Raw genomic sequence first — 115,343 nt, 5'->3', positions numbered from 1 at the left:
GACGCCGCGTTCACGCAGGTCGAGGCCGAGTTCGGTCCGATCGAGGTCCTCGTCGCGAACGCCGGCATCACGAACGACCAGCTGCTCCTCCGCATGTCCGAGGACGACTTCACCAGCGTCGTCGACACGAACCTCACCGGCACCTTCCGCGTCGTCAAGCGCGCCACGAAGGGCATGATGAAGGCCAAGTTCGGGCGCATCGTGCTGATGTCGAGCGTCGTGGGTGCCTACGGCCAGATCGGCCAGGTCAACTACGCGTCCTCGAAGGCCGCCCTGGTCGGCATGGCCCGCTCGATCACCCGTGAACTCGGTTCGCGTGGCATCACCGCCAACGTCGTCGCGCCCGGCTTCATCCAGACCGACATGACCGCCGCGCTCTCCGACGAGCTGCAGGCCGAGTTCAAGAAGGCGATCCCGGCCGCCCGCTACGGCACGGTCGACGACGTCGCCGACGCCACGTTGTTCCTGGCGAGCGACGGCGCCGGGTACGTCTCCGGTGCGATCATCCCCGTCGACGGCGGCCTCGGGATGGGGCACTAGCCACCACCTGCGCGCCGTTTCGTGCCCAGCGACCGTCCACGGGTGCTCGCGCGCCTGACGTGTCGCTGAGCGCGAAGACCAGCCGGTCCGCTCAGCCGCGCAGGCCGAGCGTCGCGAGCACGGCGGACAGGTCACGGTCGACGACCGCGACGTCCGCCTGCTCCCGCACGCGCGGCTTCGCGTCGAACGCGACCGACAGCGCCGCGACCCGCATCATCTCGAGGTCGTTCGCGCCGTCCCCGATCGCGATCGTCCGTGCCGGGTCGACGCCGTCGGCGTCCGCCCACTCGCGGAGCGCGACGGCCTTCGCGTGCGCGTCGACGACGTCGCCGAGCACGCGGCCGGTCAGCACGCCGCCGCTGACCTCGAGCCGGTTCGCCCGGCAGTGGTCGAGGCCGAGCTGCTCGGCGAAGGGGTCGAGGACCTCGTGGAACCCGCCCGACACCACGCCGACGGTGCCGCCGGCGGCGTGCACGCCGCGGACGAGCTGGTCGGCGCCCCGCGTCACACGGACCGCCTGCTGCGCGCGGACGAAGACGTCCGCCTGGAGGCCCGCCAGGGTCGCGACACGCTCCCGGAGGCTCTCGGCGAAGTCGAGTTCCCCGCGCATGGCGCGCTCCGTGATCGCCGCCACCTGTGGCCGGGTCCCGGCGCTGTCGGCGAGCAGTTCGATCACCTCGTCCTCGAGGAGGGTGGAATCGGCATCGAGGACGACGAGGAAGCGGGGCACGCACCAACGGTACCGACTGGCGGAGGCACGGCCGCGTCGGGGACGCGAGCCGTGCCTCCAGACCGTCCGCCCGGGGCAGCGCCCCGGGTGCGTCGTCACGCGTCGACGCGGACGCCCTTGCCGACAACGGTGATGCCGGACGCGGTGACGGTGAAGCCGCGTGCCTCGTCGGTCTCGCGGTCGACGCCGACCTGCGCACCCGGTGCGAGGACGACGTCCTTGTCGAGGATGGCGCGGTTGACGATCGCGCCGGCGCCGATGGTGGCGCGCTCGAACACGATCGAGTCGAGGACCTTCGCACCGGAGTCGATCGAGCACCACGGCCCGATCATGCTGCGCTCGACCTGGGCGCCCGACACCAGGCAGCCGAGCGACACGAGCGAGTCGACCGTGGAGCCGGTGTTCCCGTTCGCGTCGCGGACGAACTTCGCCGGCGGCAGGTTCGTCTGCTGGTTGAAGATCGGCCAGTCCTGGTTGTACAGGTTGAAGACCGGGACCGGGGCGATGAGGTCCATGTGGGCGTCGAAGAACGAGTCGATCGTGCCCACGTCGCGCCAGTAGTACTTGTCGCGGTCGGTGGACCCGGGGACCTCGTTGCGCTGCAGGTCGTACACGCCGGCGTCGCCGCGGTTGACGAAGTCGGGCACGATGTCGCCGCCCATGTCGTGCGCCGAGGTCTCGAGCTGGCCGTCGCGCAGGACCGCGTCGACCAGGGCGTCCGCGTTGAACACGTAGTTGCCCATCGAAGCCAGGATCTCGCCGGGGGAGTCGGCCAGGCCGATCGCGTCCTTCGGCTTCTCGAGGAACGCGTCGATCTTGGTCGGGTCGTCCTCGGCCACCTGGATCACGCCGAACTGGTCGGCGAGGCCGATCGGCTGGCGGATCGCCGCCACGGTGACGCTGCGGCCGGAGGCGATGTGCGCCTCGACCATCTGGTGGAAGTCCATCCGGTACACGTGGTCCGCGCCGACGACGACCACGATGTCGGGGCGTTCGTCGCGGAGCAGGTTGAGCGACTGCAGGATCGCGTCGGCCGACCCGGCGAACCAGCGCTTGCCGAGCCGCTGCTGCGCGGGGACCGACGCGACGTAGGAGCTGAGCAGCCCCTCCATCCGCCAGGTCTCCGCGACGTGTCGGTCGAGACTGTGCGACTTGTACTGGGTCAGGACCACGATCTTGTTGAGACCGGAGTTCACCAGGTTCGACAGTGCGAAGTCGATGAGACGGAAGTTGCCGCCGAACGGGACGGCGGGCTTCGCGCGATCGGCGGTGAGCGGCATGAGTCGTTTGCCTTCGCCACCGGCGAGCACGATGCCGAAGACCTTCTTTGGAGCCATGCCGCTCACAGTAGGCGTCAGCACTGGGAACCGGTTACCTTGAACGAGTGCGAGTCGATCTGCTGACCAGGGAGTATCCGCCGGAGGTCTACGGCGGAGCCGGTGTCCACGTGTCCGAACTCACCGCCGCGTTGCGGTCGGGAACGGAGACGGAAGTCCGTGTCCGGGCCTTCGGGGCCTTCCGTGACGAACCCGACGTGTGGGGCTACCGGACCCCGGACGGCCTCGGCCAGGCGAACGGCGCACTGCAGGCCCTGGGTACCGACGTGGCCATCGCAGCCGACGTCGAGGGCGCCGACCTCGTGCACTCGCACACCTGGTACGCGAACTCCGCGGGCCGGATCGCGCAGCTGACCTACGGCATCCCGCACGTCGTCACCGCCCACAGCCTCGAGCCCCTGCGCCCGTGGAAGGCCGAGCAGCTCGGCGGCGGCTACCGCCTGTCCAGCTGGATGGAGCGCGAGGCGTTCGAGAACGCCGACGGCGTCATCGCGGTCTCGAAGGCCATGCGTGCGGACATCCTGCGTTCCTACCCCTCGATCGACCCAGCGAAGGTGCACGTCGTCTACAACGGCATCGACATCGACGCGTGGAAGCCGACCGTCGACGAGGACGCCGTGCGTGCCCTCGGCATCGACCCGACGCGCCCGAGCGTCGTGTTCGTCGGACGCATCACCCGGCAGAAGGGCCTGCCGTATCTGCTCCGCGCCGTGGCGTCGCTGCCGTCGGACGTGCAGATCGTGCTGTGCGCCGGCGCGCCGGACACCCCCGAGATCCTGGCCGAGGTCACCGCGCTCGTCGAGGGGCTCCGCGCCGAACGCGAGGGCGTCGTCTGGATCGACCGGATGCTCGCGCACCAGGAGATCGTGAACGTGCTGTCCTCGGGCACCGTGTTCGTCTGCCCGTCGGTGTACGAGCCGCTCGGGATCGTGAACCTCGAGGCGATGGCGTGCGGGATCCCCGTCGTCGGCACCGGTACCGGGGGCATTCCCGAGGTCGTCGCCGACGGGCTCACCGGTCGCATCGTCCCGATCGACCAGGTGCAGGACGGCACCGGCACCCCGACCGACCCCGACCGCTTCGTGGCCGACCTCGCCGCGACCCTGGCAGAGGTGCTCGCCGACGAGGGGCTGGCGAAGCTCATGGGACGCGCCGGACGGCTCCGTGTCGAGACCGAGTTCACCTGGGACGCGATCGCCACCAGGACACGGCAGGTCTACGACCAGGTGCTCGGCCAGAACCCGTAGGCTGGTCGCATGCCCTCGGTCGTGCGCTTGTCAGACGTCTCCGTGGTCCGCAACGGGGCCACCATCCTCGACGCGATCTCGTGGGAGGTGCAGGACGACGAACGCTGGGTCGTGCTCGGCGCGAACGGCGCCGGCAAGACGACGCTGCTGCAGGTCGCCGGTGCCCAGACGTTCCCGACCTCGGGCGACGTCGAGGTGCTCGGCACCGAGCTCGGTGGTGCCGACCTGTTCGAGCTCCGCCCGCGCATCGGCTTCGCGTCGACCGCCCTGGCGCGTCGCATCCCGGTCACCGAGAAGGTCATCGACGTCGTGCTCACCGCGGCGTATTCGGTGACGGGGCGCTGGAACGAGGAGTACGAGGAGCTCGACGTCCGTCGTGCGCAGCGCGTGCTCGAGGAGTGGGGCCTGGGGTCCTTCACCGACCGCACGTTCGGCGACCTGAGCGACGGCGAGCAGAAGCGCGTGCAGATCGCCCGGGCCGTGATGACCGACCCGGAGATCCTGTTCCTCGACGAACCGGCCGCGTCGCTCGACCTCGGCGCCCGTGAGAGCCTCGTCCGCACCCTCGGCGGCTACGCCCAGAGCGCCGACTCGCCCGCCATCGTCATCGTGACCCACCACGTCGAGGAGATCCCGGCCGGGTTCACCCACGCACTGGTCCTCGCCGACGGCCACGTGCAGGCTGCCGGCCCCATCGACGAGGTCCTGACCGACCAGACCCTGACCGAGGCGTTTGGCATCGACCTCTCGGTCACCAAGGACGCCGGTCGCTACACGGCACGCGCCGCGTAGCGCTGCGATCCCGCCGTCTCTCTGGTATCGTGGACGGCTGGCGCAAGCCGACGACTTCCCGCGCAGTTCGCGCAATCCCACCACCGCTATCGAGGAATCTCCATGAAGACCGACACCCACCCCGAGTACCGCGCCATCGTCTTCCGCGACCTGGCCTCCGGTGAGACGTTCCTGACGCGTTCGACCGCGAACAGCGACAAGACCATCGAGCTCGACGGTGCGACCTACCCGGTCATCGACGTCGAGATCTCGTCCGCTTCGCACCCGTTCTACACGGGCAAGCAGCGCATCCTCGACTCGGCCGGCCGCGTCGAGAAGTTCAACCAGCGCTTCAAGGGCTTCAGCAAGTAAGCAGCCCCCACGCAACGCCGACGGGCGGCCCTCCTGCAGGAGGGCCGCCCGTTCGCGTTGTGCGGTGTCTCCGGCGGCCGCTGGCCCGGGCCCGCAAGACACCGGTGTTCGCGCGTCACACCGGGTTGTGCGGGTGTTCGGCGCACGAACACCGGTGTCCCGCGCGGGCTGTGCGGGGTCAGGCGCCGTTGCGGTGCGGCCAGCGGCCGTCGGCGGTGAACGACGGGTCGCGCTTCTTGCGCATGTAGTCCTGGAACGACGCGGCCTGCTCGGCGCACCAGCCGACCTGCTTGCGGTGGAGTGCTTCGGCGGAGATGCCGAGTTCGTCCGGGTACTTGCCCGCGATGGCCTGGGCGACACGCCCGGCAGCGATGGCGTCCGCGCCGGCGTCGTGGGCGTCGTCGAGGGTGACACCGTAGAGCTCGGACGCGGCTTCGAGCGTGCGCTTGCCCTTGCGGAAGGTGTCGAGCGCCTTGTCGATCACGAGCGGGTCGACGACGTTGCCGATGACGGGGGAGGCGAACCCGTGCCGCTTCGCTTCGCGGTCGAGGACGGTGAGGTCGTACGGGGCGTTGTAGATCACGAGCGGGATGCCCCGGGCGAACACGGCTTCGATCGCGGCGATGATCTCGCCGACGACCTCGGCCGCGGGACGCCCCTCGGCCTGGGCACGTTCGGTCGTGTACCCGTGCACGGCCGCGGCGCCCTCGGGGATGGGGACGCCCGGGTCGGCGATCCACGCGCCCTCGACGATGGAGGCCCCGGTCATGTCGATGAGTCCGACGTGGGCCGTGACGATGCGGGCCGTCTCGACGTCGACCCCGGTGGTCTCGAGGTCGAAGACGCCCAGCGCGTGCCACCAGGGGCGACCCGTGAGGTCCTGGGACGGAGCGGGTGCGTCGAGCTGTGCTGTGGGGAACGTCACGCGGTCAGGCTAACGGGACGCACCGACACCCCCGACTACCGGGTCGGCGCGCCGACGTGCAGCCAGTAGAACGACTGCGTGCCCATGGTGAGCGTGACGGTGCCGTCCTCGTCGAACGACGGGAACGAGCTGCCGCCGAACAGGTCGTAGAGCGGGCGCCCCGCGAACTCCGGCGCGGAGATCGTGACCGAGGTCGGGTTCGTCGCGAACGAGAACACGCACAGGACGTCCTCGGCGGACGGCCCGAACTGCTGCCCGGAGCCCTCCCACGAGCGGACGAAGGCGAGCACCGAGTCGTTGGAGGTCTCCTGCACGTTCAGGGAGCCGAGGCCGAACACCGGGTGGGCCTTGCGGGTGTGGATGACGTTGCGGACCCAGTGCAGCAGCGAGCGCGACTGAGCCAGCTGCGCCTCGACGTTGACCTGCGCGTAGTTGTACACGAGCGACTGCACGACGGGCAGGTAGAGCTTGCCCGGGTCGGCGGTGGAGAAGCCGGCGTTGCGGTCCGGCGTCCACTGCATCGGCGTGCGGGACGAGTCGCGGTCCGGCAGCCAGATGTTGTCGCCCATCCCGATCTCGTCGCCGTAGTACAGGAACGGTGAACCGGGCAGCGAGAAGAGCAGCGCGTGGATGAGTTCGAGCTCGGCGCGCGAGTTGTCGAGCAGGGGAGCGAGACGTCGGCGGATACCGATGTTCGAGCGCATCCGTGGGTCGTAGCCGTACCAGCCGTACATCGCCTGCCGGTACTCCTCGCTCACCATCTCGAGCGTGAGCTCGTCGTGGTTGCGGAGGAAGACGCCCCACGCGGCGCTGGCCGGCACGTCGAGGGTCTCGGACAGGATCGCCTTGAGCTCGGCGGCGTGCTGGGCGCGGAGCGAGTAGAAGATGCGCGGCATCACCGGGAAGTCGAACGCCATGTGGCACTCGGGTTCCTCGTCGGTGCCGAAGAAGGCTGCGGTCTCGCGCGGCCACTGGTTCGCCTCGGCCAGGAGCACCCGGCCGGGGTACTCGTCGTCGACCATCGCGCGGAGCTTCTTGATGAACTCGTGCGTCTCCGGCTCGCCCTCGCCGTTGCCCTCCTCCGACTCGAACAGGTACGGGATCGCGTCGAGCCGGAGCCCGTCGACGCCCATGTCGAGCCAGTGCCGGACGACGTCGTAGATGGCCTCGATGACGGCGGGGTTCTCGAAGTTCAGGTCGGGCTGGTGCGAGAAGAAGCGGTGGAAGAAGAACTGGCGTCGGACCGGGTCGAAGGTCCAGTTGGACTCCTCGGTGTCGACGAAGATGATGCGGATGTTCGAGTAGTCCTCGTCGGTGTCGCGCCAGACGTAGAAGTCGCCGTAGGGGCCGTCCGGGTCCTCGCGGGACTGCTGGAACCACTCGTGCTGGTCGCTGGTGTGGTTGATCACCATGTCGATCACGATGCGCATGTTCCGCTCGTGCGACTTCGTGACGAGCTCGCGGAAGTCGTCGAGGGTGCCGAACTCCGGCAGGATCGCCCGGTAGTCGGCGATGTCGTAGCCACCGTCACGCATCGGCGACTGGAAGAACGGCGGCAGCCACAGCGCGTCGACGCCGAGCCACTGCAGGTAGTCGAGCTTGCCGATCACGCCCTGGATGTCGCCGATGCCGTCCCCGTTGGAGTCGACGAACGACCGGATCATGCACTCGTAGAAGACCGAGCGCTTGTACCACTGCGGGTCGAGCGTCAGGCCGGGCAGCTGGATCGGGGCTGTGAAGGTCACCGTGCTCCTCGTCGTCGTCGACGGACCGCTCGACGGCCCGCCCCGGACACGATAGGCGCGAGATGCTGCGGGTGTCCGGGGATTCGTGCGGTTCGCTCCCTAGACTGACGCCGATGCAACCGCCCGTGCTCTCCCCGTACCAGTCGTTGATGGCCGCCACCCCGGTCGTGCACCGGGCCGTCCAGGTCGACGGCCGGACCACGCACTACTGGGTCTACGGGCCCGAGGACGCGGATCGCACCGTGCTCGCCGTGCACGGGTTCCGCGGGGACCACCACGGCCTCGAGACGATCGCCGCGCACCTGGAACGTGTCCGCGTGATCGTCCCCGACCTGCCCGGCTTCGGCGTGTCCGATCCGCTGCCGGTGTCCGACATCGACGCGTACGTCACCTGGCTGACCGGGTTCCACGCCGCGCTCGGGCTCGGGCGCGACACCGTCGTGCTCGGGCACTCGTTCGGGTCGATCGTGGTGTCGGCCACCGTCGCCGCCGGTCTCGACACCCGGCTGCTCGTGCTCGTCAACCCCATCGCCGCCCCGGCACTGCAGGGTCCGCGTGCCGTCGGGACCGCGATCGCGATCGGGTACTACCGTGCCGGCGCGGTGCTGCCGAAGCCGATCGGGCTCGGGATCCTGCGGAACGGTGCGATCGTCCGGGCGATGAGCATCGCGATGCTGAAGTCGCACGACCCCGTCGTCCGCCGGTGGGTCCACGATCAGCACGACCGGTACTTCTCGGCCTTCGCGAACCGTACGAGCGTGCTCGAGGCGTTCCGCACCTCGGTCACCCACGACGTGTCCGAGTACGCCGACCGGATCGACGTGCCCGTGTTGCTCCTCGCGGCGGAGCACGACGACATCACCGCCGTGCCCGAACAGCGTGCACTCGCCGAACGCCTGCGGGACGCCGAGCTCGTCGTGATCCCGGGTGTCGGGCACCTGGTGCACTACGAGACACCGGCTCCGGCCGCCGCCGCGGTGCTGCGCCGGATGGCGGACACGGCCGCGCGCCCTGGACGGGGCCGCGGCACCAGGGCGGGCCGACCGTCGGGGGCGGGGCGGGCCTCCCGGACGACCGCCGGGAAGGCGACCGAGGCGAAGACGGCTCCGGCGAAGTCGAACACCACGAAGCCGAACGCCGCGAAGGCGACCGAGGCGACGGCGAGCGACACGAAGGAGACCGACGCGTGACGCGCCTGCGCATCGGGATCGACTGCCGGTACGTGCGGATCGGTCGGCACGACGGCATCAGCCGGTTCACCGCCGGAGTGGTCGCGAACCTGCCGGACCGACACGACTTCGTGCTGCTCGTCCACGACGAGCGCCAGCTCGAGTCGCTGCCGCCGGACCTGCCGTGGGAGCTGCTGCCGGCGCCGACGGACGCGGGGGAGCCGCTCGTCGCCCGGCGGGTCAACCGTCTGGGGCTCGACGCGGTGTTCTCACCGATGCAGACGATGGGGTCGCGCGGGCGCCGGTACGCGCTCGTCCTGACGCTGCACGACCTGATCTACTACCGCAACCGCACGCCCCCGCGGGAGTTCTCGTGGCCGCTGCGGCTCGGCTGGCGGGCGTTCCACCTGTCGTGGGCGCCACAGCGGTTCCTGCTGAACGGTGCGGACGGGGTGGTGACGGTGTCGGAGACGACCGCCGGGCTGATCGCCGAGCACCGGTTGACGAGCCGACCCGTGACGGTCGCGTACAACGCGGCCGACCCGGCGACGCCACGGGCGACCGGAGCGCCGCGCGAGCGCTCCCTCGTCTACATGGGGTCGTTCATGCCGTACAAGAACGTCGAGACCCTGGCGGCGGCGCTGCCGCTGCTCGGGGCGGACTGGACGCTGCACTGCATGTCGCGGGTTTCCGGAGCCGACCGGGCGCGACTCGAGGGGCTCGCTCCCGCGGGGACGATCGTCTTCCACGACGGCGCGACGGACGAGGAGTACCTGTCCGTGCTCCGTTCGGCCACGGCGCTGGCGACCGCGTCGTACGACGAGGGGTTCGGCATCCCGCTCGTCGAGGCGATGGGCGTCGGGACCCCGGTCGTCGTCAGCGACATCCCGATCTTCCGCGAGATCGGTGGCGATGCGGCCGAGTACTTCGACCCGGCGTCGCCGTCCGCCGTCGCCGCGGCCGTCCGGCGGGTCGAGGACCGGTGGGACGAGGCTTCGCTGCGGTCGATCGAGCGTGCTCGGCGGTTCCGGTGGCAGGACTCGGCGGAGCAGGTCGTCCGGGCCGTCGAGCGGGCCGTGGGGGACCGGCGGGCCTGAGGGCCGGCGCACGCGGGCTCGCGGTTCGGGCTCGGGGCGCTGCGCGCGGTCTCGCGCTTCGTGGCGATGCGGAACGACGCTGCCGATGTCGTACGACGTCGACCGTGTGGTTCCACGTCGCCCGGCCGCGACCACCGCACCACACCTCCTTCCGCTATTTCCGCGCGATCACCTGCACGTCCGCCCCGGGGAACACCTTCTGCGTCTCCTCGGTCACCCGCGACACGATGGGCGGCACCGCTGCACCCCTCCCCGGGGTCCGCACGACGATCGACTGGTCCCGTGCGGTGTCGGACGGGTCGCCGCCGCGCTCCCACGAGCAGCGGACCGCGGTGACCCCGCCGATGCGGTCGAGCGTGTCCGCCAGCGCGAGTCGCTTCGCCGCGACCTCCCCGGCTCCCGTGACGCCGATCTGCAGGCTGCCGAGGTCGGCGATCACGACGACGCGGACGCCGTTGCCACCGGACTCGTCGGCTGCACGGCTGATGGCGGCGACCAGGTCACGTCTGGCAGCGCGGTCGAGCGAGGGGTCGGCGCGGACCGTCGCGACCGCGTCGTAGCTCGCGAACCCGGTCTTGGCCGGGGCGTGGTGCCGCACCTCGATGACGCCGGGCAGGTCGTCCACCCGCGTGTCGAACCGGTCGAGCGCGACGTCCGGCCGTGGGAACACCCCGCCGATGCCGTTCTGCACGCTGCCGATGATCGACCCGAGCACCACGGCGATGACCGCGGCCACGACGAGGACGCTCCCGCCGATGACGAACCAGGTGCGGGCGCGGGTGCGCGTGGGGATGCTCGCCGTCTCCGGGCCGAACACGCGGTCGAGGTCGTCGTCGGACGGATCGGGGGCATGCCGGCCGTGTCGGCTGGTTCCGTCGTCGGACATCTGGCTCCCGTCACCCTGGGTTGCGGGTGGTCCCCGGTGTGCGGGTGCGTCGGAGCGTAGTCCCCGGTCAGCCCCGGCGTTCCAAGGGGTTCTGGTACTCGAAGGCCGAGCCGCCGGTGGCGTCGGAGACGTCGTCGATCGGGTCGTCGAACCGGACGAGTTCGGCGTGGAAGCGCTCCGGGTCCCACCGGAACGAGTGGATGGACCCGTTCCGGATCGGGGTGTGGCCGCGGTCGGCCGTTCCGGGGGCTGCGGCGTTGACGACGCTGCGGATCACCGCGCCGTGCGTCGCGACCACCACGACGCCTCCGTCGAAGCGCACCGCGATCTCGCCGAGGGTCTCGGTGATCCGCGCGAGCAGGGCGGAGCGGGACTCCCGACCGGGGATGTCGTCGTGCGGGTACCGGGCGGACACCTCGTCGTCGGTCAGACCCTCGGCCTCGCCGTAGGACCGCTCGGCCAGGCCCGGGTACGTCGTCGGGGCGTCGAGTCCCAGGTGATCGGCGATGATCGCACCCGTCTCGGCGGCGCGGGACAGCGGGGAGGCGACCACGGCGTCGAACGGCCGGCGGGTCAGGAGTTCGGCGGCCTCGGCGGCCTGCCGTCGTCCGGTGTCGTTGAGCGGGATGTCGGTGGAGCCCTGGATGCGGCGCTGCGCGTTCCAGTCGGTCTCGCCGTGGCGGACGAGGTACAGGAGGGTCGTCACCCGACGATCTTCGCAGACGCGACCGGCGGACCCGTCCGGCTACTCGGAGGAGCGCGAGTCCGCGCGCGACGCCGCATGCGACGCCGCGGGTGAGGCTGCGGGTGACGCCGCGGGCGACTCCGCGCGCGACGCCCCCGCCGCACTGAGCCGCTCCGCCAGGTGCACGAGCGTCTCGGTGGTGCCGGCGTCGAGCTTCACGGCCGCCCGGCGGTCGCTGCGGGTCTCACCGCGGTTCACGATGACCACCGGGTTCTTCCGGCGTGCCGCGTGGTCGACCAGCCGCACGCCCGAGTTCACGGTGAGGGAGGACCCGACCACGAGCAGCGCGTCGGCGTCGGCGACGATCGACACGGCCTCGCGGAACTTCTCGGCCGGCACGAACTCGCCGAAGAAGACGACGTCGGGCTTCAGGTCGCCGCCGCAGACGGAGCACGCGGGCACGACGAACCGTTCGACGTCGGTGATCTCGACGTCGCCGTCGGGCTGCAGCTGCACGGACCCCGGCTCGTCGATCCAGGGGTTCGCCCGGTCGATGGTGGTGGCGAGGTCGGAGCGGGAGAACACCTGCCCGCACCGCAGGCACACGGCGCGGTCCATCGACCCGTGGATCTCGACGACGCGACGGGACCCGGCGCGCAGGTGCAGGCCGTCGACGTTCTGCGTGATGACGCCGGCGACGATCCCGGCGTCCTCGAGCGCGGCGAGGGCCCGGTGCCCGTCGTTCGGCGTGGCGGCCGCGAAGCTCCGCCAGCCCAGGTGCGATCCGGCCCAGTACCGCTGGCGCTTCGCGGGGTCGGCGAGGAACTCCTGGAACGTCATGGGCTTCCGCACGACGCGTCCGGCTCCGCGGTAGTCGGGGATGCCGGAGTCGGTGCTGAGACCGGCGCCGGAGAGCACGGCGATGCGCTTGCCCGCGAGCAGCTCGACGACACGGTCGAGGTCGTCGGCGCTCACCGACCCGGAGGTGGCCCCGGAGGCCGCTCCGGTGGTCGGTCCGGTCGTCGACGCAGCATCATCCAGCACCCTGTTCACGGTACCCTCAACACCCGACCGTCCCGGTCACTTCCCGAGCGGAGCACCGGGGACGCCATCGCCGCACCACACCGAAACGAGCCCCGTGCACCCCGTCCGCATCGACTCCCTCGACGATCCCCGCCTCGACGACTTCGCCCGGCTCACCGACGTGGCGCTCCGTCGGGTCTCGGAGCCCGAGGGCGGCCTGTACATCGCCGAGTCGAACACGGTCATCGAGCGGGCGGTCCGCGCCGGTCACGTGCCGCGCAGCATCCTGGTGCAGGAGAAGTGGCTCGACACCGTCCTGCCGCTGGTCGCGGAGCACGACGGTCCTGTCTTCGTCGGTGCGGACGCCCTGCTCGAGGAGCTCACCGGTTTCCGCATGCACCGCGGTGCGATCGCTGCGATGCAGCGTCCCGAGCTGCCGAGCGTCGCCGACGTGGTGCGGGACGCGAAGGTCGTCGTCGTGCTCGAGGACATCGTTGACCACACGAACGTCGGTGCCGTGTTCCGCAGCGTCGCCGGTCTCGGCGCCGACGCGGTGCTCGTCAGCCCGCGCTGCGCCGACCCGCTGTACCGCCGGAGCGTCCGGGTGAGCATGGGCACCGTCCTGCAGGTGCCGTGGACCCGCATCGGCGACTGGCCCGCGGCGGGTGAGGAACTCCGCGCACAGGGCTTCCACCTGGCCGCGATGGCACTGACGGACGAGTCCGTCGACCTCGACGCCTTCGTGGCGGACCTGCCCGACAGGGTCGCGCTCGTGATGGGGACCGAGGGGCAGGGACTGACGCCGGCCGCGATCGCGTCGGCTGACACGACCGTCCGCATCCCGATGGCACACGGCGTCGACTCGCTCAACGTGGCCGCGGCGAGCGCCGTCGGTCTGTGGGCGGTCACCCACGCCCGGCGGCTCGCCTCCTAGCGCACCACCGAGACGGTCGGGAGGCCCGGGGCGGGCTGGTCCGACAGCATGCGCCCGGCACGGGTCACGAGGGCACGGTCGGTGTCCGGTCCGCCGACCAGACAGACGCCGACGGGCGCGCCGGCCACGGTCATCGCCGGTGCGCTCACCGCGGGGAGCCCGCCGACGCTCGCGAGCGCGGTCATCGCCGTGGTGGCGGTCCGGGTGCGCTCGAGCGCTCGGGCGTCCGCGCCCAGCAGCGGTGCGGGCCCGGGGACGGTCGGGAACAGCAGGGTCCGACCGGCGAGGGCACCGCGGATCGTCGTGCGCACGGCGTCCAGGGCGGTGACGGCGTCGGCGGTCGCGTCGGGGTCGTTCGCCCCGGCCGCGCGGAACCGGTCACCGACCACGGCGCTCAGCGCTCCGGGGTGCGCGTCGATCCAGGGGCCGTGTGCTGCCAGGGCCTCGGCGGCCTGGACGAGCCGCAGCTGCTCCTGCAGGGCTCGGGGCTCCGGGATGCCGAGGTCGCGCAGTCGGACGGTGGCGACGGGTTCGTCGAGGGTCTCGACGAAGGCCGTGAAGGCCCGGGCGGTGTCCGGTTCGACGAGCGCGACGAGTTCCTCGGGGACGACGAGCACCGTCGCGTCGACCGCCTCGTCCGGCCCGGGCATCGGCGGGACGGTGGCGTCGAGGGCGGCGAGCAGCACCTCGGGGCTGCGGGTGAGCCACCCGACGGTGTCGAACGACGGCGCCAGGGGGAGCAGCCCGTCGCGGGACACCGTGCCGTGGGTCGCCCGGAGGCCCCAGAGTCCCTGGTACGAGGCGGGGACCCGCACCGAGCCCGCGGTGTCCGTGCCGATCCCGATCTCGACCATCCCGAGGCCGACGGCCGATGCGGATCCGCTGGACGAGCCTCCCGGCAGTCGGGTGGGGGCCGCGCTGTTCGGCGGTGTGCCGTGGTGCGCGTTCCGGCCGGTCAGGTTGTAGGCGAACTCGTCGGTGCGTGCGATCCCGCGGATCGACGCGCCGGCGGCGAGGAGCGCGGCGACCGCGGGGGCGGCCGTCGTCTCGACCGGTGCCTCGTGCAGGTACGTCGGGTTCCCCGCGCCGACCGGCTGGTCGGGCACGGCGTAGAGGTCCTTGACGGCGATGGTCAGGCCGTCGAGCGGCCCCACGGCGGTGGGTGCGACGAGCGGGTCGCCGACGGCCCGCCAGACGGTGGTGTCGACGGCTTTCGGGCGGCCGGTGACGTGGGCCGCTTCGATGCGCCAGCGGGGTCCGGCGCCGGTGTCGGTGTCGCCTTCGCCGTCGCGGCGCCAGAGCTGGGTCTGGAGGCCCTGCCCACCTGCGGCGAACCGGGACACCGACACGACGAGGGCGCGGTCCTCGGTCAGGGGGCGGACCTCGACGTGCGTCAGCGACCGGGTCGCGACCCCACCCCGTGCCCCGCGGAACGCGCTGATCGCGTCGTACCCGACGAGCAGGCCGCGGTCGTCGCCGCGCATCGTGCCGGGGGAGTCGACGAAGGCGGCGTCGAGGGCGTCGAGGTCGTTCGCCAGCAGTGCGGTCTCGTAGGCGTGGATGGCTGCGAGCAGGCCGGCCGGGGCCTCGGGCGCGTCCGGCGTGGCCGGGGTGTGCGGCTTGGTCGACGTTCCGGGCGTGGTCATCGGACGGGCTCCTCGAAGTCGGCCTTGCGGATGCGGGCGTGGACCCCGGTGACCAGGTCCACCACCTGCGAGATGTTGAAGTCGGTCGCGGCGGACAGGTACGCGTACGCCAGGTGGCGTTCCATGCCCCAGCGCGCGCCGAGGATCGCGACGGCGTGCCGGACGCACTGCCGGACGGCCTCGTCGAGGTCGGGGTCCATGCCGGTGGGCACCAGGAACTCCTGCGTCTCGGCGACGGGCCAGACCAGGTCGCCGAAGCGGGCGGCGGCCTCGGCTGCCGGGGTCAGGTCGAAGCGGATGGTGGCGCGGAGCGAGGCCTCCATCGCGGTGAGCGCCACCTCGCCGTCGCCCTGGGCGAAGTGCGGGTCGCCGACGTGGGCCAGCGCACCGGGAACGAGTACCGGCAGGTGCAGCTGCGAACCGACCTGCAGCAGGTTGACGTCGATGTTGCCGCCGTGACGACCGGGCGGGACGGAGTGCAGCCGCTCGCCGGGGGTCGCGACGCCCATGATCCCGAGGAACGGTGCCAGGGGGAAGTGCGCGAAGCGGTCGCCCGCGGCGGTGAGCGGGATGCGGCCCCGTCGACCCTGGGCGGTGTCGACGACGTCGGCGAAGACGCTCACCGTCGTGCCGTCGACCGGGAACTCGCCGTGCAGGGCACCGCGGCCGTGCCGGTTCGAGACCACGCCGTAGTGCACCCGGGGCAGGGTCTCGAGCACCGTCATGGTCAGGACGTCACCGGGGCGGGCGCCGCGCACCGCGATCGGACCGGACACCACGTGGGGGCCGTCCGCCGTGGGGTCGCGGTGTCCGGAGCGGGCGATCGCGACGGCGTCGGCGAGGACGTGCTCCGGGGCGACACCGTGGTCGCCGAACCAGGCGACGGGGTCGCTGCCCTGGTCGGGCAGGATCCCCTCGTGGCTGACGGTGTCGATGGTGACGGACTCCCCGGCACCGATCGTCAGGGCGGGGACGTCACCGTCGCTCGGCAGCCGACCCCACAGGACGGTCTCCGGGTCGACGTGCAGGGAGTGGTCGCCGCGGACGGGCCCGGCGCCGGGCTGCAGGGTCGGGACCGCGGGGGCGGTGTTCTGGTGTGCGGTGGTGCGGTGTGCGCTGGTGTGGTGTGCGGTGGTCATCGGTCCGTCCTCCGTTCGACCAGGTGGGCCACGTCGGCGAGGTGGTCGGCCATCGCCCGGGCCGCGCCGTCGACGTCGTGCTGCCGGATCCGCTCGAGGATCCGCTCGTGCCACTCGAACGACGACCGCCGCCCCTCGCTGGTGCTGTGCGACCGGGCGCGGACGTCCTGCACCCATCCGCTGCTGAGCTCGCACAGGGACACGAGCAGGGGGTTGCCCGAGGTACGGGCGACCTGCACGTGGAAGGCGACGTCCTGCGCGAGCGACTCCTCCGGGCTGAGGCCCGCGTGCGTGGCGGCGAGGATGCGTTCCAGGGTGAGCAGGTCGGCCGCACCCGCCCGCGCCGCCGCGAGTCCCGCGACCTGCGGCTCCACGACCGTCCGGAACTCGGCGACGTGCTCGGCCCGGTGGTCCAGGTCGTCGCGGTGGTGGTCGAGCAGGGCCGACGCCTCCTCCGGCCTCGGCAGCACGACGGTGCCACGACCAGGGGTCCGGGAGACCAGGCGACGGCGCTCCAGCTCCTGCAACGCCTCGCGGATCGTCGTGCGGGACACGGCGAGGTCCTCGGCGAGGGTGCGTTCCGGCGGCAGCTTGTCGCCGGGCTGCAGGTCGTCGAGCACGAGCGTGCCGAGGTGGGCGGCGGTCGCCGCACTCAGGGTCCGTCCACGGTGCATGCCATCGACCGTAGGGCCCGTTGGTCTGCTTGGTTCATTGGTACGACCAACTTTTACACGGCCGTCACATCCGGCGTCGGAACCCGAAACACGGTGGGCGAATGGTGGAGCACACCCCGCCAGCACCGACCGGAAGAGAGGTCCGACGTGGACCTGGTCCTCACCAATGCACGGCTGACCGACGGCCGTTCCGTCGACCTCGTGATCACCGACGGCCTGATCGCCAGCATCTCCGACACGCTCCCTGGTGCCGCCGCTCCCGCTGGTTCCGCCCGCGTGGTCGACTGCGCCGGCCGCGTCGTCATCCCCGGACTCATCGAAGCGCACCTGCACGTCGACAAGGCCCTGCTCGACCGGGAACGCCCGAACCCCGACGGCACCCTCGCCGGAGCCATCGCCGTCACGGGCGAGCTCAAGCGCGGCTTCACCCACGCCACCGTCCGCGACCGCGCCCGCACCCTGCTCGACCAGGCCATCACGAACGGCACGACCCTCGTCCGCGCACACCCCGACGTCGACCCGATCGTCGGGCTCACCGGCGTCGAGGTCCTGCTCGACCTGCGCGACGAGTACCGGGACGCCCTCGACCTGCAGATCGTCGCCTTCCCCAGGAGGGCATCGCGAAGGCACCGGGCACGCTGGCCCTGCTCCGCCGGGCGCTCGCCGCAGGGGCAGACGTCATCGGCGGCTGCACCTACAACGAGCGCACCCTCGCCGCGTGCCACGAGCACGTCGAGACCGTCCTGGACCTCGCCGAGGAGTTCGGCGTGCCGGCGGACCTGCACGCCGACTTCGCCGACGACACCTCCGACCCGCGGTACGCGCTCGCCGGCCACATCGCCGACCGTGTGGCCGCCCGCGGGCTGCAGGGGCGGGTGGCGCTCGGCCACGTGACCTCGGTCGCCAGCCTGCCCCGCGGCGAGCGCCGGGTGCTGTTCGACCGCCTGGCCGCCGCCGGGGTCGCCGTCGTGCCGCTGCCCGCGACCGACCTGCACCTCGGCGGCCGGTCCGACGACCACGATGTCCGCCGCGGGGTCGTGCCGGTCCGTGAGCTCTGGGACGCCGGCGTCACGAGCGCGTACGCGTCGAACAACGTCCGGAACGCCTTCACCCCGTTCGGGAACGCCGACCTGCTCGACGTCGGGCTCCTGCTGGCCCAGACCGGGCACCTGTCCGGACCGGACGACCTGCGACGGGTGCTCGCGATGGCCACCACCGGTGCCGCGCAGGTCGTCGGCGTCGCGGACACCCACGGCATCCGGCCCGGTGCCGCCGCCGACCTCGTCGTGCTCTCCACCACGGACCCGGACGGCGTGCTGCTCGACCGGCCGGACCGCGCCCTCGTCGTCAAGCGCGGCCGGGTCGTCGCCGAGACCACCAGGACCACCCGACTCACCACCAGCCGCACCACGAACCGATCGAAGGAACTCAGCCATGCGTGAACGGATCCCGCACGAGATCGTCGCCTCCGTCCTGGCCGGTGCCACGGCGTTCATCGGGGGCAACGCCCTGCACCTGCCGACCTGGGCGATCTTCATCAGCTGGGCGGGGATGTTCCTGCTCGGCAGCAAGCCGACGCTGCGGAACGCCACCCGGCTCTGGGCCGCGATGCCGATCGGGTCGGCGTTCGGTCTGGTCATCGTCCTGCTCGACCAGCGGTTCGGCACGCTCTTCGGCGAGGGGCAGGCGGCGCAGAACACCGTGCTGGCGCTGCTCATCCTCGTCGTGAACTGCGCGCTGATGTACACCGGTCGCACGAAGCTGTTCGGGCTCGTCCCCGGGATGTTCCTCGGGTTCGCCTCGTTCTTCGCGACGTGCTTCGGCGGGTTCGGCTTCGACCCGGGGAACGCCTGGGCCGCCTGGGTCTCGGTCGTGCTGATGAACGCGCTCGGCCCGGTGTTCGCGTACCTGTCCCGTCGCCTGACTTTCGCGCGGCCCGAGACGACCGGCGCGGCCGATGTGGCCGACCCGGCCGTGGGTGCGCACCCCGCCAGCCCGGCCGCCCAGGCCCCTGCTCCGGAACGGCAGCCCGACCAGCCGGTCGCAGCCTCGGCCTAGGAGCGGACCGGTACGCTCGGGTCCCGTGTCACGAGTCGTCCGCCGCCCCCGCTCCGCCGTCCGGAGGCCGGTCACGATCTCGGTGGTCGCCGTGCTGCTCCTGGTGGCCGGGTACCTCGTCGCCGCGGCCGTCGTGCCGTTCGGTCCGGCGAGCGCCAGCACCACCACCTACTCGGCACCGAGGACGACTGCCCCGGCACTGAGCTTCCCGGGCTACGGCGCGACCGCGGTCGAAGCGACGGACTTCCCCGAGAGCCTGCGTACCAGCGGCGACACGAAGCCCCGGTCCATCGCGAGCATCACGAAGGTCGTCACGGCGCTCGTGGTGCTCGACGAGAAGCCGATGGCGCCCGGACAGTCGGGCCCGGCCATCCGCTTCACGAAGCAGATGGAGGGCCTGTACGCGAAGTACGCGGCGCAGAACGGCGAGGTCGCCCCGATGCCGGCCGGCCTGAAGCTCACCGAGCACCAGGCGTTCCAGGTGATGCTCATGAAGTCGGCCAACAACTACGCCGGCGCGCTCGCCATCTGGGCCTTCGGATCCCTCGACGCCTACGAGCGAGCGGCCGCGAAGTGGCTCGACGAGCAGGGCCTCGACGACACGACGATCCACGAGCCGACCGGCCTCGACCCGGACAACACCTCGACCGCGACCGACCTGGTCGAGCTCGGGCAGCTGGCGCTCGCGAACCCGGTCGTCAAGGACATCGTCGGCACGCAGGACGTCACGATCCCGACGGTCGGCGCGATCGAGAACTCGAACAAGCTCCTCGGGCTCGACGGCGTCGAGGGGATCAAGACCGGCACGCTCGACGAGGCCGGGGCCTGCCTGCTGTTCGCGGCGACGTACGAGCGCGGCGGCAGGCAGGTCACCGTCGTCGGCGTGATGCTCGGCGGCGTGGACCACGACTCCCTCGACAACGACGTGCAGCGGTTGCTGCGGTCCGTCGCGGACAACTTCCAGGTGGTGACGCTCACCCACCAGGGGCAGACCTTCGGCACCTTCTCGACCCCGTGGCAGGACGAGGCGGACGCGGTCACGACAAAGGCCGCCGAGGTGCTCGTGTGGGGGAAGACCACGGTCACCGCGAAGGCGACGCTCGAGCGGGTGACCTTCGGCACGAAGGGCGAGCGGGTCGGGCAGGTCCGGTTCCGCATCTCCGACCACGACCCGGTCACGGTGCCGCTCGCGCTCGCGCGGACGATCGACGACCCCGGCGTCTGGTGGCGTTGGACGAACCCGTTCCAGGGGGCGTGACGCTCGTCGGTGCCCGACCGTAGAGTCGGTCGGGTGACGACGATGACGACGTTCCCCCGGACCACCCCCTCCGCCCTCGACGTCGACGCCCGCGGAGTCCTCGCGTTCGTCGACGCCCTCGAGTCGACACCCGGCGTCGAGCCGCACAGCTTCATGCTGCTCCGGCACGGCCAGGTCGCTGCCGAGGGGTGGTGGCAGCCGTACTCGGCCGACCGCGTGCACCTGCTCTACTCGCTGAGCAAGAGCTTCACCGCAGCGGCCGTCGGCATCGCCGTGCGCCAGGGACTGGTCGACCTCGACGCGACCGTGCTGTCGTACTTCCCGGAGCTCGACGCCGACGTCACCGATGAGCGCAGCCGCCGGATGCGGGTGCGGCACCTGCTCGCGATGGCCAGCGGGCACCGCGAGGAGACGCTCGAACGGGCCGAGGCCCTCGACTCGACGAACACGGTGCGCGGGTTCCTGCTGCTCCCGCCGGACGAGGAGCCCGGCTCGGTCTTCGCGTACAACCAGCCGTGCACGTACACGCTCGCGAGCATCGTCCGGCGCGTGACCGGCGGGTCGCTCGTGGCCTGGCTCCGCCCGCACCTGCTCGACCCGCTCAGCATCGACGACCTCGCGTGGCGCCGCGACGACACCGGCGCGGAGTTCGGGTTCAGCGGGTGCTACGCCACGACCGACGCGGTCGCGAAGCTCGGCCAGCTGTACCTGCAGGACGGCGTCTGGGACGGCGAGCGGATCCTCGACGCCGACTGGGTCGAACAGGCCACGAGCAGGCAGGTCGCCAACCCGGACGAGGCCAACCCGGACTGGTCGAAGGGGTACGGCTTCCAGTTCTGGATGGCCCGCCACGGTTTCCGCGGCGACGGCGCCTACGGTCAGTTCTGCGTCGTCCTGCCGGAACAGGACGTCGTGCTCGCGATCACCGGTCAGACCGTCGACATGCAGGCGGTCCTCGACGCGGCCTGGCAGCACCTCCTGCCCGCCGTCGACGGCACGACCGACACGGATGCGGACACCGCACTGGAGGCACGGCTCGCCTCCCTCGGGCTGCCACCGGTGCAGGGTGGTCGCCTTCCGGAGCACCTCGCCGACGTCGAGCTGCGGTCGCGTCCCGGCGGGATCCTCGATGCCGCCACGTTCGCGCGCGGTGCAGACGGGATCCGCCTGACGATCACCGACGACGGCCGGTCGGAGTCCGTGCCGCTCGGCGAAGGACGGTGGGCCGTCGAGGGCGCCCTCGCGGCGAGTGCGGCGACCGAGCCGGAGGGCACCGTGCTCGTCGCGGTCCGCTTCCTGGAGACCCCGCACCTGCTGCATCTGCGCGTCGACCTCGACGCGGGCACGGTCGGGGCGAAGTGGAGGACCGAGCCGCTGCACGACGGTCCGATGACGCTCCGTCGCCCCGCGGACTGACCGGTGCCGACCACGGGGTGCGCACGACCCCGTTCGCGGCGCGCACGCTGCCGTTCGCGCCCCCGTAGCGTCATCGCGCCCTGGTGAGCCGGGGCGCGATGACGGTGGTGGGGCGCGGCTGCTGAGGAGTGCGGACTCGAAGGGGCGTCGTCGGCTACGGGGTGTCGGAGGGGTGCTCGGTGACGATCTGCAGCTCGGGCCGCTTCGCCGTCACCCCGTCGCCGGACGAGGTGTGCTTGATGCGGCGGACCACCCACGGCACCAGGTACTCCCTGGCCCACCCGAGGTCCTCGGCGCGGGCCTCGCGCCACGGCCGTGCCTCGAGCGGGTCCGGGTTGAACGGTTCGAGTCCGTGCGGCACACCGAGGGTGTCGAGCACCGCGGCGGCGATCGTGGAGTGGCCCATCGGGGAGTGGTGCAGCCGGTCCGGAGCCCACATCCGCGGGTCCCGGAGCACGCGGAGTGCCCACATGTTGGCCACCAGGGCACCGTGCTTCAGGGCGATGGCGTGCAGGTTCTCGTTGTAGATCGCCGTCTTGCCGCGGACCATCCCGAGCACCGGGGTCATCCCGACGTCCGGGCCGGTGAACAGCACGACGGTGGCTCCATCGCGGCGCAGGTCGGCGACGAGCCGGTCCACCCGTTCGGCGAGCTCGTCCGGGTCCGAGCCCGGGCGGATGATGTCGTTGCCGCCGGCCGACACCGTGATGAGGTCCGGGTGCAGGGCGACGGCGGCCTCGGCCTGCTCGTCGATGATCTGCTGGAGCAGCCGCCCGCGGATCGCGAGGTTGGCGTACGCGAAGTCGTCCGTCTGGTGTGCCAGCACCTCGGCGACGCGGTCCGCCCAGCCGCGGTTGCCGCCCGGGACGGTCGGGTCGGGGTCCCCGATCCCCTCGGTGAACGAGTCACCGATCGCGACGTACCTGGTCCAAGGATGACGATCTGACACGTCCCGGACCCTAGTCTCGTGGCATGACGAAGGCCAACACGGACGCCGTCGGCTGGTCGGTGCCCGACGAACTGCTCGACCGCATCACCGGGCGCGCCCCCGGGTACGACGCCGCGAACGCGTTCTGCACCGAGGACCTCGACGAGCTCCGCGCCGCCGGCTACCTGCGGATCGGTGTCCCCGTCGAGCAGGGCGGGGCGGGCCTCGGCCTGCGCGCCACCGCCGGCGTGCAGCGCGCCCTCGCCCAGGCCGCGCCGGCGACGGCGCTCGGCCTCGGCATGCACCAGGTGTGGGTGCAGGCGGCGCGCGCCGTCCGTGCGCGAGGTGAGTCGTTCCTCCAGGCCGTCACCGACCACGCGGCGGACGACCAGCTGCTCGCCTTCGGGGTGAGCGAACCCGGCAACGACGCCGTGCTGTTCGACTCGTCGACGACGGCGGAGCCGGACGGCGACGGCGGGTACCGGTTCACCGGCACGAAGGTGTTCACCTCCCTCGCTCCGGCGTGGGACGTCATGAGCGTCTTCGGCAAGGACGCCTCGGGGGCGGAACCCCGGCTCGTGCACGGCTTCGTGCTGCGGTCGGACGGCGACGTCGAACACCTGGACGACTGGGACACGCTCGGGATGCGCGCGACGCAGAGCCGCACCACGAAGCTGCACGGCGTGCACGTCCCGGCTGGCCGCATCGTCCGGTCACTGCCGGTCGGGCCGAACCAGGACCCACTCGTGTTCGGGATCTTCGCCTCGTTCGAGCTCCTCATCGCGTCGGTGTACGCCGGGATCGCCGAGCGGGCGATCGCGCTCGCGGCGACCGCCGTGGCGGGGCGGACCGCGGCCGACGGTACTCGGCGGTCGGAGGACCCCGACGTGCGCCGGGCGATCGCCGACCTGCGCGGCGCGGTCGACGCGATCACGCTGCAGGTCGACTCGTTGGCGCGGTCGGTCGACGAGGTCGACGACCTCGGAGCCCGGTGGTTCCCGCTGCTCGTCGGCACGAAGGCGCGGGCCGTGGACACGGCGCAGCACGTCGTGGACGAGGCCATGCGCGTCGTCGGCGGCTCGGCGTTCCGGGCGTCGAGTGAGCTGGCGCGGCTGGCGCGTGACGTCCGGGCGGGGCAGTACCACCCGTCGTCGCGCGACTCCGCGGCGCGGACGATCGCCGCGTCGGTGCTCGGCCCGCTCGGCTGAGCGCTGCGCTCCGGGGCGCTTCCGGTGCGAGGTTGGCGTAGCGGCGTAGCGGCGTAGCGGCGCACGGTGCGGGGTCCGTCGGCCGGTGCGGGGTTGGCGCGGCGGCGCTCGGTGCGGGGTCCGTCGGCAGGTGCGAGGTTGGCGTGGCGGCGCTCGGTGCGGGGTCCGTCGGCAGGTGCGAGGTTGGCCGATCGGTGTTGCCTTGCGGCGCCGCACCGTGCGACCAACCCGGCACCGAGTTGCGAAGGGCGCGCGGTGCCGCGGGCGATGGCGTGGCGGCGCACCGTGCGGGGTCCGTCGGCAGGTGCGAGGTTGGCCGCTCGGTGCTGCCTTGTGGCGTCGCACCGTGCAACCAACCCGGCACCGAGTTGCGAAGGGCGCACGGTGCGATGACGGGCGAACAACCGCGCACGACGGGACGAACCTCGCACCGTGCGGCCGTCGGCACGCCCGGCACGGCGATGTCGGTGGCGCCTGGCATCATCTCGGTGTGAGCAAGCAGGACGGACGGAACCGCCTCGTCTCCGACGCACCGGTGGACGACGTCTCGGCGACCGTGCTGCACGTCGACATGGACGCCTTCTTCGCCTCCGTCGAACTGCTCGACCGCCCCGACCTGCAGGGCCTGCCGGTCATCGTGGGCCACGACTCCGACCGCTCCGTCGTCACGGCGGCCACCTACGAAGCCCGTCGGTACGGCGTGAACTCCGCCATGCCGATGGCCGTCGCCAAACGCCGCTGCCCGAACGCCGTGATCGTCGAACCGCATTTCGAGAAGTACCGGGCGAAGTCCGCGGCCGTGATGGCGATCTTCGACCGGTTCACCCCGCGGGTCGAGCGGCTCGGCATCGACGAGGCGTTCCTCGACGTCGCCGGCGCGCTCCGGCTCTACGGCACGCCGTGGCAGATCGGCCAGGCGATCCGCCGCACGGTCTTCGCCGAGACCGGGCTGCACTGCTCGGTCGGTGCGGCATCGACCAAGTTCGTGGCGAAGCTCGCCTCCAGCCGGTCGAAGCCGGACGGCCTCCTCGTCGTGCCCGGAGCGGACACCGTGGCGTTCCTGCACCCGCAGCCGGTCTCCGCGCTCTGGGGCGTGGGCGGCAAGACGCAGGAGACGCTCGAACGCCGGGGCATCCGCACCGTCGGCGACCTGGCGAACACCCCGCTCGGCTCGCTCGTCTCGGCCCTCGGCCCGGCTGGCGGGCAGCGGCTGCACGACCTGTCCTGGGGTCGTGACCCGCGCGTGGTCGACACCGGCGTCGGCGAGAAGTCGATCGGGCACGAGGTCACCTTCGGCCGCGACCTGACCGAGCGCGACGACGTCGCTCGCGAACTCCTCCGCCTGGCCGACAAGGTCGCGGTCCGCCTGCGTCAGGCCGACGTGCAGGCCCGGACGGTGGCGCTCAAGGTCCGCTACACCGACTTCACCACGCTGACCCGGTCGCGCACCCTGGCGGAACCGACCGACGTCGCGAAGCGCCTGCACCGCGAAGCCGTCGAGCTGTACGACGTGCTGCACCGACCCGGCAACCAGATCCGGCTGATCGGCGTGCGCGGCGAGAACCTCGTGCCCACGGCTGCCAGCAACGCCCTGTGGGACGACGACGCGCCGTGGCGTGACACCGAGACCACCGTGGACGCGGTCGCCGCTCGCTTCGGCGCCGGCGTCCTGCGACCGGCATCCCTGGTCCGTCGGACCCCTGACGGGGGCGTCCCGCACGCTCGGCAGGACTGACGGTGGCGGTAGAATCGGGTTCAGTGAGCGCAGCGGAGTACGAAGACCAGCAGCCCGCCACGCTGTGGGCGGAGTCGGGTGACGACCAGTCCGGCGCCGGCGGCACATCGCCGACGCTCGACACGGCGCAGGCCGACGGTGACGCCGCCCGTGACGAAGCCGACGCCGCGGCCCTGGCCGAAGCGGCCGGCAACTCGGCGGTCCAGCACCTGTCGCCGGCGTTCCCGGACCGGGCCGCGTGGGGCACGGCATCGAAGCTCCGTGCCTGGCAGATCGAAGCGCTCACGAAGTACTTCGAGAAGGAACCCCGCGACTTCCTGACGGCAGCGACCCCGGGTGCCGGCAAGACCACCTTCGCGCTCCGACTGGCGACCGAGCTCCTGGCCCGCGGCACCGTCGACCGCATCGTCGTCGTCGCACCGACCGAGCACCTGAAGCGCCAGTGGGCCGACTCCGCCGACCGCGTGGGCATCCGGATCGACCCGATGTTCAAGAACGGCGACGGCATGTTCGGCCGGCACTACCAGGGCGTCGCGATCACCTACGCCCAGGTCGGCATGAACCCCGAAGTGCACAAGCGCATCACCGAGGGCGGGCGCACCCTGGTCGTCCTCGACGAGGTCCACCACGGCGGCGACGCCCTGACGTGGGGCGACGGCATCAGGGAAGCGTTCTCCGGTGCCACCCGACGGCTCTCGCTGTCGGGGACCCCGTTCCGGTCCGACACCGCACCGATCCCGTTCGTGCAGTACGCCCCCGACGAGCAGGGCATCCGCACCTCGATCTCCGACTACAACTACGGCTACGGCCGCGCACTCAAGGACGGCGTCGTCCGCCCGGTGCTGTTCATGGCCTACGCCGGCCAGATGCGCTGGAAGACCCGGATGGGCGACGAGATGTCGGCCTCGTTGGGTGAGCAGGTCACGAAGGACATCACGGCCCAGGCCTGGCGCACCGCACTGTCGCCCGAGGGCGAGTGGATGCCGGCCGTGCTCTCCGCCGCCGACAAGCGCCTGACCGAGGTCCGCCGTGGTGTGCCCGACGCCGGCGGTCTGGTCATCGCCACGGACACCACCACGGCCCGCGCCTACGCCCGGATCCTGCAGCAGATCACGGGGGAGCGCCCGACCGTGGTGCTGTCCGACGAAGCCGCGGGGTCGAGCCGCATCAGCGCCTTCGCCGAGGACACCTCGCGCTGGATGGTCGCCGTCCGCATGGTCTCCGAAGGCGTCGACGTCCCACGGCTCTGCGTCGGCGTCTACGCCACGAGCGCGAGCACGCCGCTGTTCTTCGCACAGGTCATCGGCCGCTTCGTCCGTGCCCGTCGTCGTGGTGAGACCGCGAGTGTCTTCCTGCCGAGCGTCCCCGGCCTGATGGCCCTCGCCGCCACCCTCGAGCTCGAGCGCGACCACGCCCTCGACCGCCCGAAGGACGCCGACGACGGGATGTACAACCCCGAAGACGCCATGGTCGCCGAGGCCAACAAGGAAGACCGTGCGTCCGAGAGCCTGCTCGAGGTCCAGCCGTTCGAGGCGCTCGACTCGCAGGCGTCCTTCGACCGCGTCCTCTACGACGGCGGCGAGTTCGGTACCGGCGGCGAGGTCGGTTCCCTCGAGGAGCTCGACTTCATCGGCATCCCGGGGCTCCTCGAACCCGACCAGGTGCGCGACCTCCTGCGCGCCCGGCAGGCGACCCAGGCCAAGCGGTCAAAGGGCCGGACGGCCAAGGACGGCCTGCCCAAGGCGCCCGAGCCCGACCGCCCGATGTACATGACGATCAAGGAACAGCGGACCGAGCTCGCCCGGCTCGTGTCGATCTGGTCCCGTCACTCGAACGAGCCGCACGGATCGATCCACGCCGAACTCCGGCGCATCAGCGGTGGCCCGGCCGTGGCACAGGCGAGCATCGAGCAGATCCAGAAGCGCATCGACATCCTGCGCTCCCGCATCGGCGGACGTCGGTGACGGCGGCGTGATCGAGCCGGTCGACGATCGCACCTGGTACGTCAAACGCGACCCCGAGGCGTCGCCCGAGGCGATCATCGACCGCTTCGGCGGCGGCTACCGGCTGCGCCGCTTCTCGCTCACCGAGTCCCGCCGCACCCCGCACGGAGTGTTCACGGGCCCCGAACTCGCCGAGACCGCGTGGTGGCGGCTCCGCGACAGGCCGCGGAACTCATGACGCGCCAAGCCAAAGTCCGGTAGACCGGAGGAATGGCAGACTCGATCCCTCACGTCCTCGTCCTCGGCGGCGGCTCCGCTGGCTACGCCACGGTCAAGCAGCTCCAGAAGCACGCGGCCACGGTGCCCATGCGGATCACGCTGGTGGACCAGAACACCTACTACACGTACCTGCCGTTCCTGCCCGAGGTCGCCGGTGGCCACATCGCGCCGAAGGACGTCACCGTCGAGCTGCGCCGTGCGCTGCGCAAGACCCGCGTGATCCAGGGCAAGGTCACCGCGATCTCCTCGGCCGACAAGACCGTGTCGATCGCGACCGCCGGCGGCGACGACCGCACCCTCGGCTACGACCAGCTCGTCGTCGCCCTCGGCTCCGTCACCCGCACGTTCCCGACCCCCGGACTCGAGGAGTACGGCGTCGGCTTCAAGAGCGTGGAAGAGGCCGCCTACGTGCGCGCCAAGCTCCTCGACAACATCGCGAAGGCTGCTGCCACGCGTGACGAGGACGAGCGCCGTCGTCTGCTGACCAGCGTGTTCGTCGGCGGTGGCTACACCGGCGTCGAGGCGATCGGTGAGCTGTTCGACGTGTCGCAGGCCGCCATCAAGACCTACCCGTCGCTCGCCGGCGAGCAGCCCCGCTGGGTGCTCATCGACGCGCTCGACCGCGTCGCGCCCGAGGTCGGCCCGGAGCTGTCCAAGTGGACGCTCGAGTCGCTCCGTGCCCGCGGGATCGACGTCCGCCTGAAGACCACCATGCCGAGCGCCGAGGGTGGTGTCGTCAAGTTCTCCGACGGCGACGAGTTCGCCACCGGACTGCTCGTCTGGACCGCAGGCGTCAAGCCGAACCCGCTCCTCGACGCCTCCGACCTGCCGCGCGGGCCGAAGGGCCACCTCGCCGCGAACGCGAAGCTCCAGGTCGAGGCCGAGGACACCCACCAGGTCGTCGAGGGCGTCTGGGGCCTGGGCGACGTCGCGCAGGTGCCCGACCTGACCGCCGACAAGCAGCCGGCGTTCTACCCGCCGAACGCGCAGAACGCCGTCCGTCAGGCCGTGGTCGCCGCCGACAACATCGTCGCGACCATCACCGGCAAGCCGCTCGAGGAGTACCGCCACCCCTCCATCGGCACCGTCGCGTCGTACGGTGTGGGCAAGGGTGCCGCGAACATCAAGGGCATCAAGATGACCAACCTGTTCGCATGGCTCGCGCACCGCGCCTACCACGTGTACGCGATGCCGACCCTGAACCGGAAGGCGCGCATCGTCATCGGCTGGATCACGGGCGCCGTGTCCGGTCGCGACGCGACCTCCCTGATCAAGGAGACCGACCCGCGACGCAACTTCGTCGAGGCGTCGAAGAGCTAGACGTACCCACAGATCGGACGGGAGGCGCGGTGCCAGCTGGCACCGCGCCTCCCGTCCGTACGTGCTGCGTTCGCACCGTGCTGTGTTCACGATCTGGTGCGGTGTTGCGTGTTCGGTGCGCGCTTGCAGCGCCGCACGGAGCGCGGAACCTCGCACGGGTTGGGGAGGTGTGCGCGGAGAACGCCCTGAGCGCAGCGATGGCGGCACTCGCCGGGAAGACACAACAGAAAATGCCCCCCGACCGAAAGGTCAGGGGGCACGCATTTCCTGTGTCCGAGAGGGGACTTGAACCCCTACGCCCTAATACGGGCACTAGCACCTCAAGCTAGCGCGTCTACCAATTCCGCCACCCGGACAGGGTGTCTGGTGTCTGTTTCCCGGGTTGAACCCGGCGTTCCTGCCGAGAGAAGACACTAGCACGGGTCTGAACGCGCGATGAACACGGGAGCGCATCCCGGGCGAGTCCTCGGTGTGCCGTCCCGGGGTCGGGGTCGGTGTCGACCGATACCGTGGAGCCATGACGAACCCGGAGCCGTCCGAGCACCAGTCCGTGTCCGAGCTCGAGGCGACCGCGGCGATCGCCCGCGACCTCATCCGCATCGACACGACGAACTGGGGCGAGGGGAAGTCGCGCGGCGAGGCCGAGGCGGCCCACTACGTCGAGGACAAGCTCCGAGCGCTGGGTCTCGAGCCGCAGTTGTTCGAGTCGGAGCCGGACCGGGTGAGCGTGGTTGCGCGTGTCCCCGGGCGGAACCGTGACAAGCCGGCGCTCGTGGTGCACGGGCACCTCGACGTGGTGCCGGCGGATCCGGCGAACTGGTCGGTCGATCCGTTCGGCGGCGTCGTCAAGGACGGTTCGCTGTGGGGCCGCGGTGCCGTGGACATGAAGAACATGGACGCGATGATGCTGACGTCGCTGGCCGACGTCATCGAGCAGCACGGTGCGCCCGAGCGTGACCTGGTCATCGCGTACTTCGCCGACGAAGAGGCCGGGGGAGTCCTGGGTTCGCACCACGTGGTCGACCAGCATCCGGAGGTCTTCGCGGGAGCGTCGGCGGCGATCAGCGAGGTCGGCGGGTACTCGATCACGCTCGGTGACCGTCGCGCCTACCTGCTGCAGACCGGTGAGAAGGCGCTGATGTGGGTGAAGCTCGTCGCGCGGGGCACTGCGGCGCACGGCTCGCACGTGATCCGCGACAACGCCGTCACGAAGCTCGCGGCGGCGGTCGCGCGGATCGGCAGCGAGGAGTGGCCGGTCCGGCTCTCGGCGACGACGGACGCGATGGTCGCCGAGGTGGCGCGGTTCCTCGGCGTCGACCCGACGGTGACCGGTCCGGACGAGGTCGCGCTGGCCACCGGGTCGGCGTCGCGGTTCATCCACGCCGCGCTGCACACCACGTCGAACCCGACCGTGCTGACCGCGGGCTACAAGCACAACGTCATCCCCGACACCGCCGAGGCGCTGGTCGACATCCGTTGCCTGCCGGGCGATGAGGAGTCCGTGCTGGAACGGGTGCGGGAGCTCGCCGGACCCGAGGTCGAGGTGGTCATGTCGTTCCGCGACATCGGCCTCGAGCAGGACTTCGGCGGCCCCCTGGTCGACGCGGTCCGCGATGTCCTGGGGCGGCACGACCCGGGAGCCCCGGTCCTGCCGTACCTGCTGTCCGGCGGCACCGACAACAAGGCGCTCTCGACGCTCGGCATCGCCGGGTACGGGTTCGTGCCGTTGCAGCTGCCCGCCGGTGTGGACTTCCCGGCGATGTTCCACGGGGTCGACGAGCGGGTGCCGCTCGACTCGCTCGCGTTCGGCCGGCGGGTGCTGGGCGACCTGCTCGCGACGTACTGATATTGTTCGTGGTCGCCGTCGTGGCGGTGCCCTGACCGACCTCCCCCCGAAAGGCCCGTGCGATGCACATCCTCGAGGCGATCTTCCTCGGCTTCGTCCAGGGGCTCACCGAGTTCCTGCCCGTGTCCTCCAGCGCGCACCTGCGCATCGTCGGGCTGTTCCTGCCCGACGCGAAGGACCCGGGTGCGGCCTTCACCGCCGTGACGCAGCTCGGCACCGAGACCGCGGTGCTCATCTACTTCTGGAAGGACATCACCCGGATCATCGGGCGGTGGTTCCGGTCGGTGGTCAAGCGTGACGTGCCGAAGGGCGACCCCGACGTCCGCGTCGGCTGGCTGGTGATCCTCGGAACGATCCCGATCGGGGTCGCCGGGCTCCTGCTCAAGGACTCCATCGAGACGACGTTCCGGTCGCTCTGGATCGTCGCGATCGTCCTCATCGTGTTCGGTGTCGTCCTCGGGGTGCTCGACCGGGTCGGCCGCAAGGAGCGCCGGATCGAGCAGATGACGTTCCGCGGCGGTCTGCTCATCGGCCTGGCGCAGATGCTCGCCCTGGTGCCCGGGGTGTCCCGTTCCGGTGCGACGGTGTCGATGGGCCTCGCCCTCGGCTACACCCGTCCGGCGGCCGCGCGCTTCGCGTTCCTGTTGGCGATCCCGGCGGTGTTCCTGTCCGGGTTCTACGAGGCCGCGACGAGCCTCGGTGACCACGGATCGCCGTTCGGACTCGCCGACACGCTCATCGCCACGGTCGTCGCGTTCGTGGTCGGGTTCGTCGTGATCGCAGCGTTCATGAACTACATCAGCAAGCGCAGCTTCATGCCCTTCGTCGTTTACCGGATCGCACTCGGTATCGTGCTCATCGTGTTGTTGTCGCTCGGAGTGATCCAGCCGTGAGGGCCTGGCAGGCCCCATCCGTCCCCGACGTCCCCGGCGCCGCGCCCAGACCGGTCGTCCACGACACCGCCACGGGCAAGCCGGTGGACCCCGCCCGCGACGAGGACCGTGCCGCGCTGTACGTCTGCGGCATCACACCGTACGACGCCACGCACCTCGGTCACGCGGCGACGTACCTGGCGTTCGACACCCTCGGCCGCGCCTGGCGCGACGCCGGACTCGACGTCGAGTACGCGCAGAACGTCACCGACGTCGACGACCCGCTGCTCGAGCGCGCCGCTCGCGACGGTGTCGACTGGCGCGAGCTCGCTGCGTCCCAGGTCGACCTGTTCCGTCGCGACATGGAGTCGCTGCGGATCCTGCCGCCGGACGACTTCGTGGCCGTGACCGACGAGGTCGAGCGGGTCGCCGAGGCCGTGTCGTTCCTGCAGGAGACCGGCTACGCGTACGAGGTCCCGACCGACGACGCCGAGGGCGACGACCTGTACTTCGACGTCAGCCGGCCCACCGACGCGTGGACCCTCGGCGACGAGAGCGGCCTCGACCGCGAGACCATGCTGACCCTCGCCGCCGAACGCGGCGGTGACCCCGACCGTCCGGGCAAGCGCGACCCGCTCGACCCGTTGCTGTGGCGCGCCGCGCGGGACGGCGAGCCGGCCTGGGACACCGAGATCGGCCCCGGACGCCCCGGCTGGCACATCGAGTGCAGTGTCATCGCCGGTGACCGCCTCGGGCTGCCGATCAGCGTGCAGGGCGGCGGGAGCGACCTCGTGTTCCCGCACCACGAGATGAGCGCCGGGCACGCTGCGGCGCTCGCCCACCAGCCCCTCGCGAACGCGTTCGTGCACACCGGGATGATCGCCTACCAGGGCACGAAGATCTCGAAGTCGCTCGGCAACCTGGTCACCGTGCGTGGCCTGCTCGACGACGGCGCCGACCCCCGGGCGATCCGGCTGGCGCTGCTGTCGCACAAGTACTCCGACGACTGGGAGTGGTTCGCCACCGAGCTGACGAGTGCCGAGACGCGGCTCGCGGGCTGGGACGCCTGGGCCTCCGGCGCCTCGGCCGGGCACGCCGACGACGCGGCCGACGTCGCCACGCGCATCCGTGCGCGGGTGTCGGACGACCTCGACACGCCGGGGGCGGTCGCAGCGGTGGACACGGCGATCGCGGGCGGCACGGCGTGCACTCCCGAGCTCGTCGACCTGATCGACGCGCTGCTCGGCATCCGCCTGGCCTGAGCTCGGTCGGCTGGCCGGCCGTCGGCCTGCGGCGCGTGGTCGCGACGCGACGCGTCGCGTGCGCGCCGCCGAGGGGTCAGGAACCGTCGCCGAGGCGGGCCGCAGCCGACAGTTCGCGACCAGTCGCCGGAGGTGAGTGGTGTGTCGTGACCGTTCGCGGCCGCCGGACGGGAGGCTCGTGGCGGGTCAGCCCCGTGCCTCCCGTCCGCGGAGTGGTCGCGACGCGTCGCGTGCGCGCCGCCGAGGGGTCAGGAACCGTCCCCCAGGCGGGCCGCAGCCGACAGTTCGCGACCACCCGGCGGACGCGAGCGGCGTGTCGTGACCGCACACCCCACGACGGACAGGAGGCACGGTGCCAGCCGGCACCGTGCCTCCTGTCCGTCAGTGGGTGACGGCTACTGCTGGGGTCGCCAGGGCCCCTCGCCACCGGCGGTGCCGCCGTCCTTGCCGTCCTTGCGCTCCCGGCGACGGAGGTACTGCTCGAACTCCTGCGCGATGGCGTCGCCGGAGGCCTCGGGGGAGTCGACGGTGTCGCGTGCCTGCTCGAGCTGCCCGATGTACGACGCCATGTCCTCGTCGTCGGCGGCGAGGGCGTCGATGCCCTCCTCCCACTCGGTGGCGTCGTCGAGCAGCGACCCGCGGGGCACCGTGACGTCCGTGAGCTCCTCGATCTTGTCGAGCAGCGAGAGCGTGGCCTTCGGCGAGGGGGAGTTGTGCACGTAGTGCGGCACGGACGCCCAGAGCGAGAGCGTGGTCAGCCCCGCCTTGTCCATCGCGTCGGCGAGGACACCGAGGATGCCGGTCGGCCCCTCGTACGAGGACTTGTCGACGTCGAAGGCAGCGCGGACGCCGGCGTTCTCACTCGACACGAACACCGAGATCGGCCGGGTGTGCGGGACGTCGGCGAGCATCGCACCGACGAAGACGACGGCGTCGATGGAGTAGACGTCCGCCAGGTCGATGATCTCCGAGCAGAAGCCACGCCAGGTGCGCGAGGGCTCGGGGCCGACCAGCACGAACACGTCGCGGTCGGTGGGGGAGCCGGTGGCGCCGATGACCGGACGCCCTTCGGCTCCGGGGCCGTGCAGCACGATCCGGGGCCACTGCACGCCGCGGTTGCCGTCGTCGTCGGTGCCGACGGTGGGCCGGTTGAACTGGTAGTCGACGTACCGCTCGCCGTCGAGCTCGCGGAGTTCGTCGAGGCCGAGCGACTCGACGATGCGACGCGCCAGACCGCTCGCGGCCTCGCCGGCGTCGTTCCAGCCCTCGAAGGCGACGACGAGCAAGCGGCCGTCGCTGAAGGGGGAGTGCTGTGGCACGGAGCGGACCTCCTGGTGGTGGAGCGGAGCGGGGCGGGAGCGATGCCCCCGGCCGGACACGATTCAGGCATCCACTGTAGGCCCAGGGGGTGCCGGCGGACGTGCGCGTCCGCGCCCAGCGGAACGGCCCCGGTAGACTCGTCGCCCGTGACCGCGCATCCTCCTGCCCTCGTCCCGCCCGCAGCCGTGCTGTGGGACATGGACGGCACGATCATCGACACCGAGCCGATCTGGCAGCGGTCCCAGGTGGACCTGACGACCCGGTACGGCGCCGAGTGGACGGAAGCGGACGGCCTGTCCCTGGTGGGCAGCGGCCTCGAGCGCTCCGGCGAGCTCCTGCGGGCCAAGGGCGTCGACATGGAGGTCGAGGAGATCATCCAGTGGATGACCGACTACGTGATGGAGCACCTGCGCTCCGGCGAGCTGCCGTGGCGTCCGGGTGCCCGTGAGCTCATCGAGGAGCTGCACGCCCGCGGCATCCCCACCGCCCTGGTGACGATGTCCCGGCGCAAGATGGCGCTCGTCGCCGCCGAGGCCCTGGGCGAGCGCGGCTTCCGCGTCGTCGTGGCCGGAGACGACGTCGACCGCCCGAAGCCGTTCCCCGACGCCTACCTGTCCGCCGCCGCGCAGCTCGGCGTCGAGCCCACCGCGTGCGTCGCGATCGAGGACTCCGCCACCGGCGTCGCGTCGGCCGTCGCCTCCGGCGCCGTCACGGTCGCCGTCGAGCACATCGTCCCGCTCTCCGAGATCGCCGGCGGCGACGTGCACCTGACCACCCTGGCGGGCGTCGACGTCGACCGTCTGGTCGAGTTGACGACGCCAGCACTGGCCGCACGGGCTGGAGGCGCGGTGCCGGACCCGGCGCACGCTGCGGACACCGAAGGGGTCACCCGATGAGCCAAACCGACGACGCACGCGACTCAGCGGACGCGAGCAGCGCCTCCAGTCCGACCGCGGACCCGACCGCAGCCCTCCCGCACACCGCGGGCGGCGCACCCCACACGCCGCCGCGCGGCCCGTTCCGGGCCGGCGACCGCGTGCAGCTGACCGGTCCGAAGGGCAAGCTCACGACGCTGTCCCTCGAGACCGCCGGTGAGTACCACACGCACCGCGGGGTGCTCCGGCACGACGACGTCATCGGCCAGCCCGACGGCTCGGTCATCCGGGCGAGCACCGGCGACGAGTACCTCGCGCTCCGTCCGCTGCTCAACGACTACGTGATGTCGATGCCGCGTGGTGCGGCGATCGTCTACCCGAAGGACGCCGCGCAGATCGTGGCCTTCGCGGACGTCTTCCCCGGGGCCCGCGTGGTCGAGGCCGGTGTCGGCTCGGGGGCGCTGTCGCTGTTCCTGCTCCGCGCGATCGGCCCGACCGGGCAGCTGCAGTCGTTCGAGCGCCGCGAGGAGTTCGCCGCGATCGCCAGGGGCAACGTCGGCACCTTCCTGGGTGCTGTCCCGGACAACTGGTCCGTCACCGTCGGTGACCTGGTCGAGTCGCTGCCCGACGCGACCGAGCCGCAGAGCGTCGACCGCGTCGTGCTCGACATGCTCGCGCCGTGGGAGTGCGTGGACGCTGCAGCCGACGCCCTCGTGCCCGGCGGACTCATCGTCTGCTACGTCGCGACCGTCACGCAGCTGTCCCGCACGGCCGAGGCGCTGCGCGACACCGGACGCTTCACCGACCCGATGCCGAGCGAGACCCTGGTGCGCACCTGGCACGTCGAGGGGCTCGCCGTCCGCCCGGACCACCGCATGGTCGGGCACACCGGGTTCCTGATCACGGCACGACGCCTGGCCGACGGCACGGTCCTGCCGAACCTGAAGCGCCGAGCGGGCAAGGCCGAGTTCTCGGACGAGGACATCGAGGCGTGGACCCCGGGAGCCGTGGGCGAGCGGGCGACGAGCGACAAGAAGCTCCGCAAGGTGGCCCGGCAGTCGGCGGCGCAGGCGCGCAAGGTCGCGGCGGCCGAGGCATCGTCGGCGGTGGTTCCGTCGGATGCCGCCGTGGCTCCGTCGGGGGCCGACGGGGTTCCGTCGGATGCCGCTGGGGCTCCGTCCGGGGCCGCCGAGGACGAACGGTAGGCTGACGGCGTGCCCGTCCTGCATCGAACGGAAAGAGGGTCCGTGCGCACCATCCCCGCACTCCTGGTCACCATCGGTCTCGCGGTGTCCCTCACCGCCTGCGCCTCGAACGGTGCCGGCACCACGCCCGCGAGCTGTGCCGCTCCCGGTGCCGCTTCCGAAGCGGTGACCGCCACCGGCAAGTTCGGCTCGGAGCCGAAGGTCACCGTGCCGAAGGGCCTCACCACCAAGGGCACCCAGGTGTCCGTGCTGAAGCAGGGCACCGGTCGCACCATCGACGACGGCACCCCCGTCCTGGTCGAGTACACCCTGGTCGACGGTTCCACCGGCCAGGTCGCCCAGACGAGCGGCTACTCGGGCCAGACCGCGCCGATCACCGCGGGCGCGAGCAACTACGGAGCCCTCGGCGACTCGCTGCAGTGCGCCCACGTCGGCGACCGCCTGGCGGTGGCCCTGCCGAAGAGCGCCCTGAGCAGCACCGGCGGCGCCGCTGGTACCGACTCGTCCAAGAAGACCGAGGACGCCGTGATCGCCGTCATCGACGTCAAGCGGGCGTTCGACGCCCGAGCCACCGGCACCCCGCAGCTCGCCGGCGACAAGATGCCCGCCGTCGTGCTCGCACCGTCCGGTGCCCCCGGCATCACGATCCCGTCGTGGAGTGCCCCGAAGTCGAACGAGACGCACCTGCTCCGCAAGGGCGACGGCCGCGAGCTCACCGCGAAGGACACCGCGGTCATCAAGTACACCGCCGTCACCTGGGGTGCCGACCCGTCCGTCGTCGGCTCCAGCTGGACCGACGGTTCCGGCGCGCAGGCGGTCCCGCTCACCAAGGGCCAGGTCGACGAGGGCGTCCGGAACGCGATCGTCGGGCACCGCGTCGGTGACCAGGTCCTGGCGATCGTCAACCAGCAGGGGACCGCGAACGCCTACGTGATCGACGTCCTCGGAGCGATCTCGAACTGACCTCCTCCGACCGTCCACGGACCGCGGCGCGGGTGCACTCCGGTGCACCCGCGCTGCCGTAGGATCGGCTCGTGCCAGCGACCCGTGTGCCCCGTGTGCCCGCCGAGGAGCGGCTGTTCAGCCTCGTGCTCGCGCTGCTCTCGACGGAGTCCGGGCTGACCAAGGCCGAGATCCTGGCCAACGTGCAGGGGTACCGGCAGCGGTTCTCGACCGGTGGCGACAACGCCTCGCTCGAGCGTCAGTTCGAACGCGACAAGGACGACGTCCGCGAGCTCGGCATCCCGCTCGAGACCATCGAGACGCCGGGTGCCGCTGGCAACAACCAGACGCTCCGCTACCGGATCCCGAAGGGCGAGTACGACCTGCCCGTCGACGTCCGGTTCACCCCGGACGAATCCGCGCTGCTGTCCCTGGCCGCGATGGCGTGGCGCGAGGGCGCACTGTCCGCCGACTCCCGCCGCGGCCTGCTGAAGGTGCGCTCGGCGGGTGCCGAGGACGACGACGGTGCCCTGCAGCTCGGGGTCGACGCCTACGCCCCGCGGCTCCGCGCCCGGGACGCCTCGTTCGAACCGCTCCGCTCCGCGCTCGACCGCGGCGCAGCCGTCCGCTTCGACTACATCACGCCCGGGCAGCACGACGCCCGCCGGCGTGAGGTCGCCCCGCTCGCCCTCGTGCAGCACGGCGGTCGGTGGATGCTCGCCGCCCACGAGTTCGCGACCGACTCCGACAAGAACTACCTGCTGTCCCGGATCGTCGGACCCGTCACCCAGTACGCGGTCGGACAGCACACCGCGCCCGTCGGCGCGGGGGAGCGCACCCTCGCGGAACTCGAGCGGATCTGGGCCGAGCGCACCGCACGCATCGCCGTGGCACCCGGGTCCGACGCCGAACGCCGACTCACCCGTCGCCGCGACACCGAGACCGACGCCGACGGTGGGCTCGTGCTGCACCACGTCGACCCGCAGATCCTGGCCGAGGAGCTCGCAGCATTCGGTCCAGAGGTCCGGGTGCTCGAGCCGGCCGACCTGCGGGCACGGGTCGAAGAGCGCCTCCGCGCGCTCGTGCGCGACCACACCGACGACGACGGTGCCGCAGCCCCCGGAGAGGACCCCGTTCGTGGCTGACGCCCAACCCCTGCAGGCGCAGGACAAGCTCGCCTTCCTGCTCGCCCTGGTGCCGTACCTCATCGACCGCGAGCGTGTCTCGGTGGCCGAGGCCGCTCGGCACTTCGGGGTGCCAGAAGCCCGCATCCGCCGCGCCGTCGAACTCATCGCGGTGTCGGGGGTCCCGGGCGAGACGATGCAGTACCAGCACGGTGACCTGTTCGACATCGCGTGGGACGACTTCGACCAGAACGACATGATCGTCCTGACCAACCTGGTGGCGATCGACGACTCGCCCCGCCTGTCCGCTCGCGAGGCCTCGGCACTCATCGCCGGCTTGCAGTACCTGTCCGCGCTGCCCGAGGCCGCAGACCGCGACGCCATCCGCGCGCTCATGGCCAAGCTGTCCCGCGGTGCCGGGGGAGCGGCGTCGACCGTCGCCGTCGGGCAGGACCTGCACGACGTCGCCCTCGCCACCATCCGCCGGGCCATGTCGGACGGCCGCGGCCTGGTCTTCGAGTACGCCGGACCGCGCACGCAGGGCAGCACCCGACGGGTCGACCCGCTCCGCGTCGAGTCGATCGACACCGACTGGTACCTGCGCGCGTGGGACCTGGATCGACAGGCGCTCCGGACGTTCCGGCTCGACCGGATGTCCGGGGCCCGGGTCGACGACCGTCCCGCCGAGAAGACGATCGACCAGGTCGTCATCCCGGACACGCTGTTCCAGCAGGCCGCCGACGACGTCATCGTCACCGTGGAACTCGACTCCACGTCGCTGCCGTTGGTCGCCGACTTCCTGGCCGACACCGCCGACGCGCCCGACACCGACGGGCGTGTGCGCATCCGGCTCGCGGCGTCGCACGGGTTCGACGGGGTGGTCCGGCTCGTCGCGGGGTTGCCCGGCCGCGCGGTGGTGCTCGACCCGCCCGCTGCCCGTGACGCCGTGCGCGACTTCGCCGCCGCGGCCCTCGCCGCCGGCTGACGTCCGCCCCGGGGTCTCCGTCGGTCGCTTCTCGCCCGATCTCGCCAGGTGTGCCCGTTCCCGCTCGGTGGGCCGCGGGTGCCTGGTCGTTCCGGGCGTACCTGGTGCGTTGTTCCGACCAGGTGCGTCCGATCTCGCCAGGTACGCCCTGTCGCGCTCGCCCGCGCTCCCGCGTGCCCGCCTCACCCGCTCGACCCGCCCACGCCGACCCCCGGCGGACTGTCGGTCCCGACCCCGTAAGATCGACCACATGGCTTCGACGACCGCGCGCGGGCGAGCGAAGCGGCAGGGGCGCCAGAAGACCGACGCCGAAGGCCGCATGTCGCTCGGGCAGCACCTCATCGAGCTGCGCAACCGCCTCTTCCGCGCAGTGGTGGCGATCGTCATCGGCGCGGTCGGTGGATGGTTCCTCACCCCGTGGGTGCTCGACTCGCTGCGGGCACCGGTGACCGAGCTCGCCAAGGTCGGCGGGCACACCGCCGAGCTGAACTTCCCGATGATCACCGGGGCGTTCGACCTCAAGCTGCAGATCGCGATCACCATCGGTGTCGTCATCGCGAGCCCCGTCTGGCTGTACCAGATCTGGGCGTTCATCGTGCCGGCGCTGATCCGGCGTGAGCGGCAGTACGTGTGGGGCTTCCTCGGCACCGCCATCCCGCTGTTCTTCGCCGGGTGCTACTTCGGGTGGTACATCCTGCCGCACGTGGTCGGCATCCTCGGCAGCTTCGTGTCCAGCCAGGACACCTCGATCGTCGATGCGAAGGCGTACTACGACTTCGTCATCAAGCTCATCGTCGCGGTGGGCATCGCCTTCGTCCTGCCGGTGTTCATCGTCCTGCTGAACTTCGTCGGCGTTCTGTCGGCCGCCGCGATCATCAAGAGCTGGCGCGTCGCGATCCTCTGCATCCTGGTCTTCTGCGCCATCGTGACCCCGAGCGCCGACGTCATCTCGATGTTCCTGCTCGCCGTCCCGATGGTGGTGCTCTACATCGCAGCGTGCTTCGTCGCCTGGATCCACGACCGCCGCGTGGCCAAGCGGCAGGCGAAGCTCGACGAGGAGTACGGCCTGTGAGCGGCACGAGCGCAGCCGAGCGCTTCGCCGCGGCCAAGGTGCGCAACCGGTCGCGCAACCTCGAGCTCTTCCGGACCGACCTGCGGTTCGACCTCGACCCGTTCCAGTTCGCGGCCTGTGACGCGCTCGACCAGGGCCGCAGCGTGCTGGTCGCCGCCCCGACCGGTGCGGGCAAGACGATCATCGCCGAGTTCGCCATCTGGCTCGCCATGCGGCAGCCGACGGCGAAGGTGTTCTACACGACCCCGATGAAGGCGCTCAGCAACCAGAAGTACGCCGAGCTCGTCGACGTCTACGGCGAGTCCGAGGTCGGCCTGCTCACCGGCGACACCAACGTCAATCCCCGCGCCCGCGTCGTCGTGATGACGACCGAGGTGCTGCGGAACATGATCTACGCCGATTCGGACCTGCTCGACGACCTCGCCTGGGTGGTCCTCGACGAGGTGCACTACCTGGCCGACCGGTTCCGCGGTGCCGTGTGGGAAGAAGTGATCCTGCACCTGCCGACCGAGGTCCGCCTGGTCTCGCTCAGTGCCACGGTGTCCAACGCCGAGGAGTTCGGCGACTGGCTGCAGACCGTCCGTGGCGACACCGACGTCATCGTCTCCGAAGACCGCCCGGTCCCGCTCGAGCAGCACGTCCTGGTCGGCTCGAAGATGGTCGACCTGTTCGACTCGAGTGGCGCAGCGGCGACGAACCGTGTCAACCCCGAACTGCTCCGCATGGTCGGCGGCGGCGCACGGAGCGAGCGGAACGGCGGCGGACACCGCGGTCGTCGTGGTCGCGGGGGCTACCCCGAGCGCCGTGGGCCGCGCACCGAGAAGGTGCACCGCGAGCAGATCGCGCACATGCTCGACGAGCGGATGCTGCTGCCCGCGATCTTCTTCGTGTTCAGCCGAAACGGCTGCGACCAGGGCGTCCGGAACGTCCTGCGGTCAGGGCTGTCGCTGACGACGGTGCCGGAGCGCAACGAGATCCGCGAGACCGCGGAGTACCACTGCCGCACCCTGCCGGACGAGGACCTCGCAGTGCTCGGCTACTGGGAGTTCCTGGAAGGCCTCGAGCGCGGGGTCGCGGCGCACCACGCCGGCATGCTCCCCGCGTTCAAGGAGGTCGTGGAGAACCTCTTCCAGCGCAAGCTGCTGAAGGTCGTCTTCGCCACCGAGACCCTGGCGCTCGGCGTGAACATGCCGGCGCGCACCGTCGTGCTCGAGAAGCTCGAGAAGTTCAACGGCGAAGCGCGTGTGCCGATCACCCCGGGGGAGTACACCCAGCTCACCGGTCGTGCCGGTCGTCGCGGGATCGACGTCGAGGGGCACTCGGTCATCCAGTGGACCGACGGCCTCGACCCGCAGGCCGTGGCGTCGCTGGCAAGCCGTCGCACGTACCCGCTCAACTCGTCGTTCAAGCCGACCTACAACATGGCGGTCAACCTGATCGACCAGTTCGGCCGGCAGCGCACGCGTGAGGTCCTCGAGACGTCGTTCGCCCAGTTCCAGGCCGACCGGTCGGTGGTCGATCTCGCCCGCAAGGTCCGCTCGCAGCAGGAGTCGCTCGACGGCTACCGGCAGGCGATGCAGTGCCACCTCGGCGACTTCACCGAGTACTCGGCGCTCCGCCGAGAACTCTCCGACCTCGAGCGCACGAACGTCCCCGGGGGTCGAGAGGCATCGCACGGCGCCCGCCAGGAACGCCAGGCCGCGATCACCGCGGTCCGCCGTCAGCTGCAGCGCCACCCCTGTCACACCTGCCCGGAACGCGAGGCCCACGCCCGCTGGTCCGAGCGCTGGTGGAAGCTCAAGCGCGCCAACGACAAGCTCGTCCAGCAGATCCGGTCCCGCACGGGCGCCGTCGCAACGACGTTCGACCGGGTCACCGACGTCCTGCTCGAGCTCGGCTACCTGGTGGACGGCGGCAACGGTGAAGCCACCGTGGCAGCCGGCGGCCGTCGTCTGCAGCGGATCTACGGCGACCGCGACCTGCTCGTGGCCGAGTGCCTCGAGGCGGGTGTCTGGAAGGACCTCACCCCGGCGCAGCTCGCCGCCATGGCCGCGACGATCATCTACCAGCCCCGTCGCGAGGACGCGCCCGGCACCGAGCACGCGCTGCCCCGTGGTGCGTTCCGCCCGGCGCTCGACGAGACCCTGACGATCTGGTCACGCCTCGACGACATCGAGCGTGCGGCACGTCTGGCCGGCTCGCAGCCGCCCACCCCGGCGATGGCGGTCGGCATGTTCCGCTGGGCCTCGGGCTCGGCGCTCGACGACGTCCTCCGGACCCTCGACCTGCCCGCCGGCGACTTCGTGCGCTGGTCGAAGCAAGTCATCGACCTGCTCGACCAGATCCGGAACGCCGGCGACGACGACCTGGCCCAGACCGCGAGACGTGCGACGGACGCGGTCCGCCGCGGCATCGTCGCCTACGCAGCGGTCTGACAGGAGGCACGGTGCGGGTTCCGGAGACGACTGTGCGCGGGCTGCCCACGCGCGTCGGCCGCGGGGCGGTCGCGATCGGCCCGTTCGCAGCGTTGCCGCTGGGCATCGCTCTACCACTGGCCGTCATCGGCGGGATCCTGTTCGCCCTCGCGTTCCCTTCGCCCGGGTGGTGGTTCCTGGCCTACCCGGCGCTCGCCTGCATGCTGCTCGCGGTGATGGGGCAGCGTGCACGGCGCGCGGCGTGGATCGGCTACGTCGCCGGTGCGGCGTTCTGGATCCCCGCCATCTCGTGGGCCGGCCGCTACCTGGGCCCGGTCCCGTGGTTCGCGCTGGCGCTGTTGGAGGCCGCGTTCTTCGCCCTCGGCAGCGTGGCCATCGCCCTGGCGTACCGCTGGGTCGCGCGCGTGGTGCCGTCGGCCGCCGGACGCGTGTGGGGCCTCCCGGCCGTCGTCGCCGCACTCTGGACCGGACGCGAGTGGTTCTCGGGGAGCTGGCCGTACGGCGGGTTCGCCTGGGGGCGGGTCGGGCTGTCGCAGTCGCAGGGGCCGTTCGCGCACCTGGCCGCGTACGTCGGCGTCCTCGGACTCACCTTCGTCGTCGTGTACTGCGTCGCGGTCGTCGTGTCGCTCGCGCTCGTGGCGCCCCGCGCGCCGGGCGTCACCCTCCGCCTGCCCGTGCGGGTGGCGACGGCGGGCCTGCTCGTCGCGGCGGTCCTTGCCGTGCCGGCGTGGCCGACGGCGACGAGCGGCACCATCCGGGTCGAGGCGGTGCAGGGCAACGGTCCCGCGGGCTACTTCGACCGCGCCGAGCCCGGTGACGTCCTGGCGGCGCAGGTCGCGGCGACGGACGTGGACGCGAAGGGTGTGGACCTGGTCGTCTGGCCCGAGGCAGGTGCGGAGTACGACCCGCGCCAGCAGCCCGTCATCGCCTCGGCGCTCGACTCCGTGGTCGACTCGCTCCACGCTCCGATCGTGGCGGGCGCCATCACGCAGACGCCGTCGGGGGTCCTGCACAACACGTCGTTCGTGTGGACCGCGGACGGTTGGCAGTCCTCGTACGACAAGAAGCGCCCGGTGCCGTTCGGTGAGTACGTGCCCGATCGCTGGTTCTTCTCGAAGCTCGCGCCGTCGCTCATCGGTCTGCTGCAGCGCGACTACACGCCGGGGACGAAGCCCAACGTGCTGTCCGTGGCGGGAGTCCGTGCCGGCATCTCGATCTGCTTCGACATCGTCGACGACTCTCTGACCGCCGACATGGTGCGCGGGGGAGCGCAGGTGATCCTCGCGCAGACGAACAACGCCGACTTCTCCGGCACCGACGAGAACCTGCAGCAGCTCGAGATCGCGCGGATGCGGGCCATCGAGACCGGACGCTCGCTCGTGAACATCTCGACCGTCGGAGCGTCGCAGGTCATCGACCCGAGCGGCCGCACGATCGACCGGGTTCCTGAGTACACCGCGACCTCGATGGTGACCGACGTGCCGCTCGGGACGTCCACCACCCCGGCATCGATCCTGTCCGGGTCGATCACACTCCTGCTCGCCCTCGGCGGGCTGCTCGTGCTCCTGGCCTGCGCCCCCTGGGGTCGTCGCGCTCGCTCCTGATCCGACCCGCCGCGCCCAGCCACTGGGAACGGACTGTGAATGCGCCGGTACGGGATTGATGGGGCGTGGGACAGTGTTGTGGAGGGCAGACGAGCGAGAGGAGCACACACATGGCTGATCGGAGTCTCCGCGGCATGCGGCTCGGGAGTCAGAGTCTCCAGAGCGAAGAGGGCGTCGAGCTCTCGGATCGCAAGCGCGCGGTCTACCAGACGGATTCGGGTGAGACGTTCGACATCGTCTTCTCGGCTGATGCGGACGTCCCCCAGACCTGGTCGGAGCCCCGCTCCGGCCGCGAGGGCCGCCTGCTCGGCGACGACGGGATCCCCGTCGAGGTCGCCGAAGAGGACGTGAAGGCACCCCGCACCCACTGGGACATGCTGCTCGAGCGCCGCTCGCGCGAGGAACTCGAGGAGCTCCTCGAAGAGCGCCTGCAGGTCCTCCGCGCACGACGCGGCGCCTGACACCCCACGCACGAACGACGACGCCCGCCTCGGTTCCCCGGGGCGGGCGTCGTCGTTCGTTCGTGCCGACGTGTCAGCGCCGACCGGAGCCGTCGCTCGTCCGGTGACCGGAAGCGTCGTCGCCCGGCGTCGTCGGAGTGTCCTCGACCTGCTCGGCGGTCGCGTCATCGGCGGCCGCGATGTGGGCGTCGACGCTGCGGTTCGACTCGGCCAGACGCGCGTCGAGCTCGGACTCGGGGACGATGTCGGCGGCGGTGGCGTCCGCGCGCGGCATCGTCGTGTCGGCGGATCCGCCCGCGGCGGTGTTCGCCAGGCTCTCGTTCGCGAGCTTCGAGATACGGGACAGGAAGTCCGCGCCACCGGCAGCACCTGCAGCACCGGCGACCGGTCCGGCGCCGCCACCACCGCGGCTGGCGCTGAAGCCCTTGGCGATGCCGGACAGGGCCTCGGTGAACTCGCTCGGGATCATCCAGAGCTTGTTCGACGTGCCCTCCGCGATCTTCGGCAGGGTCTGCAGGTACTGGTAGGACAGCAGCTTCTCGTCGGGGTCACCGGTGTGGATCGCCTCGAACACGGTCGCGATGGCCTGGGCTTCACCTTCGGCACGCAGGACCTGCGCCTTGGCGTCACCCTCGGCCGCCAGGATCGCGGCCTGCCGCTGGCCCTCGGCCTCGAGGATCTGGGACTGCTTGGTGCCCTCGGCCTGCAGGATCGCGGCACGACGGCTGCGCTCGGCACGGAGCTGCTGTTCCATGGCGTCCTGGATGGACACGGGCGGCTCGATCGCCTTGAGCTCGACTCGGCCGACCCGGATGCCCCACTTGCCGGTCGCTTCGTCGAGGACGACGCGCAGCTGGCCGTTGATGTTGTCGCGGCTGGTCAGGGCCTCTTCGAGGTTCAGGCCACCGACCACGTTGCGGAGCGTCGTGGTGGTGAGCTGCTCGACGGCGCCGAGGTAGTTCGCGATCTCGTAGGTCGCCGCACGGGCGTCGGTCACCTGGAAGTAGACGACCGTGTCGATCGAGACCACCAGGTTGTCCTCGGTGATCACGGGCTGCGGCGGGAACGAGACGACCTGCTCGCGCATGTCGAGCAGCGGCCGCAGACGGTCGATGAACGGCACCAGGAGGTTCAAGCCCGGGTTGAGGGTCTTGTGGTACTTCCCGAGACGTTCGACGACGCCCGCGGTGGCCTGGGGGACGATGCGGATCGCCTTCGCCAGGACGACGATCACGAAGATGACGACGACGAGGATGAGGACGAGCAGTGCGATCGTCCCCGGGGAGATGCTGGTCACGAGGTGGCCCTTTCTGCGAGGCGTACGACCGCGGTCGACCCCTCGATCGACTCGACGACCACAGGGGTCCCGAGTGGCGGTGTGCGGTCGACGGAGTCCGCGGCGAACCGCGCGCTCCAGGTCTCGCCGTTGGCCAGGCGGACCTGGCCAGGGCTGGAAGCGGTGAAGGCGACCGCGACCGTGCCGGCGAGCCCGATGAGGCCCTCGACGTTGGTGCGGTGCGGGTCGGCGCCACGGCCGAGGGCGACGAGCAGTCGCGGTCGGACGAGCGACAGCAGCACCAGGGCGGCCACCGCGGCGACGATGGCGGACAGCCACCACGGTGCGCCCAGGAGCGCGGCGACCAACCCGCCGGCGGCGCCCGCCGCGAGCATGATGAAGATGAAGTCGAGAGTGAAGATCTCGACCACGCCCAGGAGCAACACCAGGCCGATCCAGACGATGCTCTGGATCCAATCGATTCCGTTCACGCGATCTCCCTCCCTCGGTCGCGCGCGGCGGCTCGCTGCGTCGCGACAGCCGGTACAACTCCGTTCAACATATCAAGGACGTCCGACGACCGTGCAGGCGATTGGTAGGCTCGGTGCGCCCGACCGGCCGGAACCAGACCTGGAGAACACGACTGTGAGCAACCCCCTCGCCCCCGGATCCCTCACCGACAAGCGCGCCGTCGTCACCGGTTCGTCCCGTGGCATCGGCGCCGACACCGTCGGGTACCTGGCCGAGGCCGGCGCGAAGGTCGTCGTGAACTACCGCAACAAGGCCAGGCGGGCCGAGCAGATCGCGGAGAAGATCGTCGAGTCCGGTGGCTCCGCCCTGGCCGTCGGCGCCGACCTCACCGAGCACGACTCCGTGCAGGCCCTGGTCGACACGGTCGTGCGGGAGTGGGGCGGCATCGACCTGCTCGTGCTCAACGCTTCGGGCGGCATGGAGTCCGGTGTCGGCGAGGACTACGCGCTCCGCCTGAACCGCGACGCCCAGGTCGACATGCTGCAGACCGCCGTGCCGCACATGCCTGCCGGGTCGCGCGTGGTCTTCGTCACGAGCCACCAGGCGCACTTCGTCGAGACCGCCGAGACGATGGACGAGTACGTCCCGGTCGCCAAGAGCAAGCGTGCCGGGGAACTCGCCCTCCGTGCGCTCATCCCGCAGCTCGAGGCCGCGGGCATCGAGTTCGTCGTCGTCTCCGGCGACATGATCGAGGGCACGATCACCGCGACGCTCCTGAACCGCCTGAACCCCGGCGCGATCGAGGGCCGTCGGCAAGAGGTCGGCAAGCTCTACAGCGTCTCCGAGTTCGCGGCCGAGATCGCCCTGGCCGCGGTCGAGCCGATCCCCGCCGACCACACCAAGCTGGTCGGCGACGTCAGCGGGTTCGTCGGCTAACGTCGGGCGGGTGACCGCCAAGCCCGGCCTGCGCCGCACCTCCCGCATCCTGCTGCTCGACCCCCGGGGTCGCGTGTTCCTGATGGACACGAAGTCGCCCTCGTCCGACGCCGCGCACCGCTGGATCACGCCGGGTGGTGGCGTCGACCCGGGGGAGTCCCACCGCGACGCCGCGATCCGCGAGCTGCGCGAGGAGACCGGGATCGTCATCGACGAACCCGGCGAACCGGTCTGGTCGTGGGACTTCACGGTCGAGTGGGACCTCGCTGACCACGACCGTGGGCACGCCGAGTTCTACGTCGTCCGCACGCCGGGCTTCGAGTTGTCCGACGCCGAGTGGACCGACGACGAACGCGTCGACATCCTCGCCTCGCGCTGGTGGACGGCGGACGAGCTCGACGCGACCGACGAGGCGTTCGAACCCGCAGAGCTGCCGGACCTGGTGCGCCGTCACGGCGCCTGAGCACCCCACCACGGCCTGACGGCCGACCCACCAGCGGACTGGAGGCCCGTGGCGGCCCCGCCACGGGCCTCCCGTCGGTACGCTGACCCGCATGGACACCGATCCGGTCGACGACGACCCCGCCGGTCCCGTCGTGCACCCTGCCGACCGGCACGACCGGATCCGCGTGCGCGGAGCGCGCGCCAACAACCTGCGCGACGTCGACGTGGACCTGCCGAAGCGCCGGCTCACGGTGTTCACCGGGGTCTCCGGCTCGGGCAAGAGCTCGCTCGTGTTCGGCACCGTCGCCGCCGAGTCGCAGCGGATGATCAACGAGACCTACAGCGCGTTCGTGCAGGGGTTCATGCCCTCGCTCGCGCGTCCCGACGTCGACCTGCTCGACGGCCTGACCACCGCGATCGTCGTCGACCAGGAGCGCATCGGCGCCGACCCGCGCTCCACCGTCGGCACCACCACGGACGCGAACGCGATGCTGCGCATGCTGTTCAGCCGACTCGGTCAGCCGCACGTCGGCGGACCGAACGCGTTCTCGTTCAACCTCGCCACCGTGACGGCCGGTGGAGCGATCACGGTGCAGAAGGGTGCGGACGCGAAGGCCCAGAAGGTCTCGTTCACGCGGCTCGGCGGCATGTGCGCGGACTGCGAGGGTCGGGGCCTGGTGAACGACATCGACCTGACGCAGCTGTTCGACGAGACGAAGTCGCTCGGGGACGGCGCGCTCACGATCCCCGGGTACGGGACCGACGGGTGGAACGTACGGCTGTACGCCGAGTCGGGCTACTTCGACCGGGACACCCCGATCCGCGACTTCACCGAGCAGGAGCGGCAGGACTTCCTGTACCGCGAGCCGACGAAGCAGAAGATCGCCGGCATCAACATGACCTACGAGGGGCTCGTGCACCGGGTCCGCAGATCGTTCCTGCAGAAGGACCGCGAGGCGATGCAGCCGCACATCCGGGCCTTCGTCGACCGTGCGGTGACCTTCACGACGTGTCCGGCCTGCGACGGCACCCGGTTGAACGACACCGCCCGCTCGTCGAAGGTCGCGGGCCGCAGCATCGCCGACGTCTGCGCGATGCAGGTCACCGACACCGTCACCTGGCTGCGGGGTCTGGACGACCCGGGGGTCGGGCCGTTGCTCGAGGGGCTCCGTGACCTGCTCGAGTCCTTCGTCGAGATCGGACTCGGCTACCTGTCGCTCGACCGTCCGACCGGCACGTTGTCCGGGGGAGAAGGGCAGCGCGTGAAGATGGTGAAGCACCTCGGCTCCTCACTCAGCGACGTCACGTACGTCTTCGACGAGCCGAGCACGGGGCTGCACCCGCACGACATCGAGCGGATGAACGAGCTGCTCGTCCGGTTGCGCGACAAGGGCAACACCGTCCTGGTCGTCGAGCACAAACCCGAGGTCATCGCGATCGCCGACCACGTCGTCGACCTCGGACCCGGTGCCGGTTCCGGCGGTGGGACGCTCTGCTACCAGGGGTCCGTCGACGGGCTGCGCGCCAGCGGGACCGTGACCGGTCAGCACCTGGACGACCGCGTCACCGTGAAGTCCGACGTCCGTCGTCCGGACGGAGCGATCGCGATCCGCGGCGCGTCGGCCCACAACCTGCACGACGTCGACGTGGACGTCCCCACCGGGGTGCTCACCGTCGTCACGGGGGTCGCCGGTTCCGGCAAGAGCACACTCATCCACGGGTCGCTGGCCCGACGCGACGACGTGGTCGCCATCGACCAGAGCGGTATCCGTGGCTCAAGACGGAGCAACCCGGCGACCTACACCGGCCTGCTCGAACCGATCCGCAAGGCGTTCGCGAAGGCCAACGGCGTCAAGCCCGCACTGTTCAGCGCCAACTCCGAGGGCGCCTGCCCGGCGTGCAACGGTGCCGGTGTCGTGTACACCGACCTCGGCATGATGGCGGGCGTCGCGAGCCCCTGCGTCGAGTGCGACGGCAAGCGGTTCGACCAGTCCGTGCTCGGGTACCACCTGGGCGGGAAGGACATCAGCGAGGTGCTCGGCATGTCCGTCGCCGACGCGTTGGCGTTCTTCGCGGCGGGGGAGTCCGCACTGCCGGCGGCCCACACGATCCTCGCCCGGCTCGCAGACGTGGGGCTCGGCTACCTGACGATCGGACAGCCGCTCACCACGTTGTCCGGGGGAGAGCGGCAGCGGCTCAAGCTCGCGACGCACCTCGGTGACCGGGGCGGCGTGGTGGTGCTCGACGAGCCGACCGCGGGCCTGCACCTGGCCGACGTCGAGCAGCTGCTCGGCCTGCTCGACCGGCTCGTCGACGCCGGCCGGACGGTCGTCGTGATCGAGCACCACCAGGCCGTGATGGCGCACGCTGACTGGATCATCGACCTCGGGCCGGGCGCCGGGCACGACGGCGGGCGCATCGTGTTCGAGGGGACGCCCGCTGCACTCGTGGCGGCCCGGTCGACGCTGACCGGGCAGCACCTGGCGGCGTACGTCGGAGCCTGAGCCGGGGGACAGGCTCGGACGGTGAATCTGGGCGCCAGCCGTGTGCGAGGACTACTGTTCTGACCGACGCTCACGATCGGCTACCCGGCCTGGATCAGCGTCCTGACCCGAAGGAGCTCCACCATGTCCAACCCCGGCAACGCACCCGCGACCAACAGCGGCAACGGAATCGCCGTCGGTTCGCTCGTCCTCGGCATCGTCGGCGTCGTCTTCTCGTTCCTCTTCGTGTGGGTCGCACTCATCGCCAGCATCATCGGCCTGGTCCTGGGCTTCGTCGCCCGTCGTCGCAACGCCGGTACCCGAGGCATGGTGCTCGCCGGCATCATCCTGAGTGTCATCGGCCTCGTGCTCTCGATCATCTTCATCATCGTCGCTCTGACGATCGTCGTTCCCGCGATGAACAACTGAGGCTGATCGCCGCATGACAGCGGGCGCGTGGCGGAGTCGCCACGCGCCCGCTGTCGATCTCCGGCGCCGCTGGTACGTGTCCAGGAACCCGGGCGTACCGTCCGGCGCATGAGCTACAGCCAGCCTGACCCAGCCGAAGAGACCACCCAGAGCGAGTCGCCGGAGCAGCCCGACACCGACCAGGCAAACCTGGAGGAACAGGGCGGCGAGCCGGCAGCGCTCGAGATCGACGCCGACGACGTCCCGACGAAGCCCGCCGACTGACGCCGTCGTCATCCAGTGAGCAGAAGAGGTCGAGTCCGGAGAACGGACCCGACCTTTTCTGCTTACTCAGCGCCGATCGGGTGTCCATGCGCGCGCCGATAATGCATATTATGTCAACTCAGGTGGACCGGACTCCAGAATGCCCCGTCTCCACCGGTCACAGTTCCCGACAGACGGATGCGGCAAGGACCAGCATGTTGACCTTCGCATCCGGGTCGTCACCGGCGTAGCTGACGTACACGGTCGGCGAGGTCCGGCCTCCTGAGAACCGCACCTGGGTCCACGTGCTCCGGCCCCGGTCGTCGCCACGGCGGCTGATGTCGTACCGCGTCCAAACCCGCTCGGCGTTGTCGAGCACTGTCCGTGGCGTCACTGCAGACGTGCTCGACAGGTTCACTTCCCGGCGGATCCCAGCATCACCGGTGGTGAAGCCGAGGACGTCGGTGTTCGAGCAGACGGAGTCGCCGGTCAGTTCCCCGAACGGCGCAGGCCGGGACTCCCCCTCGTCGTAGTAGTCCTTCCACTGCGACAAGCCACCGTTCGCCTCCATGAACGCGTTCACGACAGCGACGGTCCGTTCGTCCTGCTGGGTGGCGACGGCATCGGACGCGATGTACGGCCGGTGGCCTTGGCAGGCGGCAACGATGAGCACGAACACCGTCATGAAGACCGTACCGATCACCAGGTTCTTCACGGTCCGTCGACGACGAGCGGCGCGTCCCTCGAGCGTGTCGTCTTCCATGACGCCCCTTCCCCCGCGGTTCAGCATGCCAGACAGGACGCCGGGTCGGCGCACCGTCAGAACGTCGCGACGGTCATCCCCGGAGAAGTGGCTGGCCGGTCCATCCCGACGAGCGCCTCGGGCAGGTCGTCGAAGCCGATGGTGCGGCCGATCGTCTCCTCCGGCCGGAGCCGCCCACTGACGACGGCGTCGAGCATCGCGCCGTACTCCCCGACCGCTGCGCCGTGACTGCCGAGCAGTTCGAGCTCGTCGGCGATGACTCGTCCCATCGGGATCGCCGGCGTTGCTTCGTCGTCGAGCAGCAGCCCGACCTGCACGTGTCGGCCGCGTGGACGCAGGGATGCAACCGCTGCGACCGAGGTGGCACGGCTGCCGTAGGCGTCGATCGACAGGTGCGCTCCCCCGGCGGTGCGGGAGCGAACCGCGGTCACCGCACCGGCGTCCATCAGCACCGTGTCGGCGCCCAGTGCTGCGGCCCGTTCGAGCGCCGCCGCGGAGACGTCCACCGCGAGCACGTGCGCACCGGCGGCCACGGCGACCATGATCGCCGACAGCCCGACTCCCCCGCAGCCGTAGACCACGACCCACTCCCCTGCGCTCACCCGCCCGCGGGCGTGCAGGGCGTGGAACGCGGTGCCGAAGCGGCAGCCCAGTGCCGCTGCCACCGTGAACTCCACGGCGTCGGGCAGGGCGACGAGGTTCAGATCGGCGTGCGGGACCACCAGCGACTCCGCGTAGGACCCCTGCAGGTCGAAGCCGGGCTGCTGCTGGGCGGTGCACACCTGGGTCGCGCCGTCGAGGCACTCGGCGCAGGTGCCGCAGGCGAACACGAACGGGGCCGTGACCCGGTCGCCAACGGCGAAGCGCTGCACGTCGGTGCCGATCGTCGCGACGACGCCGGCGAACTCGTGGCCGGGCACGTGCGGCAGCCGGACCGAGTCGTCGTGGCCCTTCCACGCGTGCCAGTCACTTCGGCAGACACCGGTGGCAGCCACCCGCACGACGACACCGTGGTCCGGGGCGACGGGCTCCGGCAGGTCGACGATCGAGGGGACGGAACCGAACTGGGCGTACTGGACGGCGCGCATGCCGCCATCCTGACAGACGGCGTCGAACGACGACGGAGCCCCGACCCCGGAGGTCAGGACTCCGCCGCATCGCCGTGCTGCCGGTGACGGATCAGCGCTGTCGCCGCTGGTTCCGGTTCGTTCCGAGCATCGCGGCCCCGAGCGCCAGCAGCAGGAGTGCGACGCCGAGGACGAGCGGCGTCCCCGACGTGCCGGTGAAGGCGAGCCCCTGGACGCCCCCGCGCGCTCCGGGCGACGGCGCCACAGTCGGAACGGCCGTCGACCCGGACCCGCCCCCGGGCCCGGAGCCGGGGACCGTGCCGGCGCCGGGAACCGTTCCGAGGTCAGGCCCGGGTTCCGGTTCGGGATCCGACGGCGAGTCACCGAGCAGCAGTCCGGCATCGACGGTGCGGTCGCGGGTGATCGATTCCTTCGCGCCTTCGTCGGAGCGTTCCCACGCGATCGAGACCGCGGGCGTCTCGCCGTCCTGGCCGGCGTCCGAGTCGATGGTGCCGTCGGTGCCGACGTGCTCCTTCGTGAACCGACGGCCGTCCGGAGCCGTGAAGGCCACGACGTAGTCCCCCGGGCGGAGTCCGTCGAAGGAGTACTGCCCATCGGGTCCGGACCTGGTCGCGCGTGCGACGTCGGTTCCGCGGTCGTCGACGCCGGACAGTCGGATCGGCACGCCGTCGATGCCCGGTTCGTCGGAACCCTGGAGGCCGTCGTCGTTGCTGTCCGTCCACACCCGGTCCCCGATGCTGCCGGCGACCACCCGCACGGTGGCGCGGTTCGACAGCGCGGCGAGTTCGAGGTTCGAGGCGCGGAGCCCGAAGCGGTTCGTGTAGGTGTCGCCGTCCCGCTCCCCGTGGGTCCGCAGCACGACGTGGTGTCGGACCGTCTGTCCCGGCGCGACACCGCGGGTCCGTTCGATCCGCACGGCGGTGACGTCGGCGAGTTCCGCGGATCCGCACGCGGGGTCGCCGAGGTCTGCCGCCGCGCACCAGAGCGTGCTGCCGCCCGGCTGGTTGGACGCTGCCGTGCCGTCGAGCGAGATCGTGGCCGGATCGCTGGTGGTGTAGCGCACGGTCTCACCGGCGCCGGGCGCGACGTCGACGCGGTCGGCCAGCGAGACGGCCCCGTGGAAGGCGGAGCCCTGGGGGTCGCTGCGGTGCGGCAGGACGTCGATGACGTCGAGCCCGCTGATGCTCCGGGCGTCGCGGTTCGTGTAGAGCAGGTCCCACTCGAGCTGGTCCCCCGTCGCGACGACCGGTTCGGTCGCCACCTTCTCCACGCCGACACCGACCGCGGCGACGACCTGCACCGCTCGTTGGGTGTCGCGGCGGAACGCTTCCGAGCGGTCCGTCGGCGAGGCGATGGTCGCGTAGTTCTGCACCGGTCCGGCAGGCGCGAGACTCGACACCTGCAGCTCGTAGGTGATCGGCGGGATCCTCGTGTTCGGCTGCAGGCCGTCGAGCGTCCACGTGAGGCGCTGGCGGAGGTTGCCGGCGTTGTCCGTGATCGTGTCGAGCTCGGCCGGCCTGGACGCACTCTCGGGGATGTAGTCGGTGTGCATCGGCAGCACGTCGCGGACCGTCACCGTGGTCGGCTGCCCACCGGAGTGGCCGTTGGTGAGTGTCGGGTAGAGGGCGTACTCGAGGGTGCTCCCGGAGCCGACGAAGCTCGTCTTGTCCGGTGTGTCCTCCGCGGTCGTGCCCGGGTCGACGATCTTCTTCCTGATGCGTGCCAGGTTCTCCGTGATCACGACGCTGTCGGCCATCGCTCCGGCACCGTTCTCCGGCCGGGCCGTGTCGTGGGTCCAGACGTCGGTGTGTTCGCCGAGCAGGGCGTGTCCGAAGTCGTACGCGCGGGTCCCCGAGGGTGCGTCGGCCACTGCGACGTACGTGTGCAGCACCGCTCTCGCCCCACCGTCGACGTCGCCGAGCGCGCGCACGGCGCCGACCGCGGCGCGACCGCCCGGAACCTCGTCCGGGCTGGCGAACCACGGTCCGTCGTCATCGCCGCACGTGTGGTCCCGCCCGGCCGCGGGGTTCGTCATGTCGTAGGCCGCGTACTCGATGCGCGGCCTGCTCAACCCGCTGGTCCACGCCGTCGCGCCCGGGGTGCCCCCGCGGGTGAGGCGCTGGGTCCCGCGATCGAAGGTGTCGCAGAGGATCGTGCCGGTCCAGCGGCTGTACCCGTCGTTGAGGACGGTGACGTCGCTCCGCAGGACCTGCCCCTGCGTCACCCATGGATCGCCCGCGCGGGCGGAACCCTCGACGGTGGTGCCGGCGCTGTCGATCACGCGCCAGAGTCGCTTGCCGGCGGTGCCAGACCCGACACCCACCAGGTTGCGCGACGTGCTGTTGTCGGCGAGGGGCTCCTCGCTGCCGGGGTAGTTCTGTGCGCCACTCGCCGACGTGGTCTGCAGAGCCGAGTGCCGGTTGGTCGACAGGACCGAGCCCGGCGGGTAGGGCAGCCAGAGGCTCAGGTAGCCCGAGACGAAGTACGCCCTGGTGCCACCCGTGACCGGGCCGCCGCTGAGCGACTGGGTGGGGATGCGGCCCGGGTCGGTGACGGTGTCCGTGATCGTCACGTCGACGTCCGCGCCGGGCGAGGACTGCGCGCAGACGATGGTCCCCGAGTCGACCACGCTGCGCGGCCCGCCACCCCGTCCGCCCGGCAGGCCGTCGAAGCGCCAGGCGTTCGTTGCGTTCACGCCGCAGGCAGGCGCGGTCCCGTTCCACAGCACGGCGGTCGACGGCAGGTCGCCGAGGATCTCGGACACGTCGTCGGTGAAGGTCATCGGGCCGGTGCTCGCTTCGAACCCGAGCAGGCCCTGTCCGGCGACGACGGGCTCCCAGTTGACCGCGATCGGGTAGACGAGACGCAGGCCTCGCTCGCCGTCGGGACCGATGACGTCAGGGGTGAGCGAGGACCCGACGACGTCCTTGCTCAGGTTGTAGCGCGCGGCTGCCGAGACCGTCACGGTCGGCGCGACTGCCGTCACGACGCCGTTGTCCGCGTTGTCCGCCGTGGCTTCGACCGTGACCTCGATCTCGTCGCCGTGCCGCATGGTGCCGGAGACGTCGAGCACGACGGGGACCTCGACGAGGTTGCCCTCGGTCAGGTCACCGACCGAGCAGGTGAGTCGCTGCCCGTCGATGCGCGACGCTGGCCCGGTGCACGGCTTCGGCAGCCCCGCCCAGGTCGTGCCGGCCGGAGCGGTCACGACGAACCGTTGGTTGACGCTGTCGCCGTCGTTCACGCTCATCTCGACGCTGTACGTGATCGCGTCGAGTGTCCGCACGATGCCGTTCGTTCCGCTCGAGTCGCCCCCGGGCCGGTCGTCCGGGGTGAACGGGCCGTTGCCGTCCTTGGCGACCTTCGCAGCGAGACCGACCGTCCCTGCCGGACGGACGGTCGACGTCGCAGGGTCCGTCGTGGCCGTGCCCACCGCTCCCCCGGCCGGGGTCGCGCCCGCGGGGGCGGCGGCGGTGAGCGGGAGCGTCAGCGACAACGCCGTGGCGACGACAGCTCGGATCGGGATGCGTGTTCGCATGGGACTCCTCGTGCGGGCGGGTGCAGGGTGCACCCACTGCCCAGGAGTGTAGGAATCCATCTGGAATGCTGCAATGAATATTTCGTATTCGTTTTGGATCAGACTCGGGCGGCATCGAGGACCGGTCCACCGGATCCCGATCGGACGTCGCCCCGCGGCCGCGTCTCCGGTTGACTGGGACGATGACGGATCTGCGCTTCTCCACCGACCCCGCCGACCTCGACGTGGACCGCGTGCACCGCTGGTTGAGCGAGGAGTCGTACTGGGCGCGCGGGCGCGACCGGGCGACCCAGGACGCGATCATCGCCGGTTCCCGGAACTTCGGCGTCTACGACGCGGTGACCGGCGAGCAGCTCGGCTACGCGCGGGTGGTCACCGACGGTGTCACGTTCGGCTGGCTCTCGGACGTCTTCGTCGCCCCAGGGGCCCGGGGTCGGGGCGTCGGGGTCGCCCTGGTGCGCGGGGTGACCGAGGCGGTCGAGGCCCTCGGACTGAAGCGCTTCGCCCTGTTCACCGCGGACGCCCACGGCCTGTACGAGCGGTTCGGGTTCCGGCCGCTGCCCGATCCGGAGGGGTGGATGATGCGGCCCGGCCCGGGCTTCGGCGACGACGTGCACGACTGACGGAGCGCCGCCCTCAGTACTCGATGCGTCCCTCGCGGTTGTGGAACTCCCCCGTCGGCCCCTCGGTGCCGATCGTCGCGAGCGCGACCGTGGCGTCGGTGCCCTCGGTGATCGTCTGGTGCCCGCCGAACCCGTTGAACGCCGTCGCGGTGTAGCCCGGGTCGCTCGCGTTCACCCGGAACCCGGGCAGGTTCTTCGCGTACTGCACGGTCAACGCGATCACGGCCGCCTTCGACGCCGCGTACGGCACGGCCGGCACTCCGTACTCGTCGTGCCCGGGCGTGGTGAGCCAGCGTGGGAAGCCGACCCCCGACGCGACGTTCACGATGACGGGTGCTGCCGAGCGTCGCAGCAGGGGCAGCGCGGCCTGGGTCACCCGGACGATGCCGGTGACGTTGGTGTCGAGGACGGTCGCCATCGCGTCCGCGTCGAGGTCGTCGACCCCGAACGAGTCGCCGAGGATCCCGGCGTTGTTCACCAGCACGTCCAAGGACGGGATCGTGGCGATCGCCGCGTCGATGCTGGGCTGGTCGGTCACGTCCAGCTGCACGACGTGGGCGCCGAGCGCCCGGGCGTCGTCGCCGCTGGCCGGGTCGCGCATGCCGGCGTGGACGGTGTGGCCGGCTTCGATCAGTCGGCGTGCGGTCTCGAGTCCGAGGCTGCGGTTGGCCCCGGTGATCAGTGTCGTCGTCATGTGCCCAGCCTGCCCCAGCCGGCCCGGCTCCCCCAGGCACGGTGCGACGGTGGGACCGGCAGTACCAGGACGGACTGGAGGCGCGGGGCGATGATGGTGGACATGAGCGAGTTCGCGAACGTGTTGCGTTCCTGGCGTGACCGGGTGCGTCCCGAGGCGGTCGGCCTGCCGGCCGGCCCCGGCAGACGGACCCCGGGCCTCCGCCGCGAGGAACTCGCCGCCCTGGCGGGCGTGAGCGTGGACTACGTCGTCCGCCTCGAGCAAGGCCGGGCGACGAACCCGTCGCCGCAGCTGCTCGCGTCGCTCGCGACGGCGCTCCGGCTGTCGTCCGAGGAGCGGGACCACCTGTGCCGGGTGGCCGGCGTCGCCCCGCCGTCCCGTCAGGTGGTGCCGCGGCACGTCACGCCCGGCGTGCAGCGTCTGGTGGACCGACTCGGCGACGTGCCGCTCGCGGTGTTCACGGCGACGCACGACATCGTGCTCTGGAACGACCTGTGGGCCGCGGTGAACGGCGATCCGACGCGGTACGTCGGCCTCGACCGCAACCTGGTCTGGCGGCACTTCACCAAGGCGCGCGACGGGGTGGACTGGGACGAGGAGCACCAGGAGGAGTTCTCGAGCGACCTCGCCGCCGATCTGCGGCAGGCGTACGGGCGCTACCCCGGCGACCGTGACCTGGCTGCACTCGTCGACCGGCTGCTGCGGGAGTCGCCGGAGTTCGCCCGCCGGTGGGAGACCGGCCGGATCGCCGAGCACCGTGCGAGCCGCAAGGTCGTGCACACGCCGGTCGGTCCGGTGGAGATCGACTGCGACGTGCTGACCGTGCCGGGTGGCGACCTGCGCATCGTCGTCTACACGGTCGTACCGGGCTCCGAGTCGGCCGCGAAGCTCGACCTGCTCCGGGTCACCGGCCTGCAGGAGCTCACGCCGCGGTGAACACCAGCGACGCGTTCTGACCGCCGAACCCGAACGAGTTGTTCAACGCCGCACCGAGCGGAGCCGTCCGCGCGGTGCCGGAGACGACGTCGAGGTCCACCGCGGGGTCGAGCTGGTCGAGGTTCAGGGTCGGCGGCACGGTCCCGGTCTCGAGTGCCCGCAGGGTCAGGATCGCCTCGACCGCCCCGGCCGCGCCGAACATGTGCCCGATCGCGCTCTTCGGTGCGGTGACCAGCGCTCCGGTGCCCACCGCACGGCTGATCGCGGTCGCCTCGCCGACGTCGCCGACCGGGGTGCCGGTCGCGTGCGCGTTCACGTGGTCGATGTCGCCCCCGGTGAGTCCCGCCATCCGGATCGCGGACCGCATGGCCCGTTCCTGCTCGCTGCCGTCGGTGCGCGGCGCGGTGATGTGGTGCGCGTCCGAGGTGATCCCCCACCCGGCGAGCGTGCCGTGCGACCGCTGCCCGCGTGCGGCGGCGTGGTCGGCACGCTCGAGCAGGACGATGCCGGCGCCCTCGCCGAGGACGAAGCCGCGGCGGTCGGCGTCGAACGGCCTGGACAGGGTCGTCGGGTCGTCGCCGTCGGGCTTCGCGAGCGCCTGCGACTGCGCGAACGACGCCATGGTCACCGGGGTCACGGCGGCCTCGGTGCCGCCCGTGATGACGACGTCGGCCTCACCGGTCACGATGAGTCGCGCGGCGGTCGCGATGGCCTCGGCACCGGAGGCGCACGCCGACACCGTCGTGTAGGCGCCGCCCCGCGCCCCGTACGCGATGCTGATCTGCGCGGCGGCGCCGTTCGCCATGAGCATCGGCACCGTGCGCGGGGAGACCCGTCGGGCACCGGATGCTCCGAGCACGTCGTGCGCGTCGAGGAGCGTCTCCACGCCCCCGATCCCGGTGCCGATCACCACGGCGAGGCGGTCGCCCTCGACCGCGGGGGCACCCGCGTCCGTCCATGCTTCCTCCGCGGCGACGAGCGCGAGCTGCTGACTGCGGTCGAGGCGGTTCGCGCGGACCCGGCCCAGTGCCCCGTCGGCGTCGAGTGCCGCCTCGGCACCGACCCGGATCGGCACCTGTCCCCAGAGCGCTCCGTCGCGGTGCAGGGAGCGGACGCCGGAGCGACCGGCCACCAGGGCGTCCCAGAGCGGTGCGACGCCGTGGCCGAAGGGTGAGACCGTGCCGTAGCCGGTGATGACGATGTCCACGGGAACTCCTCTTGTACGTTGAACAAGTTGAGTTGTACCACGTACAATTCGGACATGGCAACCACGGTGGACGGCTCCGGCACGGCACGCGGCGCGGCGACGCGGGCGAGGATCCTCGCGGCGACGGCCGGACTGCTCAGCGCGGGCGCACGCACCGTCACCGTCAGCGAGGTCGCGCGGGCCGCGGGCGTGTACCCGAACCAGATCACGCACCACTACGGCTCGAAGGACCGCCTGGTGCTCGACGCCGCGTTCGCGCTGTTCCTCCGCGACACGACTCGGCTGCAGGCGGCCGGTCGTCGCGCGCGGTCGTCGGAGTCGTTCCGCCAGGTCCTCGCCCGGACCGCCCTCGCGATGCCGTCGACACCCCTCGTGGTCCGCGCGCTGGCGGCTGCGGGTGACGACACCGCCCAGCGGGAGCGCGTCCGACTGCTGCTCGCGGTGCTGTTCCGGCAGTCCGAACGCTACCTGGAGCGCGTCGTCGCCGACCAGGGATGGACGAGCCCCGGCGGCGTCGCCCGTGACGCCCGCACGTTCTGGAGCGCCGTGTTCGGTGCCACCCTGCTCGCCGACGCCGGGGTCACCGGCGGCCCCTCGGACCTCGACCTGGCCGGCACGGTCTCGATCCGGTGACCGGGGCGCGCACCGCCGCCGGGGACTCCCCCGGCGGCGGTGTCACTCGCCGAAGCCGGACCGGACCAGTTCGACCAGGGCGTCGACCGCGGCCTGCGCGTCCCGACCGGTCGCGTCGATCGACACCGTCGCGCCCTTCGGCAGCGCCAGGGCCATGATCGCGAGCAGGCTCTTCGCGTCCACACCGTTGACGTGCACGCTCGCGTCGTACTTCGCCGCCGTCTTGACGAACTCCGCGGCGGGCCGGGCGTGCAGCCCGGTCTCGTTCACCAGCTCGACCGACGCGCTGACGCGGTCTGCGCCGGCCGCGTCGTCGACGGGACCTGCCCCGTCGGCCGGCCCCGTGCCTCCAGGCTGGTCACCGGACGGACGGGAGGCGGTGCTCGCGTCCGCCTCGGAACCCGCGGCTGACGCCGCAGCGGCCAGGACCGCGTCGGCGTCCCCGCCCGTCTGGGCGGCGACCGCCGCGGCGACCGTGCCCTCGACCAGCGGGGCCGGCGACACGTGCACCCGTGCGCGGACGTCGTCGTCGAGGAAGTCGAGCGCGGTGTCGGTCGTCAGGTAGGCGGAGCCGAGGTCGCACAGCACCACGACGCCGTCGGCCCCGGCGAGTTCCTCGATGCCGGCGGTGATCGCCTCGAACGAGGTGCCGATGCCGCCGTCGTCGGTGCCGCCTGCGGCGACGAGTGGCACGTCCGCGGCCATCTGCCGGGCGAGCTCGACGGTGCCCGTCGCGATCGCAGCGCTGTGCGAGACGACGAGGATGCCGACGGTCACGCGGCGTCCACAGCTGCGCGCAGGATGTACGCGGTCGACTGCGCACCGGGGTCTCGGTACCCGATCGCGCGGTCGCCGAGGTAGCTCGCGCGGCCCTTGTGCGCCACGAGCGGCTCGGTGTCGGCGGCCCCCTGCGCTGCGGCGTCGGCTGCGGCGGCGAGCACGGCCTCCGGGTCGGCGCCGGCGCCGGCAGCCGCTGCGGCGGCGTCGACCGCGGGGCTCCACGCGTCGACCATCGTCTTGTCGCCGACGGCGGCCTTGCCGCGGGACACCACACCGTCACGCGCGGCGGTCAGGACCGCGACCAGCGTGTCCGCGTCGAGCTCGGACGCGTCCCCTGCAGCCTGCGCGGCCTTCAGGTAGGCGGTGCCGAACAGCGGACCGGCCGCGCCGCCCACCGTCGAGATGAGCTTCGTCGCGACGGCCTTGAGGACGGCGCCCGGGGTGTCGAAGGAGCCGGCGTCGACGGATTCGAGCACGGCGCGGAAGCCTCGGTCGAGGTTCTCGCCGTGGTCACCGTCCCCGATCTCGCGGTCGAGCGTGACCAGCTCGGCACGGTGTTCGTCGATCGTCGCGGCGGTGCGACGGACCCAGTCGATGGCCCATGCGGTGTCGAGCGCCAATGCGGTTCCCTTCGTGTGTCCGGCCCGGTGGGGTCCGGTGTCGTGGTCCGGTGGTCGAGCGTCCGTTGCGGTTGCGGTTGCGGTCGCAGGCGCGGTCGCTCAGCGTCCCCAGCGCAGGGCCGGGGTCTCCACCGGGGCGTCCCAGAGGGCCGTGAGTTCGTCGTCGAGCACCGTGACGGTGAGCGAGAACCCCTGCATCTCGAGGGACGTGACGTAGTCGCCGACCAAACTACGCGTGACCCGGTAGCCGCGGTCGGAGAGCACCTCGGCGGCGCGTCGGTAGGCGATGTACAGCTCGGAGAGCGGTGTGCCGCCCATGCCGTTGACCAGCAGCAGCAGTGCCGATCCGGCCGGGGCGTCCAGGTCCGTCAGGATCGGTTCGAGCACGCGGTCGACCAGCTGGTCCGCCGGCGCCATCGCGATCCGCTCGCGGCCCGGCTCGCCGTGGATGCCGATGCCGAGCTCGACCTCGTCGTCAGCGAGTACGAAGGACGGCTCCCCCGCGTGCGGGACGGTGCCAGAGGCGAGCGCGAGCCCCATCGAGCGCGTGACGTCGTTGACGTGCCGGGCCACGGCGGCGACCGCGTCCAGATCGTCCCCGCGTTCCGCGGCGGCACCGGCGCACTTCTCCACCACGACGGTCCCGGCGACACCGCGACGACCGGCGGTGAACAGGGAGTCCTGCACGGCGACGTCGTCGTCCACCACCACGGACTCGACCCGGACGTCGTCCATCGCGGCCAGCTCTGCGGCGGTCTCGAAGTTCAGCACGTCGCCGGTGTAGTTCTTCACGATGTGCAGCACGCCGGCACCGCCGTCGACGGCCTTGGTCGCGGCGACGATCGGGTCGGGGGTCGGGCTCGTGAACACCGGACCGGGGACGGCGGCGTCGAGCATGCCGTACCCGACGAAGCCGGCGTGCAGTGGCTCGTGCCCGCTGCCACCACCACTGACGATGCCGACCTTGCCGGCCACGGGGGCGTCGGCGCGGTGCAGGTGGATCGGGTCCTCGACCAGCACGACGTGTCCGGCGTGTGCCCGGGCGAACCCCCGGACGGTCTCCTCGACCACGTTCTGCGGGTCGTTGATGAGCTTCTTCATGCGGTGCCTCCACGGGTACGGGGTCGAGCCGTGGCGGTCACACCGCGCGTCGTCGACCGGAGTGCGCCCAATCTACATCGGCGGCACGGCCAGCCGTCCGGCGGGGATGCACGTTCGTGCAGCACGCCGAGGACGCGTCACCGGCTCGGGATCGTGCTGGGGACACTCGTCCTGCACGTTCGTGCACGATCCCGCTCTCCGCTCACGAATTCACCACCCGGCCGTGAGCGTCGTCACTATGGTTGGCCTCAATCACTCAACGGGGAGTGCGGCGCACCACGGCCGGACCCCCACCTCACGCACTGGAGGTCACCGATGGACGACATCGGCGTCAAGTTCCTGTCCGAGCTCGTCGGTACGGCGATGCTCATCATCCTGGGTGGCGGCGTCGTCGCCGCCGTCTCGCTGGCGAAGTCCAAGGGCTTCGGAGCCGGCTTCCTCATGGTCACGATCGGCTGGGGCTTCGCGGTCTTCGCCGGTGCCACCGTGGCCTACAAGTCCGGTGGCCAGCTCAACCCGGCCGTCAGCCTCGCGCAGGCGATCCTCGGCAAGATCACCGTCGGCGAGATGTTCCTCTTCTGGATCGCCCAGGTGATCGGTGCGGTCATCGGTGCCGTCATCGTCTGGCTCGCGTACAAGCAGCACTTCGACGAGGAGCCCGACGCGGCCGCCAAGCTCGGAGTCTTCTCGACCGGCCCCGCGATCCGCTCGTACGGCTGGAACCTCGTCACCGAGATCATCGGCACCTTCGTCCTGGTCTTCGTCGTCCTCGCCTTCACCAACGGCGGGACCCCCACGGACCTCGGCGCCATCCCCGTCGCCTTCCTCGTGATCGCGATCGGTGTCAGCCTCGGTGGCCCCACCGGCTACGCCATCAACCCGGCCCGTGACCTCGGCCCGCGCATCGCGCACGCCTTCCTGCCCATCAAGGGCAAGGGCTCGAGCGACTGGGCCTACGCCTGGGTGCCGGTCGTCGGACCCCTGATCGGTGGCGCCCTCGCTGCCGGCCTGTCCGTCGCCCTGCTGCCCGTCGTCAGCTGACCCACCCCCACCCCGAAGGCGTGAGCGGCCGTTCCGCACGACCGACCACGCAACCGCACCGAACACACCCGTAAGGAGCACCAATGGCCGACTACATCGTCGCCATCGACCAGGGCACGACCTCGACCCGAGCAATCGTGTTCGACCACTCCGGTTCGATCATCTCGACCGGGCAGAAGGAACACGAGCAGATCTTCCCGCGCGCCGGGTGGGTCGAGCACGACCCCGCCGAGATCTGGGACAACACCCGCGAGGTGATCGGTCAGGCACTGTCGCGTGCCGACATCACGCGCCACGACGTCGCAGCCGTCGGCATCACCAACCAGCGCGAGACCGCCGTCGTCTGGGACAAGACCACCGGCAAGCCGATCTACAACGCGATCGTCTGGCAGGACACCCGCACGCAGGCCCTCGTCGACAAGCTCGCCGACGGCGACACGGACAAGTACAAGGCCATCGTCGGCCTGCCGCTCGCGACCTACTTCGCCGGCACCAAGATCATGTGGATCCTCGAGAACGTCGAGGGTGCGCGTGAGAAGGCCGAAGCGGGCGACCTGCTCTTCGGCACCACCGACACCTGGGTCCTCTGGAACCTGACCGGTGGCGTCGACGGCGGCGTGCACAAGACCGACGTCACGAACGCGTCCCGCACGCTCTTCATGGACCTTGAGACGCTGCAGTGGCGCGACGACATCCTCGCCGACTTCGGTGTGCCGAAGTCGATGCTCCCCGAGATCGTCAGCTCCTCCGAGGTCTACGGCCACGTCGAGTCCTCGAGCCTGCTGCGCGAGGTCCCGATCGCCGGCATCCTCGGCGACCAGCAGGCCGCGACCTTCGGCCAGGCCGCGTTCGACCAGGGCGAGTCGAAGAACACCTACGGCACCGGCAACTTCCTGATCTTCAACACCGGTACCGAGATCGTCCGCTCCGAGAACGGCCTGCTCACCACCGTCGGCTACAAGCTCGGCGACCAGGAGACGCACTACGCCCTCGAGGGTTCGATCGCCGTCACGGGCTCGCTCATCCAGTGGCTCCGCGACAACCTCGGCCTGATCGGCAGCGCCCCGGAGGTCGAGGCCCTGGCCAAGACCGTCGAGGACAACGGCGGCGTGTACTTCGTGCCCGCGTTCTCCGGGCTCTTCGCGCCGTACTGGCGTCCCGATGCCCGCGGCGCGATCGTCGGCCTGACCCGCTTCGTCAACAAGGGCCACATCGCGCGTGCTGCCCTCGAGGCGACGGCGCTGCAGACCCGCGAGGTGCTCGACGCGGTCAACGCCGACTCCGGTGTGGACCTGACCGAGCTCAAGGTCGACGGCGGCATGACCGCGAACAGCGAGCTCATGCAGTTCCAGGCCGACATGCTCAACGTGCCGGTCGTCCGCCCGGTCGTCGCGGAGACGACGGCGCTCGGTGCGGCCTACGCCGCCGGTCTCGCGGTCGGCTTCTGGGCCAACCTCGACGAGCTCCGTGCCAACTGGCAGGAGGACAAGCGCTGGGAGCCGCAGCTCGACGCCGCCGAGCGCGAGCGGACGCTCCGCCTGTGGAAGAAGGCCGTCACGAAGACCTTCGACTGGGTCGACGAGGACGTGCAGTAACACCGCACGCGCACGCTGACCGCGTGCACTGATCGCACCGACGGGAGGCCCGGTGCCGGTTCCAGGAACCGGCACCGGGCCTCCTGTGCGTTGCGTCTCCTGCGGGTCGGTCGCGGTCGGCCTGCCGGCCCGTCGGCCCGTCGGCCCGTCGGCGCGTCGTCGGGTGGTTGCCGGTACGGCACGGTGCGGGTTTGYYCACCGGGTGCAGCGGTGACCGCCGGGTGCGCGCTCGTGGCGCAGCACCGAGCCGYCAGGCTCGCACCGGCTGGCGCACCGCGCACGGTGCGGCTCTCGCGGAAGCGGCACGGGATCGCGGACCGCGCACGGTGCGGACTGGAGGCGCGGGGCGGGCACACCACGGCCCTCCGGTCCGGCGTGGGGTCGCCGGTACGGCACGGTGCGGGTTTGCTCACCGGGTGCAGCGGTGACCGYCRGGTGCGCGCTCRTGGCGCAGCACCGAGCCGTCAGGCTCGCACCGGGTGACGCACCGCGCACGGTGCGCGGGGCGGCGTGGACTACGCGGCGGGAGCTGCGCCGACCCAATCAGCCAGTTTGCGCGCACCGGCGCCGGAGTCGATCGCCTCGGCGGCGACGACGAGCTGCTCGCGGAAGCGCTGCAGGATCGGGCGGTCGGCCTCGTTCGGGTCCTGTGCCAGTCGGAACGAGACGAGCCCGGCCGCGGCGTTCAGCAGGACGATGTCGCGGACGGGTCCGGTCTCCCCCGCCAGCAGTCGGTGGACGACGGCGGCGTTGTGCTCGGGGTCGCCACCGAGCAGGTCCTCCGTCCGGGCGCGGGCGATGCCGAGGTCCCGTGGGTCGAGGTCGTGTTCGGTCACACGGCCGCCGGTGACCTCCCAGATGTGGCTGTGCCCGGTGGTGGTCAGCTCGTCGAGTCCGTCGTCGCCTCGGAACACGAGTGCGGTCGCCCCGCGCGTCTGGAACACGCCCGTGATGATCGGCACGAGTTCGAGCTGGGCGACGCCGACGGCGTTGGCCTCGCACCGTGCGGGGTTGACGAGCGGACCGAGGAAGTTGAACACCGTCGGGACGCCGATCTCCCGCCGCACGGGGCCTGCGTGGGCGAAACCGGGGTGGAACGCGTTGGCGAAGGCGAAGGTCAGCCCGACACGCCGGAACGTGTCCGCGACACGCGCGGCGTCCATCGTGAGATCGAGTCCGAGGGCGGCGAGCACGTCGCTCGACCCGGACTTCGACGAGCTGGCCTTGTTGCCGTGCTTGACGACGGGGACTCCGGCAGCGGCGATCACGATCGCCGCCATCGTCGAGACGTTCACGGTGCCGACCACGTCGCCGCCCGTACCGACGATGTCGAGCGCCATCGGGTCGACGTCGAGCGGAACCGCGGCGTCGAGGATCGCGTCACGGAATCCGACGACCTCGTCGACGGTCTCGCCCTTCGCGCGGAGCGTCACGGCGAAGGCCGCGATCTGGGCCTGGGTGGCACGCCCGTGGACGATCTCCTCCATGGCCCATGTGGATTGCCTGATCGTCAGGTCCTCGCGCGCCATGAGCGCGCTGATCACCGCTGGCCAAGAAAGTGCGTCAGGCATGGATCGATCGTAGTGAATTCGAGAGACCCGCCAGTCTCCTGCGAAAACACTGTCGGGGGTTTCGGCCATAATGGAGGACGTGACTAGCACCTCTCTCTCCAGATCAGCCAGCGGTCCGGCCCTCAACAGGCCGAACGCCGTGGCCGTGGGGACGATCGTGTGGCTGGGCAGCGAGGTCATGTTCTTCGCCGGCCTGTTCGCGATCTACTTCACGCTCCGCAGCACGTCCCCTGAGCTCTGGGCGACCGAGACCACGAAGCTCGAGGTGCCCTTCGCCTCCGTGAACACGATCATCCTGGTGCTGTCCAGCTTCGCCTGCCAGTTCGCCGTGTTCGCCGCGGAGCGCTTCCAGGTGCACCGGACGAGCTGGAACCCGCGCCACTGGGGCATGACGGAGTGGTTCTTCGTCACCTACGCGATGGGTGCGATCTTCGTCTGCGGCCAGATCTTCGAGTACGCCAACCTGTGGCACGAGGGCGTCACGCTCTCCTCCAGCGCGTACGGCTCGGCGTTCTACATGACCACCGGGTTCCACGGCCTCCACGTGACCGGTGGCCTCATCGCCTTCCTGCTGACGCTCGGCCGCGGCTTCGCCGCCAAGAACTTCGGCCACAAGGAAGCGACCACCGCCATCGTCGTGTCGTACTACTGGCACTTCGTCGACGTCGTGTGGATCTTCCTCTTCGCCGTCATCTACCTTCTCAAGTAGGAACTGGACACCCCCCAGCACATGTTCAACAGAACCAAGTCCAAGAAGGGCCGCCGTTCACCGATGGCGACCGTGTCGCTCATCGTCGTTGGTCTCATGACCACCGGTGGCGCGTACGCACTGTTCAGCTCCACGGCGAACGCCGACGACAGCACGAGCACCCTCGCCACCTCGAGCCAGTCGCAGGTGAACGAGGGCGAGAAGCTCTTCGCGTCGAACTGCGCCACCTGCCACGGTCTCTCCGCGCAGGGCACGAGCGAGGGTCCGTCCCTCATCGGTGTCGGCGCCGCGTCGGTCGACTTCCAGGTCGGCACCGGCCGCATGCCGATGGCCGCACAGGGTCCGCAGGCAGAAGAGAAGCCCGCGCAGTTCACGGACGAGCAGGTCGACGCGCTCGCGCAGTACGTCGCTTCCCTCGGCCCCGGCCCGTCGGTCCCGTCCACCGAACTCACCAACGGTGAGGACGGCGACGCCGCCGAAGGTGCCGAGCTGTTCCGCATCAACTGCGCCATGTGCCACAACGTGGCCGGCGCCGGCGGTGCCCTGACCGAGGGCAAGTACGCCCCGAACCTCGAGACGGTCTCCGGCAAGCACATCTACGAGGCCATGCTCACCGGCCCGCAGAACATGCCGGTCTTCAACGACCTGAACCTGACGCCGGAGCAGAAGGCCGACATCATCACGTACCTCAAGTACGTGCAGGACAACAAGTCCCCCGGTGGCTTCGCACTCGGCTCCCTGGGGCCGGTCGCCGAGGGTCTGTTCATCTGGATCTTCGGACTCGGGGCGGTCGTCGCGATGACCGTCTGGCTGACCGCGAAGTCCAACTGATCGTCCGTGTCGAACGACACTGAAGGGAACACCATGGCAGAGCACGACGACGAGACGCTGAACTCGTCCTCGGCTGTCGAGAAGCACGGCACGACCACCTCCCCCGGGATCGCGGTCCTCCCCGTCGACCCGTTCGAGAACCCGGGCGAGCCGCCGCACCGTCCGCGTCGCACCGACGTCGACCCGAAGAAGCAGCGTCTGGCCGAGCGCCAGGTCGCCGCCTACTTCTACCTGTCGATCGTCGGAAGCGTCCTGTCGATCGCCGCGTACATCGCCTTCCCGATCGACCCGAGCGACTTCGGGACGGTCCGCACCGCGAACCTCTTCCTTGGCCTGTCGATCGCCCTCGCGCTCCTCGCCCTCGGTCTCGGTGCCGTCTACTGGTCGAAGTCGCTCGTCGTCGACCGTGAGATCACGGAGCTCCGCCACGGCACCCGCGGCACCGACGAGACCCGCGCCAAGGCGGTCGAGGCGTTCCAGCTCGCCGACAAGGAGTCGGGCTTCAGCCGTCGCAAGCTGATCCGCAACTCGATGATCGGTGCTCTGGCCGCGTTCCCGCTCCCCGGCATCGTCCTGGTCCGTGACCTCGCTCCGGCCGAGGACCCGAACGAGCTGCTCCGTCACACCTTCTGGAAGCAGGGCCTGCGCCTGACGAAGGACCCGACGGGTCTTCCGATCAAGGCCTCCGACGTCACCATCGGTTCGGTGTTCCACGTCATCCCCGAGGGCATGCTCGAGTCCGAGCACATGCTCGAGGAGAAGGCGAAGGCCTCCGTCCTCCTGATGCGTCTCGACCCGAAGGACCTCAACCCGTCCAAGGGCCACGAGAACTGGGGCTACGACGGCATCGTCGCGTACTCCAAGATCTGCACCCACGTCGGGTGCCCTGTCGCGCTCTACGAACAGCAGACGCACCACCTGCTGTGCCCGTGCCACCAGTCCACCTTCGATGTCTCGAACAACTGCGAGGTCATCTTCGGTCCGGCAGCACGCCCCCTCCCCCAACTTCCTATCGCGATCGACGACGACGGCTACCTGGTTGCCCAGAGCGACTTCCACGAGCCGGTCGGACCGTCCTTCTGGGAGCGTGAACGCTGATGACCAGCACCACCACCACCGCACCGAACACGTCGACGAACAAGCCGGCACCGGAGCGCGGATCCCGCATCATCGGCGGGGTCTCGAACTACATCGACGAGCGCACCAGCATCTCGGGCCTCGTCAAGGAAGTCGGCCGGAAGATCTTCCCGGACCACTGGAGCTTCATGCTCGGCGAGGTGGCGCTGTACAGCTTCGTCGTCGTGCTGCTCTCCGGGACCTTCCTGACGTTCTTCTTCCAGGCGTCCATGACCGAGGTCATCTACAACGGCTCGTACGTCCCGCTCAAGGGTGTTGCGATGTCGACGGCGCTGCAGTCCACGCTCGACATCTCGTTCGACATCCGTGGCGGGCTCTTCGTCCGTCAGGTCCACCACTGGGCAGCCCTGCTGTTCGTGGCGTCGATCATGCTGCACATGGCCCGCGTGTTCTTCACCGGTGCCTTCCGCAAGCCGCGTGAGCTCAACTGGGTCTTCGGCTTCCTGCTCTGGGTCCTCGCCATGGCCGAGGGCTTCACCGGATACTCGCTCCCCGACGACCTGCTCTCCGGAAACGGCCTGCGGATCATCGTCGGCATGATCGAGGGTGTCCCGGTCATCGGCGTGTGGATCGCCTACCTGCTCTTCGGTGGCGAGTTCCCGGGTACCGACATCGTCGGCCGCCTGTACACGCTGCACATCCTGCTGCTGCCGGCGATCCTCGTCGCGGTGCTCGGTGTCCACCTCGTGCTCGTCGTGATCAACAAGCACACCCAGTTCGCCGGTCCGGGCAAGACCAACGAGAACGTCGTCGGCGTCCCGATCCTCCCGGCGTTCGCCGCGAAGGCCGGTGGCTTCTTCTTCATCGTCGCGGGCATCCTGGCCCTCATCGCGTCGCTGTTCACGATCAACCCGATCTGGAACTACGGCCCGTACGACCCCTCCCCGGTGTCCGCCGGTACCCAGCCCGACTGGTACATCGGCTTCGCCGACGGCGCGCTGCGTCTGGTGCCGCCGCACTGGGAGGTCGTGTGGTTCGGCTACACGGTGTCGTTCAACATCCTGGCGCCGATCGCGGTCCTGGTGCTGCTCATCCTGGCGATCCTGCTCTACCCCTTCATCGAGGCGTGGGTCACGGGCGACAAGCGTGAGCACCACATCCTCGATCGTCCGCGCAACGCCCCGACGCGCACCGCGTTCGGTGCCGCTGGCATCACGCTCTACGCGAGCCTCTGGGCAGCAGCCTCGTCGGACATCATCGCGACGCACTTCCTGGTGTCGATCGAACACGTGATCCACGTGATCCAGGCGACGACGGTCCTCGGTCCGTTCATCGCCTTCTGGATCACGAAGCGTGTCTGCCTCGCCCTCCAGAAGAAGGACCGCGAGATCGTCCTGCACGGGTACGAGTCGGGCCGCATCGTCCGACTCCCCCACGGTGAGTACATCGAGGTGCACGAGCAGCTCGACGAGTACGAGCGGTGGAAGCTCCTGCAGTTCAACGAGTACAAGCCGCTGATGATCCGCCCGAACGCCAAGGGCAAGATCACGGGTCTGCAGAAGGTCCGCGCCGGCGTCTCCCGCTTCTTCTTCGAGGACCGCATCGAGCCGGTCTCGAAGGCCGAGCTCGAGGCAGCGCACGCCGCGCACCACGGCCCGAACCTCGAGGGTGGCCACCAGGCTCCCCAGGTCGGCCCCGGGGATCACTGATCCGAGGCACACGAAGCAACCCCCGTCACCAAGTGGCGGGGGTTTCTTCGTGCACAGGGCAACACGCCGCCCCCAGTTCACGGCTGGTTCACCGTCACGTGCTGGACTCGTCCAGGACGGTGTGGCAACGTGTTGCACCACGCATCCGCCAACGGAATGAGACCCCGATGGACAGCCGGACGGCCGAACACCCCAGGCCGAACCACTTCCTCCTCCACCTCAGCGACACGCACCTCGTATCCGGGGATCGTGATCTCTACGGCGATGTCGACTCCGCCGCGCGGCTCACGCAGATCGTCGCGGACATCGAAGCCTCGGGCACGCGTCCCGAAGCGATCGTCGTCACCGGCGACGTCGCCGACAAGGGCGAGCCGGGTGCGTACGCCCGCGTCCGCGCTATCCTGGAGCCGGCGGCCGAGCGCATCGGTGCGCAGGTGATCTGGGCGATGGGCAACCACGACGAGCGCGGCGCCTTCCGCCAGGAGCTCTTCGGCCTGCAGCCCACCGACCGCCCGGTCGACTTCGTGTACGACGTCAACGGTCTCCGTGTGATCACCCTCGACACGAGTGTGCCCGGTCACCACCACGGCGAGGTCTCCCCCGAGCAGCTCGACTGGCTCGCCGAGGTCCTGTCCGAGGCGGCACCGCACGGCACCATCCTGGCGATGCACCACCCGCCCGTGCCGAGCGTGCAGGACCTCACCGTCCTCGTCGAACTGCGCGACCAGCAGGCCCTGGCCGAGGTCGTCGAGGGCAGTGACGTCCTCGCCATCATCGCCGGGCACCTGCACTACTCCACCAGCGCCGTGTTCGCCGGCATCCCGGTGTCCGTCGCCAGTGCGACCTGCTACACGCAGGACCTCACGGAGTACCAGGGCGGCACCCGCGGCCGGGACGGCGCGCAGTCGTTCAACCTCGTGCACGTGTACGGCCACAACGTCGTCCACTCCGTCGTGCCGATCGGGCACTACGCCACCGTCGGGCAGCCCGTCTCCGCTCTCGAGACCGAGGCGAAGCTCGCGGCACACGGCGTGACGATCCCCGCAGCCGTGGAGCCCGCACCGGTCACCTCGAGCATCCCGGTCTTCACGCTCGACTCGGTGCCCGTCTCCCCCGTGCACCGGTAGCACTCCGCACTTCGCGTGCAGAAGAGGTCGGGTCCGTCACGCGGACCCGACCTCTTCTGCTCACGAAGCGTGGGTGGGCGTGGGCGGTCATGACTCCCCGCGGGTGGTGCGTCGCGTGGTCACGTTCCGTCGTCTGGCGGCCCGGCAAGCGACGGGTCGTGACCGGTGGGCGGGCGGCCGACGGGGTCTCCTGACCGCGCGCGGGCACGCACGTCCGGACGGCACGCCGGACGGACTGGAGGCCCGTGGCGGGCGCGCCACGGGCCTCCAGGCTCGCGGGTGGTCGCGACCCACCGCACGTGGTGCGTCGCGTGGTCACGTTCCGTCGCGTGGTGGTCTCGCAAGCGACGGTTCGTGACCGCTGGGCGGGCGGCCGACGGGGTGTCCCGACCGCGCGCCACGGACGGGCTGGAGGCCCGTGGCGGGCGCGCCACGGGCCTCCAGGCTCGCGGGATGGTCGCGACCCACCGCACGTGGTGCGTCGCGTGGTCACGTTCCGTCGGCTGCCAACGGCGAGGCCGACGGCTAGTGACCAGTCGGCGCGCAGGTCGCGGGGTGTCGTGACCGGTCGGCGTGCGGCTGCGGCCGACACGCGTGGCCGGGTTCCGGCTCCGGGCTCGCAGGCTCGCCCGGAGCGCCCCAGCAGGCCGCTGGCGCGTCCTACGCGCACCGTGGGACCGGGCTCGCAGGCTCGCCCGGAGCGCCCCAGCAGGCCGCTGGCGCGTCCTACGCGCTGGGGCGCTCCCACGGCGCGGGGAACGGGAAGTACCGCTCCAGGAAGTCCGTCACGCGCTGCGTGCGCTCCTCGTCGCTGACCTCCGGGAAGCTGCCGTCGTTGAGGCAGAAGAAGTCCACGTTCCGCTTCTTCAGCAGGTCGTCGAGCGCCTTGAGTCCGGAGACCATGGTCGTGTCGATGTACCCGACGGAGGAGTTCTCCTGGATGATCGCCCGGCCGGTGAGCAGCGAGTAGTAGTGGTAGAGCGAGTTCGTCACCGAGATGTTGTCGGCGGCGCGGAAGCGCGACGCTGCAGTGGCCGCGAACTCGTCTGCGAACTCGTGCTCCATCTCGGTCATGATCGACGCACGCAGGGGCGTCGGCGCGTGCTCGAGGTGCCGGGTCGTCACCGCGCCGAAGCGTTGCTGCAGGAGCCCGCGGTTGACCCGGGCGGAGTTCTCGAAACCGCTGCGTGCCGGGTTGTTGGAACCGAGGCCGATCCGGGTCGACGCGAGGATGAACTTCGTGACCGACCCCGGGCTGTAGAACACCGAGGGGTCGACCAGCCGGCCGAAGAACATGTCGTCGTTCGAGTAGATGAAGTGCTCGCTGATGCCCGGGATGTGGTGCAGCTGCGACTCGACGGCCTGCGAGTTGTGCGTCGGCAGCACGGACGGGTCGGCGAAGAACTCCTCGCTGCGGACGATCCGGACCTTCGGGTGGTCGGCGAGCCAGTGCGGCGCAGGCGAGTCCGTGGCGATGTAGATCTGGCGGATCCACGGCGCGAAGGTGTGGACCGAGCGCAGCGCGTACTTCAGTTCGTCGATCTGGCGGAAGCGGGCGGGAGCGTCGTCGCCCTCGCCCAGGACGGCGTTCGACTGTGCGGCCTGGCGGGCGCGCTGGTACTCGATGGCGTTGCCGTCGACCCACGAGAAGACGATGTCGATCGGGAACCGGATGTCCGAGACGTGGTCGTCGAACATGTGCTCGACGGTGCGCCAGGTGCGGCCGTAGCGCTCGATGTCGACGAGGACGAACTCGTCGATCGGCAGGCTGCGACGCATCAGGGCGTTCTCGACGGGTGCGAGGACCTCGGTGTCGGTGACGCGCCAGAACTCGAGCTGGACGCTGGTCTCGGCGCCGTAGCGCAGGCGTCCGAGGGGCTCGAGGCGCGGGCGGAACACACGGAGCACGGGTTCCTCGACGGAGCCGAGTCCGTCGTCCTGCACGAGCACTGCCGGCTTGCCCGGGGGCTTCGCGTAGAACGGCTCGTTGACGGCGGCCGACATCACGGCGCTCTCGGCTCGCTGGCGGTCACGCTCGTCCAGCGCGATCACCGGACGCTGGTCGTTCCCGCGGATGAGCAGGTGGTCGACGTCAGCCGCGGTGAGCGCGTCGTCGAGGAACAGCAGGTCCTCGATCATCGACTGCTGCGGCGTGAGGTGTCCGTTGATCAGGGTCAGTCGTCCCTTGCGGACGACGACGTCGGATCGGTCGAGACCGCCGGAGGACGGTCGAGGGTTCAGCAGAGGACTCTCGGTCACCGGCTCGGTCTCGTCGTTCATCCATGCCCTTCGGGTCGTGCGGCCGGGTCCTGTACCCGACCTGCCGATCCTACCGTCCGTCGGTCTCGCGGGGCACCTTGACCACGATGCCCACCACGATGAACAGCGCGGCGGCCACCAGCTGCAGGCCCGCCCACACCTGCCCCGGGATCGGCACCGTGACGAGCGGGTTCCAGCAGACCGCGACGGCGACCATGAGCAGCGCGGCCCACCAGACCTTCCCCCGCACCGTGAAGACGAGCACGATCAACGCGAGGACGGTGACGCCCCAGCGGGCGAAGACGAACCCCGACGAGTCCACGATGGCGACGCACGCCAGGAGCACGATCGCAGCGATCAACCCGGGCGCCAGCGCCGGCCGGGTGAACGGCGGCGTCTCGCGTGCGCGGGCGGCCGGTGCGGCGGCCGCGGGTCGCGAGGATCCCGCGGGCACGCCGTGTTGCGACGACCCCACCGGGGGCCGCCCCTTGCGTGCGGCCATCAGTCCGAGTCGCCGTCGATGGTGATCGCCTGGATCGACCGCGACATCGGCGGCAGCTCACGGACCCGCTCGAGGGCCGGCACGAGTTCACCGACGAACGCGCGGTAGCCGTCCTCGGTCAGGTGCAGGCCGTCCTCGGTGAATCGGGCGTCCAGGTGGTCGCCCTCGGCCAGGGCGGGCCAGGCGTCGAGGTACTGGGCGTGGCAGGTGGCGACGAACTGGCGCAGGTGCCGGTTCGCCTGCTCGATCTTCGCGGCGTACTCGGACTGCCGCGGCAGGATCGAGACGAGCAGCAGGCGGACACCCGGCAGTTCACGGCGGAGCGTGACGAGCGCGGTCTCGACGTTGCGGACCACGTGCTCGGCGCTGGCGCGGTGGCCGCCGAAGTCGTTCGTGCCGATGAGCAGCACGATCACCTCGGGCTGCTCGGCGACGACGGCGTCGAGGCGCGTCAGCACGCCGTCGGTCGTGTCGCCACCGATGCCCTGGTTCAGCGTGTGCTCGTCGGGGAGCCAGGTGTCCCAGTCGCCCTGTTCGGTGATGCTGTCCCCCAGGAAGAGGACGGGGCTGCGGTCGTCGGTCATGCTGCCTCCTCGTGCGCCGGCTCGGGGGTCCCGGTCTGCTGCGTCCGGTTGCGCTGCGTGGACTCGGTCTGGTCGGACTCCCGCTCGGCGGCGGCGGTGATGCGCTCGACCATACCGGGGAAGATGATGCCGTGGAACGGCAGGATGCCGTACCAGTACAGGCGTCCGGCGAGTCCCTGCGGGAAGTAGATCGCCCGCTGGCGGTAGTCGCTGCCGCCTTCGGGGTTCGGCGTGACGGTCATCTCGAGCCACGCGCGGCCCGGCGACTTGAACTCGGCACGGAGCCGCAGGTACCGGCCGCGCTCGAGCCGTTCGACGCGCCACCAGTCGAGCGCGTCGCCCTGCTCGAGGCGCTGTTGGTCGCGACGGCCACGGTTCAGTCCGACGCCACCGGCGATCTTGTCCATCCAGCCGCGGGCGACCCAGGCGAGCGGGAACGAGTACCAGCCGTTGTCGCCACCGATCGACTCGACGACACGCCAGACGTCCGCGGCGGAGGCACTCGAGTGCCGCTTCCGGTCGTCGACGTAGACGGTGTGCCCGGCCCAGTCGGGGTCGTTCGGCATCGGGTCGGCGGAGGCGCTGGAGAGCGTCGCGCTCCGCCAGCTGGTCTGCACCTGGCCGGTGCGCATCTTGTTGAGCGCGAGGCGGACGGCCCGACGGTACGAGGTGAGCCCGCCCTCGGGCTTCGGTACGACGTCGTCGATGTCGTGCTCGCGCTGGACGCACTCGAACTGCAGCGACTCGATGATGGGCGTCGCGAGCTTGCGCGGGATCGGGGTGACGACGTTGAACCAGTGCGCGGCGAGCCGCGGGGTGAGCACCGGCAGCACGGTGATCGGGCGCTGCGGCAGCTTCGCCTCGACCGCGTAGCCGTTCAGCATCTGGCCGTACCGCAGGACGTCGGGGCCACCGATGTCGAAGGTGCGGTTGACGTCGGCGGGGACGTCCAGGGCGGCCACCAGGTAGTAGAGGACGTCGCGCACCGCGATCGGCTGGATGCGGTTGCGGACCCAGCGCGGCGCAGGCATCCACGGCAGGACGTCGGTGAGGTGCCGGATCATCTCGAACGAGGTGCTGCCCGAGCCGATCACGACGCCGGCCTGGTACGCCACGGTGGGCACACCGGAGCCGAGGAGGATCTCCCCCACCTCCTTGCGGCTGCGGAGGTGCTTGGACAGCTCGCCGTCGGGGTGCAGCCCGCCCAGGTAGACGAACCGGCTGACCCCCGCCGTCTTCGCCTCGTGCGCCATGGTCTCGGCGGCCTCGTGTTCGGCCGACTCGAAGTCGCCGTCGGCGCCCATCGCGTGGGCCAGGTAGTAGACCGCCTCGACCCCGTCGACGGCGGCGCGGACCGCGTCGGCGTCCTGGAGGTCGCCTTCCGCGACGTCCACGTCGCTGCTCCACGGGACGTCCTGGAGCTTCCGGGGGTTGCGCACGAACACCCGGACGGAGTGGCCGGCTTCGAGGAGACGAGGGACGAGACGACCACCGATGTACCCGGTGGCGCCGGTGACGAGGACCTGCATGCCCTGCACGCTACGCGGCACGCCTGACGGGTAGGCTTGCCGGGTGGACAACGCAGCCTTCCCCGTCACCGCCGATGCCGTCCGCGGCCTCATCGACCACGCGATCCTGAAGCCCGAACTCACCCGCGCGGACGTCGACGCCCAGCTCGACGAAGCCGCCGCCCACCGCGTCTTCAGCGTCTGTGTCCGTCCGAGCGACGTTGCGCACGCCGTCGAGCGCCTGACGGGCACCGGCGTCGGTGTCGGCACCGTGATCGGGTTCCCGCACGGCACCACGTCGACCGCGGCGAAGGTCGCCGAGTCGCTGCAGGCCCTGGCCGACGGCGCCTTCGAGCTGGACATGGTGCAGAACATCGGCGCCGCGAAGTCGGGCGACTGGCAGCGCGTCGAGCAGGACGTCCGCGCGGTCGTCGACGCCGCCGGGGACACCGTCGTCAAGGTGATCCTCGAGACCGCCTTCCTGACCGACGACGAGATCGTCGCTGCCTCGCGTGCGGCGCAGACCGCCGGTGCCGCGTTCGTGAAGACCTCGACCGGGTTCGCCGGCGGCGGCGCGACCGCCGAGCACATCGCCCTGATGCGCCGCACGGTCGGTGCCGACACCGGCGTGAAGGCCTCCGGCGGCGTCCGCGGCCTCGACACCCTGCTCGAGATGGTCGAGGCGGGCGCGAACCGCATCGGCACGAGCGCCTCGGCCCGCATCCTCGACGAGGTCGCGCACCGCGCCGAGACGGGCGCCGCGTCGGCGCTCGGCGACGACACGACGTCCTACTGAGCGGACACGGCTGAGCCCACCCGGCTGAGTCCATCCCACCCAGCCCGACCCACCACGACCAGGCCGGCGCCCACCGGACGCGACGACGCGTCGGTGACGCGCACCGGGCCTCCAGACCGCCGCATCGGAGCGCGCATGTCCAGCACCGCACCCCAGTCCCCCGCCCTCGCCCTGGCCGTCGACCTCGGCGGCACGAAGGTCGAGGCCGCGCTCGTCACCGACCAGGGGGTCGTGCTGCCCGCGACGCGGTTCCGCAGCCCCACGGGGCCGCAGCGCACCTCGGACGAGCTGCAGGCCGCCGTCGACGAGGTCGTCACGGCCGCGCTCGGCGCACTGCCCGCGGACACGACGCTCGTCGGCGTCGGCGTCGGCTCCGCCGGCCCGGTCGACGAGGAACACGGTCTGGTCTCGCCGCTCAACATGCCCGTGTGGCGGGGCCACCCGCTGCGCGACCGGATCGCGGCCCTCGTGCCGGAGAACGTGCCGGTGACGCTCCGCATGGACGGCCTGGCGATCACGCTCGCCGAGCACTGGGTCGGGGCTGCCCAGGGCTCCGACCACGTGATGGGCATGATCGTCTCCACCGGTGTCGGCGGCGGGCTCATCCTGCACGGCCGCACGGTCAGCGGCCCGACGGGGAACGCCGGGCACATCGGCCACGTCGAGTGTGGCGGCTACGACGATCCCTGCGCCTGCGGCGGGACCGGCTGCCTCGAGGCGATCGCCAGCGGCCCCAAGACCGTGGCCTGGGCTCGTCGGCAGGGCTTCGCGGGCACCACCGGCGAAGAGCTCTCGGCCGCGTACGCCGCCGGCGACGACATCGCGGTCGCCGCGGTCAAGCGCAGCGGCCGAGCCCTGGGCCAGGCCATCGCCGCCGCCACCAGCCTGGTCGACCTCGAGGTCGTCGCGATCGGTGGCGGGTTCTCGCACGTCACGCCCGACCTGTTCGAGTACGCCCGGCAGGCCGTAGCGGAGCGTGTCGAGTTCGGCTTCGTCACGAAGGTGCGGATCGTGCCGACGGGACTGTCGCAGGACGGCCCGCTCATCGGCGCCGCGGCGCTCGTCCACCGCGCCGACGTCCTGCGCTGAGCGCGCACGCGGCGTCGCGGCCTCCCGGTCGGGCCGCCGTCAGGTGGCAGCGTCGTCGACGTGCTTCGCGCTCTCGACGTGACCGGTGACCGCCTGGAGGCGCGGTGCGGGCCCGCCACGGGCCTCCCGGCCGGTCTGGGCCTTGTCCACAGGCCTGTCGGTCGCGACCGCAGGTCGGGCAGGATGTGCGGGTGCCCCGCCCGCGACTGCTGACCCGTGACGACTGGCCGGAACCCGAACTGCGGGCGGCGGTCCTGGCCGGCGAACTGGTCGCGGTCGGGCCGTGCTGGGCCTCCCCCGCCGAACCGCAGACGCCGTCGTTGCGTGCCGCCGCGGCTGGCTGGGTGCTGCGCGACGCACGCTTGATCGCCTGCACGCTGACAGCCGCGTGGATCTGGGGTGCGGTGTCCCGTCCGCCGGCGCCGCTCGAGGCGTGCATCCCGCCGCAGGTCCGCGTGCACGTCGGCCCGGAGGTGCGCCTGCGCGAGGTCCGGATCGACGTCGACGACACCGCCGTCCTGGCGCGGCTCCGGGTCGCGCTGCCGGCTCGGACCGCGATCGACCTGCTGCGGATGCCGGGGCCGACTGCGGGTGCGTTCGGGGCCGCTGAAGCGTCGGCGGTCCACGGGTTGCTCGCGATCGGAGCGGTCAGCGCCGCCGAGCTGCGGACACGCCTGACGGCTCTTGGCACGATCCCCATGGTGCGACAGGCCGAGCGGCGGTTGCGTGCGGTGCAGGACGGTGCCGGGGGTGCTGGTGGTGCTGTCCGGTAGTGCTTGTGGGTGGGGTCGTCGGTGGCGGGTGCAGGTGGTCAGGACACTCCGCTCACGTCCGCCGAGTGGTCACGGACTGTCGGGTGGCGGGGCCGCATTCGACGGTTCGTGACCGGTCGGCGGTGCCCGCGCGACGAGTCGTGACCGGCGATGGGCGGAAGGAGCGGGTCGGGGCTGCCGCGGGCCTCCGGTCCGGCGGGTGCGGGCGGTCAGGGCACCCCGCTCACGTCCGCCGAGTGGTCACGGACTGTCGGTTGGCGGGGCCGCATTCGACGGTTCGTGACCGGTCGGCGGTGCCCGCGCGACGAGTCGTGACCGGCGACGGGCGGAAGGAGCGGGTCGGAGCCGCCGCGGGCCTCCGGTCCGGCGCGCGCGCACGGTCAGGACACCCCGCTCACGTCCGCCGAGCGGTCAAGGACTGTCGGTTGGCGGGGCCGCAGTCGACGAGTCGTGACCGGTCGACGGTGCCCGCGCGACGAGTCGTGACCGGCGATGGGCGGAAGGAGCGGGTCGGTGCCGCCGCGCGCCTCCGGTCCGGTGCCTGCGGGCGGTCAGGACGCCCCGCTCGCGTCCGCCGAGTGGTCACGACCTGTCGGTCGGCGGGGCCGCAATCGACGAGTCGTGACCGTCCAAGAAACGGACCGGGAGGCGCTGGGCCCTGCTCCGGTACTAGCCGGCGCTGACGCGGTAGACGTCGTAGACGGCGTCGATGCGACGCACCGCGTTGAGCACGCGGTCGAGGTGGATGGTGTCACCCATCTCGAACACGAACCGGCTGAGCGCCAGGCGGTCGGACGAGGTCGACACCGTCGCGGACAGTATGTTCACGTGGTGATCCGTCAGCACTCGGGTGACGTCGCTGAGCAGGCCAGACCGATCGAGCGCCTCGATCTGGATCTGCACCAGGAACACCGACTTCGACGACGGGGCCCACTCGACCTCGATCATCCGGTCGGGCTCGTTCATGAGCGACTTCACGTTGGTGCACGATGACTGGTGCACGGAGACGCCCTGGCCACGAGTGATGAAGCCCACGATCTGGTCGCCCGGCACCGGGGTGCAGCACTTCGCGAGCTTGACGAGGATGTCGGGCGCCCCGCGGACCAGCACGCCGCTGTCGCTGGTGCGCAGCTGGCGACTGGTGACCTGGCGGGGGAACGCGAGTTCGGGTTCGTCGGCCTCGGTCTCGGTCTGGACGTTCCCGAGGACCTTCTCGATCACCGACTGGGTCGAGACGTGGCCCTCGCCGATGGCGGCGTACAGTGCGGAGACGTCCTCGTAGCGCATCGACGAGGCGACCTCGGCGATGCTGTCCTGGCTCATGATGCGCTGGAGCGGCAGATTCTGCTTGCGCATCGCACGCGCGATGGCGTCGCGGCCCTGCTCGATCGCCTCTTCGCGGCGCTCCTTGGTGAACCACTGCTTGATCTTGTTGCGCGCGCGGGGGCTGCGGACAAACTGCAGCCAGTCCTGCGAGGGGCCGGAGTCGGGGTTCTTCGACGTGAAGATCTCGACCACGTCACCGCTGGAGAGCTGGCTCTCGAGCGGGACCAGGCGGCCGTTGACCTTCGCACCCATCGTGCGGTGGCCGATCTCGGTGTGGACGGCGTAGGCGAAGTCGACCGGGGTGGCGCCGGCGGGCAGACCGATGACCTTGCCCTGCGGCGTGAAGACGTACGTCTCCTTGGCGCCGATCTCGTACCGGAGCGAATCGAGGAACTCGCCCGGGTCGCTGGTCTCGGCCTGCCAGTCGGTGATGTGGGCGAGCCACGCCATGTCCTGGTCGTCCGTCGTGGACGAGGTGCCGGCGTCACGGCCGGCAGCGCGCTGCTTGTACTTCCAGTGGGCGGCGACACCGAACTCGGCACGCTGGTGCATCTCGTGCGTGCGGATCTGGATCTCGACCGCGCGGCCCTGCGGTCCGAGCACCGTGGTGTGCAGCGACTGGTACAGGTTGAACTTGGGGGTCGCGATGTAGTCCTTGAAGCGACCGGGCAGCGGGGTCCACCGCGCGTGCACCGAGCCGAGCATGGCGTAGCAGTCGCGGACGGTCGGCACGAGGACGCGGATGCCGACGAGGTCGTAGATCTCGTCGAACTCACGACCCCGCACGATCATCTTCTGGTAGATCGAGTAGTACTGCTTCGGCCGACCCATCACGTCACCGCGGACCTTGGCGGCCTTCAGGTCCTTCTTGAGGGTGCCGATGACGTTCTGGACGAACTGCTCGCGCTTCGGTTGGCGTTCCTTGACCAGGCTGTCGATCTCGACGTAGAGCTTCGGGTGCAGGACCGCGAACGACAGGTCCTCGAGCTCGAGCTTGATCATCTGGATGCCGAGCCGGTGCGCGAGGGGCGCGTAGATCTCGAGCGTCTCCTTCGCCTTGCGCGTGGCAGACGCGGACTCGACGAAGCCCCAGGTGCGGGCGTTGTGCAGGCGGTCGGCGAGCTTGATGACGAGGACGCGGATGTCCTTCGACATCGCGATGACCATCTTGCGGACGGTCTCGGCCTGCGCGCTGTCGCCGTACTTGACCTTGTCGAGCTTGGTGACGCCGTCGACGAGCATCGCGATCTCGTCGCCGAAGTCCACCTGCAGCTGGTCGAGCTGGTAGTCGGTGTCCTCGACGGTGTCGTGCAGGAGCGCTGCAGCGATGGTGATCGTCCCGATGCCGAGGTCGGCCAGGATCTGCGCGACCGCGACGGGGTGCGTGATGTACGGCTCACCGGACTTGCGCTTCTGCCCGTCGTGCGCGCGCTCGGCGACCGAGTAGGCGCGCTCGATGAGGGTCACGTCGGCCTTGGGGTGGTGCGACCGGACCGTGCGGATCAGGGTGTCCACCGCACCGGCCGGCTGCGCACGCGAGAACAGGCGCGGCAGCAGCGAGCGGAGGGAACCGAGGTTGCCGGTGGTGTTCGGACCGATCGGGCTCGAGGGCTGCGGGGCGGAGCCCGGGCGGCTCGGCGCGGACGGCTCTTCGCGGGTGTCCGTCATGATGCGCCTCCCAGGACTCGGTCCGAGAGCTCGATCCGAGCTCGATCCGACAAGACTACGCGTCCCCGGTCAGTGCCCGTGACGCGGTTCGCCCTGGGCGTCGCGCTCCACCGGTGCCCCCGCCTGCTCCCAGGCGAGCATGCCGCCGGACAGGTTGACGGCAGGGACACCCGACTGCTCGAGCGCCGCGACGATGCGCGAGGACCGGCCGCCGGAGTGGCAGACGATGATGGCCGGCTGGTCACCGCCGTCGATCTCCTGCCAGCGGTCCACGAACTCGGACATCGGCACGAGCGTGGCCTGCGGAGCGTGGACCTCGTCCCATTCCCCTTGCTCACGCACGTCGTAGAGCCGGGCCCCGGCATCGATGCGGCGCTGGGCCTCGGCGACGTCGATCTGCTGGATCTCGATGGGCATCAGACGCTCGCCTCTGCCGCGTCGACCTCGCGCCGGCGCTTCTCGGCCGCCGCGGTCTTCTTGGCGTCGGACTCCTTGATCTTCGGTTCGTTCTCGCGCAGCTGCGCGTACATCGGCGACGCGATGAAGATCGTCGAGTAGGTGCCGACGATGATGCCGATGAACAGTGCGAGCGAGATGTCACGCAGGGTGCCGGCGCCGAGCACGTACGATCCGATGAAGAGGATCGCCGCCACCGGCAGCAGTGCCACGACCGAGGTGTTGATCGATCGGACGAGCGTCTGGTTGACCGCGAGGTTGACCGACTGCTTGAAGGTGCGGATCGACTCCTGCGCGGTGTTCTCGCGCACCTTGTCGAAGACCACCACGGTGTCGTAGAGCGAGTACCCGAGGATCGTCAGGAAGCCGATCACCGCCGCGGGCGTCACCTCGAGCCCGACGATGCCGTACACGCCCGCCGTGATGAGCAGGTCGTGCAGCAGCGCCGCCATCGCGGAGAGTGACATCTTCCAGGTGCGGAAGTACAGCGTCATGAAGACCGCGGCGAGGGCCAGGAAGATCACCAGACCACGGATGGCCTGCGCGAGGACGTCGGCACCCCACGTCGCGCCGATGAAGGTCGCGGCGACCTGGCGCTCCGGGACGTCGTAGGCCTTGGCCAGGGCGTCCTGCACGTCGGTCGTCTGGGCGTCGGTGAGCTGCCCGGTCTGCACGCGGATGCCGTGCGTGCCGAGCTGCGAGACACGAGGGATGGTGTCGGCGACGACGCTCTCGACCGTGTCGGTCGCGATGCTCTGGTCGAGCGACTTGACGTCGGAGATCGTGAACTCCGAGCCGCCGGTGAACTCGATGCCGAGCTGGTACCCGCCACGCAGCCACGGCGTGACGAGCGAGATCACGATCATCGCCAGGGCGATGAGGTACCAGGTCTTCCGGCGCCCGATGATGTCGTACGACCGCTTCCCCGTGTAGAGGTCGCTGCCGAACTGGCTGAAGCTGGCCATCAGTCGTCCTTCCCGTCCGGCGTCGAGCCGTTGTCGCCGGAGGCCTGCTGGGCCTTCCGCTCCGCGATCGTCTGTCGGCGCTGCGCCTCACCGGCACTGCGCTGGCGCTTGCCGTCCACGACGGGTGCGCGGAACTGCGCACGCCCCCGGTAGACGGCACCGAGTGCTGCCGGGTCGAGCCCGCTGAACCGGTGGCCGTCCCCGAAGAACCGGGTCCGGGCGATGAGCTGCATCATCGGGTGGGTGAAGAGTGCGACCACCACGATGTCGATGAGGGTCGTGAGCAGCAGCGTGAACGCGAAGCCCTTCACGTCGGCGACCGCGAGCACGTACAGGGTGACGGCGGCGAGGAAGTTCACCGCGTCGGACGCCAGGATCGTGCGCAGCGCGCGCTTCCAGCCGGACTCGACCGCGCTCTCGAGGGCACGGCCGTCACGGAGTTCGTCACGGATGCGCTCGAAGTAGACGATGAACGAGTCCGCCGTGATGCCGATCGCGACGATCAGGCCCGCCACACCTGCCAACGACAGGCGGTAGTCGACGCGCCACGACATGATCGCGATCACGAGGTACGTGATCACGGCGGCGATCCCGAGCGACAGCACGGTGACGAACGCCAGGGCGCGGTACTGGATCACGGAGTAGATGATCACGAGGATCAGACCGATCAGACCGGCGACGAGGCCACCGATGAGCTGCGCGGTACCGAGTGTCGCCGAGATGTTCTCGTTCGACTGCACCTGGAAGTTGATCGGCAGCGCACCGTACTTGAGCTGGTCGGCGAGGGTCTTGGCGGACTCGGCGGTGAAGTTGCCGCTGATCTGCGCCTTGCCGTTCGTGATCGCGGAGTTCGTCGTCGGTGCGGTGATGACCGAACCGTCGAGCACGATCGCGAACTGGTTCTGCGGCTGCTGGAGCGAGACGAGACGGTTGGTGACCGTGCGGAAGTCCTTCGAGCCCTCACCGTTGAAGGTCAGGTTGACGGCCCACTGGCCGGTCGACGTGCCCTGCGAGTCGGTGGCGAGCCCCGAGGTGGCGTTGCTGATGTCGGCGCCGGACACCTCGACCGGGCCGAGGATGTACTTGCCGGCGCCGTCCTGGTCGCAGGTGACCAGGGGCTCGTCGTCGGGCGCGGTGGTGACGTCGCCCGGTGCTGCGCAGTTGTAGTTGGTGTAAAGGTCCTGCAGCTTCGGCGTGACCCAGTTCAGGTCGCTCGCGTTCGTGGGCTTCGCGCTGGGCGTCGCCGCGAGCGAGGCGGGCGGCGAGTACGGCGTCGGCGATGCGGTGCCCTTGCCGTCGTCACCGACAGCGGAGTTGGTCGCAGCCTCGGTGTACAGGACGGGCCGGAACGTCAGCTTGGCCGCGGCCTCGATGCGGTCGATGGTGGCCTTGTCGGGGCGACCCGGGATCGAGACGACGATGTTGTTCGCGCCCTGCGTGTTGATCTCCGACTCGGAGACACCGGTGGCGTCGATGCGCTGGCGGATGATGTTCACCGCCTGCTGCAGCTGCTGCGAGGTGACGGAGTCGCCCTCGGTGTTCTGCGCCGCGAGGGTCAGCTGCGTGCCGCCCTGCAGGTCCAGAGCCAGCTCGGGTACCCAGCTCGCGCCCTGGTACCACTTGTCGGTGTCGTCCTTCGAAGAGCCGGCGAGGATCGACGCGGCGGTGTTCAGGCCGGCGAGGATCGCCATCAGGATCACCAACCAGGTGAGCGAGCGCAGCGCCTTCTTGACGGGTGTCGATCGTGCCACCGGTCGTCTCGTCTTTCTGTTCAGGACCGTCGGCACACCGTGCGACGGCAAGAGGAAGCCGCCGGATCAGACGACCCGGCGGCCGAGGGCGTCAGTCGTCGGACTTGCGCTTCGTGGCGTCGGTCTCTTCGGCACGCTCGCCGTAGACCGGCTCACCGTTGAGTTCGGCCACGGGCTTCGGCTCGTCCTCGGTGGTCGTGGTGGTCTCGACGTCCGACGCGTTGTCGTCGACGACGCGCGACAGGGTCTGACGGTGCACGGTGACGACGGTCCCCGGTGCGATCTCGACGTCAGCGGTGACCTTCTCCTCGTTCACGGAGAGGAGCGTGCCGTACAGGCCGAAGGACAGCATGACCTTGGCGCCGGGGACCATCTTGTCCACGAGCTCGGCCTGCTGCTTCTTGCGCTTGCGGCTGTTGTAGAACATGAAGGCTGCGAACGCCACGACGATGACGATGAGGATGACTTCTTGACCCATGATGCGTTGCCTTCTCTGGTTGCTCGGTTTCGGGCCGTAGCAGTCTAGGGCACGCCGGTGTCCGTGGCATGTCACTCGACTGATCGGCGTTCAGTCGTCGGTGTCCGGGTCGTCGAAGAGCCCCGGCTGCCCGCCGTCGGCCTGCCCCGGGGTGAGGCCGAGGTGCCGCCAGGCACGTGGTGTGGCGATGCGCCCACGGGGCGTGCGGGTCACGAGACCGACCCGGACCAGGAACGGTTCGACGACCGACTCGATCGTCTCGGACTCCTCGCCGACGGAGACGGCGAGGGTGTTCAGACCGACCGGTCCGCCGTCGAACCGGGTCAGCATGGTCTCGACCACGGCGCGGTCGAGCCGGTCGAGCCCGAGTTCGTCGACGTCGTACAGGTCGAGGGCGCCCTGGACCGCCGCCATGCCGTCGGTGGTGCGGTGCACGAGCGCGTAGTCGCGCACCCGACGGAGCAGGCGGTTCGCGATGCGCGGGGTGCCGCGGGAACGCCCGGCGATCTCGCGCAGGGCGGTCCGGTCGATGTCGAGCTCGAGCAGGTGCGCCGCGCGGATCAGGACCTGTTCGAGCTCGTCCTTCTCGTAGAACTCCAGGTGGGCGGTGAACCCGAAGCGGTCCCGCAGCGGGTTCGGCAGCAGGCCGGCCCGCGTGGTGGCCCCGACGAGCGTGAAGGGCGCGAGGTCGAGCGGGATGCTCGTGGCACCCGCGCCCTTGCCCACCATCACGTCGATGCGGAAGTCCTCCATCGCCAGGTAGAGCATCTCTTCTGCCGAGCGGGCCATCCGGTGGATCTCGTCGATGAACAGGACCTCGCCGGGGACGAGCGACGAGAGCACGGCCGCCAGGTCACCGGCGTGCTGGATCGCCGGGCCGCTCGACATCCGCAGCGGGCGCCCCGTCTCGTGCGCGACGATCATCGCGAGCGTGGTCTTGCCGAGGCCGGGAGGACCCGCCATCAGGATGTGGTCGGGCGTGCGCTCCTGCATGCCGGCGGCCTTGAGGAGCAGGTCGAGTTGCCCGCGGACCTTGCGCTGCCCGACGAACTCGTCGAGCGAGCGCGGACGGAGCGCGCCTTCGAACGCGAGTTCCTCCTGCGACTCGGCACCGGCGGACGTGATGCCGCTCATCGGCCGGCTGCCGCGGGTCGCAGGGCGCCGAGTGCGGCGCGGAGCAGCGCCTGGGTGCCCATCGCGGCGGCGCCTGGCTCGTTGGCGACGGCGTCGTCGACGGCGGCCTGTGCAGCGTCTTCACGCCAGCCGAGGCCGATGAGCGCCGAGACGACGTCGACCGCTGCGGGGTGCACTGCGGTCCCTCGCGCCGCGGCGACGACGGCGGCCTGTTCGAAGGCCACGAGCTTGCCGGAGAGCGCGACGATGATGAGCTTGGCGGTCTTCGGGCCGATGCCGGAGACCTTGCGGAACGCGCCGTCGTCCTCGTTCGCGACGGCGTTCGCGATCTGCGCCGGGTCCATGTGGGCCAGGACGCCCATCGCGGACTTCGGGCCGACGCCGGACACCCCGCGGAGCAGGTCGAACACCTGCAACGCGTCGGTCGACTCGAAGCCGAAGAGCAGGTGCTCGTCTTCGCGCACGATCATCGCGGTCCGCACGAACACCTCGGACCCGTGGCGCATGGTCAGTGCGTGCGCAGGGGTCACGGTGACGGCGTACCCGACTCCCCCGACCTCGACCACCACGGCCGAGCCGGCGATGTCGATGCAGGTGCCCCGGAGACTCGCGATCATGCTCCGAGCCTAGGGCCGCCCACCGACGACGCGGACCTGCCACGCTGCGGGCGGGCCGCGGCTGCGGCCGCGCGGGCGAGCGGCGAGTCGGTGGTGCCGCCCTGGGCGTCCCGCCAGGCACGCTGTGCCGGGGTGAGGTTCGTGGCACGCGAGCCGGCGGCGTCGGGTGATCCGAGCCTCCAGGCATGGCACACGGCCAACGCGAGCGCATCGGCGGCGTCGGCCGGCTTCGGGGCCTCGTCGAGTCCGAGCACGCGCGCGATCATCGTCTGGACCTGCCGCTTGTCGGCGTTGCCGTAGCCGGTGACGGCGGCCTTGACCTCGGACGGGGTGTGCAGCCCGACGGGCAGGCCGCGGGCCGCCGCGGCGTGCAGCGCCAGGCCGGCCGCCTGCGCGGTGCCCATCACCGTGCGGACGTTCGCCTGCGCGAACACCCGCTCGACCGCGACCGCGTCGGGGTGGTGCTCGTCGATCTCGGCGGCGATGCCGTCGGCGATCCGGAGCAGCCGCTGCTCGAGCGGCATGTCCGGCGGGGTGCGCACGACCGTCACGTGGACGAGTCGTGCGCGCCGGTTCGGTGCGACCTCGACGACGCCGACGCCGCACCGGGTGAGCCCGGGGTCCACCCCGAGCACACGGAGCACGGCTACTCGCCCTCGTCCTCGTCGAGCTCGGCCTGGACGTCCGCGGGGATGTCGAAGTTCGAGTAGACGTTCTGCACGTCGTCCGAGTCCTCGAGCGCGTCGATCAGACGGAACACCTTGCGGGCGGTCTCGGCGTCGACCGGGACCTTCAGGCCGGGCACGAACTCGGCGTCGGCGGAGTCGTAGTCGATGCCGGCGTCCTGCAGTGCCGTGCGGGCTGCGACCAGGTCGCTCGCCTCGGTGATGATCTCGAAGCCACCGCCCTGGTCGATGACGTCCTCGACGCCGGCGTCCAGCACCGCGGTCATCACGGTGTCCTCGTCCAGGCCGTCGGTCTTCGTGACCGAGATGACGCCCTTGCGCGAGAAGTTGTAGGCGACGCTGCCCGGGTCGGCCATGGTGCCGCCGTTGCGCGACATCGCGGTCCGGACCTCGGCCGCCGCACGGTTCTTGTTGTCCGTGAGGCACTCGATCAGCATCGCGACGCCGTTCGGGCCGTAGCCCTCGTACATGATCGTCGTGTACTCGATGGTCTCGCCCGTGAGACCCGCACCGCGCTTGACGGCGCGGTCGATGTTGTCGTTGGGGACCGAGGTCTTCTTCGCCTTCTGCACGGCGTCGACCAGGGTCGGGTTGCCGGACATGTCGGCACCGCCCATCTTCGCGGCGACCTCGATGTTCTTGATCAGCTTGGCGAACGACTTGGCACGGCGCTGGTCGATGACGGCCTTCTTGTGCTTGGTCGTTGCCCACTTGGAATGCCCGGACACGGTTCTCCTTGCGTATTGCGGAAAGTCCCGCTCAGTTTAGCGGCCCACGGGCCGTCCACCGGCCTGGAGGCACGGCGCGGCTCCGTCATGCCGGCGCGGATCCGGTGGGCGGTCGCGTCCACCGCCCTACGATGGTCCGGCAGGGAACGAACCACCAGGGGGGACGCATGACCGATCCGTTGTCCGCACTCGCCGCGGCCGTCACCGCGCTGCCCGAGGACCGCGCGCTGCGCCTGCGGTACGCCGAACTGCTCGCCGACGCCGGGCGGCACGGCGAGGCGATCGAGCAGGCGAGCACCGTGCTGCAGCAGGCACCGGACGACGAGCAGGCCGCCGGGATCGTGCGGGCGTCCGCCCTCGCCGCCGCGGCCTCACCAGCTGTCGGTCCGCAGAGCCCCGGCGAGGACGGGAGCGGCGAGGACGGCGGGGGCGAGGACGGCAGCGGCGAGCCGACGGCGGCCCCGGCGACGCCGACGCACGGCGACGGGATCGACTGGTCGGCGCTGGAGCGGTCGATCGCCGACCCGACCGAAGCGCCGTTCCTCGAGCGGGCGGTGACCGAGGACGGCGAGACGGTCGCAGCCGTGCCCGAGGACGCCGACCCCGTGGTCGAGGTCCGGCGCGAGACCGTCCGACTCGCCGACGTCGGTGGCCTCGAGGCCGTGAAGCGCCGGATCGACGAGTCCTTCCTGCAGCCGATGGCGCACCCGGAGATCGCGGCCGCGTTCGGCAAGCAGCTCCGCGGGGGCCTGCTCCTGTACGGGCCGCCCGGGTGCGGCAAGACGTTCCTGGCCCGCGCGATCGCCGGCGAGCTCGGTGCGCACTTCCTGTCCGTGACGCTGACGGACGTGCTCGACAAGTTCATCGGCGAGAGCGAGAAGAACGTGCACCGCGTCTTCCGTGAGGCACGGCGCCACGCCCCCGCGGTGCTGTTCTTCGACGAGATGGACGCGATCGGCGGGAAGCGCAGCGGCAACACGTCGTCGTCGTTCCGGAACGTGGTGAACCAGCTCCTCGTCGAGATGGACGGCGTCGACTCGCAGAACGACGGCGTCTACGTGCTCGCCGCGACGAACCACCCGTGGGACGTCGACGCCGCGCTGAAGCGCCCGGGCCGGTTCGACCGGATGGTCCTGGTCCGCCCACCGGACGAGGACGCCCGTGAGGCGATCCTCCGAGGACACCTGCAGAAGCGTCCGATCGAGGGCATCGACCTCCAGGACCTCGTCCGACGGACCCGTGGGTTCTCCGGCGCCGACCTCGAGCACCTCGTCACGACCGCTGCCGAGAAGGCGATGACCGACTCGATCCGGTCCGGTGCCGTGCGACCGGTGCGGATGCCCGACCTGCGCGACGCCCTCAAGGAGGTCAAGCCCTCCATCGGCCCCTGGGTGCAGGCCGCCCGGAACGTGGCCGAGTACTCGAACAGCAGCGGCGAGTACGACGACATGGCCGAGTGGTTGCGCGAGGAGCGCGAGCTCTGATGGTGGACGCCGTCGACGTCGTCGTCGAACGCGCGGACGCCCTGCTCGGGTTCGGGCGTCCCGACGAGGCGAGGACGGTGCTCACGGCGGCGGTCGCCGACGCACCGGACGACGTGCGGCTCTGGGCGAGCCTCGCCCGAGCCGAACGGGCGCGGCACGACCACGCGTCCAGCCGGGTCGCGGCGGAACGCGCGCTGGCCATCGACCCCGAGCACGCCGGCGCGATGTGGACCCGGATCAACGCACTCCTCGAGACCAAGGAGCGGGTCGAGGCCAAGCGCGCCGCCGACCGCCTGCTCGAACGCAGCCCCGACTGGGCGCAGGCGCACCTGCTCTGGGCCTTCGCGTACACCCGGTGGTCCCGGGCCAAGCGCACCATCACCGAGGAGCAGATCTGGCCCCTCGCCGACGTGCCGCGGGCCGCGGCCGCCCTCGACCGGGCACTCGAACTGGCCCCGCACGACGCCGTTCTCCTCGCTGACGCCGCCGGTTGTTACCGTGCCCTGGCCTGGACGGACGAGACCTACCGGGCGCGGGCGACCGCCGCACTGGATCGCGCCCTCGAACTCGATCCAAACGACGAGTGGGTGATGCTCGCGGCGGGATCGGTGCTGTCTGCGCCGGGGCGGGTCGCCAACGCGGCGCAGGTGCTCGCGCAGCACCCGAGGTCGTGGGAGGCCCTCCGCCGCGTGGACCACGGGGTCTGGAACCTCGTGTCCATCCCGGTGGCGGTCGTCACCTGGCTGCTGCTCGCCTCGGTCCTCGGCGCCCACGTCGCGGCGGGGGGCGGCGCGAACGTCGTGACGAAGACGCTCGGCTGGGGCGTGACCGGAGTCGGGGCCCTCTGGGTGCTGGTGGTCGAGGTGGGCTCGTTCGTGGCGTTCCCCCGCGGCCTCCTCCGCCGGACCGTGCGCCGCATCCCGCTCGTGCCGGTCGTCCTCGTGCTGACGGCCGTCACGTGGATCGTCGGCACCGTCGTCGCGGTGGTGCTGCTCGCCGGGATCGTGCCACCGGACGGCGACGCTGCCGCCGCGCTCGTCGCGGTCCTCGCCGTCGCCCTCCTGCTCGAGTCGGCCGCGCGGAGCGCGATCACGATCGCCCTCCGGCGGACGCAGGAGCGATCGGGGCTGTGGGCCGGACCGGTCGCCGAACGGGGACGCCGCAGAGAAGACGACAGCGACCGGACCGGAGCGCTCCTCGGGGGCCTGGCCGCCCTCGCCGCCTGGCTCCACGTCGCACTGTCGGCGCCGTCCGTCGCCACCTGGGCAGCCTGGTCGGTACCGCTCCTGCTCGCCGCGCGGGTGTTCGTGCTCCGGTACTCGGCGGAGCTCCTGCGCGCGGACGACGGACGACGCCGACCGCGGGCCGTGGTGGATGCCGTGCTCGCGGGCGTGTTCGCCACCGGGGCGGTGGGCGCCGTCGGCCTGCAGGTCGCGACGGCACTCGGCGTCCTCTGACCGACGGCCAGGGGTCTTCGCTCGGTGCTCGGTGCTCGGTGCTCGGTGCTCGGTGCTCCGTTGTCGGTGCTCGGCGTCGCCGTGCTCCCGCGGTCAGGCGGTGCGGACCAGGTCCAGGAACCGGCGGTGGAAGCGGTCTTCGCCAGCGACCTCGGGGTGGAACGCACTCGCGATGACGTTGCCCTGCTGCACTGCGACGACCTGGCCGTCCGGCAGGGCGCCGAGGACGTGGACGTCGTCACCGCGCTGCTCGACCACCGGGGCGCGGATGAACACCGCGTGCACCGGTGCCTCGCCCAGGTCGGGCATCGGGATGTCGATCTCGAACGAGTCGTTCTGCGCACCGAACGCGTTGCGCCGCACCGTGGTGTCGAGCACGTCGAGGGTCTGCTGCCCGCTGATGCCGTCGGTGATCCGCGACGACAGCATGATCATCCCGGCGCAGGTGCCGTAGGTGGGAAGCCCACCACGGATGGCGTCGGCGAGGGGCTCGGCGACCCCGAAGGCGCGGGACAGCTTGTCCATCACGCTCGACTCGCCCCCGGGGATCACGACACCGTCGAGGGTCCCGATCTCCTCCGGACGACGGAGTGGCACCACGTCGGCGCCGAGCTCGGTCAGCGAGGCGATGTGCTCCCGGAAGTCACCCTGCAGCGCCAGGACCCCGACGCGGGGCCGAGCACCGCTCGTCGGACTACCAGCCACGCTCGGCGAGGCGGTGCGGTGCGGGGACGTCGGCGACGTTGATGCCGACCATCGCCTCGCCCAGACCACGGGAGACCTCGGCGATGACCTTGGGGTCGTCGTGGAAGGTCGTGGCCTTGACGATCGCAGCGGCACGGGCCGCCGGGTCGCCGGACTTGAAGATGCCGGAACCGACGAACACGCCGTCGGCGCCGAGCTGCATCATCATCGCGGCGTCGGCCGGGGTGGCGACACCACCGGCGGTGAAGAGGACGACGGGGAGCTTGCCGGTGCGGGCGACTTCCTGCACGACGTCGATCGGGGCCTGGAGCTCCTTGGCGGCGACGTAGAGCTCGTCGTCGCGCAGGTTGCGGAGCGCCGCGATCTCCTTGGTGATGGTGCGGATGTGCTTGGTGGCCTCGGACACGTCACCCGTGCCGGCCTCGCCCTTGGAGCGGATCATGGCTGCGCCCTCGGTGATGCGGCGGAGCGCTTCGCCCAGGTTGGTGGCACCACAGACGAAGGGGGTGGTGAACTTCCACTTGTCGATGTGGTTGACGTAGTCGGCCGGGGACAGCACCTCGGACTCGTCGATGTAGTCGACGCCGAGCTCCTGCAGCACCTGCGCCTCGACGAAGTGGCCGATGCGGGCCTTCGCCATGACGGGGATCGACACCGCGGCGATGATCTCCTCGATCATCGAGGGGTCGGACATGCGGGCGACGCCGCCCTGCGCGCGGATGTCCGCGGGGACGCGCTCGAGGGCCATGACGGCGGTCGCACCGGCTTCTTCCGCGATGCGGGCCTGCTCGGCGTCGACGACGTCCATGATCACGCCGCCCTTGAGCATCTCGGCCAGGCCGCGCTTGACGCGGTCGGAGCCGGTGATCGAGGTGCCAGGGGTGCCGGAGGTGCTGGTGCTGTCGCTCATGATGCCGACCAGTCTAGTGCGCCCCGGGCCACCCGTCGGCGACGAGTCGACGGGTCTCGCCGAGCATCTGCGACATCGACTTCGTCCGGGCGATGATCGGGAAGAAGTTCGCGTCGGACTGCCACCGCGGAACGATGTGCTGGTGCAGGTGTGCGGCCACCCCGGCGCCGGCGACCTCGCCCTGGTTCATGCCGATGTTGAAGCCGTCGCAGTGCGAGACCTCGCGCAGGACCCGCATCGCGGTCTGGGTCAGCTCGCCGATCTCGCGCAGTTCGTCCGGCGTTGCCTCGTCGTAGAGCGGGACGTGCCGGTACGGGCAGACCAGCAGGTGCCCGTTGTTGTACGGGAACAGGTTGAGCAGCACGTAGGCGTGCTCACCCCGGGCCACGATCAGGGCGTCCTCGTCGGACTTCCGCGGGGCTTCGCAGAACGGGCAGTCGTCGTCGTGCCCGCGACCCCGGCCCTCGCGGCCGGCGTCGATGTAGGCCATCCGGTGCGGGTTCCACAGCCGCTGGAAGGCGTCGGGGACGGCCGCGCCGGTCGCGGCGTCCCGGATGACGAGCGGGTCGTCGTCGGACCCGGGACCCGCTGCACCGGAACCCGCGGCACCGGACCCGAGCGGGCCCGAGGAGCCGGCCACGTCGTCGACGTGACCGGTCCCCGCGGGGCGATCCGGGCCTCCCGGCAGATCCGTCTGGTCCCGCTGGTCCGTCATCAGACCTGCGTGCGCTCGCGGATCGCGGTGAGGATGCGGTCCACGGCCTCGTCGACGGGCACCGCGTTGTCCTGGCGACCGTCGCGGAAGCGGAAGCTGACGGCGCCGGCGTCGCGGTCGTCGCCACCGGCGATGAGCTGGAACGGCACCTTCGCCTTGGTGTGCGTGCGGATCTTCTTCTGCATGCGGTCGTCCGAGTGGTCGACCTCGGCGCGGACGCCGTGCGTGCGGAGCTTCGCGATGACCTCGTCGAGGTAGTCGCCGTACTCGGCCGCGACCGGGATGCCGACGACCTGGACGGGCGACAACCACGCCGGGAACGCACCCGCGTAGTGCTCGGTGAGGACACCGAAGAAGCGCTCGATCGAACCGAACAGCGCGCGGTGGATCATCACCGGACGCTGGCGCGAGCCGTCGGCGGCGGTGTAGTCGATGCCGAACCGCTCGGGCAGGTTGAAGTCCAGCTGCACGGTCGACATCTGCCAGGTGCGACCGATGGCGTCACGCGCCTGCACGGAGATCTTCGGGCCGTAGAACGCCGCACCCGCCGGGTCCGGCACGAGCTCGAGCCCGGACTCCTCGGCGACCTGGCGCAGGGTCTCCGTCGCGACGTCCCAGACCTCGTCGTCACCGACGTACTTCTCCGGGTCCTTCGTGGAGAGCTCGAGGTAGAAGTCGTCGAGGCCGTAGTCGCGCAGGAGCGAGAGCACGAACGCGAGGGTCGTGGTCAGCTCCTCCTTCATCTTCTCCTGCGTGGTGAAGATGTGCGCGTCGTCCTGGGTCAGGCCGCGCACGCGGGTGAGGCCGTGGATGACACCGGACTTCTCGTTGCGGTACACCGTGCCGAACTCGAACATCCGGAGCGGCAGGTCGCGGTAGGAGCGGGGCTGCGACCGGTACGCCAGGATGTGCATCGGGCAGTTCATCGGCTTGAGGTAGTAGTCGGCGCCCTGGCGGGTGACGTTGCCGTCCTCGTCGCGTGCCTCGTCCATGTGCATGGCCGGGAACATGCCGTCCTTGTACCAGCCGAGGTGCCCGGAGGTCTCGAACAGGTCGCCCTTGGTGATGTGGGGCGTGTAGACGAACGAGTAGCCGTTCTCCTCGTGCCGACGGCGCGAGTAGTCCTCCATCTCGCGACGGATGATGCCGCCCTTCGGGTGGAAGATCGCCAGGCCGGAACCGATCTCGTCGGGGAACGAGAACAGGTCGAGTTCGGCGCCGAGCTTGCGGTGGTCACGCTTGGCGGCTTCTTCGAGGCGCACCAGGTACGCCTTGAGCTGGTCCTTGTCGGGCCAGGCGGTGCCGTAGATGCGCTGCAGCTGCGGGTTCTTCTCGGAGCCACGCCAGTAGGCAGCGGCCACGCGCATGAGCTTCGCGGCGTTGCCGATCCAACGGGTGTGCGGGACGTGCGGGCCGCGGCAGAGGTCCTGCCACAGCACCTCGCCCGACTTCGGGTCGACGTTCTCGTACACCGTCAGCTCGCCGGCGCCGACCTCGACGCTCTCGCCGGAGTCGCCGTCGCTCGCTGCGCCCTTGAGGCCGATGAGCTCCTGCTTGTACGGCTCCCCCGCCATCAGCTCGCGTGCCTGCTCGTCGGTGACGACGACGCGACGGAATCGCTGGGCCTGCTTGACGATGCGGTCCATGCCCTTCTCGATCGCCTTGAGGTCTTCGGGGGTGAACGGCTCGGCGACGTCGAAGTCGTAGTAGAAGCCGTCGGTGACGGGCGGACCGATGCCGAGCTTGGCGTCCGGGTTGATCTGCTGCACGGCCTGCGCCAGCACGTGGGCGGCCGAGTGGCGGAGGATGTCGAGCCCGTCCTGCTCCTGCAGGGTGACGGGCTCAGCGGTCTCACCGGCCTGCACGTCCGCCGCGAGGTCCTTGAGGACGCCGTCGACGCGGATGGCGACGATGCCGCGCGCACCGTCGAAGAGCTCGGTGCCGGTCGTGGTCGTCGTCGCGGTCCGGGGCTCGGGTGCCTGGGGAAGCTCGGCGGGCGCGGGTGCGACTGACTCGGTCACGATGATGGGACTCCTCGATCGAAATGGTGCGTCAAGACTAGTGCGAGACGTGCTCGCGTGCGGACGGCCGCGGGCGCTGCTCGGTCGTCGGCGCTCAGGCCGGGACGGCGCCGAGCGTCGCGACGGGCAGCCGCGGCTCGAGGCGCTCGCGTCCGTTCAGGCCGTCGAGCTCGAGCAGCGCTGCGAAGCCGATCGCCTGGTAGCCGGCGCGCTCGAGCAGCGTGATGGTCGCGGCTCCGGTCCCCCCGGTGGCCAGGACGTCGTCGACGACGAGCACCCGCGTGCCTGCGGGCAGCTGACCCGGTCGCAGTTCGAGTTCGGCCGCGCCGTACTCGAGCGTGTACTGCTCGCTCAGGACCTCGCCGGGGAGCTTGCCCGCCTTGCGCACCGTGAGCACACCGACCTGGTGCTGGGCGGCGATGCCCCCGGCCAGTGCGAAGCCACGGGCCTCGATGCCGGCGACGGCGTCGAAGCCGGCCCCGACCGCGAACGGTGCCGCGAGTGCTTCGCACACGCGACCGAAGGCGACGGCGTCCGAGAACACCGGCGTCACGTCGCGGAACAGCACCCCCGGCTTCGGGAAGTCCGGCACGAGGGCGGTGAGGCGTTCGACGAGTGCAGCTGCGGTTTCGGTCACCCGCCAACGGTACGGGAGGCCCGGGCTGCGACCGACACGTCGGCGCACGGTGCGAGGCTGGTCGCCTCGTGCGGGCCCCACCGTTCGCTGCACGGTGCGGGTTCCGTCGGACGGTTCACCGAAGGTGGCTCGGTGCGAGGTTGTTTCCTCGCACCGAGCCGTTCAGGCCGCACGGGCTCCGGAAGGACGCACCGTGCGTGCGTGACGCCGACGACAGTGCCGACGACAGTGCTGGCGACAGCGCCTGCGGTCAGCGCCACATCCGCATCGCGGCGCCCTGGGTGATCCAGTCGGTCTCGCGCTGTCGGCGTTCCCGCTCGAGGCGGGCCAGCGTGGCGAGGTCGACCTCGGGCCGCTCCTTGCGGGTGCGTCGGCTCCAGATGATGAGCGACATCCCGACGCGGAGTGCGATGCGGTCGGCGAGTGAGACCCGGCGGCGCACCGCGCGGGTATCGGGTGGACGGGTGGTGGTCTTCGTGGACACGGTGATCCCCTTCAGGGCATGGCAGAGCTGCCCGGGTGTCGGGCATGACGAAACCGCCCGGATCGCGGGCAGCGAGAATTGAATGCGTGAGAATGCACTCCGGGATGGTCCGGAAATGTTCGGACAACGATCGCGGAATGCGCGTCGACACCGAGAGCGTCGCACTGCCCACCGACATTCTTCCGGCGTCGTCCGTACAGATCGGACGGGACGCATCGACGTGCCGTCGAGCCGTTCGGTGGACGAACGAACCGGTGCTGCACGAGCCAGATCGGCTCAGCGCAGGGTGCCCGGAGGCACAGATGTCAGGAGAGTGGGACGCTCCGGGTCAGCGGACGCGGGACGGGGAACCGACGCGTCCACGGATTCCGCGGAACGGAGTGGTCGTTGCGATCATCATGGTCGGCCCCCTTTCGGTCTCGAGCTGGTGGAGTCGTCCGGGTCGAATGTTCGACCGTTCGCGACGAGTGAACACTATCGGCACCGCAAATCGGAGCGCAACCCCTTTTTCGGAAAACGTCTGGAATTGCATTCCCGAACAGGCCGATCACGGTGCGAGGTTCGTGTTCTCGTGGCGACTCGCCGGCTGCGTGCAGAGTTCCCGTCGTGCATCGGCGCCGGGCCTGCCGGCTGCACCGTGCGCTGTCTGCGGACCGGTGGCAGCCTGCGCGCTCGGTGCGGGATCGCAGGCCTGCACGGTGCGGGCAACCTCGCACCGTGTGACGGAGCACGTACGGAGCACGCACGGTGCACGCACGGTGCTCGCCGGAGGCCCGGTACCGAATCGGTACCGGGCCTCCGCCGTGCGTGCGAGCGGACTAGACCGCGGCGTGCTCCGCGACGCTCGCCGTCAGGGAGTCACCCTCGACGTCGATCCGCACGGTGTCACCCGCGGTCACCCCGCCCTCGACCACGAGTGTCGCGATGCGGTCGTCGACCTCGCGCTGGATGAGCCGACGGAGCGGACGGGCGCCGTACTCCGGCTCGTACCCGTGCTCGGCGAGCCAGGCGACCGCGGCGTCGGACACCGACAGGACCATGTCCTGGGCGACCAGCCGGAGCGCCGTGTCCTGCAGCAGCAGGGACACGATCGACGCGATCTGGGACCGGTCGAGCTTGCGGAACAGCACGATCTCGTCGATGCGGTTGATGAACTCGGGCCGCATCGCCTCGCGCAGCTTGCCCATGACGCGGGCCCGCAGGTCGTCCTCGGCGAAGCCGTCCGTGGCACCGACCGGGGAGAACCCGAGCGCTCCCGAGCGGGAGGCCAGGAACTCCGAGCCGATGTTCGACGTCATGATGACGACGGTGTTCCGGAAGTCGACCGTCCGCCCCTGACCGTCGGTGAGCCGGCCGTCGTCGAGCACCTGCAGCAGCAGGTTGAAGACGTCCGGGTGGGCCTTCTCGACCTCGTCGAGCAGGATCACCGAGTACGGGTTGCGACGGACACGCTCGGTGAGCTGGCCGGCCTCGTCGTGGCCGACGTACCCGGGAGGGGCACCGACCAGGCGCGACACGGTGTGGCGTTCGCCGAACTCGCTCATGTCGAAGCGGAGCATGGCGGACTCGTCACCGAACAGCGACGACGCCAGGGCCTTCGCGAGTTCGGTCTTGCCGACGCCGGTCGGTCCGAGGAACAGGAAGCTGCCCACCGGACGACGCGGGTCGCCCATGCCGGTCCGGCTGCGCCGAACCGCCTTGGCGATCGCCCGCACGGCGTCGTCCTGGCCGACGACGCGGTCGTGCAGCTCGGACTCGAGCGCGGCGAGCCGCGTCTTGTCGGCCGAGCCGAGTCGGGTCACCGGGATCCCGGTGGCACGGGACACCACGGCGGCGATGTCGGCTTCCGTGATCGACGTGTCCGCGGATTCCGGACGGGAGGTCTGGCTGGCGTCCGCCGACGAGGCGGCGGTGATCCGGGCCTCCAGTCCGACGATCTCGTCACGCAGGTCGGACGCTTCCTCGTAGTGCTCCTCGGCGACCGCGCTGTCCTTGCGGGCGGTCAGGTCGGCGACCTGGGCCCGCAGTGCCTCGACGTCGACGTCGCCCGACAGGGCGAGGCGGCGGCGTGCACCGGCCTGGTCGACGAGGTCGATGGCCTTGTCCGGCAGGTGCCGGTCGGTCACGTAGCGGTGCGAGAGCTCGACCGCGGCGCGGAGTGCCTCGGGCGTGTAGGCGACGCCGTGGTGCTCCTCGTAGCGCGGGGCGAGGCCGGTCAGGATCGCGACGGCGTCCTCGACGTTCGGCTCCCCCACCGTGACGGGCTGGAACCGGCGCTCGAGCGCGGCGTCCTTCTCGATCCGGCGGTACTCGTCGAGCGTCGTCGCGCCGACCAGGTGCAGGTCGCCGCGGGCGAGCCGGGGCTTGAGGATGTTGCCGGCGTCCATCGAGCCGCCCTCGCCGCCGCCACCGGCGCCGACGACGGTGTGGAGTTCGTCGACGAAGACGATGAGCTCGTCGGCGTGCGCCGCGATCTCGTCCATCGCCGTGGTGAGGCGCTCCTCGAAGTCGCCGCGGTACCGGGTGCCGGAGAGCATGCCGGGCAGGTCGAGCGCGACGACCCGCTTGCCCTGCAGCAGGGCGGGGACGTCGCCGTCGACGATGCGCTGGGCGAGGCCCTCGACGATCGCGGTCTTGCCGACGCCGGGCGCACCGATCAGCACCGGGTTGTTCTTGGTGCGGCGGAGCAGGATCTCGACGGTCTGCTCGATCTCGTCGGCGCGGCCGATCACCGGGTCGACGTGCCCGTCACGGGCGCGCTCGGTCAGGTCGGTGCCGAACCGGTCGAGCGTCGGGGTGTCGCTGTCGGAACCGGACTCGGCCGTTCCGGTCGTCGCAGCGGTTCCTGGCATGGAGCGCCCCGCTCGTGCTGCTGCCGCGGCCTGCTGGGCGTAGGCCTGCATGACCTGCGGGGTGATCCCGGCGCTGGCGAGCAGCTGGCCGGTCACGGTCTCCTGGTCCGTCACGAGCGCGAAGAAGACGTGCTCGGGGTCGGTGTAGGTGCTGCCGAAGCCCCGCGCGGCCTGCGTCGCCTCGACGAGGATGCGCTGGGCGGTGCCGGTCAGTGCAGGGCTGCCGGTCTGCTCGGCGAGCGGTCCGTGCGCCATCGGCAGGCGCTGCTCGATCTCGTCGGCGAGGCGCTGGGGGTCGACCCCGGCAGAACGCACGACGGCGTCGAACGGTTCGGTGCGGACGAGCACGTGCAGGATGTGCAGTGCGTCGATCTCGCGCTGCCCCTGCGCGAGCGCGAACTCGGCGGTGTGCTGGAGCAGCTCGTGGGTCCGGCGGCTGAGCAGCCGGGTGATGTCGACCGGTCGACCGAACGCGCGGACGCGCTGCTGGTCACCGGTGCGTTGTGCCGCGAGCAGGCGGGCGAGGAACTCGTCGAACGAGTCGTTGCTACCGGTCGGGCCGAACGTCTCTGGCAAAGGGACCTCCTGGGAACTTGAGTGCCTTCGACTCAATGCAACGCAGGAGGGACCGTGTCATTCCCGGTTCCGGAATGAACTTGCGGCGACTCGACTCAGGTCCGCGCGATGGGTGCGGAGACCGCCTCGGTGATCCGCGCGAGGTCCGTCGGCGCCACCTCGACGTCGAAGCCGCGACGTCCGCCGGACACGAAGATGCTCGCGTACGACAGTGCTGACTCGTCGAGCACGGTGCGGAGCCGGGTCTTCTGGCCGACCGGACTGATGCCGCCGACCACGTAGCCCGTGCGCTTCTCGGCGAGGGCGGGATCGGCCAACGTCGCCTTCTTGCCCCCGACCGCCGCGGCGATGGCCTTGAGGTCGAGCCGGTTCGCCACCGGCACGATCGCCACCGCCAGTGCGCCGTCGACCGAGACGACCAGGGTCTTGAAGACCTGCTCCTCGCGGAGGCCGAGGGCGGCGGCCGCCTCTTCGCCGAAGTTGGTGGCGCTCTCGTGGTGCTCGTACACGTGCGGCGTGTACGGGACCCCGGCCGCCTCGAGCGCGACGGTCGCTGGGGTGCTCGGCGAACCTGCGGTCATGCCGTGATCCTCCCCCGCCGCACCTTCCGGTCCTCGACGGCACGCGGGCGTTACGCTGAACGGACCATGACCGCCGTCCTGCTCGTGCTCCGCGCCACCGCCGCGCTGGTGCTCGGTGACCCCGCCGCGGGGGTCCTGCCCCTGCTGGCGGTGGCGGCGCTCGGACTGACCGCGGTCGCCGTGACCGTGGTGGTCGCGCGCCTGCTCGTCGCGGTGCTGGCGGCCGTCATCGGCGTCGGATCGACGTCGATGTCCGATCGGACCGCCGTGCCCGACCTGGTCACCCGCATCGGGTGGAGCCACCCCGACGCCGACGGACACGTCCGCTCGCGGGCACCGGGGGTCGCGACCCCGGCCTGACCACCGACCGGTGGCCGGGCCGCACGCGCACCCCGCTGACCCACCACCGATCGGAACCGTCATGGACCTGTCCACCCTGCCCCTCGTCGGCCCGCTGCTGCACGGCGGCGCGGACCTCGTCGCCGCGCTCACCGCGGCGCTGTCCCCCGTCGCCGGCTCGTTCGCCGCGGCGATCGCCGTCGTGCTCCTCACCCTCGCCGTCCGCCTGGTGCTCGTGCCGCTGTCCGTGCTGCAGGTGCGGGCCGAACGGGACCGCCGGCGTCTCGCGCCACAGCTCGCGGCGCTCCGGAAGCGGTACGGCCGCGACACCCAGCGCCTGCAGCGGGCGATGCAGCAGCTCTACACCGACGAGAAGGTCTCGCCGCTGGCCGGCTGCCTGCCGGTCCTCGCGCAGGCACCCGTGGTGTCGCTCGTCTACGCCCTGTTCACGCATGCATCGATCGGCGGCACCGCGAACACCCTGCTGGACGCCACGTTCGTCGGGGTCCCGCTCGGGCACTCCCTGATCGTCACGCTCACGTCGCCGCTGTGGGTGCACGCCTGGGTGGTGCTGGTGTTGTTGGCGGTGCTCGCGGTCGTCGTCGAGCTGAGCCGCCGGTCGAACCTGCACTGGAACCCGGTGGCGGCGCCGGAGCCCGGCACGCCCGGGGCCGCCGCGACGGCCGCCGTCGGCCGGTACGTGCCGTTCGTCACGGTCGTGTTCGCGGCGATCGCACCGCTCGCCGCCGCGCTCTACGTCGTGACGAGTGCGGCCTGGACGTACGGGGAACGCGCCGTGCTGCGCCGGGTGGTCCGCTAGCCGCCCTGGCCCTCCTGCTGCGGGCCCTGGTCGACCGGGTCGTACTCGGTGCCGCGACCCTGTTCCTCGTCGGCGGTCGGCACGTGGCGTTCCGTGCCGGTCCCGCCGGGGCTGGTCGCCACGTAGTCGGCCTCGCCGGACTGGGTGTCGTGGCTCAGCGGCTCGAGGGTCTCGGCGTCGGCGTCGGCGTCGTGCTGCGGCGTGGGGTCGGTGCTCATGCACCACGCCTACTCCCTCGTTCTGGGTGCGCGCGCACGGCCGGGCGGTGCCACGATGGACCTGTCCACGCGACCGGCAGAGCGGGAGTGCGCATGGCCCACGACGACGTGGCAGCGGAACGGGCACGGCTCGAAGCCGTCGCCTGGGGAGCAGGGTCGAGCCCGGCGGACGCGGCGCGCGCCCGGATCGCGCTGCAGGACCTGGAGCGCGGACGGCGACCGCGCAGGCGCCCGGTCGCGACGGCACGGGATCCACTGCCGGGAGGCCCGGGACCGGCCCGCACGTCGGCCCCGTCCGCAGCGCGGTCGGGTCCAGGGCCCGTGGCCGGGCCAGTGCCGGCTTCTGTACCCGCGCCCGCCGGCGCGGCGGCCGTGCCCGCTGCAGCCGACGCGCCGGAGCCGACCGACGGCGGTGGGGGCGACCACGTCGACGAGGCGCGGGGTGATGGCGGAGGCGAGCCGGGCCTCCAGGCCGTGCCGACCGCTCGCACCCGGTGGCGTCGGTGGCTGTGGACGGAGCGACCACGCGCCTGGATCGCGGGCGGCGCGGCGGCGGCGGTGGGCGTGGCGTTCGCGGCCGGGACGCTCGTCGGGACCGCGCAGCCCGACGTCGCAGCCGCGCCGAGCGTCACGCCGACGGCGGGGACGGTGACGCTCGAGCAGCTGCTCGACGTGCCGCAGACGTACGCCGACCAGCTGCCGGGGCCGGTCGCGGCGCCCGTGAGCCTGCACACGACGCGACTGGTCTTCACGAACCGGGCGCTCGACGGCGGGACCGCCGAGACCCCATGGAACGTCTGGGCCGGCATCGGGACGGACCGGTCGACGATCTGCCTGGTGGCGACGGCGGACCGCATCGAGTCGTCGACGGCGTGCTTCCCACGGCAGGCGGCGTTGCGCGGTTCAGTGTCGATGTCGGCGCAGTCCAGGAGCGGCACGCTGACGATCGAGCTGCGCGGGGGCGGGGTCCAGGGTCGGGTGACGAACGAGTACTGAGCGAGCGGTCGGGAGCTGAGTGTTTCGTTGGAGCGCTCCGACAAATGTGCTGGATGCCCTCGCGAGAGACGTTCCATCGTGCAACACTGGATGAGCGCACTCGTCGTGGAGTCGTACCCACATCATCCACAACCGCCAGCGAGCGCGCCCCGCAGACCCTCCCGGTCACCGCCGTCAGAACGATCGGCACCGTCGCGCGCTCCACCGTGCCTCGGAGGAGGTCAGCAGCGTGTCCACCAACACCACCACCTCGGCCGTGTCGACCCACACGCGGCCGATCACGGTCACCAGCCAGTCGATCGTCGGCATCGCCGTCCTCGGACTGGCCACGTTCTTCGCCATCACCACCGAGCTCATGCCCGTCGGGCTGCTCGGCACGATGAGCGCAGACCTCGGCGTCACCGAGGCAACCATGGGCATCGTCATCACCGTGTACGCCGCCGCCGTCGCGATCCTCGCGCTGCCGCTCACCGCGTTCACCGCGAAGCTGCCGCGCAAGACCGTGCTCGTCGCCACGCTCGTCGGCTACACGGTGTCGAACCTGATGGTCGCGCTCGCCCCGTCCTTCGCCGTGGTGTGCGCCGGACGCGTCGTCGGCGGCATCGCGCACGCGCTGTTCTTCTCGGTCGCCTCGGCGTACGCCACCCGGATCGTGCCGCCGCGGCTGGCCGGTCGCGCGATCGCGTTCGTGTACTCCGGTAGCTCGCTCGGGTTCGTGCTCGGCGTGCCCCTCGCGACCTGGGTCGCGCAGCACATCGGCTGGCGCCAGGCCGTGTTCTCCGTCGGGGTCGCCGCAGCGGCACTCGCGATCGTCGCCCTGCTGTTCCTGCCCGCCGTCCGCGGCGCCTCGTCGCCGCACATCGGATCGCCGAAGGCCTGGGCACGCACCGGGCTGCTGTCCGTCGTGATCGCCGACATGCTGCTCTTCGCCGGGCACTACGTCGTCTACACCTACATCGGGCCGTACGCGATCGACGCCGGGCTCGACGCCGGCATGGTCAGCGGGGCACTGCTCGTGCTCGGTGGCACCGGTGTCGTCGGGCTCTGGCTCGCCGGCATGTTCGTGGACCGTGCGCCCCGGCAGACCCTGATCGCCTCGGTCGCCGTGATGGCCGTGGCCTTCGCGACGATGCCGTTCGTGCACGGCTCCCTGATCGGGACGATGGTCGTCGCGGGCGTCTGGATGGCCGCGAACGGCACCACGGGCACGCTCTTCATGGCCGCGGCGATCCGCGCCGGAGGCGTCTCCCCCGACATCGCCGGCGCACTGGTGAACGGCGCGTCGAACATCGGCATCGCCGGTGGTGCGGCGTTCGGCGGGCAGGCGCTCGGGATCGTCGGGCTGCAGTACCTGCCGTTCGCCGGCGCCGCGGTGCTGGTCGGGGCGCTCGGGGTCGTCGTGCTGGCGCGCCGTGGGTTCCCGGTGCACTCGCACGCGCAGGAGCACCTGTCGACCTCGTCCATCGAGGCCATCACGTCGTCGCTCGCGGTCGTCACCACGTCGGTGCCGGTCGTCGGGCGGGCGATCCAGACGGTGACGGGGTCGATCGGCGTCGTCACCGGGTCGGTGCAGCGGCAGCGGACGCGTTAGGGGCTGGCGCGGGTGGCGGGCGGTCGGCGCCCGAGCGGCGTGTCGGCCCGCCGAGTGGTCACGACATGCCGTTGGCGGGGCGTCGGGGTCGCACGAACTGTCGTCTGACGGATCGGCGGGCGACGGTTTGTGACCCCTCGGCGGACGCCGGCGGCGTGTTGTGCGGCCACCGCCACCGCCACCGCCACTGCGCCCGCCGCGCGGTCAGTCCTGCAAGTGGTCCGTGCGGCGGCGGTTGCGCACCGCGCGGTAGGTCAGCAGGGCCGCACCGAGCAGCACCAGCACCCCGGCGGCGATGAGTCCCGGACCGAGGTCGGCCCCCGTGTACGCCAACGGTCCACCGTCCACCGCGTCGCCCTGGCCCGACACCGGCGCGGAGCCCGAGCCCGAGCCTGCAGCGGGGACGGTCGGAGCCGCTGAAGGAGCGCCACTCGGCGACGGTGACGGCGACGGAGCGGGAGCCGGACCCACCGCGGCCCGCACCACGAACGCCAGCGGCGTCGCGGCCCCGGACTCCGGGGTGACGACGGTCGCCGCCTCGGCCCCCTCGACGTCGACCGAGACGACGTACTCGGTCGTGGGCTCCAGGCCGGTCAGGTCGAACGCACCGTCGTCGTCCGTGACGACCGACACAGGATCGCCGGACTGCGTGTCCGTCGGAGCCGCGACGACCTCGACGTCCGGAACGGGCTCGCCGTTCGTGTCGACGACCGTGCCGGGTTGGTCGGTCGTGACCTCGGCTGCGGTTGCTGCGGAGGCGAACGGCAGGTCGGACGAAGCACGCTCGCCGGCGACGGCCGTCACACCGGTGTTCGAGGTCGCCCCGGTCGCCCCCGGCTCGGGACGTTCGGTCCGGACGGTGTACGTGCCCGCCGCGGTGGCGAAGACGTAGCGACCGTCGGCATCGGTCTCCGTCGATGCGACCACGGCGCCCGTGCCGTCGACGAGCTCGACCACCGCGCCGGCGGGCACGGATGCACCGTCGAGCGAGACCGCACCCGCTACCGTCGCCACGACGGCGGCCGGCACATCGATCTCGTCGGGGACTGCCGGTGCCGCGTCGACGTCGCCGGTCGTGATGGTCACGGGCGGCTCGTCGGCGACGGACACGTCGAGGTCGGTGTCCGCCGGCAGGTCCGAGCCGGTGTAGACGCCGTCGCTGTTCGTCGTGGTGTCTACGAGGACGTCCCCGGAGTCCGGGTCGGTGATGACGACCTCGAGGTTCGAGACCGGTCGGCCGTCCTCGTCGACCACGGTGCCGATGACCGACACGGTGTCCTCCGGCGACGTGAACGCGAAGTCGGCCTGCTGGTCCACGCCGCCCGGCGAGCCTGCCTGGGCGAGGGAGACCCTGGTCGGCTGGTCCGGGCCCTCGGCGCCGTCCGGCGGGGTGATCTCGACGCGGTAGTTCGCGATGACCGGCAGCTGCGGGAACGCGTAGGTGCCGTCGGGGTCGGTGGTCGTCGTGGAGACGGTGCCGCGCGGAGCGGTGACGCGGACGATCGCCCCGGGGATGGGGGCGCCGTCGAGGGTCGCCGTGCCGGTGATCGCGGCGGTGCGGTTGGCGAACCAGGTCTGGTACACGGGGAACCCGCTGCGCTGCTGGTACGTGATCGTCAGGCTGGTGAGTGACACGGTCGGCGTGAACCAGGCCGTGGCACCGGCGGTGTCGACCGCGCCGGTGTTGCCCGTCAGGGTCCGGGTGGCCGGGTCCCAGGTGGGCCGGTCCTGGCCGGTCGTGCCGTCGGGGTCGGCGGTGCACGACGGCCCTCCGGCGACGGCGGCCGAGCACGAGTTGTAGGAGCTCACGTAGCCGAGCTGCTCCGCGGTCGCGGCGCCACCCCCGGAGACGGTGGCCGAGATGGTCGCCCGGTCGGCGTCGACGTCGCCGAGCACGAACGACCAGCTCTGGGCACCCGGCGTCGGCTCGGCGAACGTGTAGGTGGTCGTCGATGCCCCGGTCGTGGGCGAGTCGACGTTCGGCCGCTGGTTCATGTAGGTCGTGCCGCGGCTCGTCCCGTAGACCGCGCCCGACGGGGTCGACGCCGACTGCCAGGTCGATGCCCCGCTGACGACGGTCGACTGCCGGGAGTCCGACGTGAAGGTCGTCTCCGGGAACCCATCGAGCGTCATCGTGCCGGTGTAGGCCCGGCTCGCTCCGCTGAGGGTGAAGGTCCCCCAGTTGCCGACCGGCTCCGCCGACGCACTGGTCGCGCCGCCGATCGCGAGTCCTGCTCCGAGTGCGAGGGCCGTCAGCCCTGCCGTGACCGCGCGCCAGCGCCGCATGTGTGCTCCCCTGCTGTGGCGCCCGAGAACCCGACACCCCCTCAGACCATCCAGCGGGTGTGGCTCGTGTCCGGTGTCCGACACAGCCAATGAGGTCCCGCCGAGTGGTCACGACATGCCGCGCGCCGATCGTCGAGTGGCCGAGAAGTGTCGGCTGGAGGCCCGCCGGGCGACGGTTCGGGACCCCTCGACGAACACGAACGGCGCGTCAGGAACCGAGCTCCACCAGGGCGTCGAGCGCCGGCACCTGCCCGGCCACCACCAGCTCCCGCGCCTGGTCGACACCGACCCACCGGGCGTCATCCACCTCGGGCACCTCGACGAACCGCCCCGACCCGCGCGGCAGTTCGAGCCGCACGGTGTTGCTCCGCACGGTGTCGACCGAGAACCCCGACGCCGCGGCCGCGAAGACGCGCACGCGCTTGCCGGATGCCTGCCGGAACTCCCCCAGGTCGGTCAGGTCTGCGGCGCCCACCGGTGCGGGCACGCCGATCTCCTCGGCGAACTCGCGCAACGCGGTCACGTCGGGCTGCTCACCGGCCTCGACCAGGCCCTTCGGGATCGACCAGGCACGCGGCCGGTTCCGCCAGAACGGCCCGCCCATGTGGGCGAGGAAGACCTCGGGCCCGGACGGACCGGTCCGGTGCAGCAACAGTCCGGCGCTCACGACCACGGCCCGAGACTACGCAAGGACCTGCCGGGAGGCCCGGGTCACCGCCGCCGCGCCGCGCACCACCCGACGTGGCCGGGCCCACCGCCGGTTCCCCGGCCCGCGCCGGGAGTACCGTGTGGCGCACGGAGCGCCGTGTGACGCCCCCGGAGGACCTGCGATGGAGGAGGCCGATCGGGATGGACGAACGATGGACGACGGTGACGCTGGCCGCGGACGCCGCGATGCCGCACGACGAGGCCCTGCGGTGGATCGTGTCGCGTGCGGGCAACGGCATCGAGCGGATCCGGATCATCGGTGCGGACCCGGCGATCGAGGGACCCCGACCGGTCGCCGACCGTCTGGCCGAGGCCGCCCGCGCCGCCCTGCCCGGGGTCACCGTCGAGGTGCACCGGCACGCGGGGCCGTTCGCCACCGCCCTGGTCGAGGAGTCGGACGGGGGCGACCTCCTGGTCATCGGCACGTTCCGGAGCCGGCGGGGTTCGACCGCCGGTGGCGACCCGGCACGCGTGGCGGTCCGGGCCGCCGTGCCGACGGTGATCGTCCCCGAGGGGCCGCACCCGATCGACGGCGACGTGGTGCTGGCCGTCGAGGAACCGAACGACGAACGCGCCGTCTCGATCGCCGTCGGCGAGGCCGTCCGGCTGCACCGCCGACTGACGCTGCTGCGGGCGTGGGAGATGCCCGTGCTGACCAGGACCGGGCTCACCGACTTCGCCGAGGACCCCCTGCGGTGGCGCGCCCGGAACGCCGAACTGCTGCAGCGGGTCACCGAGGACCTGACCGCGCGGTTCCCGGCGGTGCGGATCCGGCCGCTGCTCGTCGAGGGACACCCGGGGCACGCAATCGCATCGCGCACCCGGCGGGCGTCGCTCGTGGTGCTCGGACGGGGGCACGTGCGGGTGCTGTCCGGCGCACTGCTGCACGACGTGGTGCGTGAGACGGCCGCACCGGTCTGCGTCGTCCCGCCGGCCGCGCACCCGGACAGCGCGGTGCCGGAAGGGGTCAGCCGGCGAGTTCCCGGATCGCGTCGGCCATCTGGTCGGTGAGGTAGGCGACACCGCGGCCGTTCGGGTGCAGGGCGCCGGCCTGCAGGTCGATGCGTCGCAGGTCGCTCGAGCCGGTCAGGCTGACGCCCGCGACGTACCGCTCGTCCGCCGGGGCGCAGGCCGAGTGGGCCTCGGTGCGGTCGAGGACGTCGACGAACCGGACTCCGGCGGCGTCCGCGGCGGAAGCGGAAACGGTGTCGAGCTCCTCCTGCACGCCGTGCAGGTACGCGACGTCGTCGTCGGTGAAGGGGAAGGTGTCCGACGGGAAGGACCCGGCGAGGGTGCCGAGGTCGAGCGCCGAGCGGAAGCAGCCCTTCGCCGGGGTGTGCTCGGTGTCCGGGAAGATCGCCGGGTACCCGAGGAACACCACGACGGCGTTCGGTGCGGCCCGTTTCACTGCTGCCAGGGTGTCGGCGATCCCGAGCGCGACCCGGGACTGGATCTTGGCGCTGAGTTGGTCCTCACCGTCCTGCACGAGCGTGCTCTCGCACGACGGCGCGTCACGTCCGGAGAACACCGGGCCGTCGGCCGAGATCGCCAGGCACGACGCGGCGGTGCCGAACAGGTCGGCGTCGTTGCCGCCGATCGTCAGGGTCACGAGCCGGGTGCGCGACGACAGTGACTCGATCTGCGGTGGGACGCCGTTGAACTGGTGCCCGGTCGTGACGTCCTCGCTCGTGGCGCCGGCGCACGTGACGTCGGTCAGGTCGAGGCCGAACCGTGCCGCGAGCCGGTGCGGGTAGTCGCGGGCCGACTGCACGCACGCGCTCGTGGGCAGCCGGGTGCGATCGCCGAGCCCGTACCCGGCGGAGTACGAGTCACCGAGCGCGACGTACTCGCTGCCGGGCGGCAGGTCGGCGAGCGATTCGGCGGGGTCGTCCGGCACCGGGTAGGGCTGCGGGACGGGCCACATCGGGGCAGCCGAGGCGGGCTGCACCGAGCCCGGAGCCGCGACCCCCGCCACCACCAGCCCGACGACGGCCACCGCTGCCAGGGCGGCGAGCAGCGTCGTACGGGCGGTGCGGAGCAGTTGCGGCCTCCGGGCGGGTGCGGCGGATCGGTCGGTCGGGTCGGGCGGTGGCGCGGGACGGTGTCAGCGGCGTCCGAGTCGGCGTTCGCCACCGCTGCCGGTGCGGTACTCCAGCCCGTAGTGCTGGAACAGCACCGGCTCGGTGGCGGCGTCGAGCTCCCCGTCGGTCGGGATCGACGGTGCGTCCTTGACGAGCTTCTTCGGGAACGTCACGCGCAGGTGCTTCGGGGCGACGGTCGCGCCGAACAGCGGGACGAAGACGAGCTTGTGGAACCCGACCATGCCGGTGGTCAGGGCACCGAACGCCGGCTCGGACGTGGCGGTGTCGTAGTAGATGCTCTCGAGCGTGCCGACCTTGTCGTCGGCCTCGTCGAGGACGGGCAGACCGATCCAGTCACGGATGTTCGCGGCTTCGAACACGAAGGACTCCCTCCGAGCAACCGGCAGGTCCGGGTGGCTCTCGGTCGACGCTACCGCTCGGTCGCCTGAGCGGTCACCCGGAGCCGGTCGACTGCGCCGAGCACGTCGTCCGCGGTGACGGCGAGGATGGCCGGGTCCGGGTCCTCGGCGAAGACGTCGCCGCGGCGCACCGAGGCGTCGGTGAGCACGATGTGCGGGCCGGTCGCGGGCGGACCCCACGCCTCGGGCGGTGCCGGGCCGAACAGCACCACCGAGGGCACCCCGTACGCGGTCGCCAGGTGCGCAGCACCGGTGTCGACCGTGACGACGAGCCGCGCCGCGGCGATCACCGCGGCGAACGCCTGCAGGTCCAGCGTGCCGGCCAGGACCGCCTCCGGCGCCAGGCCGGCCGCGTCGGCGACGGCACGGGCGCGCACGACGTCGTCCGAGCCTCCTGTCAGGACCACGTCGGCACCGCGCGCCCGGAGCCCGCGCACCACGTCGGCGAAGCGGTCGGTCGGCCAGTGCCGCGCACCGTGGAAGGCACCCACGTGCACGACGGCCGCGCCGGCGACCACCGGCGGCTCGGCGGGGCGGTCGATGTGGACCTCGGTCGCGTCCGCGGGGATGCCGTGCCACGTGAGCAGGTCCGCCCAGCGGTCGCGCTCGTGCACGCCGTCGGGCCAATCCGGGCCCTCGTAGTCGTGGGTGGGGTCGGCGTGTCCGATCACCCGGCGCGGGCCGAGCGCGGCGACGAGGTCCGAGGACTCCGGGCCGGCGCCGTGCAGGTTGACGGCGACGTCGACGGCTCCGTGCGGCACCCCGATCGGGTGGTCGAGACCGTGCTGGGCCAGGTGCACGTCCACCGCCGGGACGAGTTCGACGACCGGCTCCAGCCACGCCGTGGTGGCCAGGGTGATGCGGTGGTCGGGGAAGGCACGGCGGAGCGCGTGCAGTGCGGGGACGGCGACGAGCAGGTCGCCGAGCTTGATGGCACGGAGGACGAGCAGTTCCGGGCGTCCGTCGGAGTCGGGCAGTCGTTCGAGTGCGGTCACCGCCGCGACGGTAGACCCGCCACGCTGACGGGGCTGCCGGGACCGCGCTCCGTGGCGCTTCCTGGGGCGGTGCCCGGCCGTGGACCGGTAGTCACGGAGCATGCCCCTCGCACCGGACCGCGTCATCCGCGGCCTGCTCCTCGACCGCGACGACACCCTCGTGGTGGACGTCCCGTACAACGCCGACCCGCACCTGGTCGTCCCCGTCCCCGACGCCCGTCGCGCCGTCGAACGGGCACGTGCCGCCGGGATGCTGCTCGGGGTCGTCACGAACCAGTCGGTGATCGCCAAGGGCATGGCCACCCGCGAGCAGGTCGACGCCACCAACGCCCGGGTCGACGAGCTCGTCGGCCCGTTCGACGTCTGGTGCGTCTGCCCGCACGACGCCGGCGACGACTGCGCCTGCCGGAAGCCCCGGCCCGGGATGGTCCTCGACGCCGCCGACCGGCTCGGCATCCCGCCGGAGTCGATCGTCGTCGTCGGCGACATCGGTGCCGACGTGCAGGCCGCCCGGAACGCCGGTGCGCAGGGCATCCTCGTGCCCACCCCGCGCACCCGCCGCCAGGAAGTGGACGCCGCCGAGACCGTCGCCGCCGACCTGGACGAGGCCGTCACCCTGGTGCTCGAACACGTCGGCAGCGTGGCGGACCGGGCGTGAGCGCCGCTCGACGCGTCCTCGTCGCCCGGCTCGACTCGTTCGGCGACGTCCTGGTCGCCGGGCCCGCGGTCCGCGCGGTCGCCGCCGGGGCCGCGCACGTGACGATGCTGTGCGGACCGCAGGGTGCCCCGGCCGCCGACCTGCTGCCCGGCATCGACCGGGTGCGGGTGTGGGCGGCGCCGTGGGTGACCGAGACCGCACGCCCGATCGACGACACCCTGCTCGCCGGGTTCCGCGCGTTGATCGCCGAGGAACAGCCCGACGAGGCCGTCGTCCTGACGTCCTTCCACCAGTCGCCCCTGCCCCTCGCGCTGCTCCTGCGCCTGGCCGGGGTCCCCCGGGTCTCCGGGGCCTCGGTCGACCACCCCGGGTCCCTGCTCGACGTGCGGCTGCGCCCCGGCGAGGACCTGCCCGAGGACCTCCCCGAACCCGAGCGCGCGCTGCGGATCGCCCAGGCGGCCGGGTTCCGGCTGCCGCCGGACGACGACGGGAGGCTCGCGGTGCGCCACGACGCCGTCCTGCCCCCGCCCGTGGCCGGCCTCGACCGCTACGTGGTCGTCCACCCCGGAGCCAGCGTCCCGGCACGGTCGTGGCCGGAGAAGCACCACCGTGCGCTCGTCGCCGCCTACGCCGAGCGCGGCGTCCCCGTCGTCGTCACCGGCTCCCCCGGCGAACGCACGCTCACCGCAGCCGTGGCGGGCGACACCGGCATCGACCTCGGCGGACGCACCACGCCGGCCGAACTCGCCGCCGTGCTGGCCGGAGGCGAGGTCGTCGTGGTCGGGAACACCGGCCCGGCACACCTCGCCGCCGCCGTCGGGGCGCCCATCGTCAGCCTGTTCTCGCCCGTCGTCCCCGCCGTCAAGTGGGCGCCGTACGCACCGCTCGTCGAACTGCTCGGCGACCAGGCCGCACCGTGCCGTCTGAGCCGTGCCCGGGAGTGCCCCGTCCCCGGCCACCCCTGCCTGTCCGGAGTGCGCATCGAGGACGTCCTGGCGGCCCACGAACGGCTGCTCGACCGCGTTTCGCGGACTGATCGGAGAAGTCTGCGGTGCGGCCCAGAAGGCGCTGCGTAGCGTGCGCCACTGCTTCTCCTGCTCCTTCTGCTGCTGCTCCGGCAGCGGCCCGGAGTGACCTGTTCGACCCGACCGGAAGGCCCCGCATGCGGATCCTCGTGTGGCACGTGCACGGCGGCTGGATGGACGCCTTCGTCCGCGGCCAGCACGAGTACCTCATCCCGACCACCCCGGCGCGCGACGCCTGGGGACTCGGCCGCGGCGGGCGCGCCTGGCCGGACTCCGCGATCGAGATCGACCCGGCCGAGGTCGCCGAGGCAGAGGTCGACGTGGTCGTCCTGCAGCGCACCGAGGAGCTCGAGGAAGCCCGCCGCCTGCTCGGTGGCCGCGACGTCCCGATCGTCTTCGTGGAGCACAACGCACCCCGGGTCGACGTGCCGGACAGCCTGCACCCGATGCGCGACCGCGACGACTTGACGAT

General features: G+C 71.3%; 107 protein-coding genes and 1 tRNA gene (2 of these 108 cut by a window edge). 57 read left to right on the top strand and 51 right to left on the bottom strand.

Annotated features, from left to right (window positions below; genetic code table 11):
• Positions 1-540 carry the 3' portion of a 3-oxoacyl-ACP reductase FabG gene (gene fabG / locus ASF75_RS02960; protein WP_031259788.1) on the top strand. 174 nt of this gene lie to the left of the window's left edge, so 540 of the gene's 714 nt are visible here — the last part of the coding sequence; its start codon lies beyond the left edge, outside the window; it ends in the stop codon at positions 538-540.
• Positions 541-631: 91 nt separating this feature from the next.
• Here fabG and serB read toward each other — a convergent pair whose 3' ends face one another.
• Together serB and ASF75_RS02950 are read right to left on the bottom strand one after the other, a co-directional pair.
• Complete coding sequence (gene serB, locus ASF75_RS02955) at positions 632-1,270, bottom strand: phosphoserine phosphatase SerB (RefSeq protein WP_017887276.1); 639 nt, start codon at positions 1,268-1,270, stop codon at positions 632-634.
• 95 nt (positions 1,271-1,365) lie between these two features.
• Entirely contained in the window at positions 1,366-2,607 is a 1,242-nt protein-coding gene (locus ASF75_RS02950; RefSeq protein WP_031259790.1) for a glucose-1-phosphate adenylyltransferase, read from the bottom strand.
• A gap of 47 nt (positions 2,608-2,654) precedes the next feature.
• Between ASF75_RS02950 and glgA the strand changes: the two genes are divergently transcribed.
• From glgA to ASF75_RS02935, 3 genes are all read left to right on the top strand, one after another.
• Positions 2,655-3,854 carry a glycogen synthase gene (gene glgA / locus ASF75_RS02945; protein WP_031259795.1) on the top strand — a complete coding sequence of 400 codons (1,200 nt, stop codon included), beginning with the start codon at positions 2,655-2,657 and terminating at the stop codon, positions 3,852-3,854.
• Positions 3,855-3,863: 9 nt separating this feature from the next.
• Positions 3,864-4,646, top strand: a complete 783-nt coding sequence (locus ASF75_RS02940) for an ABC transporter ATP-binding protein (RefSeq protein WP_017887279.1) — start codon at positions 3,864-3,866, stop codon at positions 4,644-4,646.
• A gap of 102 nt (positions 4,647-4,748) precedes the next feature.
• Entirely contained in the window at positions 4,749-4,997 is a 249-nt protein-coding gene (locus ASF75_RS02935) for a type B 50S ribosomal protein L31 (protein WP_017887280.1), read from the top strand.
• Between the two features lie 178 nt (positions 4,998-5,175).
• On the opposite strand, the gene ASF75_RS02930 is transcribed toward ASF75_RS02935, so the two are convergent.
• Together ASF75_RS02930 and treS are read right to left on the bottom strand one after the other, a co-directional pair.
• The gene (locus ASF75_RS02930) at positions 5,176-5,922 is read right to left on the bottom strand and encodes a 3'-5' exonuclease (protein ID WP_197068681.1); all 747 of its coding nucleotides are present in this window, start codon (positions 5,920-5,922) and stop codon (positions 5,176-5,178) included.
• A 35-nt stretch (positions 5,923-5,957) separates the two neighbouring features.
• Positions 5,958-7,667, bottom strand: coding sequence for a maltose alpha-D-glucosyltransferase (gene treS, locus ASF75_RS02925; protein WP_017887282.1), 1,710 nt, complete (start codon positions 7,665-7,667; stop codon positions 5,958-5,960).
• A 113-nt stretch (positions 7,668-7,780) separates the two neighbouring features.
• Here treS and ASF75_RS02920 point away from each other — a divergent pair, with 113 nt between their 5' ends.
• Positions 7,781-8,857, top strand: coding sequence for an alpha/beta hydrolase (locus ASF75_RS02920; RefSeq protein ID WP_321164515.1), 1,077 nt, complete (start codon positions 7,781-7,783; stop codon positions 8,855-8,857).
• Positions 8,858-8,862: 5 nt separating this feature from the next.
• Positions 8,863-9,933 carry a glycosyltransferase family 4 protein gene (locus ASF75_RS02915; RefSeq protein WP_031259798.1) on the top strand — a complete coding sequence of 357 codons (1,071 nt, stop codon included), beginning with the start codon at positions 8,863-8,865 and terminating at the stop codon, positions 9,931-9,933.
• A gap of 154 nt (positions 9,934-10,087) precedes the next feature.
• Here the strand turns inward: ASF75_RS02915 and ASF75_RS02910 are convergent, their stop codons facing one another.
• The 3 genes from ASF75_RS02910 to ASF75_RS02900 all read right to left on the bottom strand — a co-directional run bounded on the left by ASF75_RS02910 (position 10,088) and on the right by ASF75_RS02900 (position 12,479).
• Entirely contained in the window at positions 10,088-10,819 is a 732-nt protein-coding gene (locus ASF75_RS02910) for a hypothetical protein (RefSeq protein ID WP_017887285.1), read from the bottom strand.
• A gap of 67 nt (positions 10,820-10,886) precedes the next feature.
• Positions 10,887-11,525: a histidine phosphatase family protein gene (locus tag ASF75_RS02905; protein WP_042540899.1), complete on the bottom strand. Its 639-nt coding sequence runs from the start codon at positions 11,523-11,525 to the stop codon at positions 10,887-10,889.
• A gap of 39 nt (positions 11,526-11,564) precedes the next feature.
• On the bottom strand, positions 11,565-12,479 hold the full coding sequence (locus ASF75_RS02900; RefSeq protein WP_235517516.1) for a Sir2 family NAD-dependent protein deacetylase: 915 nt from the start codon (positions 12,477-12,479) through the stop codon (positions 11,565-11,567).
• A 163-nt stretch (positions 12,480-12,642) separates the two neighbouring features.
• Between ASF75_RS02900 and ASF75_RS02895 the strand changes: the two genes are divergently transcribed.
• Positions 12,643-13,461 carry a TrmH family RNA methyltransferase gene (locus ASF75_RS02895; RefSeq protein WP_017887288.1) on the top strand — a complete coding sequence of 273 codons (819 nt, stop codon included), beginning with the start codon at positions 12,643-12,645 and terminating at the stop codon, positions 13,459-13,461.
• Here the strand turns inward: ASF75_RS02895 and ASF75_RS02890 are convergent.
• Genes ASF75_RS02890 through ASF75_RS02880 form a run of 3 tightly spaced genes read right to left on the bottom strand, consistent with a single transcriptional unit; the run spans position 13,458 to position 16,920 of the window.
• Positions 13,458-15,107 carry an AtzH-like domain-containing protein gene (locus tag ASF75_RS02890; RefSeq protein ID WP_056068697.1) on the bottom strand — a complete coding sequence of 550 codons (1,650 nt, stop codon included), beginning with the start codon at positions 15,105-15,107 and terminating at the stop codon, positions 13,458-13,460. The genes ASF75_RS02895 and ASF75_RS02890 overlap by 4 nt on opposite strands.
• Positions 15,104-16,246 carry an acetamidase/formamidase family protein gene (locus ASF75_RS02885; protein WP_200942665.1) on the bottom strand — a complete coding sequence of 381 codons (1,143 nt, stop codon included), beginning with the start codon at positions 16,244-16,246 and terminating at the stop codon, positions 15,104-15,106. Before ASF75_RS02885 ends, ASF75_RS02890 begins: the two co-directional genes overlap by 4 nt.
• Entirely contained in the window at positions 16,243-16,920 is a 678-nt protein-coding gene (locus ASF75_RS02880) for a FadR/GntR family transcriptional regulator (RefSeq protein WP_042540895.1), read from the bottom strand. The genes ASF75_RS02885 and ASF75_RS02880 overlap by 4 nt, the downstream gene beginning before the upstream one ends.
• A gap of 147 nt (positions 16,921-17,067) precedes the next feature.
• On the opposite strand from ASF75_RS02880, the gene ASF75_RS18085 reads away from it, so the two are divergent.
• From ASF75_RS18085 to ASF75_RS02860, 5 genes are read left to right on the top strand one after another with little or no spacing between them, the layout of a single operon-like run.
• The gene (locus ASF75_RS18085; RefSeq protein ID WP_235517495.1) at positions 17,068-17,814 is read left to right on the top strand and encodes an amidohydrolase family protein; all 747 of its coding nucleotides are present in this window, start codon (positions 17,068-17,070) and stop codon (positions 17,812-17,814) included.
• On the top strand, positions 17,700-18,362 hold the full coding sequence (locus tag ASF75_RS18080) for an amidohydrolase family protein (protein ID WP_235517515.1): 663 nt from the start codon (positions 17,700-17,702) through the stop codon (positions 18,360-18,362). Before ASF75_RS18085 ends, ASF75_RS18080 begins: the two co-directional genes overlap by 115 nt.
• Entirely contained in the window at positions 18,355-18,978 is a 624-nt protein-coding gene (locus tag ASF75_RS02870; RefSeq protein ID WP_056068696.1) for a DUF1097 domain-containing protein, read from the top strand. The genes ASF75_RS18080 and ASF75_RS02870 overlap by 8 nt, the downstream gene beginning before the upstream one ends.
• A gap of 25 nt (positions 18,979-19,003) precedes the next feature.
• Positions 19,004-20,236 carry a D-alanyl-D-alanine carboxypeptidase family protein gene (locus ASF75_RS02865; protein WP_162243000.1) on the top strand — a complete coding sequence of 411 codons (1,233 nt, stop codon included), beginning with the start codon at positions 19,004-19,006 and terminating at the stop codon, positions 20,234-20,236.
• Positions 20,237-20,278: 42 nt separating this feature from the next.
• A complete protein-coding gene (locus tag ASF75_RS02860; RefSeq protein WP_056069100.1) occupies positions 20,279-21,652 on the top strand; it encodes a serine hydrolase domain-containing protein in 1,374 nt (457 codons plus the stop codon).
• A gap of 154 nt (positions 21,653-21,806) precedes the next feature.
• On the opposite strand, the gene ASF75_RS02855 is transcribed toward ASF75_RS02860, so the two are convergent.
• A complete protein-coding gene (locus tag ASF75_RS02855; protein WP_056068694.1) occupies positions 21,807-22,601 on the bottom strand; it encodes an SGNH/GDSL hydrolase family protein in 795 nt (264 codons plus the stop codon).
• Positions 22,602-22,624: 23 nt separating this feature from the next.
• On the opposite strand from ASF75_RS02855, the gene ASF75_RS02850 reads away from it, so the two are divergent.
• The 5 genes from ASF75_RS02850 (at position 22,625) to ASF75_RS02830 (ending at position 29,065) form a co-directional block, all read left to right on the top strand.
• Positions 22,625-23,788, top strand: coding sequence for an acyl-CoA dehydrogenase family protein (locus tag ASF75_RS02850; protein ID WP_056068692.1), 1,164 nt, complete (start codon positions 22,625-22,627; stop codon positions 23,786-23,788).
• A gap of 490 nt (positions 23,789-24,278) precedes the next feature.
• Positions 24,279-25,523: a DNA polymerase IV gene (gene dinB / locus ASF75_RS02845; protein ID WP_042540316.1), complete on the top strand. Its 1,245-nt coding sequence runs from the start codon at positions 24,279-24,281 to the stop codon at positions 25,521-25,523.
• Positions 25,524-25,696: 173 nt separating this feature from the next.
• A complete protein-coding gene (locus ASF75_RS02840; RefSeq protein WP_042540322.1) occupies positions 25,697-27,487 on the top strand; it encodes a DEAD/DEAH box helicase in 1,791 nt (596 codons plus the stop codon).
• A gap of 7 nt (positions 27,488-27,494) precedes the next feature.
• Positions 27,495-27,704 carry a hypothetical protein gene (locus ASF75_RS02835; RefSeq protein ID WP_017887301.1) on the top strand — a complete coding sequence of 70 codons (210 nt, stop codon included), beginning with the start codon at positions 27,495-27,497 and terminating at the stop codon, positions 27,702-27,704.
• A gap of 32 nt (positions 27,705-27,736) precedes the next feature.
• Positions 27,737-29,065 carry an NAD(P)/FAD-dependent oxidoreductase gene (locus ASF75_RS02830; protein WP_017887302.1) on the top strand — a complete coding sequence of 443 codons (1,329 nt, stop codon included), beginning with the start codon at positions 27,737-27,739 and terminating at the stop codon, positions 29,063-29,065.
• A gap of 270 nt (positions 29,066-29,335) precedes the next feature.
• On the opposite strand, the gene ASF75_RS02825 is transcribed toward ASF75_RS02830, so the two are convergent.
• Positions 29,336-29,421, bottom strand: a tRNA-Leu gene (locus ASF75_RS02825).
• Between the two features lie 161 nt (positions 29,422-29,582).
• Between ASF75_RS02825 and ASF75_RS02820 the strand changes: the two genes are divergently transcribed.
• The 3 genes from ASF75_RS02820 to mshC all read left to right on the top strand — a co-directional run bounded on the left by ASF75_RS02820 (position 29,583) and on the right by mshC (position 33,045).
• On the top strand, positions 29,583-30,911 hold the full coding sequence (locus ASF75_RS02820) for a M20/M25/M40 family metallo-hydrolase (protein WP_056068690.1): 1,329 nt from the start codon (positions 29,583-29,585) through the stop codon (positions 30,909-30,911).
• A gap of 62 nt (positions 30,912-30,973) precedes the next feature.
• Positions 30,974-31,804, top strand: coding sequence for an undecaprenyl-diphosphate phosphatase (locus ASF75_RS02815; protein ID WP_017887304.1), 831 nt, complete (start codon positions 30,974-30,976; stop codon positions 31,802-31,804).
• Positions 31,801-33,045, top strand: coding sequence for a cysteine--1-D-myo-inosityl 2-amino-2-deoxy-alpha-D-glucopyranoside ligase (gene mshC, locus ASF75_RS02810; RefSeq protein ID WP_056068689.1), 1,245 nt, complete (start codon positions 31,801-31,803; stop codon positions 33,043-33,045). The genes ASF75_RS02815 and mshC overlap by 4 nt, the downstream gene beginning before the upstream one ends.
• Before the next feature lie 395 nt (positions 33,046-33,440).
• Here the strand turns inward: mshC and ASF75_RS02805 are convergent, their stop codons facing one another.
• Positions 33,441-34,364, bottom strand: coding sequence for a proteasome assembly chaperone family protein (locus tag ASF75_RS02805; RefSeq protein WP_017887306.1), 924 nt, complete (start codon positions 34,362-34,364; stop codon positions 33,441-33,443).
• A 147-nt stretch (positions 34,365-34,511) separates the two neighbouring features.
• Between ASF75_RS02805 and ASF75_RS02800 the strand changes: the two genes are divergently transcribed.
• The 9 genes from ASF75_RS02800 (at position 34,512) to ASF75_RS02760 (ending at position 45,068) form a co-directional block, all read left to right on the top strand.
• Complete coding sequence (locus tag ASF75_RS02800) at positions 34,512-35,261, top strand: HAD family hydrolase (protein ID WP_235517493.1); 750 nt, start codon at positions 34,512-34,514, stop codon at positions 35,259-35,261.
• Positions 35,258-36,445 carry a tRNA (adenine-N1)-methyltransferase gene (locus ASF75_RS02795; RefSeq protein ID WP_056068684.1) on the top strand — a complete coding sequence of 396 codons (1,188 nt, stop codon included), beginning with the start codon at positions 35,258-35,260 and terminating at the stop codon, positions 36,443-36,445. The genes ASF75_RS02800 and ASF75_RS02795 overlap by 4 nt, the downstream gene beginning before the upstream one ends.
• 42 nt (positions 36,446-36,487) lie before the next feature.
• A complete protein-coding gene (locus tag ASF75_RS02790; RefSeq protein ID WP_052481627.1) occupies positions 36,488-37,408 on the top strand; it encodes an FKBP-type peptidyl-prolyl cis-trans isomerase in 921 nt (306 codons plus the stop codon).
• 71 nt (positions 37,409-37,479) lie between these two features.
• Positions 37,480-38,532 (top strand): helix-turn-helix transcriptional regulator, encoded by a 1,053-nt coding sequence (locus ASF75_RS02785; RefSeq protein ID WP_056068682.1) that lies wholly within the window; start codon positions 37,480-37,482, stop codon positions 38,530-38,532.
• Entirely contained in the window at positions 38,525-39,496 is a 972-nt protein-coding gene (locus ASF75_RS02780; RefSeq protein WP_017887311.1) for a helix-turn-helix transcriptional regulator, read from the top strand. Before ASF75_RS02785 ends, ASF75_RS02780 begins: the two co-directional genes overlap by 8 nt.
• 319 nt (positions 39,497-39,815) lie before the next feature.
• Positions 39,816-40,568 (top strand): twin-arginine translocase subunit TatC, encoded by a 753-nt coding sequence (tatC, locus tag ASF75_RS02775; protein ID WP_031259811.1) that lies wholly within the window; start codon positions 39,816-39,818, stop codon positions 40,566-40,568.
• Positions 40,565-43,003 (top strand): DEAD/DEAH box helicase, encoded by a 2,439-nt coding sequence (locus ASF75_RS02770; RefSeq protein ID WP_017887313.1) that lies wholly within the window; start codon positions 40,565-40,567, stop codon positions 43,001-43,003. Before tatC ends, ASF75_RS02770 begins: the two co-directional genes overlap by 4 nt.
• Before the next feature lie 11 nt (positions 43,004-43,014).
• Positions 43,015-44,607: an apolipoprotein N-acyltransferase gene (gene lnt, locus ASF75_RS02765; RefSeq protein ID WP_235517490.1), complete on the top strand. Its 1,593-nt coding sequence runs from the start codon at positions 43,015-43,017 to the stop codon at positions 44,605-44,607.
• A 110-nt stretch (positions 44,608-44,717) separates the two neighbouring features.
• Positions 44,718-45,068, top strand: coding sequence for an RNA polymerase-binding protein RbpA (locus ASF75_RS02760; RefSeq protein ID WP_027465636.1), 351 nt, complete (start codon positions 44,718-44,720; stop codon positions 45,066-45,068).
• 73 nt (positions 45,069-45,141) lie between these two features.
• Here the strand turns inward: ASF75_RS02760 and ASF75_RS02755 are convergent, their stop codons facing one another.
• Together ASF75_RS02755 and ASF75_RS02750 are read right to left on the bottom strand one after the other, a co-directional pair.
• A complete protein-coding gene (locus ASF75_RS02755; RefSeq protein ID WP_017887316.1) occupies positions 45,142-46,365 on the bottom strand; it encodes an SPFH domain-containing protein in 1,224 nt (407 codons plus the stop codon).
• Positions 46,362-46,835, bottom strand: coding sequence for an NfeD family protein (locus ASF75_RS02750; protein ID WP_017887317.1), 474 nt, complete (start codon positions 46,833-46,835; stop codon positions 46,362-46,364). The genes ASF75_RS02755 and ASF75_RS02750 overlap by 4 nt, the downstream gene beginning before the upstream one ends.
• 154 nt (positions 46,836-46,989) lie before the next feature.
• Here ASF75_RS02750 and ASF75_RS02745 point away from each other — a divergent pair, with 154 nt between their 5' ends.
• The 5 genes from ASF75_RS02745 (at position 46,990) to ASF75_RS17545 (ending at position 51,371) form a co-directional block, all read left to right on the top strand.
• Positions 46,990-47,751, top strand: a complete 762-nt coding sequence (locus tag ASF75_RS02745) for an SDR family oxidoreductase (protein ID WP_056068678.1) — start codon at positions 46,990-46,992, stop codon at positions 47,749-47,751.
• Positions 47,752-47,761: 10 nt separating this feature from the next.
• Positions 47,762-48,214 (top strand): NUDIX hydrolase, encoded by a 453-nt coding sequence (locus ASF75_RS02740; protein ID WP_056068676.1) that lies wholly within the window; start codon positions 47,762-47,764, stop codon positions 48,212-48,214.
• Between the two features lie 91 nt (positions 48,215-48,305).
• Positions 48,306-50,699: an ATP-binding cassette domain-containing protein gene (locus ASF75_RS02735; protein ID WP_056068674.1), complete on the top strand. Its 2,394-nt coding sequence runs from the start codon at positions 48,306-48,308 to the stop codon at positions 50,697-50,699.
• A 123-nt stretch (positions 50,700-50,822) separates the two neighbouring features.
• Complete coding sequence (locus ASF75_RS02730; protein WP_056068672.1) at positions 50,823-51,107, top strand: DUF4190 domain-containing protein; 285 nt, start codon at positions 50,823-50,825, stop codon at positions 51,105-51,107.
• Between the two features lie 108 nt (positions 51,108-51,215).
• Positions 51,216-51,371, top strand: a complete 156-nt coding sequence (locus ASF75_RS17545) for a hypothetical protein (protein WP_156463751.1) — start codon at positions 51,216-51,218, stop codon at positions 51,369-51,371.
• Positions 51,372-51,528: 157 nt separating this feature from the next.
• On the opposite strand, the gene ASF75_RS02725 is transcribed toward ASF75_RS17545, so the two are convergent.
• The 3 genes from ASF75_RS02725 to ASF75_RS02715 all read right to left on the bottom strand — a co-directional run bounded on the left by ASF75_RS02725 (position 51,529) and on the right by ASF75_RS02715 (position 56,739).
• Positions 51,529-52,113: a hypothetical protein gene (locus ASF75_RS02725; protein ID WP_017887323.1), complete on the bottom strand. Its 585-nt coding sequence runs from the start codon at positions 52,111-52,113 to the stop codon at positions 51,529-51,531.
• A gap of 56 nt (positions 52,114-52,169) precedes the next feature.
• Complete coding sequence (locus ASF75_RS02720; protein ID WP_056068670.1) at positions 52,170-53,201, bottom strand: alcohol dehydrogenase catalytic domain-containing protein; 1,032 nt, start codon at positions 53,199-53,201, stop codon at positions 52,170-52,172.
• 91 nt (positions 53,202-53,292) lie between these two features.
• Complete coding sequence (locus ASF75_RS02715) at positions 53,293-56,739, bottom strand: SdrD B-like domain-containing protein (protein WP_056068668.1); 3,447 nt, start codon at positions 56,737-56,739, stop codon at positions 53,293-53,295.
• A 182-nt stretch (positions 56,740-56,921) separates the two neighbouring features.
• On the opposite strand from ASF75_RS02715, the gene ASF75_RS02710 reads away from it, so the two are divergent.
• On the top strand, positions 56,922-57,362 hold the full coding sequence (locus ASF75_RS02710; protein WP_017887325.1) for a GNAT family N-acetyltransferase: 441 nt from the start codon (positions 56,922-56,924) through the stop codon (positions 57,360-57,362).
• Positions 57,363-57,375: 13 nt separating this feature from the next.
• Here the strand turns inward: ASF75_RS02710 and ASF75_RS02705 are convergent, their stop codons facing one another.
• The gene (locus ASF75_RS02705) at positions 57,376-58,056 is read right to left on the bottom strand and encodes an SDR family NAD(P)-dependent oxidoreductase (RefSeq protein ID WP_056068666.1); all 681 of its coding nucleotides are present in this window, start codon (positions 58,054-58,056) and stop codon (positions 57,376-57,378) included.
• 102 nt (positions 58,057-58,158) lie between these two features.
• On the opposite strand from ASF75_RS02705, the gene ASF75_RS02700 reads away from it, so the two are divergent.
• Positions 58,159-58,992: a helix-turn-helix domain-containing protein gene (locus tag ASF75_RS02700; protein ID WP_197068614.1), complete on the top strand. Its 834-nt coding sequence runs from the start codon at positions 58,159-58,161 to the stop codon at positions 58,990-58,992.
• On the opposite strand, the gene ASF75_RS02695 is transcribed toward ASF75_RS02700, so the two are convergent.
• The gene (locus tag ASF75_RS02695) at positions 58,979-60,199 is read right to left on the bottom strand and encodes a beta-ketoacyl-[acyl-carrier-protein] synthase family protein (protein WP_042537218.1); all 1,221 of its coding nucleotides are present in this window, start codon (positions 60,197-60,199) and stop codon (positions 58,979-58,981) included. The genes ASF75_RS02700 and ASF75_RS02695 overlap by 14 nt on opposite strands.
• Positions 60,200-60,253: 54 nt before the next feature.
• On the opposite strand from ASF75_RS02695, the gene ASF75_RS02690 reads away from it, so the two are divergent.
• A complete protein-coding gene (locus tag ASF75_RS02690; RefSeq protein ID WP_056068664.1) occupies positions 60,254-60,832 on the top strand; it encodes a TetR/AcrR family transcriptional regulator C-terminal domain-containing protein in 579 nt (192 codons plus the stop codon).
• 42 nt (positions 60,833-60,874) lie between these two features.
• Here ASF75_RS02690 and dhaM read toward each other — a convergent pair whose 3' ends face one another.
• From dhaM to dhaK, 3 genes are all read right to left on the bottom strand, one after another.
• Entirely contained in the window at positions 60,875-61,609 is a 735-nt protein-coding gene (gene dhaM / locus ASF75_RS02685) for a dihydroxyacetone kinase phosphoryl donor subunit DhaM (RefSeq protein ID WP_056068662.1), read from the bottom strand.
• Positions 61,606-62,232, bottom strand: coding sequence for a dihydroxyacetone kinase subunit DhaL (dhaL, locus tag ASF75_RS02680; protein WP_017887331.1), 627 nt, complete (start codon positions 62,230-62,232; stop codon positions 61,606-61,608). Before dhaL ends, dhaM begins: the two co-directional genes overlap by 4 nt.
• A 99-nt stretch (positions 62,233-62,331) precedes the next feature.
• Complete coding sequence (gene dhaK / locus ASF75_RS02675; protein WP_056068660.1) at positions 62,332-63,333, bottom strand: dihydroxyacetone kinase subunit DhaK; 1,002 nt, start codon at positions 63,331-63,333, stop codon at positions 62,332-62,334.
• A 315-nt stretch (positions 63,334-63,648) separates the two neighbouring features.
• Between dhaK and ASF75_RS02670 the strand changes: the two genes are divergently transcribed.
• Positions 63,649-64,374, top strand: a complete 726-nt coding sequence (locus ASF75_RS02670) for an MIP/aquaporin family protein (RefSeq protein ID WP_017887333.1) — start codon at positions 63,649-63,651, stop codon at positions 64,372-64,374.
• Positions 64,375-64,457: 83 nt separating this feature from the next.
• On the top strand, positions 64,458-65,969 hold the full coding sequence (gene glpK, locus ASF75_RS02665; RefSeq protein ID WP_017887334.1) for a glycerol kinase GlpK: 1,512 nt from the start codon (positions 64,458-64,460) through the stop codon (positions 65,967-65,969).
• A 515-nt stretch (positions 65,970-66,484) separates the two neighbouring features.
• Here the strand turns inward: glpK and trpD are convergent.
• Positions 66,485-67,540, bottom strand: a complete 1,056-nt coding sequence (gene trpD, locus ASF75_RS02660) for an anthranilate phosphoribosyltransferase (protein ID WP_031259819.1) — start codon at positions 67,538-67,540, stop codon at positions 66,485-66,487.
• Positions 67,541-67,610: 70 nt separating this feature from the next.
• Between trpD and ASF75_RS02655 the strand changes: the two genes are divergently transcribed.
• The 5 genes from ASF75_RS02655 to ASF75_RS02635 all read left to right on the top strand — a co-directional run bounded on the left by ASF75_RS02655 (position 67,611) and on the right by ASF75_RS02635 (position 72,993).
• A complete protein-coding gene (locus ASF75_RS02655; RefSeq protein ID WP_031259820.1) occupies positions 67,611-68,249 on the top strand; it encodes a heme-copper oxidase subunit III in 639 nt (212 codons plus the stop codon).
• 21 nt (positions 68,250-68,270) lie between these two features.
• A complete protein-coding gene (locus ASF75_RS02650) occupies positions 68,271-69,080 on the top strand; it encodes a cytochrome c (RefSeq protein ID WP_042537210.1) in 810 nt (269 codons plus the stop codon).
• A 33-nt stretch (positions 69,081-69,113) separates the two neighbouring features.
• Positions 69,114-70,178, top strand: a complete 1,065-nt coding sequence (locus tag ASF75_RS02645; RefSeq protein WP_017887338.1) for a ubiquinol-cytochrome c reductase iron-sulfur subunit — start codon at positions 69,114-69,116, stop codon at positions 70,176-70,178.
• Positions 70,178-71,866, top strand: a complete 1,689-nt coding sequence (locus ASF75_RS02640) for a cytochrome b (RefSeq protein ID WP_042537208.1) — start codon at positions 70,178-70,180, stop codon at positions 71,864-71,866. Before ASF75_RS02645 ends, ASF75_RS02640 begins: the two co-directional genes overlap by 1 nt.
• 167 nt (positions 71,867-72,033) lie before the next feature.
• Positions 72,034-72,993 carry a phosphodiesterase gene (locus tag ASF75_RS02635; RefSeq protein WP_017887340.1) on the top strand — a complete coding sequence of 320 codons (960 nt, stop codon included), beginning with the start codon at positions 72,034-72,036 and terminating at the stop codon, positions 72,991-72,993.
• A 726-nt stretch (positions 72,994-73,719) separates the two neighbouring features.
• Here ASF75_RS02635 and ASF75_RS02630 read toward each other — a convergent pair.
• The 4 genes from ASF75_RS02630 to ASF75_RS02615 are packed head-to-tail and all read right to left on the bottom strand — an operon-like array spanning position 73,720 to position 77,867.
• Positions 73,720-75,273 carry a stealth conserved region 3 domain-containing protein gene (locus tag ASF75_RS02630; protein ID WP_017887341.1) on the bottom strand — a complete coding sequence of 518 codons (1,554 nt, stop codon included), beginning with the start codon at positions 75,271-75,273 and terminating at the stop codon, positions 73,720-73,722.
• 49 nt (positions 75,274-75,322) lie between these two features.
• Positions 75,323-75,706, bottom strand: coding sequence for a DUF6804 family protein (locus ASF75_RS02625; protein WP_056069096.1), 384 nt, complete (start codon positions 75,704-75,706; stop codon positions 75,323-75,325).
• Positions 75,707-75,753: 47 nt separating this feature from the next.
• Entirely contained in the window at positions 75,754-76,338 is a 585-nt protein-coding gene (locus ASF75_RS02620; protein WP_056068658.1) for a GDSL-type esterase/lipase family protein, read from the bottom strand.
• Positions 76,335-77,867 carry an SDR family oxidoreductase gene (locus ASF75_RS02615; protein ID WP_031259825.1) on the bottom strand — a complete coding sequence of 511 codons (1,533 nt, stop codon included), beginning with the start codon at positions 77,865-77,867 and terminating at the stop codon, positions 76,335-76,337. Before ASF75_RS02615 ends, ASF75_RS02620 begins: the two co-directional genes overlap by 4 nt.
• 43 nt (positions 77,868-77,910) lie before the next feature.
• Between ASF75_RS02615 and deoC the strand changes: the two genes are divergently transcribed.
• From deoC to ASF75_RS02600, 3 genes are all read left to right on the top strand, one after another.
• The gene (gene deoC / locus ASF75_RS02610) at positions 77,911-78,642 is read left to right on the top strand and encodes a deoxyribose-phosphate aldolase (protein WP_082046801.1); all 732 of its coding nucleotides are present in this window, start codon (positions 77,911-77,913) and stop codon (positions 78,640-78,642) included.
• 135 nt (positions 78,643-78,777) lie between these two features.
• Complete coding sequence (locus ASF75_RS02605; RefSeq protein WP_017887346.1) at positions 78,778-79,731, top strand: ROK family protein; 954 nt, start codon at positions 78,778-78,780, stop codon at positions 79,729-79,731.
• 191 nt (positions 79,732-79,922) lie between these two features.
• Positions 79,923-80,504, top strand: a complete 582-nt coding sequence (locus ASF75_RS02600) for a hypothetical protein (protein ID WP_056068656.1) — start codon at positions 79,923-79,925, stop codon at positions 80,502-80,504.
• Between the two features lie 669 nt (positions 80,505-81,173).
• Here ASF75_RS02600 and ASF75_RS02595 read toward each other — a convergent pair.
• The 9 genes from ASF75_RS02595 to ASF75_RS02555 form a co-directional block, all read right to left on the bottom strand.
• Positions 81,174-83,498: a RelA/SpoT family protein gene (locus ASF75_RS02595; RefSeq protein ID WP_235517487.1), complete on the bottom strand. Its 2,325-nt coding sequence runs from the start codon at positions 83,496-83,498 to the stop codon at positions 81,174-81,176.
• A 69-nt stretch (positions 83,499-83,567) separates the two neighbouring features.
• Entirely contained in the window at positions 83,568-83,915 is a 348-nt protein-coding gene (locus ASF75_RS02590; protein WP_017887350.1) for a rhodanese-like domain-containing protein, read from the bottom strand.
• On the bottom strand, positions 83,915-84,919 hold the full coding sequence (gene secF / locus ASF75_RS02585) for a protein translocase subunit SecF (protein WP_056068655.1): 1,005 nt from the start codon (positions 84,917-84,919) through the stop codon (positions 83,915-83,917). Before secF ends, ASF75_RS02590 begins: the two co-directional genes overlap by 1 nt.
• Complete coding sequence (gene secD, locus ASF75_RS02580) at positions 84,919-86,670, bottom strand: protein translocase subunit SecD (RefSeq protein WP_017887352.1); 1,752 nt, start codon at positions 86,668-86,670, stop codon at positions 84,919-84,921. Before secD ends, secF begins: the two co-directional genes overlap by 1 nt.
• Positions 86,671-86,761: 91 nt before the next feature.
• Positions 86,762-87,148: a preprotein translocase subunit YajC gene (locus ASF75_RS02575; RefSeq protein WP_056068653.1), complete on the bottom strand. Its 387-nt coding sequence runs from the start codon at positions 87,146-87,148 to the stop codon at positions 86,762-86,764.
• 90 nt (positions 87,149-87,238) lie between these two features.
• Positions 87,239-88,282, bottom strand: a complete 1,044-nt coding sequence (gene ruvB / locus ASF75_RS02570; RefSeq protein ID WP_017887354.1) for a Holliday junction branch migration DNA helicase RuvB — start codon at positions 88,280-88,282, stop codon at positions 87,239-87,241.
• Positions 88,279-88,899 (bottom strand): Holliday junction branch migration protein RuvA, encoded by a 621-nt coding sequence (ruvA, locus tag ASF75_RS02565; RefSeq protein ID WP_017887355.1) that lies wholly within the window; start codon positions 88,897-88,899, stop codon positions 88,279-88,281. Before ruvA ends, ruvB begins: the two co-directional genes overlap by 4 nt.
• Positions 88,896-89,543, bottom strand: coding sequence for a crossover junction endodeoxyribonuclease RuvC (ruvC, locus tag ASF75_RS02560; protein WP_017887356.1), 648 nt, complete (start codon positions 89,541-89,543; stop codon positions 88,896-88,898). The genes ruvA and ruvC overlap by 4 nt, the downstream gene beginning before the upstream one ends.
• A 2-nt stretch (positions 89,544-89,545) precedes the next feature.
• Complete coding sequence (locus ASF75_RS02555; protein WP_017887357.1) at positions 89,546-90,313, bottom strand: YebC/PmpR family DNA-binding transcriptional regulator; 768 nt, start codon at positions 90,311-90,313, stop codon at positions 89,546-89,548.
• 167 nt (positions 90,314-90,480) lie between these two features.
• Here ASF75_RS02555 and ASF75_RS02550 point away from each other — a divergent pair, with 167 nt between their 5' ends.
• Entirely contained in the window at positions 90,481-91,797 is a 1,317-nt protein-coding gene (locus ASF75_RS02550; RefSeq protein ID WP_056068651.1) for an AAA family ATPase, read from the top strand.
• Positions 91,797-93,254, top strand: coding sequence for a tetratricopeptide repeat protein (locus ASF75_RS02545; RefSeq protein ID WP_056068649.1), 1,458 nt, complete (start codon positions 91,797-91,799; stop codon positions 93,252-93,254). The genes ASF75_RS02550 and ASF75_RS02545 overlap by 1 nt, the downstream gene beginning before the upstream one ends.
• A 93-nt stretch (positions 93,255-93,347) precedes the next feature.
• Here the strand turns inward: ASF75_RS02545 and pdxT are convergent, their stop codons facing one another.
• From pdxT to ybaK, 8 genes are all read right to left on the bottom strand, one after another.
• Positions 93,348-93,959, bottom strand: coding sequence for a pyridoxal 5'-phosphate synthase glutaminase subunit PdxT (gene pdxT, locus ASF75_RS02540; protein WP_042537197.1), 612 nt, complete (start codon positions 93,957-93,959; stop codon positions 93,348-93,350).
• Positions 93,949-94,869: a pyridoxal 5'-phosphate synthase lyase subunit PdxS gene (gene pdxS, locus ASF75_RS02535; protein WP_017887361.1), complete on the bottom strand. Its 921-nt coding sequence runs from the start codon at positions 94,867-94,869 to the stop codon at positions 93,949-93,951. Before pdxS ends, pdxT begins: the two co-directional genes overlap by 11 nt.
• 13 nt (positions 94,870-94,882) lie before the next feature.
• Positions 94,883-95,584, bottom strand: a complete 702-nt coding sequence (locus ASF75_RS02530) for an HIT family protein (protein WP_235517485.1) — start codon at positions 95,582-95,584, stop codon at positions 94,883-94,885.
• Positions 95,584-97,605, bottom strand: coding sequence for a threonine--tRNA ligase (gene thrS / locus ASF75_RS02525; protein ID WP_200942663.1), 2,022 nt, complete (start codon positions 97,603-97,605; stop codon positions 95,584-95,586). Before thrS ends, ASF75_RS02530 begins: the two co-directional genes overlap by 1 nt.
• A gap of 94 nt (positions 97,606-97,699) precedes the next feature.
• Entirely contained in the window at positions 97,700-98,242 is a 543-nt protein-coding gene (locus tag ASF75_RS02520) for an adenine phosphoribosyltransferase (protein ID WP_056068647.1), read from the bottom strand.
• 250 nt (positions 98,243-98,492) lie between these two features.
• Positions 98,493-98,726, bottom strand: a complete 234-nt coding sequence (locus ASF75_RS02515; RefSeq protein ID WP_156155268.1) for a hypothetical protein — start codon at positions 98,724-98,726, stop codon at positions 98,493-98,495.
• Positions 98,727-99,544: 818 nt separating this feature from the next.
• Positions 99,545-102,154: an ATP-dependent Clp protease ATP-binding subunit gene (locus ASF75_RS02510; RefSeq protein WP_056068645.1), complete on the bottom strand. Its 2,610-nt coding sequence runs from the start codon at positions 102,152-102,154 to the stop codon at positions 99,545-99,547.
• A 95-nt stretch (positions 102,155-102,249) separates the two neighbouring features.
• A complete protein-coding gene (gene ybaK, locus ASF75_RS02505) occupies positions 102,250-102,735 on the bottom strand; it encodes a Cys-tRNA(Pro) deacylase (protein ID WP_042537191.1) in 486 nt (161 codons plus the stop codon).
• A 66-nt stretch (positions 102,736-102,801) separates the two neighbouring features.
• Between ybaK and ASF75_RS02500 the strand changes: the two genes are divergently transcribed.
• Complete coding sequence (locus ASF75_RS02500; RefSeq protein WP_017887369.1) at positions 102,802-103,095, top strand: hypothetical protein; 294 nt, start codon at positions 102,802-102,804, stop codon at positions 103,093-103,095.
• A 61-nt stretch (positions 103,096-103,156) separates the two neighbouring features.
• Positions 103,157-103,894 (top strand): YidC/Oxa1 family membrane protein insertase, encoded by a 738-nt coding sequence (locus tag ASF75_RS02495; protein ID WP_056068643.1) that lies wholly within the window; start codon positions 103,157-103,159, stop codon positions 103,892-103,894.
• Here the strand turns inward: ASF75_RS02495 and ASF75_RS02490 are convergent.
• Positions 103,891-104,112, bottom strand: a complete 222-nt coding sequence (locus ASF75_RS02490) for a hypothetical protein (protein ID WP_042537189.1) — start codon at positions 104,110-104,112, stop codon at positions 103,891-103,893. The two genes, ASF75_RS02495 and ASF75_RS02490, sit on opposite strands and share 4 nt — an antisense overlap.
• Before the next feature lie 372 nt (positions 104,113-104,484).
• On the opposite strand from ASF75_RS02490, the gene ASF75_RS02485 reads away from it, so the two are divergent.
• Together ASF75_RS02485 and ASF75_RS02480 are read left to right on the top strand one after the other, a co-directional pair.
• Positions 104,485-105,108 (top strand): hypothetical protein, encoded by a 624-nt coding sequence (locus ASF75_RS02485; RefSeq protein WP_056068639.1) that lies wholly within the window; start codon positions 104,485-104,487, stop codon positions 105,106-105,108.
• 229 nt (positions 105,109-105,337) lie between these two features.
• Positions 105,338-106,699, top strand: a complete 1,362-nt coding sequence (locus ASF75_RS02480) for an MFS transporter (protein WP_156463749.1) — start codon at positions 105,338-105,340, stop codon at positions 106,697-106,699.
• Between the two features lie 204 nt (positions 106,700-106,903).
• Here ASF75_RS02480 and ASF75_RS02475 read toward each other — a convergent pair whose 3' ends face one another.
• Together ASF75_RS02475 and ASF75_RS02470 are read right to left on the bottom strand one after the other, a co-directional pair.
• Positions 106,904-108,985 (bottom strand): carboxypeptidase-like regulatory domain-containing protein, encoded by a 2,082-nt coding sequence (locus ASF75_RS02475; protein WP_056068636.1) that lies wholly within the window; start codon positions 108,983-108,985, stop codon positions 106,904-106,906.
• A 208-nt stretch (positions 108,986-109,193) separates the two neighbouring features.
• On the bottom strand, positions 109,194-109,658 hold the full coding sequence (locus tag ASF75_RS02470; RefSeq protein WP_056068634.1) for an NUDIX domain-containing protein: 465 nt from the start codon (positions 109,656-109,658) through the stop codon (positions 109,194-109,196).
• A 176-nt stretch (positions 109,659-109,834) separates the two neighbouring features.
• Between ASF75_RS02470 and ASF75_RS02465 the strand changes: the two genes are divergently transcribed.
• Positions 109,835-110,704 carry a universal stress protein gene (locus tag ASF75_RS02465; RefSeq protein ID WP_017887375.1) on the top strand — a complete coding sequence of 290 codons (870 nt, stop codon included), beginning with the start codon at positions 109,835-109,837 and terminating at the stop codon, positions 110,702-110,704.
• Here the strand turns inward: ASF75_RS02465 and ASF75_RS02460 are convergent.
• From ASF75_RS02460 to ASF75_RS02450, 3 genes are all read right to left on the bottom strand, one after another.
• Entirely contained in the window at positions 110,661-111,689 is a 1,029-nt protein-coding gene (locus tag ASF75_RS02460; protein WP_042537179.1) for an SGNH/GDSL hydrolase family protein, read from the bottom strand. The genes ASF75_RS02465 and ASF75_RS02460 overlap by 44 nt on opposite strands.
• A 108-nt stretch (positions 111,690-111,797) precedes the next feature.
• Positions 111,798-112,154 carry a PRC-barrel domain-containing protein gene (locus tag ASF75_RS02455; RefSeq protein WP_056068629.1) on the bottom strand — a complete coding sequence of 119 codons (357 nt, stop codon included), beginning with the start codon at positions 112,152-112,154 and terminating at the stop codon, positions 111,798-111,800.
• Between the two features lie 50 nt (positions 112,155-112,204).
• Complete coding sequence (locus tag ASF75_RS02450; RefSeq protein ID WP_056068626.1) at positions 112,205-113,188, bottom strand: glycosyltransferase family 9 protein; 984 nt, start codon at positions 113,186-113,188, stop codon at positions 112,205-112,207.
• A gap of 100 nt (positions 113,189-113,288) precedes the next feature.
• Here ASF75_RS02450 and ASF75_RS02445 point away from each other — a divergent pair, with 100 nt between their 5' ends.
• The 3 genes from ASF75_RS02445 to ASF75_RS02435 form a co-directional block, all read left to right on the top strand.
• A complete protein-coding gene (locus ASF75_RS02445; protein WP_056068625.1) occupies positions 113,289-113,846 on the top strand; it encodes a D-glycero-alpha-D-manno-heptose-1,7-bisphosphate 7-phosphatase in 558 nt (185 codons plus the stop codon).
• Complete coding sequence (locus ASF75_RS02440; RefSeq protein WP_056068623.1) at positions 113,843-114,922, top strand: glycosyltransferase family 9 protein; 1,080 nt, start codon at positions 113,843-113,845, stop codon at positions 114,920-114,922. Before ASF75_RS02445 ends, ASF75_RS02440 begins: the two co-directional genes overlap by 4 nt.
• Positions 114,923-115,008: 86 nt before the next feature.
• A protein-coding gene (locus tag ASF75_RS02435; RefSeq protein ID WP_056068621.1) for a glycosyltransferase crosses the window boundary here: on the top strand, positions 115,009-115,343 show its 5' end (the start). Its footprint extends 667 nt past the window's final position; the window shows 335 of its 1,002 coding nt (coding positions 1-335); it begins with the start codon at positions 115,009-115,011; its stop codon lies beyond the right edge, outside the window.

The sequence above is a fragment of the Curtobacterium sp. Leaf154 genome (genome assembly GCF_001424595.1).
GTDB lineage: Bacteria > Actinomycetota > Actinomycetes > Actinomycetales > Microbacteriaceae > Curtobacterium > Curtobacterium poinsettiae.
This window is presented reverse-complemented; position numbering and strand designations above follow the sequence as displayed.

Coding starts and splice junctions, on each gene's coding strand:
- ASF75_RS02950 (WP_031259790.1), bottom strand. CDS start 2,607: ATGGCTCCAAAGAAGGTCTTCGGCATCGTGCTCGCCGGTGGCGAAGGC.
- ASF75_RS02940 (WP_017887279.1), top strand. CDS start 3,864: ATGCCCTCGGTCGTGCGCTTGTCAGACGTCTCCGTGGTCCGCAACGGG.
- ASF75_RS02935 (WP_017887280.1), top strand. CDS start 4,749: ATGAAGACCGACACCCACCCCGAGTACCGCGCCATCGTCTTCCGCGAC.
- ASF75_RS02920 (WP_321164515.1), top strand. CDS start 7,781: ATGCAACCGCCCGTGCTCTCCCCGTACCAGTCGTTGATGGCCGCCACC.
- ASF75_RS02910 (WP_017887285.1), bottom strand. CDS start 10,819: ATGTCCGACGACGGAACCAGCCGACACGGCCGGCATGCCCCCGATCCG.
- ASF75_RS02890 (WP_056068697.1), bottom strand. CDS start 15,107: ATGACCACGCCCGGAACGTCGACCAAGCCGCACACCCCGGCCACGCCG.
- ASF75_RS02885 (WP_200942665.1), bottom strand. CDS start 16,246: ATGACCACCGCACACCACACCAGCGCACACCGCACCACCGCACACCAG.
- ASF75_RS02880 (WP_042540895.1), bottom strand. CDS start 16,920: ATGCACCGTGGACGGACCCTGAGTGCGGCGACCGCCGCCCACCTCGGC.
- ASF75_RS02870 (WP_056068696.1), top strand. CDS start 18,355: ATGCGTGAACGGATCCCGCACGAGATCGTCGCCTCCGTCCTGGCCGGT.
- ASF75_RS02860 (WP_056069100.1), top strand. CDS start 20,279: ATGACGACGTTCCCCCGGACCACCCCCTCCGCCCTCGACGTCGACGCC.
- ASF75_RS02850 (WP_056068692.1), top strand. CDS start 22,625: ATGACGAAGGCCAACACGGACGCCGTCGGCTGGTCGGTGCCCGACGAA.
- ASF75_RS02830 (WP_017887302.1), top strand. CDS start 27,737: ATGGCAGACTCGATCCCTCACGTCCTCGTCCTCGGCGGCGGCTCCGCT.
- ASF75_RS02820 (WP_056068690.1), top strand. CDS start 29,583: ATGACGAACCCGGAGCCGTCCGAGCACCAGTCCGTGTCCGAGCTCGAG.
- ASF75_RS02815 (WP_017887304.1), top strand. CDS start 30,974: ATGCACATCCTCGAGGCGATCTTCCTCGGCTTCGTCCAGGGGCTCACC.
- ASF75_RS02795 (WP_056068684.1), top strand. CDS start 35,258: ATGAGCCAAACCGACGACGCACGCGACTCAGCGGACGCGAGCAGCGCC.
- tatC (WP_031259811.1), top strand. CDS start 39,816: ATGTCGCTCGGGCAGCACCTCATCGAGCTGCGCAACCGCCTCTTCCGC.
- ASF75_RS02760 (WP_027465636.1), top strand. CDS start 44,718: ATGGCTGATCGGAGTCTCCGCGGCATGCGGCTCGGGAGTCAGAGTCTC.
- ASF75_RS02735 (WP_056068674.1), top strand. CDS start 48,306: ATGGACACCGATCCGGTCGACGACGACCCCGCCGGTCCCGTCGTGCAC.
- ASF75_RS02730 (WP_056068672.1), top strand. CDS start 50,823: ATGTCCAACCCCGGCAACGCACCCGCGACCAACAGCGGCAACGGAATC.
- ASF75_RS17545 (WP_156463751.1), top strand. CDS start 51,216: ATGAGCTACAGCCAGCCTGACCCAGCCGAAGAGACCACCCAGAGCGAG.
- ASF75_RS02725 (WP_017887323.1), bottom strand. CDS start 52,113: ATGGAAGACGACACGCTCGAGGGACGCGCCGCTCGTCGTCGACGGACC.
- ASF75_RS02720 (WP_056068670.1), bottom strand. CDS start 53,201: ATGCGCGCCGTCCAGTACGCCCAGTTCGGTTCCGTCCCCTCGATCGTC.
- ASF75_RS02715 (WP_056068668.1), bottom strand. CDS start 56,739: ATGCGAACACGCATCCCGATCCGAGCTGTCGTCGCCACGGCGTTGTCG.
- ASF75_RS02710 (WP_017887325.1), top strand. CDS start 56,922: ATGACGGATCTGCGCTTCTCCACCGACCCCGCCGACCTCGACGTGGAC.
- ASF75_RS02705 (WP_056068666.1), bottom strand. CDS start 58,056: ATGACGACGACACTGATCACCGGGGCCAACCGCAGCCTCGGACTCGAG.
- ASF75_RS02700 (WP_197068614.1), top strand. CDS start 58,159: ATGAGCGAGTTCGCGAACGTGTTGCGTTCCTGGCGTGACCGGGTGCGT.
- ASF75_RS02690 (WP_056068664.1), top strand. CDS start 60,254: ATGGCAACCACGGTGGACGGCTCCGGCACGGCACGCGGCGCGGCGACG.
- dhaK (WP_056068660.1), bottom strand. CDS start 63,333: ATGAAGAAGCTCATCAACGACCCGCAGAACGTGGTCGAGGAGACCGTC.
- ASF75_RS02670 (WP_017887333.1), top strand. CDS start 63,649: ATGGACGACATCGGCGTCAAGTTCCTGTCCGAGCTCGTCGGTACGGCG.
- glpK (WP_017887334.1), top strand. CDS start 64,458: ATGGCCGACTACATCGTCGCCATCGACCAGGGCACGACCTCGACCCGA.
- trpD (WP_031259819.1), bottom strand. CDS start 67,540: ATGCCTGACGCACTTTCTTGGCCAGCGGTGATCAGCGCGCTCATGGCG.
- ASF75_RS02655 (WP_031259820.1), top strand. CDS start 67,611: ATGGAGGACGTGACTAGCACCTCTCTCTCCAGATCAGCCAGCGGTCCG.
- ASF75_RS02650 (WP_042537210.1), top strand. CDS start 68,271: ATGTTCAACAGAACCAAGTCCAAGAAGGGCCGCCGTTCACCGATGGCG.
- ASF75_RS02645 (WP_017887338.1), top strand. CDS start 69,114: ATGGCAGAGCACGACGACGAGACGCTGAACTCGTCCTCGGCTGTCGAG.
- ASF75_RS02640 (WP_042537208.1), top strand. CDS start 70,178: ATGACCAGCACCACCACCACCGCACCGAACACGTCGACGAACAAGCCG.
- ASF75_RS02635 (WP_017887340.1), top strand. CDS start 72,034: ATGGACAGCCGGACGGCCGAACACCCCAGGCCGAACCACTTCCTCCTC.
- ASF75_RS02630 (WP_017887341.1), bottom strand. CDS start 75,273: ATGAACGACGAGACCGAGCCGGTGACCGAGAGTCCTCTGCTGAACCCT.
- ASF75_RS02620 (WP_056068658.1), bottom strand. CDS start 76,338: ATGACCGACGACCGCAGCCCCGTCCTCTTCCTGGGGGACAGCATCACC.
- ASF75_RS02615 (WP_031259825.1), bottom strand. CDS start 77,867: ATGCAGGTCCTCGTCACCGGCGCCACCGGGTACATCGGTGGTCGTCTC.
- ASF75_RS02605 (WP_017887346.1), top strand. CDS start 78,778: ATGTCCAGCACCGCACCCCAGTCCCCCGCCCTCGCCCTGGCCGTCGAC.
- ASF75_RS02595 (WP_235517487.1), bottom strand. CDS start 83,498: ATGACGGACACCCGCGAAGAGCCGTCCGCGCCGAGCCGCCCGGGCTCC.
- ASF75_RS02590 (WP_017887350.1), bottom strand. CDS start 83,915: ATGCCCATCGAGATCCAGCAGATCGACGTCGCCGAGGCCCAGCGCCGC.
- secF (WP_056068655.1), bottom strand. CDS start 84,919: ATGGCCAGCTTCAGCCAGTTCGGCAGCGACCTCTACACGGGGAAGCGG.
- ASF75_RS02575 (WP_056068653.1), bottom strand. CDS start 87,148: ATGGGTCAAGAAGTCATCCTCATCGTCATCGTCGTGGCGTTCGCAGCC.
- ruvB (WP_017887354.1), bottom strand. CDS start 88,282: ATGAGCGGCATCACGTCCGCCGGTGCCGAGTCGCAGGAGGAACTCGCG.
- ruvA (WP_017887355.1), bottom strand. CDS start 88,899: ATGATCGCGAGTCTCCGGGGCACCTGCATCGACATCGCCGGCTCGGCC.
- ASF75_RS02550 (WP_056068651.1), top strand. CDS start 90,481: ATGACCGATCCGTTGTCCGCACTCGCCGCGGCCGTCACCGCGCTGCCC.
- ASF75_RS02545 (WP_056068649.1), top strand. CDS start 91,797: ATGGTGGACGCCGTCGACGTCGTCGTCGAACGCGCGGACGCCCTGCTC.
- pdxS (WP_017887361.1), bottom strand. CDS start 94,869: ATGAGCGACAGCACCAGCACCTCCGGCACCCCTGGCACCTCGATCACC.
- ASF75_RS02530 (WP_235517485.1), bottom strand. CDS start 95,584: ATGACGGACCAGCGGGACCAGACGGATCTGCCGGGAGGCCCGGATCGC.
- ybaK (WP_042537191.1), bottom strand. CDS start 102,735: ATGACCGCAGGTTCGCCGAGCACCCCAGCGACCGTCGCGCTCGAGGCG.
- ASF75_RS02500 (WP_017887369.1), top strand. CDS start 102,802: ATGACCGCCGTCCTGCTCGTGCTCCGCGCCACCGCCGCGCTGGTGCTC.
- ASF75_RS02495 (WP_056068643.1), top strand. CDS start 103,157: ATGGACCTGTCCACCCTGCCCCTCGTCGGCCCGCTGCTGCACGGCGGC.
- ASF75_RS02490 (WP_042537189.1), bottom strand. CDS start 104,112: ATGAGCACCGACCCCACGCCGCAGCACGACGCCGACGCCGACGCCGAG.
- ASF75_RS02475 (WP_056068636.1), bottom strand. CDS start 108,985: ATGCGGCGCTGGCGCGCGGTCACGGCAGGGCTGACGGCCCTCGCACTC.
- ASF75_RS02465 (WP_017887375.1), top strand. CDS start 109,835: ATGGACGAACGATGGACGACGGTGACGCTGGCCGCGGACGCCGCGATG.
- ASF75_RS02445 (WP_056068625.1), top strand. CDS start 113,289: ATGCCCCTCGCACCGGACCGCGTCATCCGCGGCCTGCTCCTCGACCGC.